A 114,430-nucleotide genomic window follows, 5' to 3' on the forward strand; every position below is an offset into this window, starting at 1 on the left:
ACGGCATCCTCACCCAGCGCTTGCATAACCGCGAAACTGCTGGCAAGCTGCACGAAGCTCCGACTGGCAACGCTAGGGCACTTAACGCGACTTATCCTCCGTTGGTGCGGATGACCAATACCGGCATTGAACCGGGGGAACACTCCTTCGATGACATGATTGGGGATATCGAGGAAGGCGTCTATGCGGTGCGGATGCTTGGCGGACAAACCAACGGCGAGATGTTTACCTTTGCCGCTGCTGAAGGCTATATGATTCGCAATGGCAAGATAGCTGAAAGAGTGACTGATGTCAGTCTGACTGGCAATGTCTTCCAAACGCTTAAAGATATTGAGGCGATTGGGAACGACTCCATCTATATTAATGGTGGGTGCGGGAAAGGCGGACAAATGCCTCTACCCGTGAGTGTGGGGGGTCCCCATCTGCGAATTAAAAATGTCGTGGTGGGCGGTCGCTAGGAGGAACCGGGAAGCTATGAAGAATTCTCTCCCTTTCTCCAATGACCCATTACCGTATAGCAATTCTAAATGATTCGTGAACGCGAGATCCCCGACTTCTTAGGGAAGTCGGGGATCTGAATCGATAGACGCTCTAATCAAAAAGGGGATGCCGCTAGTAAACGGCATCCCCTTTTGTTTTATTTAATTAACGTGCATAGCATGGCATTTGTGGCGGTTTTGCCCCAGTACACTTGCACGGAAACAGCAGACTCCGAAGGCTCGGTATTTGAGACTGAGAGTATCACTTAATTCAGGTTTAGTGGAAGTAGTTGGCTTCCGCTTCCAACTGGCGAATCAAAGCTTCGTCACCTTTGGCTCTGGCAATTTCTAGACGATGCTGCAAGCTTTTTTGAATGTTTTCGCGGTGAGCCGCAGCCGCATTTTTCTGGTTATCTTGGCGTCTTCCGTTCATAATGGACATTATTTTTAACCGACTTGAGGTATCTGCTACTTTCCTAATATAGCCTAAATCCCCAAAAAATGGTAGTTTTTGTTACAGAATATTCATAGTTTGTTAGCTAGCGTTAAGGGTTAAAGCTTTGCAACGAATACGGGTTTGAGAGCGATTGCCCTTGCTGAAGGTAAGCTAGACTCTGAAAACGTTCAAAAAAGACGTTCAAACCACCGCGCGTTCTGGTTGCATCAACAGCATCGCACCCGCGCTTGGCACAAAGAATCCTTCTTAACAAAGATGTATCAAAACCGGATCGTTACTCTGACGAGCGATTTTGGCTTAAGCGATGTATATGTAGGGGTGATGAAAGGCGCGATTGCTCAAATCAACCCGACGCTGACGGTGGTGGATCTCACCCATGAGATTCCCCCTCAGAATATTACAGCCGCAAGGTTTTGTTTGATGAATGCCTACCCTTATTTCCCGAAAGGGACAGTGCATATTGCTGTTGTCGATCCAGGAGTGGGAAGTAGCCGCAGAGCGATCGCAGTTAAACTTGCAGATGGTTTCCTGGTGGGACCCGATAATGGGCTATTTAGTGGCATTCTGAGTAATAGTGGGGTTTCTCCGTCCTTACTAGAAATTGCCGCTGTCGAACTCACGAACCCCGACTATTGGCGCACAAACGAAGCCAGTTCAACGTTTCACGGTCGAGATATCTTTGCCCCCGTAGGTGCCCATCTTGCCAGCGGCGTTCCACTAGAACAACTGGGAGACGCTATCGATCCAGCCAGCGTAGTTCAACTGCCCATCCCTGAATGCAGCCAGACAGAGGCGGGTATCACGGGTTGCATTCAGTATATCGATCGCTTTGGCAACTTAATTACAAATATTCCAGGTACCTTCGTCCAAGGAAAAATCTGGTCTGTGGTTGTGGGATTTAGGCTACCCAGTTGCCAGACTTACAGCGACAGTCCAACCGGAGAAGCGATCGCTTTAATTGGCAGTCACGGTTGGGTCGAAATTGCTGTCAACGGAGGCAATGCTCAGTCGCAACTGCAACTAGACTGGGGAGATGAGGTGCTTCTTCATCTGGATTAATTCAATTCCTAATCGGGATTTATACATCCGCATCGCTGATATTGTATAGCAATTTTCGGATAGGTTTTATGACTCAGTTAAATGTGTCTGACTCGACAGTTTACCAAGGTCAGTTTGGCGAATTTACGATAACCGAGAGCGATCGCACTGGCGTGATCGTTTACCGTAGCGGCTTAATGGTAGCGGCTTTAAGCTTTGCTTTAGGTAGCTTTCTGGTGCTAAAGACAAACATGGGATTGTCACTCCTCACCCCGCTGTACGGCTGTTTTTGTTTGGCATTGGGCGTCAGTTTATTTACCATCCATATTTACCTAGAACCGCTACACCGACTCCTTCAAGCTTTTTGGGCAATTGGTGTTTTATCAGCCACAGTCCTGGCGCTGCAAAGTAGCGAACCTCTCGCCCTATTTGTCTACAATCACCCAATAACCCTTTTTGGAGTCGGCTTCACCTTTGCGGCATTAACGGGAATTTATTTCAAAGAAGCCTTTTGCTTCAACCGTCTAGAAACTAAAGTTCTCACGCCTTTGCTGCCAATGTTGCTTTTGGGACACCTGACGGGTGTATTGCCAGTGTCAGTAGAACGGGGATTATTGGCAGTTTGGGCAATTCTATTTGTCATATTTGCCTTGCGTAAGGTTGTGCAAGAAATTCCACCGGATATTGGTGATAAGTCGGTGTTTGTCTATCTCAAACAACAGCATTCGGCGAAGGCTTGAGGAAAGCGATTCAACCCAATAAAATGACTTCTCCCCAACTCCTCCCCTGCTAGGAAGCTGTTGGCGAATTAAAACCTAACCCCCTAACCCCCTTCCCTGCGAGGGAAGGGGAAATCATTAGCCTCTCCCCTCGCAGGGAAACGTTAAAGCGAAAATTCGCCAACAAAATCTACTAAAGGAGGGGAGTTAGGTTTCCTGTATTGCCAATCATTTAACTGTCATGGAAGAACGTGCCTTCTGGCTAGCATGGTCGCAAATCCCTGGAATTGGCCCAATTTTGCTCAGGCGCTTGCACCAGCATTTTGGCACGCTCAGTGAAGCCTGGAAAGCCAATCCAGCCGCTTTGAGGGAGGTGGAGGGTTTTGGGCGTCAAACAATTGAAGGGGTGGTAGAGAAGCGATCGCGCCTGCATCCCCAACAATTTTTAGAAGAACACTTGGTAAAAAATCCCTGTTTCTGGACGCCTGCGGATGCTGACTATCCGCGTTTACTCCTAGAGACGCCTACCCCGCCGCCAGTGCTGTATTATCGCGGCAAAGTGCAACTCCAGGAGAATCATGGCATTACGCCAACGATTGGCATTGTCGGTACTCGTCAACCCTCTGAGTATGGCAGACGCTGGACTGGCAAAATTACCGCTGCTTTGACGAAAAGCGGCTTCACGATTGTTTCGGGAATGGCAGATGGCATTGATACGGAAGCGCATCGCGTCTGTATAGAAGCTGGGGGAAGGACGCTGGCAGTTTTTGGTACTGGCGTGGATGTCGTCTATCCTTGGCGCAACAAGTCCCTATACGAACAGATATGCGATCGCGGGTTAGCGCTGAGTGAGTATCCTGCTGGCACCCAACCGAAGCGCGAACACTTTCCCCCTCGCAATCGGATTATCGCCGGGTTGAGTCGTGCGGTGCTGGTAATGGAAGCGCCTACGCGATCCGGTTCATTAATTACTGCTGATTATGCCAATGAATTCTGTCGAGATGTCTATGCTTTGCCTGCAAGGTTGGACGATCGGCAGTCCCTTGGTTGTTTAAAATTAATCAGTAAGGGAGCGACGCCTTTTCTAGATGAAAATCATTTATTAGAGATGCTGGGAGCGATTCCAAAACTCGATCCAGTGCAACAGCTAGACTTATTTAATCAGCCTCCTGTACCTGATTTGGAACCAGAACTCAAACAGATTTGGCAAGCAATTTCCTCAGAACCTACAGCTTTTGATTTAATTGTGCAGCAAACGGGTAAGCCAGCTAACTCAGTCTCCAGTGCGCTGTTGCAGTTAGAACTCATGGGGTTAGTGTCGCAATTGCCGGGGATGAGGTATCAGAAATCTTAAGCGCGATCGCTACCCTTACCAATCCCAAATCGAATATCTTAAATTGCTACTGCACCCGCCAAATTTTGATACTAAAGTCCTGACTTCCACTCGCCAGCGTCCGTCCATCGCCGCTGAAAGCCAGGGAAACAACGTTGTTAAAATGTCCTTTAAGGGTGTAGAGTTCCCTGCCAGTGTTTGGATTCCACAATTTAATCGTATCGTCCATACCACCACTGGCAAGGGTTTGCATATCTGGGCTGAATCTGACAGCATAAACCGCTTTTAAATGTCCATGCAACGTGCGAATTTCCTGCCCATTATTCAAATTCCATAATTTAACCGTATTATCCCAACTGCCACTCGCTAGCATCTGTCCATCCGGGCTAAAGGCAACCGAATTAACATAGTTTGAATGCCCATGCAACGTGCGAATTTCCTGCCCATTATTCAAATTCCACAATTTAACCGTATTATCCCAACTGCCACTCGCTAGCATCTGTCCATCTGGGCTAAAAGCAATAGAAACAACCCAGTTAGAATGCCCACTTAAATTGTGAATTTCCTGACCTGTTTTTAAATCCCATAATTTAATCGTATTATCTAAACTGCTACTCGCTAAAATCTCTCCATTGGGACTGAATACGACAGAAACAACCTGGCTCGAATGCCCGATTAACGTGCGAACTTTATCTGCTTTTTTAAGGTTCCACAATCTAATCGTGTTGTCCCAACTGCCACTAGCCAGAATTTGTCCATCTGGACTGATGGCAACAGCACCCACTGACTTTGAATGCCCCTTCAAAGTGTAAATTTCCTGCCCCGTGTTCAGATTCCACAATTTAATCGTATTGTCTAAACTCCCACTAGCTAGCATCTCTCCATTTGGACTGATGGTGACAGAAGCAACCGACTTTGAATGTCCCTTTAAAGTGTTCGCTAAAGCAAATTTTTTTCTAAAAATTGGTTGATTCGGACTTAACGTTAGATTACTAATTGAAAAATTATTTAGATTGGCGTGTTTAAAATAACTATATCCAAATAACAATAATATTAACGTGGTACTACCTGCTAAAACTTGATTTAAAAAGTTGTTTCTAACCAGTGTAACCGCTGAAGACGTAATTTTAAAAGGGTTATTACTTCTAGGCGGCGCTACAGATATTTTAGGCGTTAAATTTTGCGGACTCCGCATCAAATCATGAATAACCTCGTCTACCGAATGGTAGCGGCAATCAACATTTTTTTGCAATAGCTTATCTAATATATTAACCAAATTACTACTAATTGAAGATTTTATGTATTTCCGCCATTGACAAACCCAATCGTAGCCATAATCAAGAAATAATAAGTGGGGATTGACATTACTTAGCAAATGAAAACAAGTTACACCTAAACTAAATAAATCGCTAGCTGGATAAACTTCACCCCCTTGCATTTGTTCGTAGGAAGTATATCCGAAAGAACCAATTTTTGTACCTCGTTGAGTTGCCTTTATTGCTGTTATCTGCTTAGCTGCACCAAAATCAATCAGTACTAACTCCCGCTTTCCTCCCCTTGTTAAGCGGCAACGCATAATATTTTCGGGTTTGATATCTCTGTGGATTACATTTTTATCATGAACGAATTTGAGAACAGGTAAAATATCCAGCAACATCTCTCGAATCTGTTTTTCACTGGAAGCACCTTGTTGTTGCAACTCCTGCAATAAATCCTGCCCATCGATAAACTCCTGCACTAAATATAAATAATTTCCTTCTTCAAAATAGCCATAGAGCGTGGGAATCTGCGGATGATGTCCCATCTCTTGCAAACGCTTTGCCTCTTGTTTAAACAGTTGAATAGACTTGTTGAGTGCCGCAGTTCCTTGGACTTGGGGTCTAAATTGCTTGACAACGCAGGGTTCATTCATCCTATCTATGTCTTCTGCCAGATAAGTTCTACCAAATCCTCCCTCATTGGAAATAAGCTGGATAATGCGATAGTGTCCTCTCAGCAACGGCATGAGTTTTGCCCCGCAACTTCGGCAAAACTTTGTCGTATCAGGATTTAGAGGATTCTGACAATCAGGGTTGAGGCAACAGCTCATAGGTAGAAGATGCAACATCTGGTTGAGTCTATGATAAATGTGCCCCTCAATTTTCTCTGTAGAATTCAAGCATGAAACGCCAATTTTTATTAGCTTTAATGCTTCTGACGGCTACAGTTTTGATGCTTTTTCTTGGGCACGGTGCGATTACAAAACCAGCGAATACGGCGACTATTTCGCTGCGATCGCTAGCAGACACGCGGGGGATTGGAATGAGTAGGGCGGTGGCGATGCAACCCTGATGTCACGATTCTACCTATCGGGAGGTGGTGGCGCGTGAGTTCAATCCCATCGTGGCAGAGAATAGGATGAAGTTTCAGGCAGTTCATCCAGAACGCGATATCCTCCAAGGACGACCTTCGGTTCGCTTCGATTTCACAGACGCAGATAATGATGGCTGATCGTAAAAAATTAATCAGCAATTAGCAGCCTAATATGACAACTAACTTTGAATTCGGCACGATTTCTAACTCTGAAGAAGCTAAACAGCTTGGGCAAATCTTAACCCAGTGCTTCAATTCACCGCCAGATAGCTGGCAGATGTATTTAAATCGGATTGGGTTGGAGAACTTCCGCGTCATCCTCCAAGGAGGGCAGGCGGCTGGGGGCTTAGGCATTCTCAACATGGGTCAGTGGTTCGGAGGTTCTCGCGTACCAATCGCCGGAATTGCCGCCGTGGGCATTGCGCCAGAGTATCGAGGCACAGGGGTAGCGGCGGCGCTGATGACTAATATTGTTAAGGAGTGTCACGCTAAGGGAATTCCCCTATCGACGCTCTACGCCTCTACCAGCGCCCTTTATCGGAAAGTAGGTTACGAACAAGCTGGGAACTATTGCCGTTTGACGGTGCCGACAGAGACGATTCTGCTCAAAGATCGCACTTTGCCGATGCAGCGCGTGGAAGCGACTCACCACGAATTTCACGAACTCTACCGTCAACGAGCGATCGCTTCCAGTGGCAACTTGGATCGCCACCAAGCCATTTGGCAAGGCATTGTCGAGTCCCCAGAAGACGTGATTTACGCCTACCGGATTGGCTTTGAAGACAAAGCAGAAGGTTACATCATTTTCAGCCAAAAGAGGGGCGACACAAGCTATCACCTTGAAGTCAGAGACATGGTGGCATTAACACCAGCAGCAGCACGTCGTTTGTGGACTTTCTTTGCCGATCACCGTTCTCTCGCAGACAAGGTGATTTGGCAAGGTCAGGCAGGAGACCCGCTTTTGTCTTTACTCACAGAACAAACTTACAAAATTGCCCATTTAGAACGATGGTTGGTGCGAGTCGTTGATGTGCCAAAAGCACTATCAATGCGCGGCTATCCGATTGGGTTAGAAGCCGAATTACATCTTGAGATTCAAGATAATGTATTGCCCGATAACAATGGAAAATTTGTTTTGGCAGTTTCCGGCGGACGCGGTGAAGTGACAAGAGGCGGACGCGGTGAATTACGGTTAGATGTGCGAGGCTTATCACCTTTATTCACAGGGTTACTGACAGCTCATCAGTTACAAACGATTGGGAAAATTGAAGGGGATGCCGATTCTTTATCGACCGCCATGCTGCTCTTTGCCAGTCCCGAACCGTGGATGCCAGATCATTTTTAGCGGCTCATTAGTTAGCAGCAAGGTAGGCAATGGCTATTATCCTACTAGCTACAATTCACCAATCATTTTTTTGAACCGCTCATGTTGGCGAATTCGATAAAAACTTGATTCATTTTTGGCATAAGTTTTAAATGTATTGGGATCGAGATTAATTGCCTGTTCTAGAGAATCAAGCGCTAAAGAAGCTTTGCCTTGTAGGGCACAGAAGCAAGCTTTGTTATACCAAGCATAAGGGTAGTGAGGATTGATTTCGATGGCTCTGTCACAACAGGCGATCGCTTCTTCGTATCGTTGCAATGCAGCGAGTGCCCCACTCCAGTCCGTCCAGATAGCGGGGTTATCTGGTTTGAGGACAATTGCTTGCTCGTAGGAAGCGATCGCTTCTTTATACCGTTGTAGGCTTCCTAACGCCCAGGCTCGATGGTGCCACGCTTCCCAAAAATCATGTTTTAGTTTAATGGCTTTGTCATAGGAAGCGATCGCTTCTTCGTACCGTTGAGATTTAAGTAGCTGATTGCCTTTTTCATAACAAGCATGATGCGGATTCATGACTCTACGAATTAGCAAAAAAACACCAATCGCCGCTAATAACAAAATGCCGGAATCAGCGTTGAAAGATGCGTATCCCTTCCATACCAATTCCATTGGAACACCAAGCAGTGCCCCAATTGTAAAAGCTGATTTCCAAAAAAGCAGATTTAACGGTTTTACGAATGAAAGCAGAATGAAGAGGGCAATAATTCCATATTTGCTCAGCTTTCTCAGTTTAATTTGAGTTTGATTCGGCAACCACGGCTCGATAATGCCATAACCATCCAGCGGCGGAATTGGCAGAAAGTTGAACTGAATAACGGAGATTTGTAGAATAATTAGAAATGCTAAAGCTGGGCCAATCCAGTGTTGGCTGAATGGCGTCACCCAACCCAGCCAAAAGGGAATCGTGAGCAATAAAGTCACGATTACACTAGCGATGGGACCCGCTGCGGAGACAGCACTTTTCCACCAACGATTGCGTAATTGGCTTTGATTGATGTAAACTGCGGCACCCGGTAAGGCAATCCCACCGATGAGAAGAAAGACGACGGGCAGAACCAAACTCAAAGTTGGATCGGTATATTTGAGGGGATTCAGGGTCAAATACCCCTTATCTTTAACTGAGGTATCCCCGCCCCAATAAGCAACTACCGCATGACCAAACTCGTGTATACAAACAGACACGATCCAGCCAAGACAGACGAAAACTGCGACAGGTAACATTGCTGCCCACCCTGAGGAAAAGCGGTTGAAAAGATGTTTTAATCTAACTCAGCCGCGAGGCAAATGGCAAAGTTGCAACGCGATCCGGTTCGGGTTAAATACGTTTAGATAAATCAGTATTTGAAAGAAGATCCCCCAACCCGCTGATAAATTGGGGGCGATGAGAAAAAAATCTCCTTTTTCAGGAGGCGAAGGGGGTGCAAATAGGTTGCCTCAAAACGTTAACTTAACTGTATTTGAAGCTTAATCTCCTACGTTGACTGTCGCTATGAGCGACTGGCCAGGAAAGTGTCCAAACTTGGCACATCCACCCAGCAACCCGTCTGATGGGATTCATGGGCTAAATCCATCAACAGCTGGGAATAAACTCCCTCTCGCAGCGATGGCGCGATCGCTTTCCCGGCGTCAATTGCCTGCACCCAGTTGTCTACAACTCGGATAAAGGGTGCCAGACGCCCATCCGTATAGGTTTGGGGAAACGCCAGCCGATGCGGAATTTCCACCTCAGCGAGGGATTTACCCGCAGGTGCCGCCCAGAGGCGAAAACCATGTACGTAATCTTTCTGATTTTCACTGCCCAAGACTAATGTACCGCGATCGCCATAAACTTCGATCCCGTGTGTCCGGGATGCATAGACAACCGAACTGATACACAGTTGGCAAGGCGTCCCATCCGCCAGTTCCAGCATCAGCATACACGTATCATCCGCATCCACCGGCTTCATTTCACCCGTGTTCGAGTCTGGACGAAAAGGAATTCCTGTAATCAGCTGGGCACACAGTCGCCGCACAGGTGCAAACAACCAGCTAATGTAATCAAAAGCGTGAGAACCGACGGCTCCCAATGCTCCTCCTCCCTGGTCTTTCCGAGAATACCAGTTCCACGGGCGCGTGGCATCGGCACGACTCGACACCAGCCAATCAATCTTGATTAGGCGTTGTTGCCCTACATACCCTTCTGCTAAAAGTTCCGCGAATCGCTGCCATGCGGGGACAAAGCGAAATTCAAAATCGAGGGTAGCGATCGCGCCGTTTTCTCTCGCCAACTGATACAACTGACGTGCCTCAGTCGCTGACAGGGCTGTGGGTTTTTCTAATAATAGATGCTTCCTAGCTTGCAACACCGTCTTCGCCATTTCATAGTGCAAAAAGGGCGGCGTTGAAATACTGACAGCGGCGACATCCGGTAAGGCGACGATTTCTTCTAGGGTGTCGCAAGCGTGGGGGATATTCTGGGCAGAAGCGAGAGCGATCGCTTTATCCAAATCCCGGTTGTAAACTGCAACTACCTGAGTACGCGGATGTGTCTGGAATCCGGGGATGTGGATTTTTTGACCAAATCCAGTCCCCACCACTGCTACGCCAATCGGGTTCGATGCTTGGGCTGAATTGCTGAATGTCATGCAGGGTTTTCCGATCTAAACTTTTCCACCCATTCAATCACTTGATAGCCGAGACGGGTGCCATCAAGTCGGTCAATTTCTCGGATGCCAGTAGGACTGGTGACATTCACTTCCGTGAGGTAGCCGCCAATGACATCAATCCCGACAAAAATTAAACCATCCTGGCGCAGTGTAGGAGCCAGTTGGGCGCAGATTTCGCGCTCTCGTTGGGTAATTTCTGTCTGAGCCACTCTACCCCCGACTGCCATATTGCCGCGAAATTCCTTGCCTGTAGGAATGCGATTCACAGATCCAATCGGTTCGCCATTGAGCAGGATAATTCGCTTGTCTCCCTCTTTAGCGGCGGGTAAGTAAGTTTGCACCATCACCGGAACTCGTGCCTGAAGGGTACTGAGTTCTATCAGGGAATTAAAGTTGCGATCGCTCGGATCTAAAAATAAAATTCCTTCCCCCGCCTTATTTCCCAACGGCTTCAGGATTGCTGCCCCTTTTGCCTCCAGAAACTGCCGGATCACCTGCTTATCCGCACTGACAATCGTTTCTGGAATCGCCTCCTTAAACTGGAGTGCGTACATCTTCTCATTTGCCGCCCGCAACCCATTGGGGGCATTGATGACCAATGTTTTCGCTGGATCGATATAGTCCAGAATGTAGGTGGCGTAGAGGTAAGGAACGGTTACTGGCGGATCTGTTCGCATGAAAACCGCGTCCATTGCCTCCAGCGGTTGCAAGACGCGATCGCCGACAGAAAACCATCGCGACTCCGCCACCCAGCGTCCTTCCACCAGTTGCACCGGCGTCAGTTGCACCGGCTCAAGCAACGCCCAAGCCTTGCCATCCCCCACACTCAATAAATTCGCCTGAGTAATCCAAACTTCGTGTCCCAGTGCTTGTGCTGCTTCCATCAGCGCCACACTGGTATCGTGACCGGGATCTAGGCGTTCGATGGGGTCAATAATAAAAGCAAGTTTCATGTTAGCTATCAGCTTTTTGTCTTTTGTCCATTGTCCGTTGTCCGCTGTCCGTTGTCCGCAAACAGTGGCTCAGGACGAATAACAAATGACGAATGACTATGCTGATTGTAGAAGTGGATCGAGCTTGCCTTGAGCTTCTAGCGCATAGGTATCATCGCAACCCCCAATATGCCGATCGTTGATAAAAACCTGAGGTACGGAACGCCGCCCATTTGCGCGTTTTGCCATCTCCGCCCGTGCTGCTTCATCCCCATCAATGCAGTATTCGATATAATCAACCCCTTTTTTATCGAGCAAAGCCTTGGCACGGATGCAGAAGGGGCAGCTGCTCCAGGTATAAATTTCCACTTTAGGAGCCATCTTGTCCTCAAATATTAAGTAATTTTTCTTGATCTTAGTCTAGTCAAACCCATCTATATCTTGTTTTCCGAGTAGAGTTGACTGAAAATCTTAGTTCGCTTAGTTAGCACGTCCCGTACCGGAAGTCCCACTCCATCCTAAAAAGCTCCCCGCTTAATCAAAGCGGAGAGCTTCTTGTGGAAATTTCCCAGAAATCAATCCTTAAGGGAAAAAGAGCCATTTAATATTGCTTAGCGCTGAAGCTAGAGAAAAAAATCTGGCTGAAGGCGCAAAAATATCAACGTCGAACCCATCCGTTAATCGTAAAGCGACTATCTGCGAAGGCTTTTGAGGGACATTGCACAGGTAATACTTCATGCATATAACGACTGAGAAAAAGCACAATGCTATTATTACGAGGCTCAACTGTTTTAAAGGAATCAGCCTTCACGTAAAAGTTATTTTCAATCTTGCTGTCATAAATTAGTAGCTCTCCACCAGAGAAAGCTTTGGGTTCTCGGTAAAAGTAGTAAACATAGGTTAATTCTCTGGTAGCAGTATCAGGACTACCATTATCATTGTGAACTTTGTAGTAATTTCCATCATTGTGAGAGGTTAATTGTGACTCAATTTGAGATACAGGAAATGATGGAATCCCTAATTTACTAAATATATCCGGTAAAATTGCTCGCAGGCGATTGACTATCCGTTCTGAAAACTCAGGGAAAGAGTAGAGAGCCATAGACCGACGATAATCAGTCGCATCGGTTGAAATGCTGGTAGGTACAAAGGCTGGCTCTTTTTTAAACACATAGTCGAGTAGTTGTTTGTGTTCCTCTTGAGTCAGAAAATTGTCAATTTGCACGTAGGGAGACGCTAAAACATCCGTTGGTTGAGGTTTCAGTTCCTGTTGCATGACAAAAACTGAGGGTTCGGTAACTACACCAACTAGATGTTCGCTTGGAAAACACAGAGAAGCGCGACCCTCGTCAATCGGAATCTGGAACAACCCGTAAAAACCATCTTCTTGCTTGTAAGAGCGAGCCACAACAGTTTTTACCAGATTTTCCAGTAAAGGGGCGTCTGATTTTAACAAGACAGTGTATTGATGTCCCCCTGCCAAGAGAAGTTTGACTTTTATCTCTTTGACTTCAACAGATGTTTCTATAAGTTTTCCTACTTTCACATACCTATCGCATTGAGTTTTTTTGGCTTGAAGTACAATTCACCCTGAGCAAAAGCTTCTCACCGTATCGGAAGTGAGAAGCTCTTTTTGAAATATGTATCTCTACTGGAGGTAAAACAGTCGCTTAACTAGCTCCTAACGCTACTGTGCGCTTGTCTTCCGTCTTTTGCCAAACCGCATGGCTGCAAAACTTGTCAGCATGAGTGCGCCCACTGTACTGGGTTCGGGTACTGGTCTAGGGTTACTCTTAGTGCCGCCGGTACTGGGGTTGGTGCCGGAACCGTAGTCAACTCCCGTACCGCCATTGCTGTAATCAACGCCAGTTGTGCCGCCAGTTGTGCCGCCAGTTGTGCCGCCAGTTGTGCCGCCAGTTGTGCCGCCAGTTGTGCCGCCAGTTGTGCCGCCAGTTGTGCCGCCAGTTGTACCGCCAGTTGTACCGCCAGTTGTACCGCCAGTTGTACCGCCAGTTGTACCGCCAGTTGTACCGCCAGTTGTACCGCCAGTTGTACCGCCAGTTGTACCGCCAGTTGTACCGCCAGTCTGGTTCGCAGGTGCTGGTGAGGCGGTTGCTGTTAGTTTGCTACTTCCCTCACGACTGTTTCCAGTGCCTACGCTCATCACGCGAACTCCGAAGTCCTGACTGTAAAACTGAGCGAGGGTTAAAGCTGTTGTGGCATGGGACAGAGTAAAAACGGCCGTTTGAAAGTCGTCCTTACCGCCCTTCAGACCTTGCTCACCAATTTCTATGCCAAATTCAAATGAGTGATTGCCTCCATCGCCATTCAAATTAGCTTGACCAACAGTGCTAAGGTTGCCGCTGGTACTATAGTCCGTCTCCGTTATCAATTGGTTTTTACCTGTTTGGTTCTGACCAACTACGCTCAGACCGCTTAGGAGGGAGTTATCAAGAATGTTAAAGAAGACTCCGCGTAGGTCGGCAAGCGATACGCTCTTGTCAACATCCACTTTAAACTGAACGTTCCCTGCTCCTGCTATTGCATCATCCAAAGTGAAGTTGACCTTAGCAGCAGAACCTGTGAAGGGAGAGGCGCTAAAAGTCATAGAGGCAGCATTGGCTGGGGAAAATGCAGAAGATGCGATCGCAACACCAGCAGCCACGAAGGAATAACTAAGTAGAGTTGGGATTGTCCTTTTCATCGTAATTAAAACCTTTACCAATTTAAGAGTGAACTGAAGTTGCGCTATGGAATCTGCGATCTTTGCACTACAGTGCAAGGTTGTATATCACAGGATGTTTAAACATCAATGAAATGCCTTGAACTTGTAGATTTCCCCTGATTTTCCTGAAAATCAATCATGTTTAATTTATTGTTACTTCTACTGTAGAGAGTATTCTTTTGATTGTCTATCGATTTTTTAAAACTTCTTCGTATCTTCATTTAAACTCAAATTATGAGTATTTTTTTTGCTGATTTCCGAGCATTTCTCTAGGCATTTACCTATAAGAGACACTACGCTTAAAACTGATGCTTGCGCCTTGAAATTCTTTCCAACCAATCATTCTGGGCAGCAATCGCAAGGTTTCAACTTTTGCAATTACCGCAAAATATCGAGCTTCAATATTAAGTGTTTCACATTTATAGGTGTAACGTCTTCAGCAGAACTACGCACTTATTTGGGTGATACAAATCCTATAAAAGCCATTTTCAGTATTTACCGAGTCGAAACACGAGGTTGAATATTTTAGGCAGGTTACTTTACCGCCAAAATCATAAGTAAATTCTTTTTGGCACTGATATCAATACGGATTGATTTCGCGATTAGCTAAATCAATCCTGCTTGCTTTGAGTATTTACCGAAGGAAAGCAGCCTTCTCAAGGGTAAGTATGCGAAGCCCTGAAGTGGTATTACTGCTATACAGAGATTCGGTTTAGCTAAGATAAACAACGCTTCAAGCAAGTTTTGAGACTATTTCACCTGAATGTCGCCACAAGTAAATTGCTGAAAGTCGTTGCTGTCAGGACTTGTGCCATTCAAAACCTGAAATCCAAAATCTAAAGTGGGATGAGACAGCGCAGTTATAGCGGTTCTCGCTGGTATTCCCTGCAAGGCTGATGTTCGGACAAATAATTGTTCGCCTCTCCAGCGTGTACTCAACGGAGAAGGGCTATTGTCTTGCTACCGACTTGAGCAATCTTGTTAAAGGCAATCGTAGTAGTCATCTGGGTGCCCCTCGGTACTAGGCAAGCAATAAATACAATGATTCAGAGTTTACAAGACCTGGCAGAGGCTGGTAGCGGGTAGATATCTTTCCTTGCTTAATATGGCTGTGTATACCGAGCTGACGAAGGTTGTTGAACCAGATATTCTAGGCGCACGCTAGATAATCAGTGATGCCAGAAGTGGAGGAGGTGACTGATGAAAGCACCTGAGTGCCAGAGTGCCCGTCACAAAAAGCGCTTTTTTGATGGCTTTATATTTTGCTCTGATTCAGATTCTGATATAGATGAGCTGCATTCCCAAAGAACGCCCTCAATCCCCCTCAATCTATATGTGGGCAACGAGTTCAGGAGAGCGTTGTGATTCTCAGTCAATCACTAAAAAAGTTTCACTTAACTAAGCGGCAGGCAATCTAGACTCAGACTTGGTAAGATCCATATAGAGAGGGAGAGGTAATCCGCTCCTCTTAGGACATTTTGCTCTCCAGGTGTGCAACTTCATCTGTCTACACAAGGCAAGTTTTATCCTTTAGCAACTTGTTTATATTTTGAAGGTGAGCTGGATCACAGATTACTGTTGCACAAGTGCCAGACGTTTTTACAACTAAACTGCTAAGCTTTTTAAATTAATCCAAAAGCTAGCGTCCTCCTAGTTTGGATGCGTGTCCTACCAGAGGCAATAGCGTAACTTAAAAAGTTTCCGTAAAAAACGCTTGCAAAAGCGGCATCTGTAATTATGCCAGGGAGCAGTTTTGAGTCATACTCAAATAGAAGAATAGGGTCTTCTGCCGGATCACTCTCTACGTCAGCCGCTGAATTGTTGAGCCTGGTTGAGCAACCAAGGCTTTTTGAGATTGGCTGGACTTTCCTCAAGCAGGCACGGTCCCAATCTCGTGCAGGCTTCTGGCATCAAACTATATGAACAATCAGTAAAACCTTTTTGATGACCCGCGATCGGAATCCTACAGGCAACACCCATGTCTAGCATGCAAAACCTATTCACAATTCACTTTTGGGGAGTAAGAGGAAGTATCGCCTGTCCGGGGCCGGAGACAGTCCGGTATGGAGGCAATACGCCTTGTGTTGAGATGAGAGTGGGTGGTGAACGCCTGATTTTCGATGGCGGCACTGGCCTGCGAGTGTTAGGGCAATCCCTGCTATCTCAAATGCCGGTGGAAGCTTATATGTTCTTCACCCACTCCCACTGGGACCACATTCAAGGGTTTCCTTTCTTTGTTCCTGCCTTTATTAAGGGGAATCGGTTTCATATTCATGGAACGGTTGCTCCGAATGGTTCGACGATTGAACAGCGCCTGCGCGACCAAATGCTCCACCCAAATTTTCCCGTGCCTTTACAAATCATGGGAGCCGATTTGAAATTCTACGATTTGCCAATCGGGCAAAAGGTACAAATTGGAGAAATTACAGTCGAAAATGCCCTGTTAAACCATCCTGGGGAAGCTGTGGGATACCGCGTCAACTGGCGGGGTTGCGCTGCCGCCTACGTGACCGATACAGAACACTCCCCGACTCGCATGGATGAAAAAGTTTTGTGGCTGGCTCGGAATGCAGATGTCCTAATTTATGATGCTACCTACACGGATGAGGAATACGACTCACCCAAATCTTCTAAAGTAGGTTGGGGACATTCGACCTGGCAGGAAGCCGTGAAAGTAGCTCGTGCCGCGAATGTGAAAAAACTGGTAATTTTCCACCACGATCCGCTGCACAATGATGATTTTCTCGATCGGGTTGGCGAACAGGTGGCGCAAGAGTTTCCCGAAGCGATAATGGCGCGGGAAGGCTTGTCAATTCAGCTAGTGCCACAGAATCATCTGCCAAATGCGATCGCTGTCCAAGAAGCGGGCGTTTCTGCCTAAATTGGTCATTGGCTAATCCTTAATGACTAATGACGAACGACTAAATTATGTAAAAATGTAAAGCGTGTGGGTAACTTCTTCTCCTGACACTGCTCTAAAACCAACCGCTGTTGCCTTGGGAAACTTTGACGGTGTGCATCGCGGGCATCAACAGGTCGTCAAACCAATTTTGAAGGCTTCTGACGTTCCGGGTGTACCAACGCTTCCTCCATCGTCCCTGCATCGGCGGTTAGAATACCATTGGCAAAGCCAAAGTGAGGACACGGGACGGTCGCCTGAGACGAAAATTCTCAGTTCCAACGAATATCCCATCGCTACAGTGGTGACGTTTAATCCGCATCCGCGAGAGTTTTTTACAGGTCAACGCCGAGGACTGCTAACACCCCGACCCGAAAAAGTACGACAACTAGAGGCATTGGGTGTGGAACAGCTGGTGCTGTTGCCGTTTGACAGGGAACTGGCTGCTTTGAGTCCGCAGCAGTTTGTAGAAAAGATTTTGGTGAGACAACTCCGAGCGCAAAGTGTGAGTGTCGGAGAGGATTTTCGCTTTGGGTGCCAAAGAGCGGGTACGGGGGCGGACTTAAAAGCGATCGCGCACTCTTATGGCATCAGTGTTATCTTAGTGCCGTTGCAAACCTGTGAGGGCGAACGGATTAGCAGTTCAGTCATCCGTCAGGCGCTCCAAGAAGGAGACTTAGAGCAGGCAAACCGGCTACTAGGGCGTCCTTACACGCTCACTGGATTAGTCGTGAAAGGACAACAACTAGGCAGAACCATCGGATTTCCTACCGCCAACCTACAACTTCCTTCAGAAAAGTTTTTACCCCGACAGGGCGTTTATTGTGTCAGAGTTTATAGCGAAACCGAGGATGGTTCGGAAGCCACCGGGCAAACAGAAACAGGGAACGGGGAAGCCAAAGTAGCGGCGGACGCTTGTTCCTTGCCAATAGAGGGCATCGGCGTGATGAATATTGGCAATCGCCCCACGGTAGACGGTACCACCTCCACCGTAGAAGTTCACCTGTTAGATTGGGTCGGAGATTTATATGGAAAGACCTTAACTGTGAGCTTGGAACAGTTTTTGCGCCCCGAACAAAAATTTGCTTCCCTGGACGCGCTAAAGACGCAAATACAAGCAGACTGCGAGGCAGCAAGAGCCTTATTTAGGACTGAGGACTGAGGACTGAGGACTGAGGACTGAGGACTGAGGACTGAGGACTGAGGACTGAGGAGTCGAAGAGTGAGGAGCCAAAGAGTGAGGACTGAGGACTGAGGACTGAGGACTGAGGAGTCGAAGAGTGAGGAGCCAAAGAGTGAGGGTTGAGGACTGAGGACTGCAATAGAGTGAGGTGAGATACAAATACAGGCAGACTGCGAGGCAGCAAGAGCCTTTTTAAGCGTGAATTGCTAAGCGGTCTTATTCATCCATCCTCAGTCGTCATCAGTCATTGTTACTGTTCGCAGACAACAGGCAACAGACGACGGACAATGGACGAATTCACTACTGACGAATGACTAAAAAATAACGACTATGAGACAACGTATTGAGCAGCTGACGCAAAATCTGGGTCGCACAGTTGTCGGCAAAGCAGATGCCATTCGCTTAGTGCTAGTAGCCCTCCTTTCCGGTGGTCACGCCCTGTTGGAAGATGTCCCTGGCGTTGGTAAAACCCTGTTGGCTAAATCGCTGGCACGCTCGATTGACGGAAAGTTTCAACGCATTCAATGTACTCCGGATCTTTTGCCCACTGATATCACCGGCACGAATATCTGGAATCCCGCCGGACGCGAGTTTGAATTTCTGCCGGGACCCGTGTTTGCAAATGTGCTGCTGGCAGACGAAATTAACCGCGCTACGCCTCGCACCCAATCGGCTTTATTAGAAGTGATGGAAGAGCGACAAGTCACCGTCGATGGGGTTTCTCGCACCGTACCCAATCCGTTTTTTGCGATCGCAACTCAGAACCCAATTGAGTATCAAGGCACGTTTCCGTTGCCAGAAGCCCAAATGGATCGCTTCACAGTTTCCTTAACTTTGGGCTATCCCAGCGAGCAAGAAGAACTCCAAATGCTGCAACGGCTTGCTGAAGGCGTTAGGGTAGAAGATTTACAGCCCTGTATTTCCCTGGAAGACGTGCTGGAGTTACGGCGTCTGTGTGGCGGCGTGAAGGTAGAGGCGTCTTTGCAACAGTACATTCTCGACTTGGTGCGGGCGACGAGGGAAGATGAAGAAATTACCCTGGGTGCCAGTCCTCGCGGTACCGTTGCCTTGCAGCGAAGTACCCAAGCACTGGCTTTTTTGGAAGGGCGAGATTATGCTATTCCCGATGATGTGAAGTTCCTGGCACCTCACGTCCTTTCCCATCGTCTCATTCCATCGGGCGGTCGCCGTGCTAAGACGATTGTGGAGCGTCTGCTGCGCTCGATTCCGATTCCATAGACTTTTGTCCCTTGTCAGTTGTCTTTTGGTAGTAGGTAGTAGGTAGCAGGTAGTCGGTGTAACTCACAAACCACAACCCACAACCCATTACCCATTACCCAAGCATCCGTTATGCCAAAGCTTGTCCGGTCAAAAACCCGCTCCCGCGCTTTCCCAGGGCGAGAAGCCGCGCCTAGGGGCATCCGCAAGCGATCGCTTTTTACTTTGTTTTTACTGCTCTTAGTCTGGAGCATCATCCTGGGATGGGGAATGGCAATGGCAATGGACGTTCAGAGCCAAGTACCCATCGCCCAAATATCAACAGCCACAGAAAATAGTCCAGAGACAGAAACAATTGGCACCGTCGATCCCGTTATCAGTCGCCTCGAATTGGGACAACAACTCTACCGGGATAACTGTTCCACCTGTCACATTGCCGTCCCCCCAGCCGTTCTGCCGATGGAAACCTGGAAAAATCTGCTGCAAGAAACGCACCAACATTACGGGACGCAGTTGCCGCGCATCATCACTCCCTCACTTTTACTGATTTGGGATTACGTGAGGACTTACTCTCGTCCCCAACTAGAAAAAGAAACCGTGCCCTATCGGGTTACAGAATCTCGCTATTTAAAAGCACTTCATCCTCGCGTCGAACTGCCCCAGCCCGTAAAACTCTCTAGTTGCGTCACCTGTCACCCTGGCGCTAATCAATACAACTTCCGGGATCTGACTGCTGAATGGGAAAATTCACCCTAAAGTTAGACGGGATGCCCGTACCATCTCAGCCTAAGTGGAAATGATACGATGATTGATAAATGCCGAAGGTCGTTGGAGGCATAAAACCGCTAGGCAGAAAGATGAATCAAGTAGGACTTCTCCGCTGACTTCTGACTTCTGACTCCTAAGTTCATCCTTCATCCTTCATCCTGCGAAGAAAGCACCGCTATACGCGACAGCGAATCGCTAACATCCTTCATCCTTCTAAAGTTTCCTTTTGCTGCTATGTTTAAAAAATTACTGGGCGACCCCAACGCACGCAAGCTCAAAAAATACCAACCTTATGTTGTAGATATCAACCTCTTGGAGGAAGAAATCCAAGCGCTGTCCGACGAACAACTGACGGGCAAAACCGCAGAATTTAAACAGCGACTGGAGAAAACTAAGACAGCGCGGGAACGCCAAGAACTGTTGGATGAGTTGCTCCCAGAAGCTTTTGCAGTCGTGCGGGAAGCAGGGCGGAGAGTTTTGGGAATGCGCCACTTTGACGTGCAGATGCTCGGTGGGATTGTTCTGCACAAAGGTCAAATCGCCGAAATGAAAACTGGGGAAGGAAAAACCCTGGTATCAACCCTACCGGCTTACCTCAACGCCCTGACTGGCAAGGGAGTCCACGTAGTCACGGTCAATGACTACCTGGCGAGGCGCGATGCCGAGTGGATGGGTCAGGTGCATCGGTTCTTGGGCTTGAGCGTAGGGCTGATTCAATCGGGAATGGGGCCAAGCGAACGCCAGAAAAATTACGCCTGCGATATTACTTACGCCACGAACAGCGAACTAGGTTTTGATTACCTGCGCGACAACATGGCAACCTCAATGGCGGATGTGGTACAGCGTCCCCCGAACTATTGCATCATCGACGAAGTAGACTCGGTGTTGATTGACGAGGCGCGGACGCCGCTGATTATTTCCGGGCAAGTCGAGCGCCCAACCGAGAAGTACATGAAGGCGGCAGCGATCGCTTCGGCGCTGGAAAAGGAAGTTGAGAGCGACGGGAATAAGCAAGGGCATTACGAGGTAGATGAAAAAGCTCGTAACGTTCTGATGACGGATGAAGGGTTTGCCAGAGCAGAACAGCTGCTGGAAGTCAAGGATTTGTACGACCCCAACGATCCTTGGGCGCACTATATCTTTAATGCGATTAAGGCAAAAGAGCTGTTTAAAAAAGATGTAAACTATATCGTCCGCGACGGGGAAGTCGTGATTGTGGATGAGTTTACGGGGCGGGTACTCCCCGGTCGTCGCTGGAGTGACGGACTCCACCAAGCAATTGAGGCGAAAGAGCGGGTAGAAATTCAGAATGAAACGCAAACGCTCGCGACGATTACTTATCAAAATTTCTTCTTGCTGTATGAAAAGCTCGGCGGGATGACCGGAACGGCAAAGACAGAAGAAGCCGAATTTGAAAAAATCTACAAACTGGAAGTTACGCAAATTCCCACTAATAGACCGAGCGGACGGGGAGATATGCCCGATGTGGTCTACAAGGTAGAGGCAGGAAAGTGGCGGGCGATCGCTGAAGAGTGTGCGGAAATGCACAAAGTTGGGCGACCCGTCCTTGTGGGAACAACCAGCGTAGAAAAATCAGAACTCCTGTCAACTCTGTTGAGCGAGCGAGAAGTGCCGCACAACCTGCTGAATGCCAAACCGGAAAATGTAGAGCGGGAGTCGGAAATTGTCGCTCAAGCCGGTCGCAAAGGGAAAGTGACGATTGCGACGAACATGGCGGGTCGCGGAACCGACATCATTTTGGGCGGGAATGCGGACTATATGGCACGCCTGAAGCTGCGGGAATACTTGATGCCCAAGATTGTGCAGCCGGAAGAAGAAGATAGTTTTGCCTTAAGCCAGGTGGCAGGAGCGCCAGGACGTGCCCCCGCGCAGGGGTTTACTCCCGGTAAGAAGGTGAAAAGCTGGAAGGTTAGCCCGCAAATTTTCCCGACTCAGTTATCCAAGGATACGGAACAAAAGCTGAAAAGTGCGGTAGATTTTGCCGTACAGCAATATGGAGAGCGGAGCCTGCCAGAGTTGGAGGCAGAGGATAAGCTAGCCGTTGCCTCAGAAAAAGCACCGACGGATGACGCGGTCATCCAACGGCTGCGGGAGGTTTACAACTTAATTCACAAAGAGTACGAACAATTTACGAGCGCCGAACACGAAGAAGTGATCCAGTTGGGCGGTTTGCACGTTATCGGCACAGAACGCCACGAGTCGCGCCGGATTGACAACCAGTTGCGGGGTCGCGCCGGACGGCAAGGAGACCCAGGCTCGACGAAGTTTTTCTTGAGTTTGGAAGACAACCTGTTGCGGATTTTTGGTGGCGATCGCGTGGCAGGATTGATGGATCGATTGCGGGTAGAGGAGGATATGCCCATTGAATCCGGGATGCTAACCCGGAGTCTGGAAGGGGCGCAGAAAAAAGTCGAAACCTACTACTACGACATCCGGAAGCAGGTATTTGAGTACGACGAGGTGATGAACAACCAGCGTCGCGCTATCTATGCCGAACGCCGCCGCGTCTTGGAGGGGCTGGATTTGAAAGAACAGGTGATTCAGTATGCCGAGCGGACAATGGATGACATTGTGGAGGCTTACGTCAATCCAGAATTACCTTCGGAAGAATGGGATTTAAACAGCCTTGTCGCCAAGGTGAAGGAATTTGTCAATCTGTTGGCAGATTTGGAGCCGTCCCATCTAGAAGACATGAGCGTTGGGGAAATCAAAACTTTCTTGCAAGAAGAAGTGCGAAAAGCCTACGACCTCAAAGAATCGACTGTCGATCAAATTCAGCCTGGTTTGATGCGCCAAGCCGAGCGGTTTTTTATCTTGCAGCAAATTGATACCCTTTGGCGGGAACACCTACAAGCAATGGACGCCTTGCGCGAGTCGGTAGGTTTGCGCGGCTACGGTCAAAAAGACCCGCTGATTGAGTACAAGCAGGAAGGATATGAGATGTTTCTGGACATGATGACGGATATCCGCCGGAATGTGGTTTATTCGTTGTTCCAGTTCCAGCCGCAGGTTCAGCCGCAAGCGGTGTAAAAGAATTAAAAATTAAAAATTGGGCATTCAATTTTTAATTTTTAATTAGACCATTGGTAGTAACAACCGAGTTAAGTAGCGGTGTCCTTCCATCTGGTAAAACTGGAGATCGCCGCCAAAAGAGCGCACGAAGCGTTGGCAAATCTTCAAGGTTGGTTCGAGATGGAAACCCGCTCCTACGGGTGTTGTCAAATCAAAACGTTCCGAATCGGTCATTAACAATTCCACGAGGGAAGCGCTGTCCTCTTGGGGAATTTTGACTTCAGCCTTGAGATGAATCCGGCTGTTTGCGGTTGCCTTACGAGCTGCGATCGCTAACAGTTCGGAGAGGACGCATTCCAGCTTAAGCAGGTCGCTATATACGTGAAGGTTGCTACCCACTCCTCCGATGGATACTTGAATCTGGCGCTGATGGTAGAGAGGTTGAACGAACCAGAGCGATCGCTTCAACACATTCGCTAACGGCACCTTTGTCAGTCGGCGCTTCAGATGCCACTGCTCCTCCTCCACGAGCGGGGCGAACTCCCCAAGGATATTCCCTAGCTCGCGGATGAGTTGTGAGGAGTGCATACGCGCTAAAGATTTATCTGGAGGATGCCCTTTAGAAGGTACAGAACTGTCTGCACGATTGGTTTGTTCTCCCAGCGGGATGTCTGATAATCCCCCCCCTACAAGTTGATTCAGGCGGTTAAGTCGATCGGCGGCAGAGGAATGCAAGCTTGCCATACAACGATGTTTATACCAGTTCAGCTGTTCTAGGTTTCTGACTTGCCCATAGAGAGCGGCGTTTTCCAAGGTGTACTGGCGAATCCGAGCGAACTGTCCTATCAAGGTTTCCACAACCGGAAGTAAGTGTTCGGGCCACTGACGCTGGGGGCTGTCTGCCAGCACAACCAGACCACCGGAAGGATGAAGGGGAGTTGTTTCCTCCTTCATCCTTCCTCCTTCATCCTGGGGGAGAGCCATGACCAGCAAGCAGCCGATACTGGCGCTGCTCAGCCATTGCCGGGATCTACCGGGGATTTGCGTGCCCCGCTTTTCTAGAAGACCCTCAGTCGTTAGAGCTTCCTGAATCAATGCATCGTTGAGTGGAACCGAAAGGTCGGGGGGAAGGGCAAACCGCGAGTTTGCCATCACCGCCGCCGCTACCTTGGCGTTTTCAATCCGAGAATCTTTCCGAGTGCCTCCCCAAGTAAGCAAGAGCGCTAGAGGAGATTGCAGCATCTCAGAGAGGAATTCCACCCAAGCCCGATCGAACCCGGCTGGGTCTGGCGGTGCCGATAAGAGAATCTTTAAGCCAGCCTGGAAGAAGGATTGGGCTGACTCTGAGAGTTGGGTAGAGGTTCTCATCTCCAAGGTGCGGACTGCCAAACTTAATTGTTGGCTGACGATGCCTAGTAATTGGCGCTCGGTTTGGTTCCAAGTTCGGGGGGTGTTATGACCAATGACAACAAGGGGTAACTTCTCTTCCGAGTCTGGGTCAAGCTCAGAGGTGTCGCGACTGGACATCCGGCAGACTAAAAGCGATCGCACACCTAAACCCGCCAAGCTCTCCCGCCAGCGACCCAGTCGCGGGTCTTGTTCCCAATCTTCAATCGCCACGGCTTCAGGACTTTCCTCGATTAGCTGCCGGTCAGCACCTGTAACAGCGCTGAGGGAAGTTGTTAGGGGTCTTCTATTCAGTGGCTGGCGCTGGTAAACAACCGAATAATTTTCAGCTTTCTGTTTTGAGTTTTCAGTTGAACCTGGAGTAATCGGGAATGAGTCTTGTCCCCCATTCCCGAACCATGACCCATGACCACTTCTGGGTTGTTGCAGTACCAAAAAACGTTCTGCCCCCAGCCGCTTCAAGAGCAGTTGGGCACACTCATCTAAGGCTTTCTCAGCGTTTGTGTTGTCGGCGAGGATACGGGCACACTCTGCTACCAGTTGGGCATCCTGTTGGGTACGCTCAAGCGTTCCTTCTATCTCCTCACTTCCTGCCCCTAGGGAGATCAACTGAGCAGCCGCACGAATGTAGTTTTTTTCCGCTTCTTCCCAGATGCGAGCTTCATTGCCTTCCACTGCCAGAAAGCCCACCAGTTCCTGCTTTACCCGAATCGGCGCAGCCAAAAGGGAGCGTGCCCGCAACCTGGAGAGCAAGCGCCCGGTTACTTCGGCTTTTAGGGGGCTTCTACCCGCGCCAATGGCAATCAGCCGATTTTCATTCAGAGCTAGATAAAATTCGCTGACTTCTTGGACGGTAAGACCAGCAGCAGCACTGGCGGCTGAGGAAGCGAGTCCCCTAGATGTCTGGCGGTTGCCAACTCGGTGCCAAAAGTAGCGTCGCTCTGGGGAATACCAGTAGACGCTGGTGCGAGTTGGTCCAATAAATTGCTGCGTCATGGCTACCACAGCCTCTAGGCGTTGATCCATCGCAGGCATCCGCGCCATCTGGTCTAGCACCTGAAATAGTGGCTGGTCGGGGCGCTTGGTCGAGGAGTGCTGCCAGTCAAGTTCAATCTGGTACAGGGCAGCAGCTAATCCCCCAAATAGCATTGACATCTGGGCTTTTTCTCCCGGTCGAGGAGTGGCACCCCACAAGGACGATCCTAGTAGCACGACACCAAAACAACGGTCTTTGCAGCGCAAAGGATAAAAAAACGCACCCTGAATTCCAAATTGTTGAGCTGCTCGACGCCATTCTCCAGCCCGCACTTCTTCGCTGAGATTTGGGACGCCTAAGGAGCGCTGCTGGATGACTACCTGCTCCAGAAGGTCGCCGGGACTTAGGGTAAACTTACTTTTAAGAAATTTTGTGTCGCCGGTGGGAGTGACGCCGCCTTTGCCAAATAAACGGTGATCTAAGCGATCGTAGAGGCCAATCCAAATCAGGCGATAGTCAAACTCGGAGGCGAGATAATTCAGGGTGGTTTCGATGAGAACGTCAACATTCTCCTCTTCCCGCATGGTCTGAAGGACGCGCCCCAAGGCAACAAGTTGGTTTTCGTAGTCCGCTGGACTTTGGTCTGGAGTGTGGTGTTGATCCATGTTATTCAACCGCGACCCGACTCATTGCGATCGCTTGTCGCTTGTCAGATTTCTCACTTGAAAGTAGGACTGTTAGCGTAGCGGCGCTCTACTCCCGGATTGCCCGAACAAACCAGAGCGTCTCAAAAAGAAAGATTTTCAGCTTGTTCGTTGTGAAACTTTGCTCATCGGTGAGTGTCTTAAAACTCGGAAGTCGGGCGTGCGGGAAAGAGACTTTCATGTTTTTGGTATGAACTTTGTTCGTGGGTGTCTCTTGCAAAGCTTGTAATATCTAGAATGCCCTTACTTGAGGATAGTCGGTTGTCAATTATTAGTTATTTTTGTTTTCTTTTTTACCAATGACTAATGATTAACGACGAATGATTAAATTATGGATATCTATCAACTCGCAATTCGTCCGGCATTATTTTCCGGATTGAAAGCCGATCCAGAATGGCTGCATCAACAAACGCTCCATCTGTTCAGCGCTCTTGCCGGTTTGCCTTCTCATCCCCCCAAAAGCTGGATTGTTGCACAATTACAGCAATCTTACGCCAAGAGAGATGCTCGCTTAGAACAAACTCTGTGGAAGATAAAGTTCCCCAATCCAGTGGGTCTAGCCGCTGGATTTGATAAGGATGGCGTCGCGGCTGGGATTTGGCCTAGTCTCGGCTTCGGCTTTGCGGAACTCGGTACCGTAACCTTACACGCGCAACCGGGAAATCCCCGTCCTCGCTTGTTTCGCTTGCCGATGGACAAAGCCGCCCTCAACCGGATGGGATTTAATAACCAAGGGGCAGCGGCAATGGCGCAAAGGTTGGAAAGCTGGAGTGGAAAGTTAAAAGCTGAAAATTCCAACCTTCAACCTTCAACCTTCAACATTCCCCTAGGAATTAATCTAGGTAAATCTAAGATAACGTCACTAGAGGCTGCGGCTGCTGACTATCTGGGTAGTTTTCGCCTTTTGAAGGATTTGGGAGATTACTTTGTCGTTAACGTTAGCTCACCCAATACACCGGGATTGCGAAGTCTCCAGTCTTCGGATCAGCTGAGTCTGATTCTAGATGCCCTGCAACAAGAAAATCAAGGACAAAAACCTCTACTGGTAAAGATTGCCCCAGATTTGGAGTGGGAAGCGATCGCTTCTGTGATTGAACTTGCTAAAAATTACCAACTGGCTGGGATCATCGCCACTAACACCACTATCCGGCGCGATCATCTAAAAACCCAGATACTTTCCCCAACTGGTAAACCCGTGAGTGAAGAAGCCGGTGGCATCAGCGGTGCCCCTTTAAGAGAACGTTCTACCGAAGTCATTCGCTTTATCTTCACGCAAACGCAAGGTCAACTGCCCATTATCGGCGTCGGCGGCATCTTCACTGCCCAAGATGCCTGGGAGAAAATCGCGGCGGGTGCTAGCCTGATCCAGGTTTACACTGGCTGGATTTATGAAGGTCCTTGGATGGTACGCCGCATTCTGGAGGGTCTGTTGCAAAAATTGCAGGAACACAGCTTAGCGTCCCTCTCTGACGCCGTTGGCATAGACAGTCTTCAGACTTGATTTCAAGCTACCCACTGTCACTTGTTAATCAACCAACAACTGATAACTCACCCCTAACCGCTTACTCTAGAAGCTTCCCTCTTTGAGGATAATGTGGTACTTGGAGTCAAAGGAAATCTTTCCTTCTTGCTGTAACTTCCCTAACAAACGGGTAATTGTCACTCTGGTGACGCAGCAGGCATTGGCAAGGTCTTGATGGGTGAGACGAACGCTCAAACGAGTTCCCTGCGGCACAGGTTCGCCAACTTCCTGTTTCAGCAGCAACAATAGATTCTGCAAGCGGTCTTGCAATCGTCGCTGACCAGAAATCGCCAAAAGCGATTCTGTCTGCCGCAACCGCAAATTAATTTTCGGTAAAATAGTCTGGGCAAGATGAGGGGAGGCTGTTATCTCTGAGAGGGAAATGTTAACTATCTGCACGTCCGAGACGGCAGTTGCTTGATAGGTTGACAGGGCGGTTAAACAAGAGCCAAAAGGCATCGAAGGACCGACTAACCCTACCAGCACCTCTTCACAATTGTCACTCATCGTACTCAGCTTCACCAAACCCCGACACACTAACCACAGGTTTTGAGGGTCGAGGGGAATGATTTCTCCTTTGGAGTAAGCCTGTACAGGGCGATCTTGCTTGAGGTCGTAGTTATTTTTTTCTAGCGCCTTCTCTACCCGCTTGCGCTCAGTGATATCGCGAATCAGCCAACGCAATGTGACGGCTTTGCCTTCCCCATTATTATGAGTAGTGGCGACTGTTATCCCCGCGTCAAAAATCTCACCTTTACGGGGCTGTAGGCGTACTGTCAACTCATATACTCGTTGCTGCTCATGCAGCCGAGTCAGTTCGTTACGAAAGATTCGACGTTCTTCTTGAGGAATGAAGATGACAAACGGTTTGCCCACTAAAAACTCTGGCGACACGTTGAGCAGTTTAGCAGCAGCGCGGTTGGCTTCTCGGATTGTCCCTTCTGCATCCGTCACCAGGTAGCCTTGCGGTGCTAACTCGAACAGATCCTGGTAGCGGTGGCGTTCGGCTTCCAACGCCTGTCGTGCGGCTACAAGTTCCTCATTCTGCTGGCGTAGTTCCTCTAGCGCCACTTGTAGCGTTTCCGAGGCGATGCCCAACTCCTTGAAGGCGACTGGCAGTAGCTCTGGCTCTTTAGGCGGAGCGATGGTTGCCCCTTTGTACAGCTCAGCTAATCGCCAGTTAATTTGCTGAATTTGTTGGGCAAATAAGTTCACATTTATTTCATTTTTCATAGTTTTACCTTCACTAAGGGCATGATTGAGAACTTCTTACCCTCTATCAAGTTCACTGCTTTTTTCCTTTTAACATTCCTTTCTCTAATTGCGCCCTTCCAAAAGAGGCAATCCTTGCTCCCCCTATTTATCTATTTATTAAATGAATAAATTAAATATGCAAATAGCGGCAAAAAGTAAATTTTATTTAACTAATATATATTCAAGCTTATTTTTTGAGATTATGGAAATAATTAGGGTTTTCTAACTAAATATTTAGCGATTGGAAAATCTTTGATGTACAACACCCTGTAGTACGGAACCGAGCGCAATCTGAGTAAAGCACAAGGGAGATTCTATCACTCTGTGCATACGCTTTGCGATCGCTTCACAAAGTTGCTTTGCACTAAGCACCGCTTCGTTAACGAACGCAATCAAGAGTTCAGTTACGCGGGGTATGAAAAGACATGTTTTGAAAGAACCTAATTAAAATTGCTTGTGATTTTTAATACAAGTATTTAATGAGTTTACATCAATCTATTTCTTCAGATGGATGCAGGCGAAGAGGACAAAAGTTAAGCCTTAGATAATCGTTATCCTGCCGCAAGAAGCTGCAACGGGATATACTGACAGACAACACCAAGCCCCTAGAAAGCAACTGATAGGGGCTTTTTGTATTCAAAATTGCAAATAGATTTAAGGTTCGCTGATTCCTCTAGTGTAAGCGAAAAATCAGGTTAAATGAGAATAATTTCGTTTATTTATTAGCGATACAATTTTAGCTAAACAGTTAAAAACTCTGCTAGAAATACTGAAACCGTTATGTATGCGATCGCGTAGCAGCGTCTTCTGGAAGTTCTCTGAGCTGTAATCTATCGCAAACACAAATAAAAAACTCCGGAGAAACTGCAATAAAAGGTTTTTTTGGATGCGCGATCGCTTGATAATTTTATCTTCTGTTCATCCTATCTTAGAAGTGCAAGGAAATCGTCGCGCTCGCCGTTTAAAACTGCTTATATTTTATAAAACAGATGTCTCAAAGCTGTAGCTCTTACGCTTGTTTTGACAACTTTACTGTTCTATCCACGATAGCGCTATCTTTCCTAAACATAGGTTTTGTGCTTCCAATCACAGGTAAATTTAACATTCAACCCAGCCCTGTGGTAGAAGTTTGGTAAAACAGTAACGGGTAAAGTTCCAAAGGTGCATTCTTACGGAGTTGGGCAAACTGCCCTAGCAGTTTTTGTATGCAAAAACAAGAAGTTTCTCTATCTGTGTCATCGCCCCATTGCGTTTTGAAAAACTTCCAGACTTCTTCATCATTAGCCACAGAGGAAGATACCAATCAACGCCAGCGATTAACCTTCCCACACCCAGATTACAGTTCGCTTTGTATTTGGAAGCTTCCCACCTTACCTCGCCACTGTCGCGTTCGCGAAATATCAGTATTTCCTAGACTACTAAAACTAGGGGTATAAATAACAGTAGACTTTATAAAGCTAAAATCTTAAAGAATGCTGTAAAAAGCAAGATGTTTTGTGAATGATGGGAATAAGTAATGGTTTTTTATGACCGATTTATAAATAATTGAGTGCAGGCAAGTAATCTTTAATTAGCCTACCTGTTGATTAACTATAAAATTAATTCAGAGGGTTGTACTATGCCAGAGAATATCAATAAATTAAGCTTTCTCTACCCCCAGAGTCGTTATTGGGGTCGTTTCACTCCAGAGGAGCTAGCTTTTAATGCGAATTTACAGGAATTTGCACAAAAAATTTCTTATATATCTGCGTTGCAAACCGGAGGTAAGATTTCTTCCGAACAGGCATACAAGGATATTAAGTCTCTGTGGAAGCAGTTAAAGACAAGTAAAAAAGAACTAGGCGTGGGAGCAAATATCCCAAAAACAGAAAGCTAGTGATGGTCAACAGTTACGCTGCTAATGTCAGGGTTTATTGATTATTCAGCAATATCTTGAACTTTAAGGTTGTATTGCATACACTTGTGCCAAGTTGCATCCGTTAAACTAGAATTCAAGAACAAATTTTGTGTTTGATATTCTTTGAGGTTTTCTAAAAGATATAAAATATCAATTTGGCGATCGCATCTGAGTACAGTGACGCAGTTGTATGAAAGCAGAATCGTACAACTATGAGCCGACTGCCAGGTTATCCTATCGAGCTGGGCAGAACTGTCATTCAGTTCAAACGAGAATTTCAATGCCTCTGTCTAGTTTGTCTAATCCCTAATTCTCTTAGTTATCACTTCCTATGGCACTGCTCAAAACAATCAAAGAGGTCTTGACAGGATTTGCACAAGGTCTCCGAATGTCTTGGTGGGTGGAAATTGCCACTACTGAGCCTCGCTGTATCTACTATTTTGGTCCCTTTCACAACTCCGCTGAAGCAGCAACTGCGTGCCCTGGCTATATTGAAGATATCCAAAGTGAAAAAGCTGGCGGGATCGAAGTCACCATCAAACGCTGCAAGCCAAGCGTGTTGACGATGTGCGAGGAAGAAGTCAACTAAGAAAACTGTCCGAAATCTACCATTCAGTGGTTGGTATATAAGATCACCAAGAGATTTAACGTAATGCCCACTCCTCCGGTAGAAGTTCAGGGAAGGGGTAGGGATTAACTTGGTTAATAAGGACAACAAATGAATGGCAATCTCCCTCTGGGAGTTTCTACACGGTACTACACGGTCAGGGAAACAGCGATTATCCTCCGGAAACGCTAAGTCGGATGGCGAACTGACAAGTCAGCGCTAGGCTAACGCCTCGCTTCGCTAACGCTATCGCGCTTTTGTTAACCCTTCCTTGTCGAACCCTCTGCTTAGTAAACTCCCAGCTTCCCTTTTAAGGGAATGTTTGTAAATTACACTTGGTGGCGCTATTGCCTGAGCTTTTGTAACTTAGCGTCCCTATTAGTTTATATTTATAAACACTATTGAGGAGACAAAAAGATTATGACTCAACCTCAGTTCCATGATGAATTGACCCTTTCGGAAACAGCAGAGCAATTTGGAAAAAAAGCTCTAAAATTAGGTCTTATCCCTAGTTTTGTCGTCCGCTACTTTCCAGATAGCAGCCAATTCTATATTCCTAACGAAACCGAATCTGAACCGCTCACCCCAGAAGAGGCATATCTGCGTCTGAAAAAATTAGTGGAACAATCTGGTCAATAAGTGTTGTCCGCACAGTAGATGTCCGGCAGTCTCAGTAGGTGAGTATTAGGTAGGTATAAAAATTCAATATCAGCTAACCCCCTGCACTACATCAATCGGGTTACTTGGTTTGTCAATTATTTTACATTTATTTATACTTAATCCATGAGTTTATAATTATTAGTCGTTTTAAAAGCAGACTAGGAGAATGATTCGTTTACTCGTTAGTTTCTTAGAATTTATTTTAAAAACTTTTTACCAAGAGCGATGGTATGCAAGATTTTATGTCTTGGAAACGATCGCTCGCGTTCCTTGTTTTGCTTATTTATCGGTTCTTCATCTCTATGAAAGTCTCGGCGCGTGGCCTTATGCTGATTGGATCAAGGTTCACTTTGCTGAGTCCTGGAATGAGTTGCATCATCTCCGCATCATCGAAGCATTGGGTGGGGGGAAATCGTGGAGCGATCGCATGATTTCTCGGATTGGCGTCCTGGTTTACTACTGGATTCTAGTCTTTGTATACATGATTGCCCCCAAATCGGCTTACTACTTTAATCAGTTAGTCGAAGAAGGTGCATACCACACTTACGATAAATTTCTAACAGAGCATGAGGCTGAACTCAAAACTCAGCCAGCTCCACAGGTAGCGATTGATTACTACCACGAGGGCGATCTTTATATGTTTGATGATTTTCAAATCTCTCATACACCGAGGGAGCGTCGCCCAAAAATTGAGAATCTTTACGATGTGTTCGTTGCCATCCGCAATGACGAGAAGGAACACATCACAACCATGATTGCCTGCCAGCAACCAGACGCAAAAGAAAAAATTAAAAGCCCCCATTCCCCTGAATTTAAGCCCTCATCTGAAGAGAGTTAAGGCAATTTTTTCCTCTCAAATGGTGGCTTAAATCATTTCTAATAGCGTTACTTCCCAGACAAGTCGCGGTTGAGCATAACTCAGGAGAGATTGGCGGGCTTTTTCGAGTTGCTGGAGGGGCAATTTATGAATTACACCGTTCAAGAATTGCTGCCAGTAAGTGTGCTGTAGATAATCAACTAACCAAAGTTGGGCTTCTGTATCGAGAGTTTTATCAATCCGTTTGGCAAGTTCAAGGGCGTCACGAAGCGATTTCGGCAGATGGATAACGTCCTGAAGTAAGTCTTGGGGAATCGTTTGGAGTTGCTCCCAGGAAGCGATCGCATTTCCCGGACTGCCTTGCGCGATCGCTAACACCGTCGGATGCTCCAAAATCTCTTCGTGACCCGTCTTCCGCAACACCTGCTCCATTGCCGCCGAGTCTAAACCATAGAAAGGAATGTGCTGACAACGCGATACCAGCGTTGGCAACAACGACGACTGAGTTGGTGCGATTAAAACCAGCGTTGCCCGTCCCGGTTCTTCCAGGGTTTTGAGTAAGGCATTTGCAGCCGCTTCTGCCATCGTTTCTGCTTGTTCCAGCACAACCAGCGATCGCGGTGCCTCCAGCGCCGAACGTCCCAGAAATTGGGTAATTTCCCGAATTTGCTCCAGCCGGATTTGCGGCGGAGCCTTGCGCTTGACACCCGCTTCGGCGGCTTCGGCGGCAGATAATCGTTGACCCTGATGCAGATAGGTCGGTTGCACCCAAAATAAGTCTGGATGATTGCCCTGCCGCAAGCGGTTTTTGATAGACGCAATACTCCCCTTGCTTCCTTCCTTAATCACAGGAGATTCGGGGGCATCTGGCTCAGTTGCGGGTACATTAGCACAGAACAAAAGGTCTACAAAGCACCGAGCCGCCATGCTGCGTCCGACGCCTTCGGGACCCGCAAATAGATAGGCAGGAGCAATCCGATTTTGAGCCACTGCCTGAGTTAGTAACTCAACCGCTCGGTTTTGTCCGACAAGTTCCGCAAAAAAGTTCATTTAACCGCAAAAAAAGGCAAAACTCAAAAAATTTGCAAGCAGTACCATTTACCCTGGAGACGCGATATATGGCGTCTGGAACCAACCCTCAAAAATTGTATTGATAGTTTAATCCCCACTGCCAGGGAATTATAGATTTTTAATTTTCTAGAGACCATTCCCGAAACCGTTGAGTCAAGATAGCCTGAATTTGCCCTTGGACTTCTGCCTCAGTGCCACTGCCATCCACCCGCACAATCCGCTGGGGATGGGCTGCTGCTAAGGCTCTAAACCCCTGCTGTACCCGTTGGTGGAACGCCAATTCTGCTTGCTCCATTCGGTCGGCGGCTCCCCTGGCTTTAGCGCGTGCTAGACCTATTTCAACGTCAACATCTAGCCACAGGGTGAGGTCGCTTTCCAGTCCGTCTGTCGCCATTTGGCATATCTTCTCGATTAAAGATAGGCTAAGACCTCGACCATAGCCTTGATAAGCAATGGTGGAATCGGTGTAGCGATCGCACAAAATAATTCCTCCCGCCGCCAGCATTGGTTTTAGCACCTCTTCAACGTGCTGCGAGCGGTCTGCTGCATACAACAATAGTTCTGTCCGGTCTTGAATTGGGTGATTCAGAGTCCCTTCGAGCAACAAGCGGCGCAAAGCTTTACCCAATTCTGTACCACCCGGCTCTCTGGTAATCGCTACCTGCGAGAAAGTCGGAGATTCCGCCTTCATCCTTTCCAGAAGCCAATCGCGCGATCGCTGCATCTGAGTTGTTTTACCGCTTCCTTCCACTCCCTCAAACACAATCAGCTTGCCCTGCATTCCTCAATCCTTATCATCACAGCCCTTTTTTCTTGCTTAAGATCGGGGTGTTGCTCACCAGCACCGATGAATCCACACCCCACTCATCCTTCATTCTTCCAAAGTATCAGTCAACCCCACCCCGTGCTTTTGGTAACTTCCCTACTTAGTTCTTCCGGAGGAGCGACTGGTATGCTGGAAGCTGATAAAGGCTGGGTGATGGCTCTAGCCTTAGAAGCAAGCATTCCTTTCTGACCCGAAACGAAGGTTCGGTATGATAAGAGGGTCGAGGGATATGACGTCGGGGATTTTTTATGGCTCGTTATACTTGTTCATTTATCGTTGCAGTTCCCCTTGAGCGTCTCCAGCAGGTGCTCATAGAAGTTTTGGAGTCCTGTAATTTCGATATTATCTACAACACTGGAGACTACTTGATGGCTCGCGAGATACCGGGTCACGTCTCTTTTGCCAAGCTGGTGACGGTGGAAGTGCTCATCGATAAATCGACCGCTACCGACCGAGAAGTGCGGATGAATTTTGTAGTGAAAAACGAAGAGTTGCCCCTGCAAGTGGACAACCACTGCCACCAGATGTTCTATCAGGTGCATCAGGCGATCGCGGAAAATCGCCATTGGCAACTAGTTGAAAGCGTCGCCGGATAGACAAGCTTCCCCCTGGGAAGTTCTCAGGCGAGATTTTCATGGAGAAAATTAAGGTTCTTCCCCATCGCCAACCATATTGGGACTAATCAGGGTAATGTCCCACTCATCTGGAGGTCCCGTGGGAATGGATTCTCGCTTCAGGTGGAAGTAGCGTGCCCGCACTTGCGGCCCAAACACAATCTCATCTTCATCTTCGAGATCGTGAGCTTGGAGTTTTCGACCATTGATCAACAGACCATTGGCGCTGGGCTTGCCTTTGTCGCCATCGACAATTCGATAATAGTAAGAGCCATCCGCACGCAATTTTTGCACTAAAGTTGCGTGCCGACGCGATACAAATTGGGAGTACAACCGGATATCGCACTTCTGGTCTCTGCCAATGCAATATTCCGGCTTTTCTAAGGGAAACTCCTTACGTCCCTGATCATCTTCAATAATCAATATATGGTTCAGATGCAGTTTTACAGCCATTGAAAAATTATTTAAGAGAGGGCGGTTGGTTTGTGAAAAACAGTTACTTAGACTAACAGTGGCACCATTCTCAACCGGCGGGATAAGCGCCTGTGCCTGCACCCTGAATATCAACACTCGACCGAGCATTATCTTGAGGAAAACAAGAGGCGCTTTGGCGGAGGTTGGCAGGACTCCAGCGTAACACCCTCGCCTTCCCTGAAGCCAGTGTCGTCAGCTTGGAGCAGGCTTGATGTGTTTGGAGGGTTATAATCTCCTCTATCATATTGTGGCACACCGGGTTAGCGGTCAATTGTTCGTTGGCAGTTGTGGAAAAGCGGGTTTAATTAAGATATTTGAAAGAAACCAATCCGACTGATAAACCCACCTGGACTCAATTAGTTGTCAGTAGAGAGAGATTTACGGAGTAAAAGCGAGTTCGTGACAACACTGACAGAACTAAAAGCCATTAATGCTCCAGCAGCAGATGGGCTGAGAACCAGCCCAAAAGTGGGTAGCAGCACACCCGCAGCGACGGGCAAGGAGATGGTGTTGTAGGCAAACGCCCAAAACAGATTTTGGCGGATTTTGTTGAAAGTCGCACGGGAAAGCTGGATTGACTTGACAACATCCAGAAGGCGATCGCGCATCAGAACAATTTGAGCAGTTTCGATGGCGACATCGGTTCCCCCTTGGAGGGAAATGCCGACATCTGCTTGTGCCAAAGCGGGGGCATCGTTAATGCCATCACCAACCATTGCGACGTGCTGACCCTGAGCTTGTAGCTGGGCAATCGCAGCTGCTTTGGCGTCTGGACGGACATCTGCTAAGACATCCGAGTCTGGATTAAGTTCCAACTGGGACGCGATCGCCCTAGCCGCTTCCAGCCGATCTCCAGTCAGCAGCATCACCCGCAATCCCATTTGCCGCAGGCGAGACACCGTTGCTTTCGCATCCGGTCGGAGGGTATCGGTGACGCCAATCAACCCCGCTAATTGACCGTCAGCAGCGACATAAACCACCGTTTTACCCGCAGAGGCTAGTTGCTGAGCCTGGTTTTGTTCTGACTCGCTTAGGGAAATCCCTTGCTGAGTCAACCAGTCTGCATTCCCCAGTAAAACCCGCACGCCTTCGACCAAAGCCGATACCCCTAGTCCCGGTTCCGTATAAAACTCCTCGGCAAGGGGGATGGTTAACTCTTGGCGGTGCGCTTCCTCCCCGATTGCCTCCGCTAGGGGATGGGTGGTGCCACTTTCTGCCGCCGCCGCTAGTTGCAGGAGCATTTCTGGGAGGAAGTTCCCCACCGGCAAGTAATCAGTAACGACGGGATGACCCGTGGTAAGAGTGCCTGTCTTATCAAATACCACGATATCCAGGTGGTGTACCCGTTCCAGCACGTCGCCGCCTTTGATCAACAGCCCTCTTTCTGCCCCCAGACCCGTTCCCACCAAAATTGCCGTGGGGGTCGCTAAGCCTAAAGCGCAGGGGCAAGCGATGACGGAGACAGAAATTGCTAGCTTTAAACTGAGTAACAAAGCTGAGTGCTGTAGAGGTGGGGTTTCCCCGCCCATGCCGCTGGCATGGTGCATGACTGCGTGCATGGCTGAGTGGCTCTCTATCCCTACTGCGCTCAACATCGTGACATCAGGCCAAAGTTGAGAGCCGATGAAGTACCAAAATAAAAACGTGAAGGTTGCTGCTGCCAGAACGCCGTAGGTGAAGTACCCCGCCACCGTATCCGCCAATAGCTGCACGGGAGCTTTCCGGATTTGGGCTTCTTCGACCAGTGCGACAATTTGCGCCAGAGTCGTGTCCTTGCCGGTGCGAGTTGCCTTGATCGCGATCGCTCCCGACTGATTCAGCGTCCCAGCCGCCACCGAGGCTCCCGGTTGCTTCATGACCGGAACCGGCTCCCCAGTCAACATTGACTCATTCACCGTTGTCTGACCCGCTACCACTTCTGCATCGACCGGGATCTGTTCTCCCGGCAAAACCCGCAACCATTCACCTACTCGGACTTGCTCAACGGGGATTTCAATGCCCCCGAAGTCGCTCCCCTTGGCTCTGGACGTAGCGCCAGCAGCCGTTGGATTGGCAATTAAATGAGCGACTTTTGGCTGGAGCGCCAATAATGCCTGAAATGCCGCGGCGGCACGACCTCTCGCCCGTTGCTCCAAGGTACGCCCTAGCAGGATAAACCCTAACAGCATGACTGGCTCATCAAAGAAACATTCCCAACCCAGCTGAGGGAATAGCAACGCCACACAGCTAGCCGTGTAGGCTGTAAGCGTTCCTAGCGCCACCAAGGTATTCATATTGGGAGCATTTCGCCGCAAGCCACGCCACCCATCGACTAATATCTGGCGTCCAGGAAAGAGTAACGCTGCCGTTGCTAATCCCCAGTGAAACCAAATGTTGGTCAGGGGTGAAAAATAAGCGGGAAAAGAGATGAAGTGTTGATTGAGATGACCCATTGCGGACAGCAAAATCAGAACGCCCGCAATAACTAATTGCCTCAACTGCTGGCGATTTTCCAGGGCGTGCCGTTCTGCTGGACTCAGAGTCTCTTTTGCTTTTTCGCCTGCGTTGGTGGCGAGACGAGGCTGGGTCGGAAATCCAGCTTCTGTCACCTGTTCGGCTAACGCAACCGGGTCAATCGCACCCGCTTCGCACTCTACGACAGCGACTTCTGTCACCAGATTAACGCGGGCAGAAACGACGCCTGGATACTGGTTGAGCTGCTTTTCTACCGCTTTCACGCAGCCTGCACATTTCATGCCTGTGACATCCAAGGCGATCGTCTCTAGCGGCGATGCAGGGGTAGCGGCTACGGTTTGGGGGGATTGCATAGAGAATCTTGGGACTTTCCACGACACCTCAACGCCGGATTGTTCTGGCGTCTCTATTTTGAGGGTAGGCGAAAGACTGGGCGATCGCGCAAAAATTCTTAATCTTTTATAAGTTAGTTACCCGCGAACGGTCAACGGCTACTCCAGCGAAGATACATCACGTAGACCAGTGCTAGAGCCTGCATTGGCATGAGCGCGGCATAGCCCCTAAAGAAGAAGTTAATCTCTAAGCTAGACATTACACTGAAATATCCCATACCTAACAAAGCTAGGAACATGGGTAAAATCAGTTTTTTGGGTTTGCGTATTAGCATATTAAGTCAGGAGAAAGATTTACAGAAGAACTTAATTTAAACACGAATAAAATATCGCCATATCTGTTAAACTTATCGTTGCAAAAACGACAAAATATAAACAAGCGATCGCAAATAATTTGACCTAAAAACCAAACTTTTTACACAAGCATGAATTCCTCAAAAAAATAGCTGACCCAAGGGTGAATGAACCAAGGCAAGATATAGTTCTCCAGACTTTGATAAATAATACAAGCGCAACGCATGGTAGCTTAAAATTAGAAGTAGGCTCAGCACCTGTAGCTTTCGGGTCCTAAGCATTTGAACATACAAGACGGCGATTTTACGTCCCGCGATTAGTTCAAGTGTAATATGAACTGTTGCAATCAAAAAGGCAGCGAATAAAACCGGGCCGAACAGGTGTTCTGCTAAGGCGCAACTCCAATCTCCTCGCACAATTGCCATAAAAGACCGAGTCATGCCACACGTAGGACAAGGAATCCCCGTAAAGTGCCGAATTGGGCAAACTAGGAACGTTACTTTATATCCTTGGTTATAAAAGTAGGTTCCCACTAGAGGTGCTGAACATATTCCTAATATCAACCAGCGAATCCGTCGAGCATTGCTAGACAGATTAGAGCGAGATAATTTAGACATGGCTCAAGTTAAGCTAGCGTCTACCCAAGCGCTCTCGCAGGGGTCGATCTAAAACCAACCTTTCTTGCTAACAAGGTAAGTGCTGACGAATTCTTCGTCAGATTTTGTCAAATAAGTTATTCCCTCGATCAAACCAATAATGCCCATAATTGGCGAACCGATTCCACAGGTAAGCAGGCTAACCAGCAACATGATGATGCCTTCTGTGTTATAGCCAAGAACAAACTTATGGATACCTAAAGCCCCGATAAGAATCCCGCAGACTCCAGCGGCGATTTTTTTGCTGGCATCAGTAGAGTTTCCATCCCTCATTTGTGTGAACCCTTGAAAAATTTGCTTTCCGCTTTTAGTATTCCCAGTTGGGTAACGCATCTATCACAAGACGGAAAGCATTGATTCTTCTTAACAATGACTGGAAGGAAACATCACGCAGATCCACTACCCAAGAGGAAAAGACTCAGCAAAGTGCCACCATTCCAGAGAGAGTGGAGGAGTATCGGTGCAAGGAGGTTGCGCGATCGCGTATACACCACTCCCAAAACCATCCCCAAAGTCGCCAGGGGCAAGATTTCTGAGAGATTCAGGTGAACAATCGCAAAGAACAAACTACTGAGCGCGATCGCTCCCCAAACGGGCATATAACGGGTGAGGGACGGCAACAGAAAACCGCGAAACAAGAACTCCTCAAACAATGGTGCTGCCACCGCCGCCGTCAAGAAAAAGATCGCCAGCGCCACACTATCTTGCCCCTCTAGAGCAATCGGTAAAATCGGATTGCTGCCCCCTTGTCCCTGCCACAGCTTTTGGTTAATCAGCGACACCACAATCACTAGAGGCAGCGCGACTAAATATCCGCCCAATCCCCAAAGAATCCAATTTCCCCGCCAATTGAATCGAAACCAACCTTCTGGCAACGGTAAAAAAGAGCGGATAGATAAATACAGAACCAGCAGACACTCGAACGCCAATGTTGCATAACTCACCAGAACAAAAGCAGCTTGTGTCCGAATATCGAAGCTGGCTCGGTTTAGCGGCAGTAAGCTAAAAAAGAGCGGCAGCAGAAATTGACCGATAAAGAAAAAGCCTACGACGAACACCTGCCAAATAATTTCGGCATTCCAAGGCGTTGTCCAAGGGATATCGCCATTTTGAGCGAGGATGGCTTCTTTTCCCTTAATTAGCACTCCTGCTAGTAGAAAAATCAGCAATCCTAATCCCACCAATACTCCCACTAGCGGGATTGCTCCAACAATCGCTAATTTGACAATTGCAGCTTCAGCTCGTTCCTGTTCTCGTGCCTGGAGTGCCGCCAGCTCTTCCTGACGTTCCTGTACTTGGTAGAGTTTAGTCAAAGCGCGATCGCGGAACCAGCCGTCTAAATGCTGTTGAATTTGCGGCTGGGCATCCAACATCAGACTGGGTGGCTCGCTCCAAAGTCCCACCAAAATCGCCGCTGGCTTAGTCTGTAACTCGCTCGCCGCTTCCTGTTTAGACCGATTAATTAATTCCGTCCAAGTTTTAATCGCCGCGTCTGTTTGTCCTTGTTGAGCTTGTAAAATTCCCAACCGCAAGTCAAGCTCAGCAATCAGCTTTTTTACCTTGTTGATTGACGCTGGTAATTGCGGCTGCGATCTGACTGCATCGGGATTCAAATCGGCTTCCGATTTCAGCTTTTCGAGCTGTCCTTGCAGCTTTTCCAGAGTGGCTCGATCCTCCGAACGCGCCTCCTCATACTGCTTTTGGGCAGTTTTTAAAGGATCTTCACCTAAAAGAGCGTTCCGGGCGTTTGTTAAATTGGCATCACCAGCTTTGTCGCCCTGCCACTCACTCGCTTGGAGTAACAAATTCGTTTGGTACAGTTCCAGGCGACCTTGAATCTGAGGCTGATTCCAGCTATCCAGTAATGAGTGGGTAATCAGAAACAAAGCCAAAATTGTCAGCAACCCCAACAGCAACCGCTTAATTGTCATGAAAACTCCTGTAGGCTCTTAGTGTCACGGCACCTATGAGGAATATCTTAGATGCGTGTCCGGGACAGGTTAAAATTCTCCTGAACCTTTTTGCTCTTGATGATGGGCGTGGATTTCTCGCCTAGAGCATTAGGGGAACTTTACCTTACCAAACTGAGGCAGAGCCGACCTAATTCTTCTCTAGCTAAGCCAGCGAACAAGAATATGTAGGCTGCTGTCTTTGCAGTGCTAGTTTCCACGGAGGATATCACCCTGAATACTCGAGTCATTCTCGTGCGTCATGGTCAGAGCAGCTATAACAGTGAGCGTAGAATTCAGGGCCGCTGTGATGAATCAATTTTGACGGAAAAAGGTCGCGCGACTGCCCGTCAACTTGGCGCTACTCTGAGTAACTTGAAAATTGATGCGATTTACAGTAGCCCCCTGCAACGGGCGAAAGCAACCGCAGAGATCGTTCAATCCAGTTTGGCGACGCCTGCCCCCTTAACAGCGTCCGATAACTTGATGGAAATTGATTTACCCCTTTGGCAGAAAATGCTTTCCGTGGAAGTGCAGGAGAAATTTCCTGAAGATTACCAATGTTGGCATGAGCGTCCCCAGGAATTTCGGATGAGCGTCCCGACGCCAGAGGGATTAAAAGAACACTTCCCAGTCTTAGCCATCTACGAGCAAGCGCGGCAATTCTGGCAGGAAACTTTATCCCGCCATGCGGGAGAGACGATTCTCATTGTGGGGCATAACGGCATCAACCGGGCTTTGCTCAGTACGGCAATTGGAATATCGCCACAGCGCTACCATTCGATTCAACAGTCGAATTGCGGCATCAGCGTGCTAAATTTTGCCGCTGGTTGGGGCAAACCGGCGCAATTAGAGTCGATGAATCTCACTGCCCATGTGGGAGAAGTGCTGCCAAAGCCGCGTCCGGGTCATCGCGGACTCCGTTTGTTGCTGGTACGCCACGGGGAAACCGACTGGAATCGCCAGAAACGCTTTCAAGGGCAAATTGATGTGCCCCTCAACGATAACGGTCGAGAACAAGCCCGGAAGGCAGCAGAATTTCTCAAAGATGTACCGATTGACTTTGCTGTGACTAGCCCAATGCTGCGTCCCAAGGAAACAGCCGAGATAATTCTGAAATATCACCCCAACGTCCAGATTGAACTACAGGCACCTTTGGCAGAAATTGGTCATGGGCTGTGGGAAGGGAAATTTGAAGAGGAAATTGAGCTGTCGTATCCAGGGATGCTGGAACAGTGGCGAGAGTTTCCGGAGACGGTGCAGATGCCAGAAGGGGAAAACTTGCAACAAGTTTGGGATAGAGCGATCGCAGCTTGGCAAGACATGGTCGCGTCTTACTCTGGAGATCGACCGAAAACAGGTTTGGTGGTCGCTCACGACGCCACGAACAAAGTCTTACTCTGCTACCTTTTGGGTTTAAATCCAGAAAATTTCTGGAGCATTAAGCAGGGGAACGGGGCAGTGACTGTCATCGACTATCTTCAAGGGCCAGAAAGTACGCCGGTGCTGCAAGCGATGAATGTCACAACTCACTTAGGTGGGGGCGTTCTCGATCAAACGGCTGCCGGTGCATTGTAGAGTGATGAGTTATGAATTTTGAGTTTTGAATGAAGAAGCTTTTTATCTCAAAACTCAAAACTCAAAACTCGAAACGATTATGAATGAACTGCTCCAACAAGTACGGGTCATCGACCCAGTTTCTGGAACCGACCAGATTGCCGATATTCTGATTGCTGACGGTTATATCCAAGCAGTCGAAACTGAAATTTCTGACTTGTCCGCTGACACAACCGTCCGGGATTGTCGTGGATTTGTCGTAGGGCCAGGGTTAGTAGATTTATACAGCCACTCTGGTGAGCCTGGGTTTGAAGATCGGGAATCCTTAGCCTCGCTCGTTGATGCGGCAGCAGCCGGGGGCTTTACTCGACTGGCAATCTTGCCCGATACTCTACCCGTTCTCGACAATCTAGGGGGTTTAGCCTACCTTCAACAAGCCAAAATCCAACATCCAAAATCCAAAATTGAATTTTGGGGGGCGCTGACGCTCGGTATCCAAGGGCAGCAGATGACATCTCTGGCTGAACTGGCGGCGGCTGGGGTGGTAGGCTTTGCAGACGGTCAGCCAGTGCAGAATCTAGCGCTGCTGCGCCGCCTGTTGGAATACCTCCAGCCGTTAGGAAAACCTGTGGCGTTATGGCCTTGCGATCGCGCTTTGAGCGGCAATGGGGTGATGAGAGAAGGCACGGCGTCGATTCGCTTTGGCTTGCCAGGAAACCCAGCGATCGCAGAAACATCGGCGCTAGCTGCTTTGCTGGAAGTGGTGGAAGCTACTCGCACCCGTGTCCATATCATGCGCGTTTCCACTGCTCGCAGCGTTGAGCTAATTGCGAATGCCAAGGCGCGGAATTTACCGATCGCTGCGAGTACTACCTGGATGCATTTATTGCACAATACGGAGGCGGTAGGCAGTTACGACTCAAACTTGCGACTAGAACCCCCTCTCGGCAATTCTTCAGACCAAGCGGCGCTGATTCAGGGGATACAGAGTGGGGTGTTAGACGCGATCGCCATTGACCATACTCCCTACACCTACGAAGAGAAAACGGTCGCCTTTTCCGAAGCACCCGCGGGCGCAATTGGTCTAGAGTTGGCTTTATCGCTTCTGTGGCACACCTTTGTTGCGACTGGTGACTGGTCAGCTTTAGAACTGTGGCGGGTTTTAAGTACCCATCCGGCGGAGTGTTTGCAGCAAAAACCGCCAGCGATCGCGCCCGGTCAACCGGCTGAACTGGTCTTATTTGATCCCCAGCTAAGCTGGACAGCGGACAGACAAACCCTAAAATCCCGCTCAGAAAATACCCCTTGGCTAGGGCGATCGCTGACGGGTCGGGTTTTACAAACTTGGGTAATGGGTAATTAGTCAGTCAAACCGAAGAAATATCTAACTGTAGGGGCGGATTGAGCCAGGGGTTTAGTGACGCACAAATATCTTGGTGAAACTCGCCCCTATCTCCCTACTATTCCTTGGTATAAGCTGGAGCGCTATCCACTTCTCCGGCACGTTGGAGGGGCCAAAAGCGCACCACAGCACGACCAATGATTTTTTCGCGGGGGACAAAACCCCAATAGTGGCTGTCGTAACTGTTGTTGCGATTATCACCCAGTACCAGGTAGGAGTTTTCTGGTACCGTCACCGGCCCATAGGTATACTGTGGCTGTTCTTCAATATATTTTTCTGACAGGGGTTTCCCGTTGACATACACCCGTCCCCCTTTCACCTCTATCTTTTCCCCAGGTAAACCAATCACGCGCTTAATAAAAGCATCGTGAAAGTTTTGCTTTTCTAGCGCTTCGGTCGGCGCAAACACTACAATGTCGCCCCGCTGTGGAGATCGGAAGTTGTAACTAACCTTGTCTATAATCAGACGGTCATTGATTTGTAGTGTAGGCAGCATTGAACCCGAAGGAATGTAGCGTGCTTCCGCCACAAAAGAGCGAATTCCAAAGGCCAGAATGGCGCTCAAGCCAATCGTTTTTATTCCCTCTATGAAAGGATTTTCGGCTTTTGGTTGGGGGTTGAGGTCAGGTTGTTGATTCTGCACGTCAGTCATAAACGGTTAATCACTCAAGCAAATGAATGAAATTGATTCCCTAGGTAATTATTTATTTTAAGGAAGACGGATGATTAGCTATATATATTGTGTACAAATTTTGTCTAAATATATCCGGCTAATATTACAGATATTTAGCTTCTGTCGTTTACCCGGTTGCTGGATGGTCAGTTTAGAAAAGTGCCATCTTACGACAAAGCGCGATCGCACCATGCAATTGTCGCTCACACTTAACTACTGCATCAACAACTGATTACCATGTTTTCTGCCCCCTCTCTGTTGATTCGCAATGCTCGAATTCTCCCGCCTACGGGTGAATTTTTGGTTGGGGAGGTGCAAACCTTGGGTCGGGAAATTGTCCGGGTTGCACTAAAATCCTAGCATCTGGAAATCCTAGCATCTGATAGTCTACTAGTGGATAAAGAGATAGACGTTCAAGGTCTGACTTTGTTGCCGGGAGTCATCGATCCGCAGGTACACTTCCGAGAACCGGGACTCGAACACAAAAAAATTTGTTTGCGGCGAGTTGTGCTTGTGCTAAAGGCGGGGTAACGTCATTTCTGGAAATGCCCAATACTCGCCCTCTGACAACTACCCAGGCGGCTCTCGATGATAAGTTGCGACGAGGTGCCCAGAAGTGCTTAGTTAATTATGGCTTTTTTATTGGGGCAACCGGAGAAAATCTGCCGGATCTTCTAAAGGCGCATCCACCTGTGGAATCAAAATTTTTATGGGGTCGATGCACGGTCAATTACTGGTGGATCGAGATACGGTATTGGAGTCTATTTTTGCAAAGGGAAATCGCTTAATTGCCGTTCACGCAGAAGACCAAGCTCGGATAAACCAGCGACGACAAGAATTTGCTGGAATTCACGATCCAGCCATTCACTCTCAAATTCAGGATAATCAATCCGCTCTTTGAGCTACCGAATTGGCGCTCTATTTATCTAAAAAATATCAGCGACGCTTGCATATTTTACATCTGTTTACAGTCCAAAAAGCCGATTTATTACGTCAAGATAAACCGAGCTGAGTGAAAGCAGAAGTGACGCCGCAACACTTGCTGCTGAACACCAGTGCTTATGAGAAAATTGGCACCCTGGCACAGATGAATCCGCCATTGCGATCGCCCCACGACAACGAAGTTCTTTGGCAAGCGCTACTCGATGGCTTCATTGATTTTATCGCCACCGATCGCACCCCCCATACCCTCGAAGAAAAAGCCCAAGAATACCCCAATACCCCTTCTGGAATGCCTGGAGTTGAGACATCCCTGCCCCTGATGCTGACTTCAGCCATGCAAGGACGCTGTAGTGTTGCCCTTGCGAACTGGATGTCTGCGGCTGTCGCTAAGGCGTATCAGATTCCCAAAAAAGGTGCGATCGCTCCCGGTTATGATGCCGATTGAGTTCTGGTAGATTTGGACAATTATCGTCCAGTATTGCGCGAAGAATTGCTAACCAAATGCGGCTGGAGTCCCTTTGAAGGCTTGAATTTGACGGGATGGCCTTGTTCTATCACCATTGTTGGCGGTCAGGTTGTTTATGAGCGGGGGAAGCTGAATCTAGAAGTGCGGGGTGAAGCCTTGACATTTAACGAATAATTAAACGCTCTCGGTACGCCAAGGTAAGCGCAAAGGTACGCAAAGGAAAGACGCGATAAATCAGTGTCTAAACGAGAGCGAACCTTTGTGTTTAAAATTTTATTGACTTAAAATCAAACTCACCCGCTGGAATCAGGTTGGCTTGGCGACCATTATTCGCACAGTAGGTTAGATGGACGCTTAAAAAGCTGGGCGGCTGATATGGCAACCGTTCTGCCCACTCTATCGCCACAATTCCCAGGGGCACCTCGAATCCTTCCCAGTAGGTTTCTAAATTCAACGCTTCGACTTCTTCTGGCTGCAAGCGGTATAAATCCAGATGATACAGGGGGAGGCGTCCTTGTGCGTACTCGTTAATCAGAGTGAAGGTGGGACTCACAATCGGCTCGGTAATGCCCAAACCCTCGCCAATGCCTTGCACCAGCGTGGTTTTGCCAGCGCCCAAGTCGCCTTCTAATAAAAGTACATTACCGGCGGGGAGGGATTGACCGAGTGCAATCCCTAGCGATCGCGTCGCCGCCGCATCGGCAAGAGAAATGACAATTGACTCCAAATTACTCAAAACTCAAAATTTAAAACGCTTAAAAGTACACTACCAGCGCGGAGGGATTGACTGAGAGCAATCCTAAGCGATCGCGTCGCCCCGGCATCGGCAAGAAAAATGACAATTGACTCCAAATTACTCAAAACTCAAAACTCAAAACTCTACTGCCTGGGCGCGACTATACCACCTCAGCAACACCCGTGCCAGCCGCTCAGGATTGTGGCGTACATAACCCGTCTCTAGGTCTTCATCCATCACGTTGGTTAAAACGATGCGACGCCCCAGCAGCCCGATGGCTTCTCGATCTAGAAAAACCGGATGGGAACTTTCTTGAGCATAGCGAATTAGGGCATTCGCACTGGGAACTTTCCGCTGCACCAAGACGGCGTTAAATAGCGGTCGTCCGCAGGCGGCGTCAATGGCGCGAATGTGGTCTGCAACCGTATAACCTTGGGTTTCTCCCGGTTGAGTCATGATGTTACAGACGTAGATGCGGGGAACCTGCTTTTGGGCGATCGCTTCGGCAATCTCTGGCACCAATAAATTGGGAATCACGCTTGTATAAAGGCTTCCAGGGCCGATGATAATGTAATCGGCTTCCTCAATTGCCTGTAAAGCTTTAGGCAAAGCGGGGGGGTTGCTAGGAATGCAACCAATTTTCTTAATCTGACCATTGGCTTCTGTAATGCTCGATTCCCCCTCAATGGTGCGTCCATCCTCTAATTCAGCCCAGAGGCGAACATCGCACAACGTTGCCGGTAGCACCCGTCCTCGCACAGCTAAAACTTGAGAACTGGCAGCGATCGCTTGCTCCAAATCTCCGGTAATATCGCTCATTGCCGTCAGGAATAGGTTGCCAAAACTATGACCGTTCAGACCATCCCCAGCCTTAAAGCGATATTGAAATAATTCGGTCAATAACTTTTCTTGGTCTGCCAATGCCGCGATACAGTTGCGAATGTCTCCCGGCGGTAGGACGCCAATTTCTCGCCGCAGACGACCAGAGGAGCCGCCATCATCTGCCACCGTTACAATTGCCGTAATGTGGGCGCTGTATTCCTTCAATCCTCTGAGCAAAGTAGAAAGCCCAGTGCCACCGCCGATTGCCACGATTTTTGGCCCCCGGTTGAGTTTGCGATGCGCCAACAGCACGTCTATCAGTTCTTCATCCTGGGAAGGCTTCAGTACCTCGGTAATCGCTCCCATCGAGCGGGTTTGCCCTAAAAAAATAAAAAATAAACCCAAGCCAATCGCGATTGGACCGGAAACATAATTGGGAATAATCGTGGTAATCGCTTCCAGAATGTTCCCAATGAACTGAATCAATAAGAAAATTGGGGTCAGTTTCACCCAAATCGCCAAACCTAGGCTGGTTAGCAGCACGCCTCCCACACTGATCAGCAACCAGCGTTTTACCAATAGTCCGGGCGCTAACCACTTAAACCAGCTATTGACTCGTTGGGGCGTCCTAGGCTTAAAACTCCAGACCATATGCGAATCTTGTTTGAGCGTGCGTAAGGCTTGTTTGAAAATAACGTTTGACATTGCAGATTCCTAGGGGACACAAAGGCAAGACTCGACTTTAACGTTGCTCGGCGAATCCACTCAAGTAGGCGCGATTGATAAATCGTCTCTACGGCTTGATTGGACTGGCATGGGGAAGGTAGAAGTTGCTACCCACTTGAGCCACACTAAGGCTGTGCCCATCAGAATACATTTTCACTAAGCCACTCAGATGTGACATACGAAACTAAGAAACAGAGGAGGGGATTTTTCAACTCAGCTTATGATAGGTTGCGATGGTTTGCTGCTTGGATCAGGAATCAAGATGTTACGACTCAGTGATTAGACCCGCTTGTTGCTTCTAAGCGTTCAATTAACCGATTGCAGTTCCCCCTTGAGTGAATCCCCAAAGCTAGGCTAGATGGAAAAGCGTATTTTAGGATTAGACCCCGGACTTGCCAGATTAGGATTTGGGACAATTGTCTGCCAAAAGGTAGATTATGCCGCAGCGGCAGGTGGCGATCGCGCGAAGCGCCAAGTAGAAACTGCGTCTGAGGTGGTAAGTTTACTAGATTTTGGCGTGATTCAGACCTCGGCAAAGACGGAGATGGGGGAGCGACTCCGCACGATTTACGACGATTTGCACACGCTGATGGAGCAGTGTCAACCCCATCTGGTGGCAATCGAGAAATTGTTTTTTTATCGGATGGGAAACACGATTGTGGTGGCTCAAGCACGGGGGGTGCTGATGTTGGTGTTGGCACAGCACGGGGTTCCGTTTGTTGAGTTTACGCCTGCCCAAATTAAACAAGCGCTGACTGGCATGGGAAATGCGGATAAGTCCGAAGTGCAGCAAGCCGTGGCGCGGGAGTTAAATTTGGGCTACATTCCCAAGCCGGATGATGCCGCCGATGCCCTTGCTGTAGCGTTAACGGCGTGGTTTCAGGAGTAAAGGCGATCGCTTTCTGGAGACTGAGTGCGGTGAAGCCCAAAGAGCAATCGCTCTTACTCTTGACATTTCTGCCTTCTTTCCGATGATTTGGATTAATCTTTACTTGTATGCTATTTGACGAGGAGACTTCTAAAAGATTGACGATCCTGATGTTCGGTAGCGTCAAAGCTGAATAAAGATGCTGGGCAACTGAAGCCGAGCCATCTTCAAAAACTTGGTTCTACCGTCAATCGGTTTTCTTGGCTGAAGTCTCTAACAAAAACTTTTTGGTGAGATGAGGAGTTGACCGTATGAAAAAGATGAGTCGCTGGGGCAAGCCTATCGCTCTCTTTAGTTTAGGCTTGAGCGTCGTGGGAAGTCTGAATTTTCCCACTCCTGCCATTAGCACAACCACAACTGCTAACACGATTGCACAATCAGAACAGAACTCAGTTCAACCTGGGGGCAGCTTTGAAATAGCGCAAAGTCTGGTAGGACAATGCCGCGCTACGAAAGCGCGGATTTTTGTCTATACGCAGCGATCGCTCTCCAGCCAAACAATTAGAACGCTCGCTGCTGGCGAACAAGTTACCCTTGCAGACAATGGCAGCGCCGGTTTTATCGCCATCAGTGCCCCTGTAACCGGGTATGTCCAAGCAAGAGACCTCACAACCTGCTCTGGAGTCAATCCTACCCCTAGACCTACTCCCAGCCCTACCCCGACTCCCAATCCAACTCCCAGCCCGAATCCCAGACCGAATCCTACAACTAGCCTTTGCCGCGTCATTACCTACAAGGGCGCTGAAGGGATGGCTATTCGTACCGCACCCGGCAAAAACGGTACTAGAGTTGGCGGAGTTAAGTTTGGAGATAGAGTCACCCTCAGAACCAGTCCTCCAGCATTCACCTTCGACGCCGAACGCCGTGCCTGGGTTCAGATTACAGCCCCTGTTGCCGGATGGATTTCTTACGGGTTTCCCAGTTCAAACTCGACCAATCTCGGCACTTGTCGCTAGGCTTGATCGTCTATTAAGCTAAAGCCATAAAACCAAAATCACCCCATTTGAATTGCCAAAATTCGGAAATGGGGTGATTTTCTATTAAGCGTGAATTCAATTTTACGATTCAGTTTTAATGAGGGAATCAACCTCGATTAATTGAGCATTAAACAATTAGCTATTGGCTCACAGGGAAGTCTGATAGTAATTTTAGGGATTCAGACAAAATTTATACTACTCTACTTGCCGAACTGACATCCGGTGCAGCGGCAGAGTTAGGACAGAAGTAAAGGTCAACAAGTAAGAAAAAGCAGCCGTTAACTTCAAACTCATCAACAAAATCTCCCACTCAGGGTGGCTAAACTTCAGGATACCTACAACAACGCAGTAAACTATCCAGTAAGTAAAGCTCATTGTCAATAGCATTTCCTCCGTTTCTTCAAGCTCATCCACCTGAGTTTGTTTGTCAACGGATAGTAAGAAAAGCCCAGCAATACTACCCACAAAAGAAACAAAAAGTAAATATTCGTGCCAGTTCAGATTTGGCATTAGCCTATCCCCTTTATCCCCAAATTATGAATTGGGGATCAGTCTAAAGGATAATTTTCCTGGGATAAAGCAATAGTTACAAACTGCAATCTAAAGCCCTTGAAAGTTTAAAGTTTTGTAAAAAGTATCGGTCAAGGGCATTCTTTTCTGAACCAGCAGAAGGCGACTTAACACCCCTCTGGCTGGGTTTCACAGGCACCGATACTCACCCAACTGCTAGAACCATCTGCCCAATGTTCCTTTTTCCAGATGGGGGCATTGTGCTTTAGGGTATCAATTGCATATTGGCAGGCTTCAAAAGCTTCTGAGCGGTGAGGACACCCAACCGCAACCAACACGCTGATTTCGCCAATCTGCAAGCGTCCGATGCGATGGTGAATCACTACTCGATTGACATCCTGCCAGGTTTGGCGGATATTGGCAGCAATTTGACTAAATATGTGCAAAGCCATCGGTTCGTAGGCTTGATACTCCAAAGCAACCACCGGCTTCCCATCAGTTTGATTGCGTACCATTCCACTCATGACTACCACGGCTCCGTTGGCAGGATCGTCCGCTAGTGAGTAGACTTCCTCCATTGATAAGGGAGCGAAGCTAATCGTAAAACTATCTTTCGCGGAGGGTTGATTGGGAAGGTTTAGGAGAGTGGTGACGCCATTCATCACGTTGAAATCCTGAGAAAGGAACTGGATCTATTTTGATCGATCCAGCACCCGCATTACCCTAAGCGATCGCTCCTTGGACTTGTTGTTTCAGATTGTGTTGTTCCAGATTTTGTCGATGTACCCCAAGATTTTGCAGAACCCTGGCTGCTAAACCTTGCCACCGCCCATCAGATATAGGAGCGCCATACGGACAGCCACGCCGCTAGTCACTTGCTGAGAGATTAAGCTGAACTGGGGGTCGTCCATCAAGTCAGAGCTAATTTCTACGCCTCGGTTGACGGGTCCTGGGTGCAGTACCTTAACGTCAGGTTTGCAGAGTTTCAGGCGATCGCGTGTTATCCCATACCGCTGATGGTACTCTCGCAAACTGGGCAGCAAATGCTGCGTCATCCGTTCCTTTTGCAGCCGCAACGTCATCACAAAATCAGCATCTTGTAAAGCGGGTTCCAAATCCCAGTGGAGAAAAAGCTTGCGGCTGGGAATGGGGGATTGGTCGTGGGTGCTTGGTAACGGGCGATCGGCTCCCTGGCTCCCCTCCTCAGTGCCATAGGCGGCAAACAACTGAGGGAGAAGCGTGGGGGGTCCTGCTAAGTGAACCTCCGCACCCGTTGCCGTTAAACTCCAGATATTCGACCGGGCAACCCGCGAGTGGAGAATGTCGCCGACAATGGCAATTTTTTTATCTTTGAGCAGTTCAAGTCGCGGGTGATCTGGGTCTAACAGGGTACAGATGGTGAAAAGATCCAGCAATGCTTGGGATGGATGTTCGTGCTGACCATCCCCGGCATTGAGGACGCCCACCTTTGAACCTAAGCGATCCATTTCGGCAGCGATCGCTTGCGGCACCCCCGCCTCCCGATGACGAACCACCATCATGTCCGCACCCATCGCTAAATAGGTTTTCGCCGTATCTAAAATGGTCTCTCCTTTCGTTAGAGAAGATGTTGCCGCTGCAAAGTTCAGCGTATCGGCAGAGAGACGCTTTGCCGCTAGTTCAAAACTGCTGCGGGTGCGGGTAGAGGATTCAAAAAATAGATTGGCTACTACCTGACCTTGTAACGTTGGCACTTTCTTCGTGCGTCGCGACAGTACCTCTCGGAAACTGGCGGCAGTTTGCAACACAGTATCGTATTCAATTGGGGTGAAATCAGCTAAGGAAAGAACGTGGTGACGAGTCCAGGTAGTGGTAGCCATTAGGTGTGGTCAGTAGCAACGAACAACGAACAGAAGACAACTGACTGCTCATCTAGATACTACATTCAAAGCCGCTGAGATTAGCGTCAGGAAAGTCAAGAACCCCAGCGCATCTAGAGTCGTAGTCAGCAGCGGACCGCTAATGAGTGCTGGATCTAAGTTCAACCGTTTGATACCCATTGGCAGCAAAGTCCCTAGGGTGGCAGCCATCAAAACATTGATAGCCATCACCAGTCCTGCAACCAACCCCACCCATCGCTCATTGGCAGGAGACCAAATCAAAGAAAGGGCACCCAAGGCAACCCCCAGTGACAAGGCTGTACCCAAGCCAGCAAGAATTTCCTTACGGAGAAGTTTCAGCGTATCCTGTGGTGTTATTTCACCTACACCTAGTCCGCGCACAGTCACCGATAAGACCTGAAAGCCGACATTGCCACTACTATTGGCTAAAATTGGCATGATGATTGCCAAAACGGGCACTGATGAAATCGTTCCCTGAAAAGGCGCGATCGCGTTGGCGGCTCCGACATAGAGAATAATATTCCCTAACAGCCAAGGCAGACGCTTACGAAGCGTCACCAAAGGAGGCGACAAGGCGGCTTCATCACCGCCACTGACTCCCGCCAGTTTCTGAATGTCTTGTGTGGCTTCCTCTTCTAGAATGTCTACCACGTCATCAATGGTGACAATCCCCACTAACCTATCTTCGCGGTCAACCACAGGCACGGCGATCAAGTCATAGCGCTTCATTAGTTGCGCGACTTCTTCTTGGGGCGTTTCTGTGTAAGTTTTGACAACGCGATCGCTCGCAATATCCCCAATCAGGGCATTGGGAAGCGAAAACAACAGTTGCCGCAACGATACAACCCGAACGAGCTTGCGGTTGTCGTCGGTGACGTAGGCGTAGTAAATTGTTTCCTTATCTTCGTCACTGACACGGATTTTGCTCAAGGCTTCTCCGACCGTTAAGCCTTCGCGCAGCCGTACATATTCCGTCGTCATTACCCGACCCGCCGTGCCTTCGGGATAGCCCAGAATCCTGGCAGTTGCCTGCCGTTCTTCAAGGCTGAGTTGCTGCAACAGCCGCTTCACAATGCCTGCGGGTAGCTCGTCAAACAGTTCCGCCCGGTCATCCGGTCGCATCGCCTCTACAATCTGACACACCTGGTTATCGTGCAGCGAACCAATTAGTTCTTCTTGCACTTCCGGAGGCAGATATTCAAAGACATCAATGGCTTGAGCTTTATTAAGCAAGCGAAACGCGATCGCTCGCTTGGATGGGGGCAGTTCGACAATGTAATCCCCTACATCAACCGCCGGTAAGCGATTTAGCTCAGACTTAAGCTGATTTAAGTCAGCAATATCCGACAGTGCAACACGTCCTTCCTGAGTGAGCATAGAAACCTCCTAGTCTCCCCCCGCGCTGGGAGAGACTGACCCGCCCAGGCGCTAGAGGAGCTTACTACTGTCACCTAATGGACTTCGGTCCATAAATTCCGCAGAAATCTACACTGATATTGCTCAGCAGTATCAGTAAAACTATGCTATCCCCTCAAGGTGCCATTTACCATTGGGGGCTATCAAAAAATCTATCTAAAGACAGATTTCAAAAGCGATGAGGCGTACAAAAAATTATTGGGTTCCTCTATTAACTGGAGCGATTGTCGCCAGTCTGAGTAGTTGCGCTTCTTTACCGACAAACAGCGAAAGAGACAAAGCTGGCTTACCTCCCGCTTATGCTATTGAAGCCAGCAAAACTACGACGAAAGCGTCAGATGCCAGCCAATTGTTGACGGGTGCGATTAGCCAAGCAACAACAACCGCCCCCTCAAAAAACAATGTCACCGTCACCATCTATCAACCCGATACTCAGTGTGAAGCGCTAGTACCGGAAAAAGTAGACGTTTCAGCGGTTGAAAGCGTCCAAGCAGCGGTAGGCAAAGTCCTGGAGGAGCGGGACACCGCCGACTTTAATTTAGCTGGGTATCGTGTCATCGTAAATCCCAGCAATCGAGTTGCTACGGTTGATTTGCGAATTGCACCCGGTTCCCAGCGGAAATTTGTCTCCCTTTCGAGCTGCGAACAATTTGCTTTGTTCGGTAGCCTCAGAAAAACCCTCACTGCGAATTCTCAATGGAAAATCAAAGATGTCAAGTTTACAGAACAGGGCGAAGACATCTCCCTTTAAAGTTTCGATTAAAGTTTGGAGACAGCAGCACAACCGTGTAGATACCACCGCCACGGCAAATTGATTCCCTGTGATAAACCAATCCGAGTTGTTTGGATAAGTTCCGGCATAAATTGTGACTGACGATGCTCTAGCCACAGGGGTTGACCGGGTTGTAAAACTTGTGCATTTAATATGCTGTCAATTTGTAAGGCGCGGCAGAGTTTACCTGGCCCAGCGGCGATTCGATGGGGTTTCGAGCGATCGCTCTCTTTGATCCAGGACGGTATAGACTCTAGTTGCACAGCCCGAATCAAAACAGCACTGGGAATGCTGTCCTGGTCTGTGACCACGTTCAGGCAGTAGTAAATTCCGTAAATTAAATAAACATAAGTTCTCCCGGCTGGCCCGAACATTACCCAGTTGCGCTCGGTTCGTCGCCGATAGGCATGGCAAGCCGGATCTTCAGGGCCATAGGCTTCCGTTTCCACGATTAGCCCTCGGATGATTTCTCCATCAGGCATCTGTCGCACCAACGTGCAGCCCACCAAATCAGGTGCAACTTCAGTGGATGGGCGATCTAGCCAAGAAACTTCTACAATTTGGGTATTTTTAATCAGATTCATCGTTAAATATACTTAAGATATACCAACCCACCCCGTTCAATTCATAAAAACTCATGGATGTCAAGCTAGTTTTAGCAGCCTTAACACTTGTTTTTACCGTATCGTGCCTATTTTTTGGCACTAAGAATGGATTTTACGATTCAGACAACTATCACGGAAACGGTTCTGCTCACTAAGATCGCTGTTAGCCAGTCAATTTTGGATTTTAGAGTTTGCGGAGGTCGGAGTTTCTAAGCCTCCGATGATTTTGGATTGAATCTAAAATCCAAAATCTAAAATTGAAAATCGAATGATGAGTCAACCCCCCCCGGTATCCTCTCACGGCTATGACGAGCTAGCCTATTTTCCCTATGGCGTCGGTCATGGCGACGAAGGCATCTGCTTGCTGGTACGGATGGGGCCACACCGCATTCTCCTAGACTGTGGTTTGGCGGACATTTCCTCGCTTAAAGGTGAGGGAATTCCTCCAGCAGATTTAGTTCTGTGCAGCCACGCCCATCCGGATCACGCTAGGGGATTGCTGGCGCTGCATGAAAGCTTCCCTCAGTTGCCAGTCTATGCAAGTGAATTGACAACCCAGCTGCTGCCACTGAATTGGCCTGAGATAGATCCGCAGAATCTCCCGCAATTGTGTCAGGCATTGCCGATGCGATCGCCTGTCGAATTCAAAGAGGGATTGAGTGCGGAATTATTCCCAGCCGGACATTTACCAGGCGCATCTGCCATCTTGCTGACCTACACGAGTCGCCACCGCTCTTACACCCTACTTTACACAGGTGACTTTTTCCTTTCAAACTCGCGGCTGGTGGAGGGGTTGCCGCTAGAAGCATTGCGAGGCTTAGAGCCAGATGTGCTAATTGTGGAAGGCAGTTACGGCACAGCGCGTCATCCCCACCGGCGGAACCAAGAAAATCAGCTGGCAGAGCGAATTAATCAAGCGATCGCTCAAGCGAATTCTGTCTTGATGCCCGTGCCGACTTTGGGACTGGGGCAAGAACTCTTGATGCTCTTGCGGAGTCACCACTTATTCACGGGTCGCAACCTCGATATCTGGGTAGATGGTAACGTGGCAGCTGGCTGCGATGCCTATTTGGATATTCTCACCAACCTCCCAGCCTCTGTGCAAAATTTTGCCCGTCATCAATCCCTATTTTGGGATGAACGGGTGCGTCCCAGAGTGCGTCGGTTGCTTCCAGAACAACGTCCCTCTGTCGGTCAGTCTCCATGCATTATCCTGACTGAGGAAAACCACGATCTTAGAGAATACTGTCAACCAGGCACCGGGCCGTGGGTGTTATTACTGCCCCAGCAACCCAGGTTCTCCCAAGAGCCTAGTTACTCATCGTTGACGATACAAAACTATTTGCTTGCCCAGCATTCTGATGGGCTGGGAACCACCCAGCTGATTCACAATATCCGTCCTCAGCACGTAATTTTTGTTCATGCCTCTCCCACCTACCTGGCTGATTTAACCGGGTTGGAGGAGTTGCACAACCGTTACCACTTGCATTCTCCACCGGCTGGGACGCTGGTAGAACTCCCGATTGGCGAGACGTTTGTGCAACCGGCGGCACCCGAAACCAGTTACGAAGGGGAGCTGACGGAACTGGGAACAGTCGTTACCATCACCCTACCGGAGGCGATCGCTGCCGATCCCCGTTGGCAACACTTTGCTGATACTGGTTTAGTGGAAGCCCGGTGGCAGGGTGAGGAACTGGTATTGCGCGGATTATCCCAACGAGAACTTTTAAGCCAAAGCAGCGACGCCAGAGTCCCCATGAATGTTGAGTGCTGCGGCAACTGCCTACACCAACGGGGGCAGCGCTGTTGGAATCAGGACTCGCCCCTGTATGGATTTAAGGTGACACCTGAAGGATACTGTCCAGTTTTTGAACCGGCGCATCCGCCTCCAACCCCTTCAGATGACGACCTAGAAAGCCTCGAAGATTGAAAAAGATAAGAAATCAAATCAAAAATTAAAAATGAAGCATCCCCCATTTCTAATTTTTGATTTTGCATTTTTAATTCCTCAGTCTGGATTCGAGTCGGGGAAACGCGGACGAATTTGTTCGGCTTCCGGACAATCGTCAGAGACAAGTGGTTCAGCATTGCCTCTGGGCACTGAAGCCAGCTTTTGTGTCACAGCACCAATGCTTTCGAGGCGAACCATTTCTTCCCAAGAACAAGCTTCATCTTCTTCTTCGGTTTCATAGCGGAGCGTGACTAAATCTCCTTCAATGTCAACGATGCGAGCGCGTTCGATCCAGCGTTGTTGGTCCCGCAAGAAAATACAGACCTCACGACCATCGCAACAGAGTTGATAAATCTTGCGGTGTAGCATGGGTTGCTTCTCCTGAGCAGATAAGTTGTGCAATTCTTCATGGAGCCTGCATACCTTTTTTTAGGTATCCAGCCTCTCTCAAACGTAATCGGGGTTGAATCCTGCCATTCTCCCAGGCTCCTGTCCTTATCTTTACCTATTTTTCCCAAAAGCCTGGAATGTGGGATTTGGGTTGGGTTTCTTAGGGGCGCAAGGCTTTGCATCCCTAAAGCCTGGGAATGCCGATTTTGGATAGGCAAGGAAGCCTCTTGGTCAGCCCCATGCCAATTTTTGGAAAGATGTGGAAATCGAGGGTAGGGACAAGGGTTCAAAGTGAGCGTTCTAGATGATATTGCCGATTTAATTTCAAAGTTTAGCTTGAATCCTGCGGCATTTAAGATAGGGATTGTAGGATACTCCCTCTGGTAGAATGCGCGCACTCCCATCCTCATTCAGGGTTTTTACCACTAAGGGAAACTTGAATCAAGGCAGCTACGAGTATCAATGAGTCTTTTGAGATGAGTAATGGGAAGGCAACTGGTGACAAAAAGCCTTGACTGGCAACCAGTCCAACCTTGTAGCAGTCAATTCAGTCATCCTAACCCTCGCTTTGTTTAGGAAGCGCACCTAGCTGAGATTGGTAGTTCTTATTAATCATTCTAATAATTCTTGGCCCAGGTCGGCAGCGAATCAAGAAAAATTCTATCAATATCAAAGCTTTTCTATCATTTTGGCAGCCGTGCCGCGATCAGGATGCCTTGTAGTTATCAAAGAACGGTTTCAGGGCTTGTATCCGAGGTGATGTCAGCGCTACACTCTGCCGTGCTTCTCTTTGAATCTTACCGGCATTCAGTGCCTGGTGTAGGGTGTCAAGAGCTTCTAAATCCGCTGATTGGTAGCCTTTCATCACTAACACTTGGCGAATCAGACCTTCAGAAGCGACGCTGAGGCAACCTGTTTGGAAAGCTGACTGTACAAGTGTGCGAATCATGGCGACCTGTTTATCCTTGATTTGCTGGGATATCTATCTTTGAGTATGAAATACTTTCCAAGATTAGGAATTGATGGTAATCCGCCATTTTTTGTGATTTTAGACCGTATTTTTAGGTGATCGAGGTCACAAATGGCAAAACCAAGCGGATGCTTGACAAAAGAAGAGTTTACTGCGGTTGCTTCTCTAGTGAGCAAGCTGTCGATTTAATCCTATAGATAGATTGACCGTATAAAACAGCTTAGTGCAGCGACTGTTAAGGATGTGTAAAGTAGATATGGGAATTTCAAGAAATGTTTGTTAAAGTTTGAGACAATCAGCAAATCCTCAATAGAAACGGAAAAAGACGGGTGTACGCGATCGCCACTAAGCAGCAGCTCTACAAAACCTACATCCTCTCAGACCAAGCCGCTCAGTCCCATCTAGAGGTCGTTCCAGAGCGAGGCGGTATCGTTACTAGCCTACGCATCCAAGGACAAGAAATCCTCTACCTAGATGCAGAGCGGTTTGCCAATCCAGACTTGAGCGTTAGAGGTGGGATTCCGATTCTGTTTCCCATCTGCGGCAACTTACCCGAAAGTCAATACACCTATCAAGGTCAGCCCTACACCCTCAAGCAACACGGCTTTGCCCGCGATATGCCTTGGGAAGTCACCGACCAAGTGACTCAAGACCTAGTGAGCCTTACCCTTGTCCTTAACAGCAACGACCAGACACGTGCCGTTTACCCGTTTGACTTTCAACTCGCCTTCACTTACCGTCTGTTGGGTAACACGCTAGAGATTCGGCAGCGCTACACCAATCACTCAGCCGAGCCGATGCCCTTCTCCACGGGTCTGCATCCTTACTTCTGGACACCCGAAAAAACCGGAATCAAGTTTGGAATTCCCGCCGCCGAATACCAAGATCAGCGCACCCGCCAAACCCATCCCTTCACGGGTGCCTTTGACTTTAACCAAGATGAAATTGATGTCGCCTTTAAGCAGTTGAGCGGTCAAGAAGCCACTGCCTCCGACGCCAGCCGACAGTTGCAGCTCACCCTTAGTTGGGACAACCCTTATTCCACCTTTGTCTTCTGGACGGTCAAAGGCAAAGACTTTTACTGCATGGAGCCTTGGAGTGCCCCCCGCAATGCTCTGAATACCGGAGAGCAGCTACTGCGTCTAGAACCGGGAGGCAGTTTGGAGACATCAGTTCGTTTGACCGTAACTTTTTTATAAAAAAGTTTTTTTTCAAAACCCCTTTCCTAATTCCAGTAATCTGTGTTACCGTTGTAAACGTTGTCTAAACAACTGAAGTTTTCGGGTCGCTAACTCAACGGTAGAGTACTCGGCTTTTAACCGAATAGTTCCGGGTTCGAATCCCGGGCGACCCATAAAAAAATACTCAAAAAAATACCTAAAGAAAATTAAGACAAGAAGCGAGAAGCGCTCTGGCAAACGATTAGTTTTCTCATTTCCTAGCTGGAACCAGGAGAATCTACGTTATTGAGAGTACAGCCTTCTAGAGAAAGCATTCCCAGACATAAATTGGAAACGAGAGCAAAACCAAAACCCTGTTAGAAAGCCTAATGCTCTTGCTAAACCTCCACCATCAGGCAATCTTATAAATGCAGTATTGGCTGCTTATCTCGGAATTATCAAGATAATTCCCTAGAGACTGGTAAACTATCTTAAGATTATTGTAATAATTTCGCTGTCCAGAACAAAGTAACTGACGACGAGTCAATAGGAGGACTATTTATGGCGCTCGTACCCATGCGGCTGATGTTGGATCACGCAGCTGAGAATGATTATGGAATCCCAGCTTATAACGTTAACAACATGGAGCAGATCCAGGCCATCATGCAGGCTGCTCATGAGGCAAATAGCCCCGTGATTCTGCAAGCTTCTCGTGGCGCTCGGAACTATGCAGGAGAATATTTCCTACGCCATCTGATTCTGGCGGCAGTTGAAACTTACCCTCATCTCCCAATTGCCATGCACCAGGATCATGGTAATGCCCCAAGCACTTGCTACTCTGCCATGCGCCACGGTTTCACCAGCGTCATGATGGATGGTTCCTTAGAGGCAGATGCGAAGACTCCAGCCAGCTTCGAGTACAACGTGGAAGTCACCCGCAAGGTGGTGGAAGTCGCTCACTCAATTGGCGTCAGCGTAGAAGGCGAACTGGGTTGCTTGGGTTCTCTAGAAACAGGCATGGGTGATAAGGAAGACGGTCACGGTGCCGAAGGAGTTCTCTCTCACGACCAGCTGTTGACCGACCCAGACGAAGCAGTTGCCTTCGTAGAACAAACCGGCGTGGATGCTTTGGCAGTTGCGATTGGCACCAGCCACGGCGCTTACAAGTTCACCCGCAAGCCGACTGGCGAAATTCTGGCTATCAGCCGGATTGAAGAAATTCACAGCCGTCTGCCGAACACCCACCTCGTGATGCACGGTTCCTCCTCTGTGCCCGAAGATTTACTTGCCCTGATTAACCAATACGGCGGTACAATCCCGGAAACCTACGGCGTACCCGTTGAAGAAATTCAAAAAGGCATTAAGAGCGGTGTCCGTAAGGTGAATATTGACACGGATAACCGTCTGGCGATTACCGCTGCGGTGCGCGAAGCCTTGGCTAGCAATACTAAGGAATTTGACCCCCGCCACTTCCTCAAGCCTTCCATCAAGTATATGCAGAAGGTTTGTAGCGATCGCTATCATCAGTTCGGTGCTGCTGGTCAAGGTACCAAGATTAAGCAGATGACTTTGGATGAGTTTGCTGCTAAGTATGCCAAAGGCGAGTTGAATGCTGTTACCAAGAAGACTGTAACTGTCTAAGAAAAGTTTAGGTTTTGGATAAATCTAGTATCTAAAATTTGAAATTTTCCTTGTCGGGTGGCTGCCAAGCCACCCGTTTTTTTGTGTGTAAGAAGAGTTTTTTGGCAAACTTTCAGGAACAGGGAATAGCTGCTTTGTATAAATGCATAGCGTTGCTTTTTAAGAGTTTGTCAATCTTATGGCTAACAATAAATTTAAGCCTTCTCCCGATTTAGGTAAGCCCGCCAGACGGGATGGTAGTGCCCCTAAAGTCACTGGCAATCCAAAGAGTACTCCTCCCAAGCGCAAGAATACTGGTAAGTAAGGTGCCTGATGCGGCTGGTTTGCCGTTCGGTAATACCGGCGGTTGGCGCAATGTCTAACAAGAGGGCTTCTTTTATACATTTCTGGATTTTAGATTTGGGATTTTTGATTAGAAAACCAAAGCTAAAACAAGATTGAAAGATTCTAAATCTTTCAATCTGAAAAATGGTATTAGTTTGCGCCATCGCCGGTCTATTTTTTTCCCAAAAGGCTCAGATAAAAACCCGATGTTGCAGGGAGGGCATTTGGCGGCGGATTTGTTCTAGGCGAGAGGGGTTAATTTCTGCGATCGCTACTCCCGGTGTATCTCCAGCATCCGCTAAAATAACGCCCCAAGGGTCAATAATCATCGCGTGTCCGTGAGTGTGGCGCAGGGCGTAATGCTGCCCAGTTTGAGCCGGTGCTATCACATAGCAGGTGTTTTCGATCGCTCTGGCTTGCAGTAAGATTTGCCAGTGATCTTTGCCAGTGTAGGCGGTGAAGGCAGCGGGGACAAATAGAATGTCAGCTCCCATCTGCGCCAAGTGCCGATACAGTTCCGGGAATCGGACATCGTAGCATACCGAAAGTCCCAAGGAACCCAAATGCTTGGAGGGATAAACGGGTGGTAGGCGCATCCCAGCCATGACGGTGCTAGATTCTCGATAGGTATTGCCGTCGGGCAAATTGACATCAAATAAATGTACTTTTTGGTAGCAGGCGAGTTCTTCCCCTGAAGGATCGATGAGCAAAGCGGTGTTGTAGACTTTGTTGGTGTCAACGGGAACTGGAAACCCGCCACCCAAGATGGTGACTTGGAAGCGCTGAGCCATTGTTCGGAGGAATTTTTCGCTCTGGGTAGCGATCGCCTCCGATTGGGCTATCTTCTGCTTTTCTTCTCCTAAAAATGAGAAGTTTTCTGGCAAGCCTACTAACTCAGCACCCTGACGCACAGCAAGCTCGATGAGTTCTTCTGCCTGAACCAGATTTTTTTCCACATCTGGCAGGCTTGTCATTTGTATGGCGGCGGCGAGATAGGGCTTCATTATCACTCTCGTAATTTCATCTAAATCAGTCTAAATGCTGGTGAAGCTGAGAACATCAGAATATATATTATTCCTTTGTTGTGTGTCTAGGCATTGATGAAGGGTTGGTTCGAGCAATCCTGTGGATTATACCGAAGGTACTTATTTAGAGAGATATTTACTCAGCTAAGTAGGAATGCGGACACAAATCATCCGGATGCGCGTCTTCAGTGACAAAGATGCTGTTTTGAAATCATCGTGTGTTCTGGTAGCAATGGCAATGAGTCTGATTAGTAAAATTGTGCAACAAGCTTTGGTAACGGGCTATCTAACGGTTGAAGCCGAAGAGCAGCTACGTCAGCTTTTAAAAACCAAGTATGACTTTGATGACTTTATGGCTTTCATTACCTTACAAAAAGAGGCGATGGAAGGTCGGGTTCGTCAAGAGTCTCGTGAATTGCTGCATTCTAGCCGTGTTTCTGCCTTAGTTTAAACGGGGGTGATCGCTTATTTTGCATTAGCAGAGCGCCACGCGGACGCGCTATCGCAACACTTGCGCGTTTGTCACCGCAGCTTAAAGAAAGTATTCACTGGATCTAGGCACTTCAGGAAGAGGGAAAAACCGGGCGATCGCTTTCTCAGATGAGGTTGAGCGATCGCTCTCTCACTGTATTGAGGTTTAAATTATAACAATGAATATTATTGGTTGACACTACGACAACTCTATGAATGACTTGGAGTCCTCGGCTGGCACGAGGCATCTGACTCGTTTTAGATCAACCTTCGGAATGGCGAAACGGCAAGGCATCCACGTTACGGTTAGAGGAAATATTTTCTAAGGGTCAACTGTGGAGCTGGATATCTCTGTTCTGGTTAAAACTTTTGTAGCTGTGTTTGTCTTGGCAGATGCGTTGGGCAATGCACCGATCTTTTTAGTCCTGACGAAGGGCATGGAACCGGAGCAAAGAGACAATGTGGTGAATCGGGCAAGTATTGTAGCGACAGGGGTGCTGCTGATATTCGCTTTTGGGGGTAAAGCAGTTCTAAATTACTTAGAAATCAGTATGGGGTCTTTGCGGGTTGCTGGGGGACTGCTTTTACTCTTAGTTGCCCTACAAATGCTACGTGGAGAACTAGATACACCGATTGTCGAGCAGCAGCGCGATATCGCGATTACTCCGATGGCATTGCCTCTGTTAGCTGGGCCAGGAACGCTAACGACGGTGATGCTGTTGATGTCTGAATCTCCAAATGCTCATCTCAGCGTGGTGGTCGGGATTGTCTCTGCGATGCTGGTGACATGGTTGATTGTGCGTCTGGCAAACCGGATCGACCACTTGCTCGGTGCAGAAGGTGCGGTGATTATTACTCAACTTTTAGGCTTTCTGTTAGCCGCGCTGGCAATCGAAATTGGCAGTGCTGGGATTCGGGAACTGTTTCTAACTTAAGATGCGATCGCGTTTTTTACGAACCGCGAAGACGCAAAGAACGCGAAGGAAGAGGGGAAGAGAGGGCGATCGCATTTGGTGAGATGAGGTAGGCGATCGCATCACCTTTCCACCACGCCAAATAAGAGCGATCGAGAACTTTAGCTCAACCCTAGCTGTTGCTTTAAACCTTCTGGCACATTCTTGGCTGTTGCCAAATTCTGAACATTCTCCCACTTCGTATACTCATCCCAAGGAATGTTTTCGGTTTTCGAGGTCTGCGTCGCTGAGGATTGCGCCGCTGAGGATTGCGCTGCTGAGGATTGCGCTGCTGAGGATTGCGCTGCTGAGGTTTGCACCGCTGAGGTTTGCACCGCTGAGGTTTGCACCGCTGAGGTTTGCACCGCTGAGGATTGTGCTGCTGAGGATTGCACCGCTGAGGATTGCGCCGCTGAGGAATTTACCAACTGTTGCTAAAAAGCCCCTAATACCGATACATTCGCTGTAACCGATGATGCGAAGCAATCGATCTTCATCGAAACTATCAGTATCTTTTTCACCGCAGGAAAATAAAGCAATTTCGTCTTTTAAGTCATCTTTTAACAGGGCATAGCGGTGCAACTCCAAGAGCAAAATCAGCACATTCAGTCCCGCATAAATATCCACCTGTCGCAGTCCCATCCACTTCGTTTCTGGCGCTTGCTCTCTCATTTGCAACATCTTATTCTGCGACAAATTTTCTGGAGTGGCATCGATAAATTCGCCATCGCACCAACTTAGATAAAACTTCTCCAATCGTTTGAATAATTTTACGGGCTGAAACTCTGTACTGGCAGCTAATAAAGCCATCAAGTATTCCACAATTTCTGGTGTTAGTCCGCCGTAACCAAATAAATCGTAGATTTCCCGATCCATTTGGTCGGTGGAGATATAAAATTCCTGGCGTTTTCTTCCCGGTTGCGTCCAATCTTCTATACTTTCTTTAAGTCGTTCCGCACACAAAAACTCCCCAAAACTCTTGTGGGCAAACTCCACCGAACCGCCTTTGTCACCCGCTGCCGCCTGTAGATAAAAAGCCGCCAAGGCATTTTTCAGCGCATCCTCGCCGTGTGTCTCTCTAGCTTGTTGAATCAACTCAATCGCACTGTCATCGCCCTTCAACCGTGACTCGATTGTTTTTACTGCGGCACATTCCCCGCCCGACTGCACGACGCACAACCCCGCCTCTGCCAAAATCCGTCGCAGTCCGGCGGTTTCCTGTCCAGTTAGTTCTCGATTCAGCCATTCTGGACGTTGTTCCGTCAGTACCCACTCTAAAGATTGCTCGTCAATCAGAATTTTTGCCCCGACACCGCTAGCACCCTCAAACATTTCCACCGTCAATTTGCCATCCCGGTGCATCGCAGCCAATAGATAAAGCAATAGCGGCTCTTTGGCTAATTCCCGCACTCTATCTGGACAGCGTTTGTCTTGCAAAAATTGCTGAAATGCGAAATTTTTATCACCTCCAACTTGAATTTCCCATTTGCTAAACCACTGCTGTTGGAGTTCGTCATCCATCGGCAACAGTTCCACCCGTTCCATGTTGGGAGGCATTCTTCCTTGGATACCTTGTAGCGCCAAAGGTCTGCCTGTAATTAGAACCCGATGTCCTTTTTCAGAATTCCGCTGGCAGCTACCTTGAAAATCATCTACTTGCCAGAGGAAATCCTTTAATTCTTGGCTAGTTCCCCTTTCCATAACTAACTCATCAAATCCATCCAGCAGAAACAAAAATCGGGTATTTTTATCGGTTAAATAGCCATCATCTTTTGCAGAAAAATTACAACCAACTGCTGCTTGTAAAGTTTTTTCAAAACTCTTTTCAAATGTCCTAATATCCCGCAACCGAATCAAGATTTGGGTTCAAACTGGATGCAAATGCTGCCGCACCCAATCGGCAAACATCCGGCAAAAAACACTTTTACCTCTTCCCGGCCCCCCTTGGATAAAGATCACTTTGTCTTGTTTCTGAGCATCTGCTAGCATCACCTTTGCCCAGCTTTCGATCTCAATTGGTTCTGCATCTTTATCAGGCTGACCATTTGCATTTACTAACTGTCCCTTCAACGGCACATAAATATTTTTGAAAGTGAAGCTTTCAGCAAATACTGTCTCTAGCGGCTTCGTTGCAATTTGCTCATCTAAATAAGTATTGATACTATAGTATTTATCCGATTCTTGTCGCCGTCCAGCCAAGTATAATTCCGCCCGTTGTCTGACAGAATCCTCAGCATCTTCTAAGGCTTTTTTTAGTTGTTGATGAGTCTTCCAAGCTACCCAAGATGTTACAATTTCAGCGTCATGCTTATTTATTCCTGCTTGTTGCAGTTGGTTCGACAAAACCTGATTTAAAACTTGAGCTAATTCCGATTCGTGGAAGCAGGTGAGAACATTTCTAGCGAGATGTTCATCTAGTTGAAATTCTCCCAGTTTTGCGCTTTGCTGTTGGGCGATATTTGTGGTAGGCGTTGCGCTTGCTGGCTGTAGATTGGCTGGCTGTAAATTGACTTGCTTTAATAAGTCATTACTTTGCACCAATTCATTAAAGCTTTCTAGATAAGCCAGGGGAGATGCGATCGCTACCCATTCCTCTAGGGATGGCTCTTGATTGGTCTTTTTGCGGTACAGCCTCACGCCTTGTATTGCTAGTTTCGTCCCTGATAGCCCTGCTATAGCAATAGGAATTCCCGCAGAACCCGCAATTGCAGAGAACAAACCTAAAGCCAGCCCGAATTCCAGCGCAAATTTAGTAATCTCTGTCCCAGTCTCGGCGACATCTCCGGGTTTCCCTAGTTCCCGAATATCAGTTTTCAAAAACTGCCAAACTTGCTTGAGCTTCTTCATGCGATCGCTACTCTCCGTGCTGATGAATCGAAGATAACTCAACGATTAAGCATCTGCCCTCAGTTGGATATCTCCCATATTTTCTGGAGAAAGAGCGATAGCTTACTTGACACAGTTCCAGGTAATCATGGATGATGAAAGATTGTCTGTCTATTCCTGCTCGGATCAGGTTGAGACATTCCAAAAGCTGATTGGTCATTGGTTAAGAGGTCATTAGTCATAGGGTCAATAGAAGCGAATCTAAAGACTAAAGACAACTGACAATCACCTAATTCAGCTACCTGTACGGCAACCCCTAGGACTATCCCATGAGTTACGCAATTATTGAAACTGGCGGCAAACAGCTGAGAGTCGAACCAGGTCGCTTTTACGATATCGAACTGCTTCCCTCGGAACCAGACACGCAAGTTACCATTGATAAGGTTTTGTTCGTTCAGAACGACGGCGATGTGACCATCGGTCAACCTTTCATCGAAGGGGCGACGGTAGAATGCACGGTGATGAGACACCGGCGCGGTAAGAAGGTCATCGTCTACAAGATGAAGCCCAAAAAGAAAACCCGCCGCAAGAAAGGACATCGCCAGGAAATCACCCAGCTGATGATCAACTCCATCAGCATCAATGGCTCAGTGGTGGCTTCCGAACAACAGGCTTCCCAAACCCCCAGCGCTGATGAGTCAGCAGAAGCTCAAGAAGCTGTGGCAACGGTGGTTGTTGATGAGACAGATACCGAGACGGCTGCGACCGAGTAAACCGCTGAGACTACAGCAGAATAGTAAGTAGTAAGAACAATTGAGGAAATTATGGCTCATAAGAAAGGTACGGGTAGTACTCGCAACGGTCGTGATTCTAACGCTCAACGTTTAGGCGTCAAGCGTTTCGGCGGTCAGACCGTCAGAGCAGGTAGTATTTTGGTGCGTCAGCGGGGAACTTCGTTTCATCCTGGCAATAATGTCGGTGTGGGCAAAGACTATACCTTGTTTGCCCTCATTGATGGCATCGTGACCTTTGAACGGAAGGACAGAAGCCGCAAGAAGGTAAGCGTTTACGCTGTGCCAGCAGCGGCGGAAGCATCCCCTGAGAATCCACCCGTTCCGGCTCAGGTATAAGTATCCAGACCTAGTAGTTGGATAGATTAAGAAAGGAGGGGCAATTTATAAATTGCCCCTCCTTTTATTCGGCATTTTTTTATCAGCGATCGCGCTGGTTGGTCAAAATAAACGTAATATGTGATTCTGAGTGGCAGCAAAAAATTTCATCTCAATATTTTGCTTGGCTCAATGTGACAAATTGTTACTTTTTTTGACTGCTTTAGTTACTAACAACTATTCACTACACTAACGCCATGTTTCCCATTCATCGCCCTCGCCGCCTTCGTACCTCAACCCAGCTGCGCCGGATGGTGCGTGAAACGGTTCTTGCCACGAGTGACTTAATCTACCCTCTGTTTGCCGTACCGGGAGAGGGCATTGCTAAGGAAGTGAAATCGATGCCAGGGGTCTACCAGCTGTCGGTAGACAAAATTGTGGAAGAGGCAAAAGAAGTCTATGACCTCGGCATTCCCGCCATCATTCTTTTTGGCATTCCCGCAGATAAGGATGTAGATGCGACGGGTGCGTGGCACGATTGCGGGATTGTCCAAAAAGCTGCCACGGCAGTGAAAGAAGCCGTGCCGGATTTAGTTGTTATTGCCGATACTTGCTTGTGCGAATATACCAGTCACGGTCACTGTGGTTATTTGGAAGTGGGCGACTTGACGGGACGGGTGTTGAATGACCCGACGCTGGAATTGCTCAAGAAAACAGCAGTGTCTCAAGCCAAGGCTGGCGCTGATATTATCGCTCCGTCTGGGATGATGGACGGTTTTGTGCAGGCGATTCGGGAAGGATTGGATGCAGAGGGATTCCAAGATACACCGATTCTTTCTTACGCTGCCAAATATGCTTCGGCTTATTATGGCCCTTTCCGGGATGCGGCTGATTCAACACCGCAGTTTGGCGATCGCAGAACTTACCAGATGGACCCCGGTAATGCCCGCGAAGCCCTCAAAGAAATCGAACTCGATATTGCAGAAGGGGCGGATATGCTGATGGTGAAACCAGCACTTGCCTATATGGATATCATCTGGCGAGTGAAAGAAGCCAGCAACTTGCCGGTAGCCGCTTACAATGTCTCCGGCGAATACGCGATGGTGAAAGCGGCTGCCCTCAATGGCTGGATTGACGAACAGCGAGTCGTGATGGAAACTTTAACCAGCTTCAAGCGGGCTGGAGCTGATTTGATTCTCACCTACCACGCCAAAGATGCCGCCCGTTGGTTGTAGGAAGTCAGGGTGAAGGATGAAAAAAACAACAGATTCGCCTAGAACTAGGCATTTTCATCCTTCACATTTCATCCAGCATTCTTAGTTAGCTACTTATGTTCAAAAGGAATCCGTCTGGCGGTACAGATTTAGGGTTGGATATGAGTAAGCTAAACGGTAGATTTCGCTAAAAAAGCGGCAAATTACAGAAATTCGGTGCAATTGAACACCAATCCCCAGTGTGTTGATGAGTAGAATGAGCCAGTACGAGACTCTAAATTATTGATGACGATGGATTGCAGTCATATTCAATTTTGTGACCGTAAATCACAAATCGACTTTCAACAACTGCAAGAGCTGTTTCACTTAGCTGCCTTCTGGGCACAGAACCGGCAAATTGAAGATTTAAAAGTTGCGATCGCCAATAGCGATCCAGTGATTAGCGTCTGGGATGAAAACAAGCTGATTGGATTTGCCAGAGCGACTTCCGATGGTATCTATCGTGCCACTATCTGGGATGTGGTCGTACATCCGGCATACCAAGGCGCAGGACTCGGACGCAAGTTGGTGGAAACAGTCTTGAGCCATCCTCGTGTCAGTCGGGTAGAGCGGGTCTACCTGATGACGACTTATCAACAGGGCTTTTACACGCGCATCGGTTTTGAATGTAGCAACCCCAGTACGACGATGGTGCTGTATAACAACCAGCCCCTAACCGAGCCTCTGCCTGCTGAAGTTATGTCGTCTCAATAGGTACTAGGGGAAGCGAAAACTGAAGCCGGGTGAGATTCTGGGCGGCTGAAGTATTAGAGGCATCTGCTGGTTGCGCTGCCACTACTTCCAGGCGTCCCTGCATCACTTCGATGAGGGTTTGAGCAATCAGTAAGTTCATCCCCTCGGATAGCTGTGGCATTTGTCGGGGTGCTCCTTTGCTGGGTGCCCCTACCAGCTCCTGTGTCTTTTGCTCTTTGAGCAAATCGACTGGCTCGCTCCAGACGCTAACGGGGCACTCGGCATCAATCCAGATGTGGATGTGCCCAGATGCTGGTGAGGAGGGAACCCAAACCCGAATGTTGCCTTCGTCCATGCGAGCGATCGCGGTATCGACCAGATTTAGCAGCACCTGCTGCAATCGTCGCGGATCTGCCAGAACGTAAATCTCTCGATCGGGTGGCGATACCTCAAGGCGGATACTCCGATTCGCTGCTTGCAGGTGAGTCAAGTTGTAGACTTCCTCTAAAACCTTGGCAAGCTCAATCGGTTGAATCTCTATCCGACTGGTGCCGTGTTGAGTTTTGGCAACAGCGATAATTTCGTCTATCAGTTGCATCAGCTTCAGCGCAGAGGCGTGAGCCTGAGCAATAAATTCTCGTTCTTCTTCTGGGTTGTCACACAAATCGGACAAAATCAACTGATGCAAGCCAATCAAACTGTTGAGGGGCGATCGCAATTCATGAGAAGTCCGCGCCAAAAATCCAGCTTTAAACTGGCTCATTTCTGTTGCCATGTGGTACGCCATCTGGGTTTGCTTAAGTTCCTCCAGGATGGTTGTCACGTCCGGATTCGCGTCTTGGGGCATAAATATAATTACCAGTTTTGCTGATTAGCTAAGTCGATTAAACTACCAATTTAACCGCTCCTTGCCGCAAGATTTCCCAGCCGCTGCCCGTCCATTTGGCGACGGTGGAAGGAACACCAGCCGTCAGCGTTGTTTCTGATTCCGAAGGGAATAGCGTCAGGACATCGGGAAACTGCGCTGCGATTTCTGCCATCGTTTCCAAAGGTGGCTCCCCCGAACGGTTAGCGCTGGTGGTTGCTAAAGGGCCAGTTTGCGACAAAATTGAGAGCGCGACGCCAGAATTCGGCACGCGCAACCCAATCGTAGCCGGATCAGATGGATTCATCGATTTGGGAACGCACGCTGAGGCTGGTAATACTAAAGTCAAAGCACCAGGCCAATATTGGTCAGCAACTTGTTGCCAAATCTGCCATTCAGATGGACTTCCCTTGACAAAATCCCACAAATCTAAAGCGTTTGCGCCCATTAAAATCAGCGGTTTATCTTGCCGCCGCTGCTTTGCTGCAAAAATTAACTCTGACCGATCCGGCTGCACTGCCAGTGCTGGTACAGTATCGGTGGGAAAGCTAACCAAACTCCCAGAACGAGCGCCTTCTATCAAGGCTGCCATTGAAACTTGTGTCATTTTTTTAGAGTTTTGAGTTTTGAATAAATCCCCTCAAATTCATCACTCATCGGGTTTCCGATAGGCTAAGGCAAAGCGTTCAATCCCAGCTAAATCGGTGTGAATTTGAATTTTGCAGTAACTGCCTCGATCTTGCAACAGTTGAACAACTGTATCGGCTTGTCCCGCCATCATCTCAATCAACCAAATACCCGCCGGTCGCAGATAGTCTGGCGCTGTTTCTACCAAATGGCGGATGCAATCTAAGCCATCTGTGCCACCGTCGAGGGCGAGGTGGGGTTCGTGTTTCGCCACTTCCGGTTGCAGGGAAGGCAGCAAATGACTGGGAATATAAGGTGGGTTTGATACCATGCCGCTGAGCTGACCTTTTAGGGCGGACAACGGCTGCCACCAAGAACCTTGGTAAAACTGAATGCGAGCCGCTAAACCCAGTTGCTGGGCATTCTGTTGAGCGATCGCTAGAGCAGCCGGACTATAATCAACCGCGTGGAGAGTGGCAGATGGAAAGGCATCTGCGAGTCCGAGAGCGATCGCGCCACTGCCAGTTCCTAAATCTGCCCAATGTCCTTGCTGTAAAGGCGGCGAGGCTCCGCCCGGAGCCGCAGCGGCAACCGCCAAATCAATCAAATATTCTGTTTCCGGTCGCGGAATCAATACTGCTGGTGAAACAAACAGAGAAAAATGACGCCAGGGAGCAATACCAGCCAGGTACTGAACTGGCAACCGCTCATCCAGACGCCGTTGCCACATCTGGGTTAACTCCGGCAACGGCATCGGTAATTTTATCTGGGTTTTGTCTTTGAAAGACTCCAACCGCAGCGCCAACCGATCTAGAGCGGCGACTTCTCGCAGCAACCAGTCTACTTCTGTTGGGTCAACGTCCGCGGATTTGGCAGCATCCCGCGCCCAGTTGCGCCACTTCCAAAGTTCTATACCTGAAACCATACCCAAGGAAAACGCCAGAATCAAGGAAAAAAGATAAAAGATAAAGTATGAAGTTTATCCTTCATACTTTATCTTTTATCTTTGATTCTTTTGTCTATTTACTGCTTTAGCGACGTTGTTGCTGAGAATTCGCGGGGGCAGGACCACGCGATCGCACAAAGTCCACTGACGCTTTGGGTGGAACCAGTACAATGTTGTTCAGCTGCTGATTATTGCTGGTGCGTAAAGTTTCAATTACACCCTCCAGATTCACCACCTGAATTTCCACTGTAGATGCCAGACCTGGCTGTTGCTGTTTGAATCGATCCAGCATACTCTGTAATTCTTCTTTGCTAAAGAAGAAAGGAATGATGGGTTTATTGTCTCGTTGTAAGGTCAAATACCCCTTATCCTTTCCGCCTCTTGCCACAAACAAAGGAACCCCATCAAAATTTTGCACGGGTTTGCCGCTTTGACTCAGGATGGCTTTTGCTGAATCTACCTGCTGCTGGGTGGGTACGAAAGCAAAATCCAGACCATCTGGCTTGGCTGCATTCGCTTGATCCAGTTTGTAAACGTCTCCCAGCGATACGGGTACCACCTTCACCGTACTTGCTAGTTGAGCATTTTGTTTCTTCAACCGTTCGATAAATGTTTGGGCATCTTGCTGGCTGATAAAAACACCTGCCACTGCGGTCTTCTTTTGCCCCTCATTCACTGAAGCAACTAATGGAGAACCTTGAGGATCGGTGATCGTAAACACGGGCACAGCTTGCAACTTTTCTAGAACCTGTTGTTCTGGCAATGCCAGTGCCCGCAGCGTTTCCAAACCGGGCAGCGCTCCCAGTACAACACTTCCCACTAAACCCAGTGTTGCGCTCAATCGAACTAATGATCTCATTACAATTCCCTCAAAATTTTTCGTTGAATACCCCGCCTTACCAATAATAGAGTCGAGACAAGGCGATAATGTTTCTTCGCTCTAGCAGTACCCGAATGAATGGGTCTAAGTTTATTTCCAACTAAACTTTATCGATTCTACTGTTTTGTTGCGACTGTCATTTTTGAACTGTTTAACTCCCCATGTCCTAATTCCTGGCACCAAAGGTCAATTTGATGCCTGAACTCGCTATTTATTCATTCTCAATGCTGCATACTCGGAAATGGAATTCCCAAATTACTGAGGGAATGAATCGCGAATTGTAACCCTCTATGACTATGTAAGATTAGGATGAGTTCCAGGCAATCGTCAGCCAACTTATCTCCCAATTTACTAGGGAAAAATCTGTATGAATCACCTCCCGAAGTCCTCAAGGGAATTTCAGCAGGGTGTCAGACATCACACCCGAAAATTATTGAGATTCCCTCTAACCTTGGCAGGTTTGGGGCTAACTCTTTTTACTACTAAAAATCGGGATGACAGGATTTGAACCTGCGGCATCCTGCTCCCAAAGCAGGCGCGCTACCAAGCTGCGCTACATCCCGGTGAAATTCAGCGATTGGCTATCAGCCGATCGGGTCTTGGGTGTTTAATTCCCCTGACACGCCTGCCAGTGACCTCTGGTTATTATAGCTTATTTAGCCGATATTTGGAGTAAAGAATTTACAAACTAATCTGGATACCAAAACATCCCTTTAATTCCTTCCGGGTCGGCAATAAAATTCAGTCCCCGGTAAAAATCCACCACCTGGGGGTCAGCGAACAGAGTAATGTTGCTAATGTCTTCACTGCGTAGCTTCTTGATCGCGTACTTCATCAACGCCTTCCCCAATCCTTTGCCTTGGAAATCCGGGTGAACTACCACATCCCAAATGGTGGCATTGAAGGCATGATCGGAAGTTGCGCGGGAAAAGCCTACCAGCCGCCGCTGGGTTCCTCGCACTTCCCACATCGAAACTACCAAAAAACTATGTTCGATTGCTTTCTTGACCTTGCGTAGCGGACGCCGGGACCACCCGACCGCATCGCAGAGTTCTTCGAGTTCATAAAGGTCAATGTCGCGTTCGGTGCTGAAAAATATCCGAGAGCCGCTGCCCGTGCGATCGCCTGTACCTTCTACAACATCCCCCTCCCCCAGCGTCGGCTTCGACGCAGTGCTACCATCAGAACCGCTAAACAAGCTTTTCCAAAAACCCATGCAGGTGTGGTTAAGGTATTTACATTCTCCAGTTCCCAGCAGTCTGGGGAATTCCCAACCGTGCTTCGCACCGCGTGTGCTAACACGCGATCTGAGACTTCCTGATCGAAGAAACCAGATACAACACTTTCAGGTTTCCCTGCAAGTACCAAATATCTAATCTCTACAGGATTTACTTCCGGTGTCCGGTTGCGAGAAACGAAGCAATCTGAGGAACGAATCAATCTCGTGCAATCAATTGACGCGGGGGAGTCACGTACACTCTTGGAGAGTGATACAGTCTCAGTATCTCCATCCCTCTTATTTCAACGAATCTAGCCCAAACATCACGAAAAAAATGATAACACAATTGCGCTACCTTTTAAACCATTACACGCACTCCCCGATCTGGAGCGGGTGCGGCATTGTGTGGTTTGGGGCGCATTCGGCAATACTGGCAATACATTAGTTAGACTGAATTCTACGGGTTAATACTCCGCAGCTCCACAGCAATCCCGATTTCCTTGAATTGTCGGTCGGGAGAAGCTACCGTCTCGCCAAGCCATCGTGCAGCTAGGCACAAGTTTTTGGCTGATGACTGGAGACAAGAGCAACAGAAGAACTGAGAAACAGAGGCAGCTTTTGACTGGTTACTTCCTGGATGCCACATCGCGTTGGCACAGGTGAGCAAAAACAAAGAAAATCATGTACGGGCAGCTAGTCATGATACGACGAATGTTGAGTTATTTCACTAAGGGGCAAGGGAGAACTTGCACCAGTTATCTTTATTTGCACCAATCTACTCAACTCCACCGGGAGTTGGTATCGAGTGGATAATTTTTTTAGGAAAATTTGTGAGAGATTAACCATAAGAGAAGGTTCTTTGGCGAAGGGCACTTGGCTCTATCTCCCAAAATGCTTTTAACCTGGCAAGCGAGTCTTAGCCCTATATATGGCCACGGGTTTGAAATCATCCACACTAGAACTTCTGAAGCGCTTTAATCGGGCGTTTCCTCAGTTCTACGAGCAGTTTGTCAGCAGTGAGATTCAGCTACAAAACTTGAGGCTTGCCTATCGGCTCTATAAAACCACCAGAGCGGTTATTGAGCTGAAACCCGAAGGCAATAAAAGTGCCCTACATTTTGCTTACCGCAACCAATCTTTTCTGCTAAGTGATATTTTTGGGGTTCTGGCTGCATACGGGCTGACCATTCACAGTCTCAGTCTATATGGTCAAATCGCTCCTCCGATGCTAGTTTTCATCAAACTGGTGGTGTCTCGTGGCAGCAAAGCACTGACAGACAAAACCTCGGAAAATGTCTGTCGCGCCATTCGGGAAGCTTTGGCTGGGCGCTTTGAAGTAGAAGAGATGCTGGCAGTGGAATTTAATCTGGATGCCGGTTTGGAGCAGGTAGAAACGGAATTTTATGTAGACCCTGTTTTCCATCTTCCGGCGCTGTTAATTGAGGCGGATAACCAACCGGGTCTGTTTTATAAGGTGATGTACGCTATCTGGCAAGAGGATTTGCTGGTGGTCAATGCCAATTTGCTAGTCTGGCGAGGACGCACCCGCTTGATTCTTTACTTATTGGGACCGAACGAAAGTGTGATTCCGGAATATTTAGGTCAAAAAATTGCTGAAAGCGTGCGTCAGCGATTGCTAGGGCGCAGATTTTAATGTTTAGAATGTTTAGCCATTAGTCTTTTGTCCAATAGTCCTAACTTTACGCTTCTCGAAGCGATCGCGCCGACAAGCAGACGTTTCGTAAGGCAGGGGTAAGCCATGACCAATAACAATGACTTCTTGACCAATCTGGTAGAACTTCGGGATAGGATCAAAATATGGCAACTATCGAAATCCTGGGAGTTCGGCACACCTACGATTTGACGCCTCCCATTGCATCATCTACCCCTGTTTTGGTCTTTATCCACGGCTGGCTCCTCAGCCGTCGGTACTGGCAACCCCTGATTGAGCAGATAGCACCAGATTATCAGTGTTTGTCTTACGACTTGCGGGGGTTTGGTGATTCTCAGCCTCTAGATAATTATGGGTTCACCCGTCAAGAAATGTCGGTGCAGAGTCGGCAAGTCGTCGGCGAGAGTCAGCAAGAGGAGAACTTTCTTCGCTCTTCAGAGCCTCTTACGTTGAGCCTCTCGAATTACACTCCAGCTGCTTATGCCAAAGAAGTCGGTATTTTGTTGCAGAAGCTGAATATTTCTAGTGCTTGGCTGATTGGTCATTCGTTGGGTGGCAGCATTGCCCTTTGGGCGGCAGACCAGCAACCTGATTCTGTTAAGGGGGTCGTCTGCATTAATGCTGGAGGTGGCATTTATCTGAAGGAGGCCTTCGAGCGATTTCGGGCTGCGGGTCAGCAGCTTCTGAAACGGCGTCCCCATTGGCTGTGCTATGTACCGGGGATTGATTTGCCTTTTACACGGGCGCAAGTGGCGCGCCCAATTGCTCGGTGCTGGGGACGACAGCGACTGATTGATTTTATTACGGCTCATCCGGAAGCGGCGCTGGGGACTTTACTGGATTCGACGACGGAAGCGGAGGTCAATCGCTTACCGCAGGTGGTGTCACGGCTAAAACAGCCGGTTTATTTTATTGCTGGTGCTAAAGATAGGGTAATGGAACCGAAGTATGTGCGGCACTTAGCAAGCTTTCACCCGTTATTTCAGGGTTGTGGTGAGAACGTGATGGAAATTCCGGACTGCGGACATCTATCGATGGTGGAGCAGCCAGAGGCAGTTGCTACCGAAATTCGCAATATTATAGCTAATTGTCCGGATTCTAGCAACTTCGCTTAAGGTAGATGTTTTGTTGGCACCATAAATCTTTAAATTTTATTAAGATTAAAGGGGTGCCTGCTAAAAAACGATATTGATTTTCGCTTCTTAGATTTTGACTGCGATCGCGATGAGCGCTCCCAGAAGAGTAGTAATTAGTCTGAGTGGCAAGGGAACAATCAACTGATGAATCTAAGGCTTTCCTGATACTTGTGCTGAAATTATGATCGATCCAAAACAGACTATTCAAATTTCTTCGGAGTTGACTGACGAACATCTGCTGGCTATCTGCGAGGCAGCCGATGTAATTGCTTGCGAGTGTCCTAGTTATTTGGTTCGGCTTTTAAATGATGTCAGAGAGTTTCGCCGTTACACAAATGAGTGTATTGAGCGCTTTCCCTCGGATGCAGAGACTCATCATTGGCTCAGCAGTCGGGCGAATCAGGTAGAAATGCTGCTGTCTTTAACAATTTATGAGCTTTTGCAGAAAGAAAATCTTTTAGATGAGAATAATCAGCTGAATTTGCAGCAGCTTTCAGACAGAAACCGGGCGATCGCGCTATCCAAAGTATTGCATCCTTACTCATCAAAATGATCGAGAGAATCGACTGATTTAAGGTTTGTTTAGAAATTGCGCGATCGCTTTGTCTGAAAAATATTGCATCCTCGCGCCTCAAAACTGGATGCAAACTTCTACTGTGAAGTTTGGTAAAGCTGCATAACATTAGTAATTGGCAGCCGGGACTGAACGCCCAAAGTCAATCGGGAAGTATGACCCCGATTCAAATGATCGGCGGCAGCACAGGCAATCATGGCGGCGTTGTCAGTGCAGAATTTTAGCGGGGGGAATAGCACCCGCAGGTTTCGCTGTGCAGTAGCGACTTGCAGGTGTTTTCTCAGCCCACTGTTGGCGGCGACACCGCCACCGATGGCAATGGTATCAAGACCGTAGTCGAGGGCGCAGGCGATCGCCCTTCGCGTCAGACTTCGCGCTACGCTTTCCTGGAAACTCGCCGCAATGTCATTCACTGGCAGCGACGGAGATTCCTGCTGCAACTTTTGCACCAGTCGCAGCACAGCTGTTTTTAAGCCACTAAAACTAGAGTCATAGGGATGATAGCCGCCCCCTGGCACCCCGACATTCCCTTCCGGCAAAGGATAGGCTTGCGGATTCCCCACTTGGGCGAGTTGGTCAATCACCGGCCCACCCGGATAACCCAGATTTAACAACCGCGCTACCTTATCGAAGGCTTCACCAGCGGCATCATCGCGGGTTTCTCCTAGTGTCTCGTACACACCACAATCTTTTACATAAATCAAGCTGGTGTGTCCGCCCGAAACCAGCAGACATAAAAAAGGCGGCTGTAAAGAAGGTTCGCTCAAATAAGTAGCGTATATGTGGCCTTCCAGATGATGGACTCCGACAAACGGTTTCCGATGGACAATCGCAAGAGTTTTGGCAGCCGTCAGCCCCACCAACAAGGCCCCCACCAAACCAGGGGCGCAGGTTGCCGCAATACCATCAATTGACGCCCACTCCATCTGCGCTTCTTGGAGTGCTTTGTCTAAACAATTGTTAATTATTTCGACGTGTTGACGGGAAGCAATTTCTGGCACAACCCCGCCATACTGCCGATGAACAGGGATTTGTGAGGCGACGATGCTACTGCAAATTTGACGATTCTTTACGATCGCTACCGCCGTTTCGTCACAACTTGTTTCAATCGCTAATACTGTTGACATTCACTGGTACTTTAATATATCGATACATGATTGCTTCCGTACAAACAATGACCTTGTTTTGTACATAAAAGTTTTCGTTTTGTAACAAAAGGAAACAATCCCATGAAACGATTGTTGGCTTTGATTTTTGCCCTTTGTATTTGGTTTAGCGTTGCCCCAACGGCATCGGCTGATAACGTATCGGGTCTGGTGCCATGCAGCCAGTCCAAGGCTTTTCAGCAACGTGCTGCAACCGCCCGCAATACCAACTTCGACCCCGATTCAGGGCGCAAGCGTTTTGAACGTTATTCTCAGGCAATGTGTGGCCCAGAGGGTTTACCCCACTTGGTTGTAGATGGTCGCCTGGATCGTGCCGGTGACTTTATCATTCCCAGCATTCTGTTCCTGTATATTGCGGGTTGGATTGGTTGGGTTGGTCGTGCCTATATTCAATCGGTGAAAAAAGAGGCAAACCCAGAGTATAAAGAAATCCAACTGGATGTTCCCCGGGCTGTTGGTTTTATGCTAAGTGGCTTCACTTGGCCTTTGGCAGCAGTCAAAGAATTGCTCACGGGTGAATTGACTGCAAAAGAAGATGAGATTCCTGTCTCAATTCGCTAGTTACGTTGAATTATTGACTGTTTTGGAGAATGATTCATGCAGTATTTCCTCAAGTATCTTTCCCTAGCTCCGGTTCTGGCTATTGTGTGGCTATCCCTTCAGGCTAGTCTCTTGGCTGTCTTTATCTACATTTTCCCCGACCTGCTTTTCCATCCAATGCCGTAAAGATCGCAGGATTTTCAAGACTGGTTAAAAAATGCTGTATCAAACGATAGAAGCATCTCCAGTTTTAACCCAACGATAATTAGTGGCACTAGCTCATCAAAAGGTGAAGAAATTATGCAAGTGCAAGCAATAAGCGACTCGAAAGATCGTCGTAACGACCCCAGAAATCGGGAAGTTGTCCATGAAGCTGGCGATCCGCAAATTGGCAATTTAGCAACGCCGATTAATTCTTCCGGTTTCACAGAGGCTTACATCAATAACTTGCCAGCCTATCGCAAAGGGCTGTCACCCGGACGCCGAGCATTAGAAATTGGTATGGCTCATGGTTATTGGTTGATTGGTCCCTTCGCCAAACTGGGTCCTCTGCGCGATACAGATGTCGCGAACCTGGCAGGTTTGCTGTCAACGGTTGGCTTGATTATCATTTTGACGATTGGGCTATCCCTCTACGCTTCTAGCAATCCCCCCAACCCCACTAAAACGATTACCACGCCCCGTCCTCCAGACGCCCTCAATAGTCAGGAAGGCTGGAACGAGTTTGCGAGTAATTTTCTGATTGGTGGAGTTGGTGGTGCGGGAATCGCCTACCTGCTGATTTCCAATTTGGAACTGCTTCAAGGTCTGTTCAAAATTGGGTAGTAGCAGTAGCGATCGCTAGCTTGGAAACACCTGTTATACAAGTCTTCTAGCGTTCGTTACGACTGGCTTACCACTGCGCGTCCACCCATCTGTTTAACCAGAAATGCGTGGCGTCGTGGCTGAGGCAAACCACTGACCAACCGTTTTCTTGCCACCAGGCAAGCGGTTATCTGAAACTCCTCACTTCGCTTTGAATCAAGAACCCTGCCCATGCCGTGAGGGCAGGGTTCTCTGTTTGTGCATGAGGGCGATCGCATTTATCCTGAGTAAGGTTGGAAAAAGAGGGACTTTAGAAGTTATGGCGCGTCTAGCACTGCTGAGTGTATCTGATAAAACTGGGCTAATCGACTTTGCCCGTCAGTTGGTTGAAAAATTTGAGTTTGATTTAATCAGCAGTGGTGGAACGGCTAAAGCCCTTAAAGATGCTGGGCTACCCGTGACAAAAGTTTCGGATTACACGGGTTCTCCGGAGATTTTGGGGGGGAGAGTCAAAACCCTGCATCCCCGGATTCATGGCGGGATTTTGGCGCGTCGGGATGTGCCCCAAGATTTGGCAGATTTGGAGGCGAACCAAATTCGCCCAATTGATTTAGTGGTAGTAAATCTTTATCCTTTTGAGCAGACGATTGCGAAAGCCGAAGTCACATTGCCGGAAGCAATTGAGCAGATTGACATTGGTGGTCCGGCGATGATAAGGGCTTCTGCAAAAAACTTCCAACATCTAACAGTTTTGTCCAACCCAAACCAGTACGATGCCTACTTGCAGGAATTGCAGCAACAGGGCGGGGACGTGTCCTTTGAGTTCCGTCTCGCTAGGGCACGAGAGGCGTTTGAGCATACGGCGGGGTATGACAGGGCGATCGCGACCTATCTCACCCATCAATCCCCTGTCGAGGCGCATACATCGCCCCTACCCACCCAATTTGACCTTTCTGGACAACAGTTGCAAGCTCTACGATATGGGGAAAATCCCCATCAACCTGCCGCATGGTATCAAACTGGGGCAGTTGCGTCTGGATGGGCGGCGGCGACTAAACTTCAGGGAAAAGAACTGAGTTATAACAACTTAGTGGATTTGGAAGCAGCGCGGCGGATTATTGCTGAGTTTCCCGATACCCCAGCAGCGACGATTATCAAGCACAATAATCCCTGCGGCGTAGGTTTGGGCAATAGCTTGTCTGAGGCTTATGAAAAAGCTTTTAATGCTGATTCGGTTTCGGCTTTCGGTGGGATTGTGGCGCTAAATCAGCCGATTGACGCCTCCACAGCGACAGCACTGACCAAAACATTTTTAGAATGCGTCGTGGCACCGGGATGCGAACCAGAGGCACAGGAAATTCTGGCGGCTAAGTCTAAGGTGCGGGTTTTGACTTTGCCAGACTTGGCGGCTGGGCCAGAAAATACAGTTAAGGTTATTGCCGGTGGTTTCCTCGTCCAAGCTTCTGATGACGTGGTGGAAAACGCCAGCCAGTGGCAAGTCGTCACAGAAAAGCAACCAACGCCAGAACAACTGGAAGAATTACTATTCGCCTGGAAAGTTTGCAAACACGTTAAATCTAACGCGATTGTTGTAACGCGCGATCGCACTACTTTAGGTGTGGGTGCTGGGCAAATGAATCGCGTCGGTTCGGTCAAAATTGCCTTAGAACAAGCTGGAGAAAAATCCTCAGGTGCCACGCTTGCCAGCGATGGTTTTTTCCCCTTCGATGACTCGGTGCGGACAGCAGCGGCGGCGGGAATTGTAGCGATTGTTCAGCCGGGAGGCAGCCTGCGCGATCAAGATTCGATTAAGGCTGCTAATGAGCTTGGTTTAGTGATGGTGTTGACAGGTATCCGTCACTTCTTGCATTAAGTAGTCACAGAAAGAGTCAGAGGGAGGTAGCGATCGCCGGGGTTCAGATGCTTTATCGCGATCGCTCACCCTTTTAACTACTGCTGTGCATTTCTAAAATCAATCATTGTCTGGCGATAGGGATCTGGCAATCCGGTGTCATAACACTTACCGTTGACAATATATCCGGTCATTCCCTCTTCCTGTTGCAAGTGATCGAGACAGGATGTTAACTGAAATTCGCCTTTTTCGTCCCGGAAGTTGTTTTGAATATTATTTTCGAGAAATTCAAATATTTTCGGTGTGAGTACATATAAACCGAATATACATAAGAATTGATCTTCTGCCATTCCCTCTACACGAAGATGCTGGCGTGCATACTCAATTGTGGGCTTTTCTGCAAGTTGAGTTACTGAAAGGATTGAGTTTGATTCCTGCCAAATTCCGGTAACACAGCCAGATTTATGAAGGCTTTCTGCTGGAAGTGTCGTTAAACTAACAACACTTTGATTAACTTGTTTATAAGCATCTAAAAGTTGACCTGCACATGATGTTTCAGTGTCCGATGAGTAAACATGATCGCCCAGCATCAGCAGAAATGGCTCATCTTTCACCCATTCTTTGGCACAGAATACAGCATAACCATAGCCTTCTGGTTTGTCTTGATTCAAAAATTTAATTTTGCTGCCTAAATCTTGTAGATACTGGCTATATTCCTGATTTTGCGGCGATAATTTTTTGAAAAGTTCGCCTGGAGGTGGAGCTTTAAAGAACTCCTCAAAAAGTGCGCGATCGCCTGGTTGCACTACAATCCCGATTTCTTCTATACCAGCGCTGATGGCTTCTTCCACAATTGCTAGAATTACCGGCTTGGCACGACCCTTTCGATCGATAATCGGGAAAAATTCCTTTTTCACCGCCTTGGTAGCTGGAAATAAACGAGTTCCGAAACCTCCGGCTGGAATGATAGCTTTGCGAACTTTGCGTGCATGAAGTGTTAGCTTTAAACCTTGCATTTTAGGAAAATCCCGTTCAATAATTTCAATGACTTTTTGCTGGCTTTCTTCGTCTTTAACGATAAATTGTGCTGTACCATCCCCTTGCGAACCAACACCTTTCCCTCCCCAAATGTAGGGCTGAATGGGTTCATAATCAAGGATTTTATGCAGGATGGGAGCTGTTAATTGCTCAGGACAGATGGGAATTAGATGCTTATCAAATTCGGTTTGTGCCTTTTTCATCAAAATACCAATTTGTTCAGCATCTCCTTTTTGCAAGGCGTCTACTGCTTCTTGAGTAATTTGAGAACTGATGGAGCCAAGATATTTCTGGACATTCTCTTGGACTTCGTTACTGGCGAAAGGATAACACTGATTCAAGTTACTGAGTATTTCTTGGGTATTTTTCCCAGCACCGAGATCCACGATTACAAAGAATAGGTTTTTGGGCACTTTTAGTTCAATAATATCCAAGCGTGAAGCGAAGCTATCGCCGCTAGGCGAATCGCCATCAAAAACCATCAGGATCGGGCGATCGCCATAAGCACACGCTTGATCCATCCGTCCGCAGCGAGAAGGCGTTGTAATCTCCCCCAGATAAGCCAACTCCATTTCGTCTCGGAGGGTCATCTTTAAGTCATACACGCGATTGAAAGCACGAGCTACGAGGACGCACAACGCAGCACTGGAGGACAGACCTTTCTTAACTGGCAAATCTGTCAGATAATTGTCGATTTCCAGTCCGCGCACTCGGTAGCGAGCCACAAATTGGTAGGCAACGCCAGCGGCATAACTAAAGAAATCACCTTTTTCAGCTTCGGCAAGCAAAACCTCGGCGTCCATCGGCAGAGTCAGCGTTTTCCGGGTGCCGTCACTCAGGGAAGCGTGAAAAATCAGATGAGTGGGATGAGGCTTAACCTCGGCATAAAGCCCCTGATTAGTCCCGACGATCAGCGTATAGCCTTTTTCTAAATTCGGATTGATGCGGCGATAGTCTCCCGCCCAATCGCTGTGTTCGCCAAACAGACACAGGCGACCTGGAACAAAAATTTTCATAAATTTCATGCTGCTATCTTCGCACCCTCTAGTAATAAACTACTCTGGGTGGTGAGCAAGCGTTGAAGCGATCGCTCTTTTTATCTACGCGATTTATCTACCGCGATGATTCGGCTTTTTGCACCCCGTTGGGTATCGGTACCAGTCAATACATCGCATCGACTGGTTAAAATTGCTCTGAAGCTAGGGAGAAAGCCCAAAGATAGTTTCTTCAATTTTTCAACATCGAAGAGGAAACGTTTATGCAATCGGCTCCACAGCAGCCTAACGTCCAGGATGTAAAAGTTCAGCTTCTCCTAACGGGAGGGCATGAGTACACCATTTATCTCAAGTCAGATTCACCCGTACTCCACAGTCTGCTGAAGACAATTGTGGCTCAATCCCAAAAGCAGGAAGCGGTATTTTCTTGTTTGTTTCAGATTCCCATTAATGAGGGTCATGCGGCTCTGTCTTTTTCGAGCGATCGCTTGGTTGGTATCGTTACGGAACCGCCCCTGTATGTGCAACAAAACTTGCCGCCAATAGAAGAGCCACCACCTCAATCTGTAGATTTTTTACCAAATATTTTACCTTCTGAATATGTGCAAATTGATAATTTCTTAACCTTGGAGGAAAAGAACCGCTTACTTAATTATGTTTGGGAACAAGAGTCAAACTTTGTTTCTACTAGCACTTCAACAAACGAGACTGACTATCGTCGCTCAATGGTTCTCTATTACTTCCCTGAATTTTCTGAATTGGTAGTCAATCGAATTAAAGCGATTCTCCCAAATGTCTTCAGAAAGCTAGGGATACCTTCTTTTAAAGTTTCCGATATTGAAAGTCAGTTAACTTCCCATAATGACGGGAATTATTTCAAAATTCATAACGATAATGGCAGCCCTGAAACTATCACTAGAGAATTAACTTATGTTTATTACTTTTATCGCGAGCCAAAACCCTTTTCTGGTGGAGAGTTACTGATTTACGACAGTAAGGTGGAAAACAATTTTTACGTACAATCAGACTCGTTTAAAACAGTTGAACCGAAAAACAACAGCATTGTGTTTTTCCTGAGCCGCTATTTACACGAAGTGTTGCCTGTGGTTTGTCCTTCTAAAGCTTTCGCAGACAGTCGATTCACCATTAATGGCTGGGTGCGTCGTCAAGTAAATAATGCGTAACGACTAAAGTCGCAGCTACACGAACAAAGACCGCCTTTGCGGTCTAATATCAAGTCCGGTTAATTGACCATTTAAAGAATTAGCCTGTCTCCGTCAGGCTACGTTTTTGTAGCTGCATCCTCCAGGGTCTAGATAAATTCTGGTAAACGTAGAATACTCCCAGTGTATACGCGACGAAAAAACGCATACTATAAGGCTGATGTGCATTTCCAAATGCAGATTTGTTTAGTTATCTTCTGGGGATGGATTAAAGCAGGAATGCTTCCAAATGCGAACCTTTTTTACCGTTGGGGTTTGATAATTTGGCAGGGTATTTTCGCGCATAAAGTAAATAGAAAAGGTATCAAGCTGCTGTGACCCTTGGTGCTGAGAATTCCAATTTCGGCAAAGATATCGCCCATAGTAAAGACGATATTTGGAATTGTCCTTGCTCCAAAGATTCATCATGTATTTGCGCCAACGCTCGTTTGGATAAGTCGCAGACACAAGACGTGGTTTTTCCCAGCTTACAGGTATGCCATTTTTAAAAACATCTATTTCGGTGCCATTTTTAAGCTGACCTGGAATGACATACCAGCCATCATCTTTAAGTGGATAGGGAGCAAACATACTCCATTTTTGGTCTAATCTCAACACAAGCGTCACCCAATTAACCACGCTTGGCAGCTTAAAGATAGAGGGAGCAATTGTCCTGAGATTCCACAAAGAGACGCAAAGCAATAAGAGGAAGGCAATAATATCTGTTAACAACGAAGAACGCACTTCCAGAGGACGAAACTTTAAAGGAGTCGTGACTTTAGAGGCGGCGCGGCGATTGTTGGCAATAACTTCGTAGACTTTCGTACCCACAGACAAGACAGGACGCCATTCCAACAAGGGACTCAGAGGTCGAAGTAAGGGTGATAGGTGACAGACGTAGGCGATCGCTTTAAATTTGAAATGTTTGTATCCTTCCCAATCGACCACTACCCAGGAATTGTGAGTTTTCATGTCCGCGAAAATTTCCGGGTCATCCTGAGCTAAAAGCAGTGGCGTTCCTGGCAATACTAAGAAGGTGCGGATCAGGTATACCGTCTTTTTACAGAAACCACACTCTCCGTCATAGTAGATTTTGAGTCCCTGACGTTGCGGAGTTTGCAGGCGCTGAGAGATCCCATTCCAAAACTCGCTAGGGATGAAAATTAGCCAAGCGATCGCGCTAATAAACGGAAAAAGACCCAGCGTTAGTCCTAGTCCAAAACCGAGATGTAACAGGATAAATGTCGCCACCGCACACAAGCGGAAAAAGCTGGTACGGATGGGGATGAACAGTAAAAATGGCCCTAATAACTCAATCCCCAGCGTGGTGTAGGTTAAAAAGACGAGCAGTGGCGGCGGAAATCCTAAGAAAAATTGACCGATGGGGGTCGCAAACTGATCGATGCTCAAGGCATAATAAACGGCGCTGCCTTCTTTCCACCAGATCGGATCGGACTTCAGCGCCCATGTAAACCAGTAGACAAAGCAGATTTGTAGTGTCAAGGCGACCGTTGCACCGGACAAAATGCGCTCCGGCAAAGCTTTTGAGGATGAATTGAGGGCGCTATCCACCGAATAAGACGCCCCTAACGGCAAAAACATTGCCCAAAATAGCAACAAGCGAAATTCGATGTCTCCAGCACTGAGTACCATCGGGTTTCGACTATGAAGGGAAACCAAGAGTGCCCAGGATACGATAGTGACAAATCTTGTCCGATAACCGATTAACAGTGCAAAGGCAATAAATCCAGCAAATAAGAATAGAAAACTTTGAAATAAGGCTTGTCCGCTGAATAAATGTACTGACCAAAACCAAGAATTTAAAAATTGTTCAACCAGTGGGGCGCGGGGAAGGATGCCAAAATCAGTGTAATGAGCTTTGAGATCCTTAGAACGATTAATCAGATCGGTAACGACGAGCAACGCTAGACCGATGCGAAACAAGGCGAGCGATCGCAAGTCCAAGCCAAACAGTTCCTCTAGCTTCCTCTCAAAGCCACTTTTAAATTTTTTCTCCTTGGAGAACATAGAACCTTAGCCCCTTAATTGACAATTCGGTTATAACTAAAATCTCTATAAAAGTCGCCAAAATCGCCATTCATTATCCAAATTACAGTGCCACCGATACAGAAGCACCTGGTTAGCAAAAATTAGGGTTGGAAGTTCAACTAAACTTCCAACCCCCATCGCTTACCGAAACAATGACTATTTAATCAATGAATGGTTTAGTTAGATTTCCGACGGCGTACTACTCTCAGTCCTCCAACCATTAAGGCTAGAGCTGCCACAGTGCCTGGTTCTGGTACCTTTGTTGAACCACCGTTGCCGCCGCCAGTACCGCCGCCAGGGGCATCCGGCTTATTCACAAAAGATTCACTTTTACCGTCGCTAAAGGCTTGGACGTGGAAACCAAGGCGTAGAGAACCGCTTGTCAAATCGTTAAAGACATTTTGTAACGTGTTTCCTGACGTTAAATCAAAGAATATGTTAACGAATTCTCCCGGATTTACCCCCATCGATGATACTGGCGTCTTAGCATCTACCACGAAATCTTCTGTAAATTTGACATTATTTCCTCCTGGTAGATTCCCTTTCTTCGCCTCGGAGAACGATACCCCGTCACCACTGTCAGTGATCGACGTGATGGACTTCAAAACGGTAGAATTATCGAAGTAAATTTGGGTAATCGAAGACGCAGCTTGCCCCACGTTACTGAACTTAAACATTACCTGGTTAGATGTAAGATTCTCTCCACCGCTAGCGTCTAGAACATCTACGAACAGCTGAGCTTCCCCAGTTGCCGCGTTCATGGCATTATTGCTAGTAATGTTTTCAAATCCAAATCGAAAGGCTTGTGCCGAGCTTGGCATCAAAAAAGAGGATGTAATAGCAATGCCAGCTGCTGCTAGAACGGAAGGTAAAAATGAAGTTACTTTCATCGATGAAATCTCCTTGGTTAAGACACAAGATTAAATTGGCGTTTGTAGATAAGGCTTTTTCTTTAGCTCTGCATACTTCACGCTCAGCCAATGTACGCAATATATCAGTGGCTCCTCTAAGCCACAATAGATTCTCAGTACTTTCTCGATATCTTTAAATAAAATGGCGGCGTTCTTTATCGCTACTTCATGATTCTACTGATGAGGATTTTACTTATTTTATTTACCTAGTTAAAACGAAGCTGTTTGTTAGTTTCTAATTTAAAGCAAAGTGTTTGTACTGAGGCTTTATAATAAATCTATATAAAAATAGATTATGTTTATATTTTCTTAAAATTAAATATCAGGGTTTATACGTAACTTATTGATAGCTTTAAATAGATAGGCATTTTTCTTTATCGTTCCTTTATAATTTATGAGGATTCCACGTAAATGATTGATGTTTTTTAAGAAGGCGATCGCTGTTTTTTACTGCGAGATTTAAAGCGGTTTCATCTCTTGCGCCATCCTCAAACAGATAGAACACCCTAGACTCGTTTGAGTTCCCACTCGTGTTGTGTATTTAAGCCCAGATGATTCTTGTGTAGCCAGTTCTGGCTAGTTACCATCGGTTGCCGAGGCAGTTTCCAATACGATTCACGAAGAAGCTAAAAATTCAAAGCAAAGATAGGTTGAATTAAGGAGCGAAGCCTAACAAAAGCTTCTGTGTGTTGGGTTTCGTTCCTGAACCCAACCTACAAATACACGGAGATGGCGCGATCGCTCACACCGATCCGGGTGCTAAAACGATCCCTCAGCTTGCTACAGGGAGTGTCGTCTTGATTCAGCGGCATTGCAGGGGAAGCCGTTATGGAAAAGTAGCATTCCACACTAATTGATGTGCTATTTACCGCTTAATATTGATTCGCAGAGATTTCTACAACAAATGCTGTAAGAGTGCTGGGCACGCGATCGCGTGTCGCCGCCTTGCACTCTACTTCCTTACTCCTTGGCACCCTTTACAGGCTTTTAAGCATTAATCTACAGCTCCAGATGCTTTGAGCGATCGCGCGATTTCCCGGTTTCGATTCATTTGGGCGATCGCCAAAGCCGTGTAGCCACCCCGGTTTTTCAAATTCACATCCGCACCAGCTTTCAGCAATACCTGCACGGCATTCGCATGACCCCGCTGGACCGCCCACATTAAAGCAGTCGCACCCGCGTCATCCTGAAGATTGATATCCGCTCCCAACGAGAGTAGCCCTTGCATCACCCCCGCGTGCCCCTGCTCAGCTGCCTTGATTAGCGCACATTTCCCGTCATTGGTTCGTGTATTAGGCTTAGACCCACCCTCCAGCAGCACTTTCACCGTGTCAGCGTGCCCCTGCAATGCTGCCACGGTTAACGCTGTCTCACCCAGATTCCCCGCGTTAGAATTCGCGCCCTTTCTTAACAGAGCTTCTACAATCGCCGTCTGACCATGCAATGCTGCCACCATCAAAGCGGTATCGCCCAGCTTATTTCGCGACTGGACATCCGCCCCTCGGTTGAGGAGAATTTCTACAACATCACCATGACCTTCGACAACGGCAAAGTTTAAAGCGGTCTCATCATCTTTATCTTTGGCATTGATATCCGCGCCGCGATCGAGTAGCGCCGTCACAATATCCGTGTTAGCGATCGCTGCCGCAGCCATCAACGGGCTTCCGCCATCCGAGTTTTGAGCATTCACATCGGCACCGCCCTCCAGCAATGCTCTCACTACCTCCGGATGAACTCGATCGATTGCTAGAGTTAAAGCCGTTTCACCTTCTTTGTCTTTCGCATTCACATCAGCGCCTTTCGCTAACAACCGCTGAGTCACTTCTAAACGACCAAACTCAGCAGCTTGTATCAGGGGGCTTCTGCCGTCCTTGGTTTCGGCATTTGCATCTGCCCCTCGCTCTAACAAAACCTGCACCGTCTCAGCGTGTCCGAGTCCAGCAGCGAGAAATAAGGGAGAGACACCATCATTCTCTCTCCTTCCATTCACCTCAGCACCGGCATCTAACAAAGCTTGCACCACGCTAGCTTTGCCCTCCTGCGCTGCCAACATCAAAGCCGTATCCTCAACGTTGTCTTTGACATTAACTTGGGCACCCGCATCCAGCAAGATTTGCACCACCTCAACATGACCTTTCAGCGCCGCCACCATCAGCGCTGTGCTGCCATCCTCGTTGGCGGCATTCACATCAGATCCTTTGGCAGCTAACATTCTAACTACGTCAATCTGATTCGCTGCCGCCGCTATCATCAAAGCCGTCAGACGATATCGTTGTCTAAGTTGATTGACGTTTGCACCAGCCTCCAGTAAAAGTCTGACAATCTCGGTGTAGCCGTTCTGGGCGGCAAACATCAAAGCAGTAGTGCCCTCCCGGTCTGTCGCACTGACATCAGCGCCAGCGGTGATTAGCGCTTTTACCCGCTGAATTTCTCCCCGCTTCGCCGCCCTAATTAAGTCTTGATTTGCACTCACCGCTGTTGCCCGATCCCCTCCGCAGCATTGCCAACTTCACCTCAAATTATACTTTTGAGAGGAGGGTGTCGCTTAACCCCCAAGCTTGGAGAGAATAAAGGCAACGAGGAAGCCAACAACGGTGATTAGTCCAGCAAAATCATGGGCTTGCTCGAAAGCTTCTGGAATCATGGTGTCTGATATCATTGCCAGAATTGCGCCTGCTGCCACGGCGGTAGTTGCGGCGATAATTTCTTCAGAGAAGTGACTGAAGATGACATCGCCCAAAAGCGCTGCGATACCAGAAAGAATCGCGATCGCTGCCCACACGCCAAAGATATAGCAAGCTGAACGACCTGCTTTCTTCATGCCAGCGGCGCTGGAGAGTCCTTCGGGAAGATTCGAGAGAAAAACGGCTGCTACCGTCACCCAGCTAACAACTCCTCCTTGAATCATGCTGACGCCAATCGCAATTGATTCCGGAATGCCATCAAGCAGGGCACCGATAGCGATCCCTAAACCGCTCCCACTCGCCTCCTATAAGAGATTTTTGTTGGTTGCCAGAGCGCTTGCGATGCTTGGCACCCTGATAATTCAGATACCAGTTTGCTCGTGTGTAGACAGCAGCACCGCTTAAGAAACCAATTGCTGTTGAATCGAAGCCACCCCGCTGATAAGCCTCATCCATTAGCTCAAAAGATAGCGTCGAAATTAGCACCCCGGCACCGAAAGCCATCACGGCTGCGATCGCTTGCGGGGAAATTCGCACAAAATATCCCAACCCGGCTCCGAATAGCAACGCCGATCCACCCACCAATCCCCAGAAACCTGCCTGTAACCAGACTGGCAACATCAGCTGCCCTCCTTCAGAAATTCCTGCCCTGCAATGTTTAACAGATTTTCTACTACTCAATCATCTGAGGTTATGGCGCGGTAATGACGACTACCCAAAGGTAGACAGCCATTATGATAAGTTTTATAAAGTTCCTTAATGAGCCGAATCTTATGAGCTTGGAAATCCCCGTATCGATTAAACCCTGGCTTAATTTTATTCACCCCGCCTTGATGTGGGTGCTACTGGGCACATCCCTCTATGCCCTATATCTGGGCATTCTAGTCCGACGCACTCGCAGTGCTGAAGGGGACGCCAAAAAAGAGCTAATCAAAGGCAGGTTTAACGTCCGGCATTACCAAGTTGGTTCATTGCTGTTGGCGTTGATGGTGATAGGCACGCTTATCGGCATGGGCGTTACCTATATCAATAATGGAAAACTCTTTTTCGGGCCTCACCTGCTGGCAGGTTTAGGCATGACGGGGATGATTGCAGTTTCTGCTGCACTCTCTCCGTATATGCAAAAGGGGCACGATTGGGCACGTTACAGCCACATTTTTTTAAATATTGTTCTTCTGGGGCTGTTTGGCTGGCAAGCTGTGAGCGGTGTAGAAATTTTGCAGAGAATCATCAGCAAGATGTAGCCTTTGGGAGGATGCTAATGGCTAATTGCTATTAGCCATTAGCCATTAGGGATTTAGCCATTAGCCCTTTTCTTGGCTTTTTTAGGCACGGGCAAGCCCAGACTGGTATGAAAGTCTTCCTGGACTTTGGGGGTGAGAGACTTAGAAACTTGTCGCACAATTTGAGCCAAGAGGCGATCGCCCGTATTTTGAATCACAGACTTAGGCAACTTGTGAATAAACTTGGGAAACTGAATATAAACGGACAAGTCCAGATGCCACTCAACATAGGTGATCGCAGATACCTGATGTGGGGCGAATCTATCTGCCGGTACTTCCACTAATGTCATCGCCGACTCATAGTCAACGTCATAGCCTGGAGTCACGTAATTCGGAACGGGTACTGTCCGAACTCGATAAACACCTTGATCCCGTGGCAACAGTTCTAAGCCAATTTTTGGCTCCACCTCATAACCAAACGCACCAAAACGCCCGATTACCAAAGCGTAACCATTCTCTCCTAGGGGTTCTACTTGCATGGGGTGAGCGCAGCGGCAGAACCAACCGTGGTGAGTATCTAGATACTTAGCAACCGTTTCGGCATCGGCATACATCTCCATGCAGCTCTCAAAGTGAGTATGAAATCGAGTCGTTTCATTTGTACTCGCGGCTTCTATGGCTGCGTTGTCGGCATCCATGAGACTGGATACTGGATTCAACATTCCTGAGTTAACCTCAAACGGTACCTCAAACGGTTGACGATCGTAGAATTGCGACTGCATCACCTGCTCTCCTGCGCTGGTTGCCGTTTTTCTATATACAGGATTCCCACAATGGGCTGAATTGTTTCCATAAATTCTAATTCTTCAACAAAAGACGACAACGCCTTTGAGTTTCTACAATTAAAAAGTTAGAGTTTACTGCCAACCAAAAAAAATTCTCTGTCCACTCAGCATAGCTTGCGATTCTAAAGACTGGACACGTGCAATTTACGGAGAAATGAATGAAAGCATTTGTAGCAGGGGCAACGGGTGAGACAGGTCGTCGGATTGTACAAGAGCTGGTGCAGCGGAATATACCTGTTCGGGCGTTAGTTCGAGACATCGAAAAAGCTAGACAGATTCTACCAGATGCCGCTGAATTGGTAGTTGGCGATGTTCTACAGCCAGAAAGCCTCTCTTCTGCCCTAGGTGATAGTACGGTTCTACTGTGCGCCACGGGTGCTAGCCCTGGCTTTGACCCGACTGGACCCTACAAGGTGGACTACGAAGGCACTAAAAATCTAGTGGATGCCGCCAAGGCAAAGGAAATCGAGCATTTTGTGCTGGTTTCTTCAATTGGTGCTTCTCAAGTTTTGCACCCACTGAATCTATTCTGGCTAGTTCTGGTGTGGAAGAAGCAAGCAGAGGAATATATTCAGAAAAGCGGGTTGACCTACACAATTGTGCGACCGGGAGGCCTCAAAAACGAAGAGAACTCAGAGCCAATCGCTATGTACAAGGCTGACACTCTGTCTTTAAGTGGCAGCATTCCCCGTACTAAGGTCGCGAAGGTGTGTGTTGAAGCGCTATTTCAACCATCGGCTCGCAATAAAATTGTTGAAATCATTACCAAGGCAGAGGCTCCTGAAAAAAGCTGGGAGCAGATGTTTGCCAGTGTGGCCTAATTATGTTCTCAGCCATCGGGCGTTTTCTCGCCGGGATGTTTTCAGCGATCGGGAGTTTTCTCATCGGGATGCTGAGCATGACGGCGGTGCTGTGCTTGTTGCTTTATCTTAAAGACTGGGAGCATCTGCGCGATCGCGGCTTCTCCTACGGAAACTCGTCGGTGGCTCCACTGAACGGAAACGGTACCGCTCCCTTGGCAATGCAAGGGGGCGATCCTTATATCCGTGCCTTGATGCGGACAATTTCTGCTAGTGAAGCAAATGTTGCCCAGCCTTATCGGGTCATCTATGGCGGTCAGTATGTCCAAGACCTCAGCCAGCATCCCCAGATGTGCATCCCGATTGGTGTTGGCCCTAATACGGGAAAATGTTCTACTGCTGCTGGTCGCTATCAGATGCTCAACACGACGTGGCTTGAGAAGGCTCAGCGCTATCACCCGCAGCCTTCAGAATTTATGTTTTGGCACTCTTATAGCTTTGAGCCACAATTTCAGGACGCTGTAGTTTATGCGTGGCTGAGCGACCGGAAAGCCTGGAAAGTAGACATTTCCAAGTTGCTGCGCCAAGGGAAACTAAAAAAGGTGTTGCGGCTGCTATCTGGCACTTGGACAAGTCTGGGCTATGGGATAGAAACCAACTCTATGAGTGGGAAGTTGCCAGAAATTTATGAGCAAATGCTAAAAGAAGAGCTACAAACTTTTGGATAAAAAACCGACGCGAGTGCGGGTTTCCAAATTTAATCTAGTTCCGTGAACTTTAGTATCCATCACACTCTTCAGCTTGCCCTAAGATATCTTTCCCCTCATTGTTTGTAACGTAGACTTCTAGAAATTCATCCGAATCAGCAACGTTTTGCGGTTAGAAGAGGCAACACCTCCTTCTGGAGTTGACGTGTTGAAGAAAATCGGCGTAGCCATTACCACCAGCCCAATTAGAAAAATATGAGCGATTAAGTCAAAGGTTGTGAAACCTTTGCTTGTACTTTTTTTGAAACCGGGTAGTAAGCACAAAGCTGGGCGGTGGAGATTCATGGCGGACTCCAAAGGAGGTGAGGTCGAACAATCTATTACTATAGATAGTTGAATTAATAGACTGTTCCCACCGTTTTTTTAAGGGACTTTTGATGAAAGCGATCGCCTTTCTCCGTAGAAACCCTTGCTTTTGCTCCTTTTTTTCCGGACGTTGTTAAGTTTTTAAGAAAAAAACTTAACAACGTTTGCCAAAACAGTGATAATTTTCTTAAGCTTAAAAGCTCCTTGAGAGCTTGATGTCAGAGAAAAACCAAGTATTGATTAGCCAACATAAGTTTAAGCGCCTGTAAAGCTATTTTTCATAGATTTCTAAAGGTAATCCGTCTGGATCGCTAAAGAATGTAAACCGCTTGCCAGTCATCTCATCAAGTCTAATATCTTCTACCTGCACGCCTTGGTTTTGTAAATAGTAAACAGCTTCATCTATATTTTTGACAGCAAACGCTAAATGCCTCAATCCGCAAGCTTCAGGGTGACTTAATCTTTGAGGAGGATTAGGAAATGAAAAAAGCTCAATTTGATCGCCGCGACCAACTCTCAAATCTAATTTGTAAGAATTTCTTTCTTCTCTAAAGGTTTCTTGGATAATTGAGAATCCTAAAACCTCTACATAAAACTTTTTAGATTTTTCATAGTTAGAGCAAATAATCGCGGCATGATGAATTCCTATTGTTTCCATAAAATGAAATTCCGCACAACGGCAACCAATAAACTACATTTCTGATAATACTTTACTTCGGAAAAGGCAAATTAATAATTTAAACTAATTAAAGCTGCAAATTACCGTATTTTTTATAATATAAAATTGGTTTAAATAGCTATCATTTAGAATCTCGCCCCAGCCTCCTACCTAAAAGCGGAGGCGGGGTATTTATCATTTTGTTTGTAACATATAAATTTCTTAGCTTTCCTTTTTAAGCCCGATTGAGGGAGCGTTAAGGCAGCGCCTCAAAACCCAAATGGTATTTAGGGTAAGCATTACCTTAACAAATATTATTGAATTGATACAGGTTTAGCTAAAAACTGGCTAACTTTGTCAAAAAATACTCTTGGATTTTCTACATGAATATTATGCCCACAATTACTAATTAAATTAACCTTAGCTGCTTTACACAGTTTCGCCATTTCTGAGTTAATGATTCTAAACTTGTTATCATATTCACCCACTAGCAAAAGCATAGGGTTTTGGTTTTGTTTGAGCGCTTCCCATAAAGAAGGTTGGCATCCAGTACTCAAATTACTTAGGGACTTAGCCAATTCAAAGGGATTATTTTGTAGCCGAGACTCTATTATCTGCTCAAATTTCGGATGTTTTTTGAGAGAAACAAAAAGCGGCTGATGATACCAATTTGTTAAAAATTCTGAAAAATCAATCGTTACTAATTCCTGCGATAATTCTAGATCCCGCTGGAGTCGCTTCCATCGTTCCTCTTCGGTCTTCAACCCAGGAGATGCCGATTCCAAGACAACTTTAGGAAAACGTTCGGGGAAATGAAGGGTCAAATATAAAGCCAATCGTCCACCCATCGAATAGCCAACCAAAAAACATTTTTCAATGCTTAACTGTTCTAGCAGGTTGAGCAAAGCCTGGGCAGTATTTGCCATTTCATAGCACTCGTCTCCACCCATAACCTTAGTTTGTCCATGACCTGGAAGGTCAACAGCAAGACAACAAAATTGGTCAGACAAAAATGAGATAACTTGATTAAATTCGTTGCAGTCACCCATAAAGCCATGTAAAAACAGGATTATCGGTTTATCTGCGCTACCGCTCAAAGAATAGTGAAATTGATAATCAAACGTCATCCTCTACAACTGTTTACTCAAATCTGATTTGCTTAATCGTAATGCACGTCAGGATAGCGATCGCATCCTCTGTCACCAACACTACCAGTTGCGATCGCTATCCTGACTGGAGCTGCAAGCAATGCAGTAGAATTTATGCTGCTCTATTCGTTGGCAATTCCGACTCCGGAATTAGGAAGCTTTTGCTATCCCTGTGTACAGAGGCAATCGAACCGGGTTAACCGTGCGATCGCTTCCTCCAGCTTCTCCAACATAGTGCCATCACTAAAAACATTAATATATTTTATTACTTCTTATTTAAACATTAAATTGTCTTATTAGTTTTATTGGGAATTATGCTACGTTTCTAAAGTAAATATTAGGCTAATAAAAGTCAATACTATGACAAAAAATACTAACTATTCCTATCTCAGTGAATTCACATAATCAAGATATTTTGGTATATATTTAAATGTTATTGTTTTATTCACTGATTATTGTTATTTTTAAGGTTGATTTTTTGCTAAATTTTTTAAGCAAAAAACAAAGTAATTATTCTATTTTTTAATTTTATCAAAATATATTCATATAAAAATATATTTTATTTTTAGTCGTTACTAATACCAATCGTTGGTTCTATTAATTTAAACAAATTAAAAAAAGCAGTCTATGTTAACTAATGCCGATAGTTTATAATCATGCTTAATTCATTTTAAATCGATCCCCGTAGACTCGACAACCTGTAAAAGCTGATTTAAGCACAGTTTTATACAATATTGTGATAAATAAAGGTTTACGTTTAAAGCCAATTGCCAATCTATCGCATAGCTAAACATTTTCCATGTGTAAGCAACTTAGGAGGTGAATCAAAACGTATACAATGTTTAGAATTGTATGGCTTTCATTGTCAAGAAAAATCAAACTCGCTTTTTTACATTTAGTAAAATAAACAAGAAAACTATATTATCTAAAGGCTCTTTATTAAAAGAGCTTTAACAAAATTAAAAGTTGTAAAAATGTAATAATCGTACTTCCATCTATGCTAAAAAATACCTCTAAAAACATTAAATTCTGAAAATTTGAAACATCAGCATTTACAAGCATTTGAGAGAACAAAAATTGAAGGATCGCGAGTCCTTTCCTAAAGAGATGAGACAGCAGCTAGCTTCTTACTTGTGGTACTCTCACAAATAGTTGAGCTGAAAGAATTTGCGAACTTTTCATAGTAGTTGCCTTTATGTCTTCGCGTCTCTTGAGCAAAAATCTCAAATCAGCTCTTCCCGACGTGTCGTAGATGTTCGCTTCTTCATTTCAGCCACAACCGCCACCCCGTCATGATTGTCGCTGTGGTTTCAGATATCAATTTCATAAACTGCCGAGGGAATAATCATGCCAAAGATAGAATTGACAATTAGGCAGGTAATTGACTTAGTTAAACAACTGCCACAGGAGGATAAATCCATACTCTTGGACAGCCTCGCCTCGGAAAGAAAGATGAATGGCACAGATAGGTTAACAGAGAAAGAGCAGCAGATGCGCGTCTTGAGTGCTGAACGGGGGCTGGATTGGGACAGCTTGAGTGAAGACGACCAAGAGGTGCTTGTTGATAAGTTGCTGCACAAGCATAAGTAAAACCCTAGCTATATCGTTGTCTTCGATACCAATGTTTTTTTCTGGCTTCCACGCAAAGGGAAGCCAGTTTTGTAATCTAACTAAACTAAGGCAAAAATCGATCTAAAGCTTCTTTTAGCTTTTCAATTTCAACTTCAATATTGCCTTCTTCAGCTGCGCGGGCAATACACTCAGTTAAATGTTCATCCAAAATTATCCGCGCCACCCGATCTAGGGCACCCCGCACAGCAGCAATCTGCACGAGAACTTTGGGACAGGATTCGCTTTCCTGCACCATATTTTTGATGCCTCGGACGTGTCCTTCAATCCGAGACAAGCGATTAACAACCCGCCGCAGTGATTCTTCGCTGTGGACATGATGATGGGGAGACTCTTCATCCCCATGCTCGTGGGTATGTGAACGACCGTGGACGGGCAAGGTTTCGTCAGTTAGCGGATTCGATCCAATCATGGAGAGTCAATAAGGCAGCATTTGTATTCCACATCGTAGCCTATTTAAGTATCTGCTCTTCTAGAGATGAAAAATTGTACTACACTCCACTTCGTGCCCCTACGCTAATGTGTCGCCTCAAAGAATGCGTCTTTATGTTTATAGAAATTTGAGATGTAGGGAAAACCGCATCAGTGCTTGAGCCTAAGTTCAGTCGTTTCACCTGTAAAAATAACTATAGGGATATTTTTGTTACCAGATAGATCATCACAAAGCTAGAAAATTGATGCTATGCAATTTCCAAAGTTTTTTCGGTTTCTGCGTCAAGTCAGTACCTATGTAATTGCCACCTTTCTAGGAGGCATTTTGGCGTTTGGCGCTTATCGTGTCTTGCCGTCTCAGGCTGGCCCTGCTCCCAAAGAAGTTGCACTTACTCCAGGGGCATCAGAGCTGGTAGCGCAAAGCAGTATTTCTAGAATTCCCAATACTGCTGCAACTGGCAGTTTTGTCACCGCAGCGGTGAATCGGGTAGGAGCGGCAGTCGTCAGAATTGATACCGAGCGCACAGTCAACCGTAACATGGATCCGTTGTTTGACGACCCCTTCTTCCGGCGTTTTTTTGGTGAAGAGTTGCCCAGAGGGCCGATGCAAGAGCGCCTACGCGGTCAAGGCTCTGGTTTCATTATTGACAAGAGTGGGATTATTTTGACAAATTCCCATGTGGTCAATCAGGCGGATAAGGTGACTGTCACCCTTAAGGATGGACGCACAATAGAGGGGAAGGTACAAGGTGCCGATCCGGTAACGGATTTGGCGGTGGTCAAAATTGATGGAGGTAGCGACTTACCCGTGGCACCTCTTGGAGATTCTAACGAAGTGCAAGTGGGTGACTGGGCGATCGCAGTCGGCAATCCACTAGGATTGGATAACACCGTCACCTTGGGAATCATCAGTACCCTTAAACGCTCCAGTGCCGCTGTGGGGATTCCTGACAAGCGATTGGATTTCATTCAAACCGATGCAGCCATTAATCCAGGTAACTCCGGTGGGCCACTCTTAAATCAACAGGGTGAAGTAATTGGCATCAACACGGCGATTCGTGCTGACGCAATGGGGATAGGCTTTGCAATTCCGATTAATCAAGCCAAAACAATTTCTGTTCAGCTGGCGCGTGGAGAAAGAGTTGCTCATCCCTATCTCGGCGTTCAAATGGCAACCCTAACGCCCCAAGTAGCGGCTGAAAACAACAGCGACCCCAATGCTCCCCTACAGGTGCCAGAAATCAACGGCGTCCTAGTCGTGCGAGTGTTGCCAAATACCCCAGCTGCCAAAAGTGGAATGCGCCGGGGGGATGTGATTTTGGAGATTGATGGGCAACCCGTGAAGACTGCCGCCGAGTTGCAGAGAATTGTCGAGAATAGCCGTGTCGGTCAGGTTATACAGATGAAGGTGCAGCGCGCCAGCCAAGCGACATCCATTAGCGTCCGCGCTGGTGAATTGCAAGAACAGTCTTAATTAGTGCTGAGGGCTGAGAGGTGAGGACTGAGGGCTGAGGACTGAGTGCTTGAGACCTGAGGATTGAGTGAATTAAAAGTAAAAAGGAATAGAGAAGAGAATATTCTCTATTCCTTTTCTAACGTCTGCAACTTTTTCTTAACTTTCTGAATCCCCTTTTTAAGGGGGAGAAATACAGAAAGTTGCACACCACGTTTACTACTTTTTATCTCCTCTTTCTACTCTCTCTTCAGTTCTCGGTACTCATTACTCTCTAGTCGTCGTCCTCAAAGTCGTCGTCATCCTCAACATCGTCAATGAGGTCGTCGTCATCATCAAGAACTGGAGAGATAGCGCCGCCCATTCCATAAGTAGGCCGTTCTTCAAATCCAAGACCTGGGCTGTAAGCACGAGCTGTTCGGTCATCCAGCACCACGTCCAGCGCGTCCTCCTCAACATCCAGTCCGGAACCGAAGCCAGATGCAGACATATCAACATCTGAGGTGATGCTGTCCTCATAGGCATTGAACCCGGTTCCTGCCGGAATCAGTCGCCCAATGATCACATTCTCCTTCAGACCGCGCAGCCAGTCAGATTTGCCTTCAATTGCTGCTTCGGTGAGAACCCGCGTCGTTTCCTGGAAAGATGCCGCAGAAATAAAGCTATCTGTATTCAGCGATGCCTTGGTAATCCCCAGCAACATCGGCGTATATTGCGCCGGTGCCCCGCCAGTAATTGCCATCGCTTCATTCACTTGCTCAATCTGCCGCAGTTCCACCAACTCTCCCGGCAGCATCGTGGTATCGCCGCCATCATCCACCCGGACTTTCGAGGTCATCTGGCGCACAATCACCTCAATATGCTTATCAGAAATATCAATCCCCTGAGATTGATAAACCGACTGCACTTCATTCACCAGGAAAGTCTGAACCTTCTGCAACGCCATCAGCGCCGCTTCGTAGACTCCCATCGTTTCCCGGTAATGCTCAAAGAAAATCTCTAGAATTTCATGAGGGTTGGCAGGACCATCGGTTAGCGCCTCCGCAGTCTCTACAACCATGTCATCTCCCACAATGACGTTCTGTCCGGGGCCAAGGGGATAGTCAGCCACGACGCCGTCCGATTCAATGACTTTAATCTCCTCTGCGTCCTGCTGAGGTCCGTAAACGACCTGAGCCGTTCCCGAACGCCGTGCCAAAATACACGCTTCTTTTGGCTTCCGGGCCTCCAGCAGTTCTTCAATACGTGGCAAACCTTGGATAATATCCCCAGTTTTCGCCCGCTCAAAGACTAGCAGCACTAGGTTGTCACCCCGCTGCACCAAGTCTCCATCATCGATATGCAAGACGGCTCCGGAAGACACGCGATAAGGACGAGCCAGACGCATCTGGATCGAATCCTCCAAGATGGCGGAAATTTGACCCGACTCTGGGGCAAGTACGCCAGAGGCGATCTCAGTCCCTGCTACTAACAGCGCTCCCACTTTTACGGTGGGTTTAGCGCCTTTCGTATCAACACTTATCCGGTCGGTATCCCGAACCAGCAGCACCCGGCGAATCGAGGCTTCTCCAGCGCGAATCCCCCGGACTTCTCCGGCATCCTTGCACTGAATTTCCGTGCGAGCCACAACGGCTCCTGGCTCGATCTGCTGACCGTCAGTCACCATAATCCGTGTATGGGTACTGCCAGAAAGTGGATCTGCCGCTGTATCCCGACGAATCACCAGAGATTCCGAAACCAAGAGCTGTAAACGCATTTCTGAAGTCCGAGGCGAAAGTTCAGAACTTACGGTTGAAAGCGCGGAGCTTTCTTCGTCGTCCTTGCCTTTTGCTTCAACTCCCTTTCCTTCAATTGGCAGCAACTCAATATCCGCCGCTAGTAGTTCCAAAGCACCGATGCTCTCAGAACTGCTCTCACTTTCAGTTCCATAGCCAATTTCCAGAACCAATTGCGTCCGCAGCAGTTCCAGCCCTCCGATGGACTTCACCCGTTCCCCATCTTTATAAGGAAGCCGCTGAACTGCCCGCAGCTCAATCTTGTAACGTCCCCTGCCAGAAATAGAAGCTTGAGACGGTACGCTCGGCTCATCGGGAACGTGAAACTCAGTCACCGGACGCAGCAACAATGCAGGGCCTTCAGGGGTTTCCACAAATTCGGTATAGCGCAACTCGCTAACCGTCAGCCCTGGCATAACTTCCTGTCCGGGATAGAACAGCGATCCATCTGTTCCCATCACTGCTTCTGGGTCATCGACCAAATGTAGTTCACCGGGCTTAATCACGATTTCCCGTAGGATATCGTTTTTCTGGGTTACTTCCACTATCCCAGCTGTTTGACAGAAGATATCTTTGACGACCTCTGTCATGGCTTCTACGTATTGACCGTCTTCCACTTGCAGGAGGGAGATATCCTTGTTCACTTCATGGGATTCTTCTGGAATCCACAGCAAGGTGCCGCCTTTGATGACTTCGTATCCTTGTTTTGCCTTGGCTTTTTTGGCAACTTCCACACCGGCGTATTTGATAATTCCCCCGGTCTGGGTGTTATAGCGATCGTCAATTAAATCGGCTACTACCTGGTGGTTTTGAACTTTTGTCCCTGGGGTGGCCTTCAGGGAAAAGCGCTGATTGTCGGCGGTATAAATTACATAATGGTCGCGGCCTTGAGTCGCTTCCATTCGCACCCGTGCTTGGTCTAGCAGCACGCTAGCGGTGATAATTTCAATTTCTCGTCCCCGCGAACCAGCGTCATCAGCTTTTAGCCGGACGACACCACCATGCTCGCTCACCAACTTGGTTTCTGCGAGTACGTCGTTGCGATCCACCACTTTACCGTTCTGCACGACGGCTTCGGCACCTGGAGGTAGGTTGTAAACTTCTCCAGACAAAATCCACAACAAACCACCCCGCGCCGCAATCCGGGTGGTGTTCCCCTGGCGGTCGGTTTTTTCTTCTGGAAGCAGACCTTCAAACTTCACTTCGCCTGCCAGGTCAGTGGTAACGTCTTTGGCGGCTTTTTCTGTATGGGCGCGAGTGGAAGAAGCGATCGCAACTTCACCCAATAGCTGTTCTGCCGTTACCGTGCTGCCATTGACACAGTACAGGGTGGAATTTTGAGTGAGCGGAATCGAGATTTGCTCCTGAGTGCTGTCTACCGGATCGAGAATCAATTCCGCATTGGTCGATTCCACCAGCAAGGCATCTTCCCCGTGCCGCGTCCGCAGTCCCCGCGTCCGCATCCCTCGGCTGAAGCGCACTTTGGCGGTCATCGGCGCACGGACTTGTCGCGCCACTTCGCCAGTGAAGACGCCGCCAGTGTGGAACGTCCGCATGGTGAGCTGGGTGCCCGGTTCGCCAATCGACTGAGCGGCAATAATTCCCACCGCTTCCCCCAGATCCACGAGATGCCCGTGGGCGAGGCTCCAGCCGTAACAATGTTGACACACGGAACGGGCGGCTTCGCAGGTCAGGGGCGATCGCACGAAAACTTCTTCTATCCCAGCCTTAACAATGTTCAGCCCCATTTCTTCTGACATCGGCTGATTGCGGGGCATGACCACTTCCCCCGTGGTGGGATGAACCGCATCTTCTACTAGAACGCGACCCAGCAGGCGATCGGACAAAGGAATCAGCACCCGATCGTCCGAAGTCATGCTGCGTAAGCGAATCCCTCGCTGGGTGCCGCAGTCCACTTCCCGAACAATTACATCCTGAGACACATCCACCAGGCGGCGGGTAAGATAGCCGGAATCCGCTGTACGTAGAGCGGTATCTACCAATCCCTTCCGTGCCCCATAAGACGAGATAATATATTCCGTGACGGTCAAACCTTCCCGGAAATTCGTCTTAATCGGCAGACCAATAATCTCTCCCTGGGGGTTTGCCATCAATCCACGCATTCCCACCAGCTGACGCACCTGAGAAATATTTCCCCGCGCCCCAGAAAACGCCATCATATAGACCGAATTCAGGGGATTTTTTTGTCTAAAGTTGCGAACCACCTCATCCTTTAGGGCTTCGCTGGTACTATTCCAGGTATCGATAACCTTTTGGAAGCGCTCCACCTCGGTGATTTCGCCCCGCGTGTAGCGTGCTTCTGTAGAGCGAATTTCAGTTTCGGCAGCGTCCAGCAACTGCCGCTTAGAATCCGGCACCTGCAAGTCATCCACACTAATCGAGACACCCGCTTTAGTCGCGTAGTGGAAGCCCAAATCTTTCAGGCGATCTGCCATTTGGGAGGTGCGGGCACTACCGAAATGCGTAAATGCCCAGGCAACCAGTTTCTTCAGTTGCCCTTTGTCCACCATCCGATTATGAAAAATATTTTTGATTTCTGGTTGCTCTGCCATAAGTTAGGACTGAGGTATAAGGACTGTTAGCGTAGCGGCGCTCTACTCGCAAAACGAGTATTTAAAGAAGACTGAGCGATGAGGCGTATTCGCGTAGGGCCATTCAACTCGCGGACTGAGCGAACACAGAACAAGCGAACACAAAACACCGGAGCGAGGACGTGAGTGAGGAGGAAAGTCAAAACTCTTTGCCCGATCCTCAATCACTCCGTCCTCAACACTGATTTATATTGCCAATGCCTCTTGAATCGTCTTATTGTAGATAATTCGACCGGGCGTCGTCCGAATGTATTGGGTCAAGACATTTCCTTCCTTGTCTTGCCGCACTCGACGGAAGTTGTAGGTTGTCCAGACGGTGCCATCAGCTAAGGTTTCCACCTTTTCCGGCTCCGCATCCGGTTTATCATTCTCTACTATCCCGTCAAAGCGCACCCAGATGTAGGCGTGTAAATCTACCGCAGACTGCTCATAGGCTAAGAGCGCATCATCCAAGCTGGCGAAATAACCTCCAGCACCCTTGGTCGCTGCTGGGTTTTCTGCCGTTAGGTAATAGCAGCCTAATACCATGTCTTGGCTAGGCGTTACAATGGGTCGGCCCGTCGCTGGAGAGAGAATGTTATTAGAAGCCAGCATCAGTAACCGCGCTTCTGCCTGAGCCTCCAAAGAAAGCGGTACGTGAACCGCCATCTGGTCGCCATCGAAGTCCGCGTTGAACGCCGGACATACCAGTGGGTGCAGCTGAATTGCTCGACCTTCTACCAGAATTGGCTCAAACGCTTGAATCCCTAGACGGTGCAGCGTTGGTGCCCGGTTTAGCATCACCGGGTGTCCGGCAATTACTTCCTCTAGCACGTCCCACACAGAGGCATCCCCGCGCTGAATCAGCTTCTTGGCTGCCTTGATATTATTGACCAGTCCGCCGCGAATCAGCCGGTGAATTACAAACGGTTGGAATAACTCAATTGCCATTTCTCGTGGCAAGCCGCATTGGTGGATTTTTAGCTTTGGTCCCACCACAATTACAGAACGTCCGGAGTAGTCTACTCGCTTACCCAACAGGTTTTGCCGGAAGCGTCCCTGCTTACCTTCAATAATGTCTGACAGAGATTTCAGGGGTCGATTATTGGCTCCTACTACCGTCCGTCCCCGACGACCATTATCGATAAGCGCATCCACAGCTTCTTGCAACATCCGCTTCTCGTTGCGAACAATGATTTCCGGTGCCAAGATTTCTTGGAGCCGTGCTAAGCGGTTGTTGCGGTTAATTACCCGACGATACAAGTCATTCAAGTCAGAAGTGGCAAATCTGCCGCCATCCAGCTGCACCATTGGACGCAAATCTGGCGGAATTACCGGAATCACCGACAGCACCATCCACTCTGGCTTAGAACCAGTCGCGATGAAGTTGTCAATCACTCTCAAGCGCTTAATCAGTTTCGCCCGCTTCTGACCCTTAGCATTGGCAATTTCCTCTCGTTGGGACTCAGCCTCTGCTTCCAAGTTAATGTCCTGCAAGAGACGTTGCAGCGCCTCAGCACCAATTCCCACCTCGACACCTTGCAGGGTAGAATCTTCGCTATAGAGCTGCTCCTCAATTTCCAGCCACTGATCTTCCGTCAGCAACTGCTTGTAACTGAGATTCTCCGCATTGCCAGGACTGAGTACCACATAGGCATTGAAATAGACAATCTGCTCCACATCCCGCAGGGGCATATCCAGCAGAATCGACATATAGCTGGGAATGCCCTTGAGATACCAAACGTGAGCCACAGGTGCCGCTAGCTTAATGTAGCCCATACGGTGACGACGCACCCGCGATTCTGTCACTTCTACGCCGCAGCGTTCGCAGACAATACCTCTGTGGCGCACCCGCTTGTACTTGCCGCAGTGGCATTCCCAATCTTTTGCGGGACCAAAAATGCGCTCGCAGAAAAGGCCATCCATTTCTGGTTTGAGCGTCCGGTAATTAATCGTTTCGGGTTTCGTAACCTCACCCACCACTTGACCATTGGGCAGGTTTCTTTGCCCCCAATCCTGAATTCGCTTTGGCGATGCCAGAGCAATTTTGACGTAGTCAAACCGCTGTTCTAGCTGATGTCTCATCTGTCGCTGCGCTCCAATTAAAAATTAAAAATGAAAAATTAAAAATTAAAGAATTCCTAATTTTTAATTTTTAATTTTCCATTTTTCATTGATTAAACTTCGTCTTCTTCCAGTTCCTCGCGGCTGAGAGATTCATAGGTGGGTCGCGTCGGCGTCCGGCGATTTGACACATCCGCCATCAAGTCAACCTCTACGTGTCCCGTGGTTCCGTCCTCGGTCGTCTCCACCTTATGGACGGCAATATCTAAACATAGAGATTGCAGTTCTCGCATCAACACCTTGAACGATTCTGGTGTTCCCGGTCGCGGAATCGCCTTGCCTTTCACGATCGCATTCAGCGCTTCGTTCCGCCCCTGCATATCGTCGGATTTCACCGTCAGCAACTCCTGCAAAATGTAGGCAGCGCCAAAAGCTTCCAGCGCCCACACTTCCATTTCGCCAAATCGCTGTCCGCCCTGCTGCGCTTTGCCTCCCAAGGGTTGCTGCGTCACCAAAGAGTAGGGTCCCGTAGAACGGGCGTGGATCTTATCGTCTACCAGGTGTACCAGCTTCAGCATATACGCCTTGCCCACGGTAATCGGACGGTCAAAGGCTTCCCCAGTACGCCCATCAAAAACTCGGAGTTTTCCGGCTTCATCAGGGTTAAACAGCCAGTTCTTCCCGGTCTTCTTCCTCGCCTCCTCCAACTTGCCATGCACCGACTCGCGGCTTTTTTCCGCTCCGTGCATTTCATCAAAGGGAATCACTTTGAAGCGGACATTTAAGTTCTCACCAGCCCATCCCAGCAAGCACTCAAACACCTGCCCCACATTCATCCGTGAGGGCACTCCGAGTGGATTGAGCACGATGTCCACGGGGGTTCCATCTGGCAGGTAGGGCATATCTTCGGCGGGTAATATCCGGGAAATAATTCCCTTATTACCGTGCCGTCCCGCCATCTTGTCACCCACTTGGATTTTGCGCTTCTGCGCGACGTAGACACGCACCACCATGTTCGCTCCGGGGGGCAGTTCGTCGCCCTGTTCGCGGGTGAAGACGCGCACGTCTACCACGCGCCCTTTCTCTCCGTTGGGCACTCGCAGGGAGTTGTCCCGTACATCCCGCGCCTTTTCACCGAAAATTGCCCGCAGCAGTTTCTCTTCCGGTGGCTGGTCGGATTCCCCTTTGGGCGTCACCTTTCCTACCAGAATGTCCCCAGCTTCTACCCAGGCTCCAATTCGGATAATCCCGGTTTCATCCAGGCTTCGCAAGCTATCTTCCCCGACGTTAGGAATTTCCCGCGTAATTTCTTCGGGTCCTAGCTTGGTTTGCCGCGCCTCGATTTCGTACTTTTCAATGTGGATGCTGGTGTAGACATCGTCGTAAACCAGCCGTTCGCTGATTAAGATCGCGTCCTCGTAGTTGTAGCCTTCCCAAGGCATATAGGCTACCAGGATATTCTGCCCCAAAGCCAGTTCGCCCCCTTCGGTAGCAGAACCGTCGGCAAGTACCTGTCCGGCAACGATGCGATCGCCCTCATACACTAAGGGTCGCTGATTCAAGCAGGTATCCTGGTTTGAGCGCTGATACTTCTGCAACTCATACTCGATCTGCGGTCCGTTGGGTTCCCCGGTTTCGTCGAAACTCCGCACTGCGATCCGCGTCGCATCCACAAAGGTGACTTCCCCGTCGTATTTGGCAACCACGACCATCCCGGAGTCCCGCGCCGCCTGGGCTTCCAAGCCAGTCCCGACTAGGGGTCGCTCTGGCTTCAATAACGGCACTGCCTGCCGCTGCATGTTCGATCCCATCAACGCTCGGTTGGCATCGTCGTGTTCCAAAAAGGGAATCAACGATGTGGCAACCGAAATAATCTGCACCGGGGACACCGCTACATAATCCACCATGTCGGGTGTCGTGGTGGTGAAATCTTGGCGATATCTCACCGCTACCGATTCTCCCAAGATCCATCCATCCACATCCATCGGGATGTCCCCTGGCGCGACTTGCAGATCGTCTTCCTCATCTGCCGTCATATATACCGGCGCTTGTTCCTTGAGTACCCGTCCGTTTTCTACTTTCCAGAACGGCGTCTCTACAAATCCATAGGCATTTACCCGCGCATGAGTTGCCAAAGAGCCGATCAATCCCGCGTTCGGTCCTTCTGGCGTCTCAATCGGGCAAATCCGTCCGTAGTGGCTCGGATGAATATCCCGCACGGCGAACCCTGCTCGTTCCCGCGTTAGTCCTCCCGGACCCAACGCTGAGAGTCGCCGCTTGTGGGTCAATTCCGCTAAGGGATTGGTCTGATCCATAAACTGGGACAACTGGGAGGAGCCGAAAAATTCCTTAATCGCCGCCACCAAAGGCTTCGGGTTTACCAAAGAAGCGGGTGTTAGGGTTTCGGCATCCGAAACGGTCATTCGCTCCCGGATAATCCGCTCTAAGCGGTTCAAGCCGACGCGCACTTGGTTTTGCAACAGTTCGCCCACCGAGCGCACTCTTCGGTTGCCCAAGTGGTCGATATCATCGGTAATCCCGATGTCATATTCCAAGTTGATCAGGTAGTCTACTGCTGCCAGAATATCGGTCGGGGTCAGCACGCGCACTGTATCCGGCACGGAGAGCCGCAGCTTCTTGTTCAGCTTATAGCGACCGACTCGGCCCAGGTCGTAACGCTTCGGATCGAAGAAGCGCGATTCCAACAACTGCTGTCCGCCAGAAACCGTCGGTGGTTCACCGGGTCGTAGTTTCCGATATAGCTCCATGAGCGCTTCTTCTTCGGAAAACTGCCCTTCTTTCTCAATGGTCTTCTGGAAATATTCTGGGTGACGCAACGCATCAAAAATCTCGGAGTCGGAAAGCCCCAAGCTCTTGAGTAATACCTGTGCCGACAGTTTGCGCGTCTTATCGATTCGTACCCACACCAAGTCGTTTTTATCGGTTTCAAACTTCAGCCACGCTCCCCGGTTGGGAATAAGAGAAGCTGAGTAGGTACGGCGTCCATTTTTGTCCGTTTCCGATTTGTAATAAACTCCGGGGCTTCGCACGATTTGGTTAACGATCACCCGCTCGGCACCATTAATAATAAATGTGCCTCGGTCGGTCATTAGGGGCAAATCGCCGATGAAGACTTCTTGCTCTTTAATCGTGCCGTCTTCTTTATTAATGAGCCGCGTCGGAACGTACATTTGTACGGCATAGCTTGCATCCCGACGCTTGGCTTCATCTACATCGTACTTGGGTCGCTTGAGTTTGTAGTCTTTGCCCAAGAAGTGCAACTCCAGCTTGCCGGTGTAATCGGTAATCGGCGAAAAGCTGTTAAGTTCCTCAATCAGACCTTCTTCCAGGAACCAGCGGAAGCTGGCTCGCTGAATTTCTACCAGGTCTGGCAACATGTAAGCAACTGGAGTGGAGGTCTGATTAGTCATGCTTTTCCTCTTGCAAAAGAATTCAGGAATTACCTGTCGTAAGGGGGGGTTTAAGAAGAATGCCAGTGGGGAGACCCGACTTCCCAATCAACCCGATCGTCTAGAACTCAAAAGTCATCCGTTAGTAAGGATGAATCCTGAATTGATTCGTCCTCCATCTTTGATGGTTTTGAATTCGTCCTTCATCTTTAGATCCTTCCCATCTAGCGGGATGGAATTCGTGCCAAAGTAAGCAGTAGCGGCGAAGTATGCCTCACTCGTCCCCAAGGACAAGCGATTGGCAAGAACAAAATGAGCCGTTTAGTCCCCACTAGCAGGGAAGGAAACGTCTCAGGGTTGTTTTTCGTTGGTTTTATACGCGAACCAGCAGTTCGCTTTGGCTTGTTTGCTCAAAGATAATATTTAGTGCTTCTTTACCAGGTATAAGGACAGTGATTGCAGGGGTATGAAGTCTGTTTAGGTGGAGCAGGCAGCCATCCCAGTTTGCTCGCAAGAATTCTGTTCATAGAGGGTCTTTTAAATATTATGTCGCAAATTGACTTTCTTTGTTGACACCTACCTCTAAATTGGGGTAATGAAACCCAGAAGGGAGAAAAGAGATTTTCCACCAAAAGTTATTGTCTTCGGGGGATGGATGTCTCTGTCGTCGGTTCTCCCTGCCTTTCCAGTGTCTACAGCACTCAGAACGGGTACGGTACGCGGCACGCGGCATGGATAAAAGCCCTTACAATTGGGCACTAAATCGCAGCACAAGGTTGAGGTACGGAAAGTCGAAACAGATTACAGGCATTCTGGGTGGTTTGCGTGGCTAGAGTCTCTAAAGAGACCCCCCTCAGATGGGCAACACACTCTGCGACATATCGGACGTAGGAAGGTTCGTTACGTTTGCCACGCTTGGGAACGGGTGCGAGGAAGGGGCAGTCGGTTTCAATTAGGAGGCGATCGCTGGGGATTCTCCTCGCCGATTCCTGAACTTGAGTGGCGTTTTTAAACGTTACGATGCCGCTGATACTAATATAGAAACCCAAATCCAAGAACCATTGCATTTCTTCCGGAGTACCCCCCCAGCAGTGCATGACGCCCCGCACAGGACCCGTGCGCTTCCAGAAATCTTGCAACAGTTCGTGCATGGTCGCAGCAGCATCTCGGCAATGAATAATTACAGGCAAATCAAGTTGCTGCGCGATCGCTAGCTGTGCTTCAAATACTTCTATTTGCCGCTCCCTATCTTCCGCTTTATAAAAATCCAGACCCATTTCGCCAATTGCTACCACTCGCTGGTCAGAACTCGCCAGCGAACGAATTTGTTCGGCAGTTTCTGATGCCCACTTCTCGGTATCGAGGGGATGTAACCCCACGGCGAAGTAAAGTTCTGGAAATCGGTTTGCCAGTGATTGAATGCTTGAAAACTCCGTAGGTTCCACGCACGAATGCACTAGCCGAACGATCCCCGCTTCGCGCCACCGAGCTTTAATCTCTTCCAGATCGGACTGGAAGAGATCGAAGTTTATATGGACATGGGTATCGAACAACTGTATCTGTTCAGTCATTGGTCATCAAGCATTGGGTAGTGGGTAACGGGTAGTGGGAATTCTACCTACCACCGCTTTCGATAAACAACTGACTGCTGACTACTGACGAGCGGCTAGCAGCTAGGAAGCAGAAGCATCCGACGAAGCCGGGGTTGAAGTTTCTGGCTGGGGCTGCGCGCGTTTGAGCGCCTTAGCGAGATTGGATTTTTTCCGGGCACCGTTGTTGGTATGCAACACCCCCCGCTTTACCGCTTTATCAATCTTGCTGTAGACCTCTGACATCCGCCGCTGTACTTCTTGCAGCGATTCCGCAGTGGGGTTGGCTGCGTGGGTTTGGACGGCTGCAAGATAACTCTTCATCAGCGTTTTTACGGCTGATTTATAGGTCTTGTTACGCAGCCGGTTGCGTTCGGCTACTTGGACTCGCTTTAGGGCTGACTTAGTATTGGCCACAGTCTTGAAGAAAACTCTGTACAGTTAACAAACAGAACTAGATAGATTAATATACCATCTCTCCATAAATTATAGCGATCCCTTGAAAAATCCAGGTTAAGCTATAGAAACGAGTACAGGGAATAGGCTGTCTCATCCCTTGAGATGAGGATAGTGATATACCTGAACTCAGGCGGGTAATTCCTAGATGGTGATTCCGACTCCATGCTGCGAATCATTACTCAGGTATCTGAGGCAAGAACTGAACTGCGGCGTATCTGCGATCGCACCCATGACGACCAGATTGTTCATAAAGAGGCAACTGTTCGGGAAGTCTTACAGGCTGTGAAGCGCCAGGGCGACAAAGCTCTGCTGCACTACACGGCTGAATTCGATCGACAAACTTTGAATTCTGAACAGCTGCGCGTTAGTGGCTCAGAACTGGATGCTGCCTATCAACAGGTGTCCCAGGAGTTACTCAACGCGATTCAACTGGCACGTCAACAAATAGAAGCATTCCACCGGCAGCGCGTCCCGAAATCTTGGGTTCAATTTGGGGACGATGAAATTGTTTTGGGGAAGCGTTACACGCCGGTAGATCGAGCAGGGCTTTACGTTCCTGGCGGTCGAGCGTCCTATCCAAGTACGGTATTAATGAACGCCATCCCTGCGAAGGTAGCGGGTGTGCCGAGAATTGTCATGGTGACGCCACCAGGGCAAGAAAAAACGATTAATGCCGCGGTGCTAGTGGCAGCCCAGGAAGCTGGGGTGCAAGAAATTTATCGGATTGGCGGCGCTCAAGCGATCGCGGCTTTGGCTTATGGCACCGAAACCATTCCTAAGGTAGATGTCATCACTGGTCCCGGTAATATCTACGTCACCCTGGCGAAAAAGCTCGTTTATGGCACTGTGGGGATTGACTCGCTGGCAGGGCCTTCTGAGGTACTGATTATTGCCGATGAAAACGCCAATCCCGTCTATGTGGCGGCAGATATGTTGGCGCAAGCGGAACACGATCCGATGGCAGCAGCAATTCTCCTGACAACAGAAGCTGGGTTGGCGAAGAAAGTACAGCTAGAAGTAGAACGTCAATTGGAAGATCATCCGCGACGGCTACTGACAGAGAAAGCGATCGCTCATTACGGTTTGATTGTGGTGGTTGACTCTCTGTTGGTTGCTGCCGAACTCTCCAACGAGTTTGCCCCCGAACACTTGGAACTGGAAGTCCAAGAACCCTGGGATCTGCTGGAAAAAATTCGCCACGCGGGTG

At 48.1% G+C, this 114,430-nt stretch carries 108 protein-coding genes, 2 tRNA genes and 3 pseudogenes (2 of these 113 only partly in view); 54 read left to right on the plus strand and 59 right to left on the minus strand.

The window, feature by feature from the left end; all coding sequences use genetic code 11:
• A protein-coding gene (locus tag NC994_RS11370) for a TldD/PmbA family protein (RefSeq protein WP_190438142.1) crosses the window boundary here: on the plus strand, nt 1-458 show its end. The gene continues 910 nt to the left of window position 1, outside the view; 458 of the gene's 1,368 nt are visible here — the last part of the coding sequence; the start codon falls outside the window, past its left edge; it ends in the stop codon at nt 456-458.
• A 298-nt stretch (nt 459-756) separates the two neighbouring features.
• Here the strand turns inward: NC994_RS11370 and NC994_RS11375 are convergent, their stop codons facing one another.
• Nucleotides 757-921, minus strand: a complete 165-nt coding sequence (locus NC994_RS11375) for a hypothetical protein (RefSeq protein ID WP_190427042.1) — start codon at nt 919-921, stop codon at nt 757-759.
• Between the two features lie 270 nt (nt 922-1,191).
• On the opposite strand from NC994_RS11375, the gene NC994_RS11380 reads away from it, so the two are divergent.
• From NC994_RS11380 to dprA, 3 genes are all read left to right on the plus strand, one after another.
• Nucleotides 1,192-1,995: an SAM-dependent chlorinase/fluorinase gene (locus NC994_RS11380; RefSeq protein WP_190437939.1), complete on the plus strand. Its 804-nt coding sequence runs from the start codon at nt 1,192-1,194 to the stop codon at nt 1,993-1,995.
• A 68-nt stretch (nt 1,996-2,063) separates the two neighbouring features.
• Nucleotides 2,064-2,714: a DUF2301 domain-containing membrane protein gene (locus NC994_RS11385; RefSeq protein ID WP_190437941.1), complete on the plus strand. Its 651-nt coding sequence runs from the start codon at nt 2,064-2,066 to the stop codon at nt 2,712-2,714.
• 220 nt (nt 2,715-2,934) lie between these two features.
• Entirely contained in the window at nt 2,935-4,047 is a 1,113-nt protein-coding gene (dprA, locus tag NC994_RS11390) for a DNA-processing protein DprA (RefSeq protein WP_190437955.1), read from the plus strand.
• A gap of 46 nt (nt 4,048-4,093) precedes the next feature.
• Here the strand turns inward: dprA and NC994_RS11395 are convergent, their stop codons facing one another.
• Nucleotides 4,094-6,133 (minus strand): serine/threonine-protein kinase, encoded by a 2,040-nt coding sequence (locus NC994_RS11395; RefSeq protein WP_347276949.1) that lies wholly within the window; start codon nt 6,131-6,133, stop codon nt 4,094-4,096.
• Nucleotides 6,134-6,186: 53 nt separating this feature from the next.
• Between NC994_RS11395 and NC994_RS11400 the strand changes: the two genes are divergently transcribed.
• The 3 genes and pseudogenes from NC994_RS11400 (at nt 6,187) to NC994_RS11410 (ending at nt 7,723) form a co-directional block, all read left to right on the plus strand.
• Nucleotides 6,187-6,357 (plus strand): hypothetical protein, encoded by a 171-nt coding sequence (locus NC994_RS11400; RefSeq protein ID WP_190437962.1) that lies wholly within the window; start codon nt 6,187-6,189, stop codon nt 6,355-6,357.
• Nucleotides 6,358-6,378: 21 nt separating this feature from the next.
• Nucleotides 6,379-6,516: pseudogene (locus NC994_RS11405) on the plus strand (endo-1,4-beta-xylanase); the annotation flags it as partial.
• Nucleotides 6,517-6,550: 34 nt separating this feature from the next.
• A complete protein-coding gene (locus NC994_RS11410) occupies nt 6,551-7,723 on the plus strand; it encodes a GNAT family N-acetyltransferase (RefSeq protein WP_190437964.1) in 1,173 nt (390 codons plus the stop codon).
• A 48-nt stretch (nt 7,724-7,771) separates the two neighbouring features.
• Here the strand turns inward: NC994_RS11410 and NC994_RS11415 are convergent, their stop codons facing one another.
• The 7 genes from NC994_RS11415 to NC994_RS11445 all read right to left on the minus strand — a co-directional run bounded on the left by NC994_RS11415 (nt 7,772) and on the right by NC994_RS11445 (nt 15,000).
• Complete coding sequence (locus tag NC994_RS11415) at nt 7,772-8,980, minus strand: tetratricopeptide repeat protein (RefSeq protein ID WP_190437966.1); 1,209 nt, start codon at nt 8,978-8,980, stop codon at nt 7,772-7,774.
• Between the two features lie 266 nt (nt 8,981-9,246).
• Nucleotides 9,247-10,383 (minus strand): Gfo/Idh/MocA family oxidoreductase, encoded by a 1,137-nt coding sequence (locus tag NC994_RS11420; protein WP_190437968.1) that lies wholly within the window; start codon nt 10,381-10,383, stop codon nt 9,247-9,249.
• Nucleotides 10,380-11,357, minus strand: a complete 978-nt coding sequence (gshB, locus tag NC994_RS11425) for a glutathione synthase (protein WP_190437970.1) — start codon at nt 11,355-11,357, stop codon at nt 10,380-10,382. Before gshB ends, NC994_RS11420 begins: the two co-directional genes overlap by 4 nt.
• Nucleotides 11,358-11,453: 96 nt before the next feature.
• Nucleotides 11,454-11,717: a glutaredoxin 3 gene (gene grxC / locus NC994_RS11430; RefSeq protein WP_190437973.1), complete on the minus strand. Its 264-nt coding sequence runs from the start codon at nt 11,715-11,717 to the stop codon at nt 11,454-11,456.
• Nucleotides 11,718-11,994: 277 nt separating this feature from the next.
• On the minus strand, nt 11,995-12,882 hold the full coding sequence (locus tag NC994_RS11435) for a 2OG-Fe(II) oxygenase (RefSeq protein ID WP_347276950.1): 888 nt from the start codon (nt 12,880-12,882) through the stop codon (nt 11,995-11,997).
• A 141-nt stretch (nt 12,883-13,023) separates the two neighbouring features.
• Nucleotides 13,024-14,040, minus strand: coding sequence for a PEP-CTERM sorting domain-containing protein (locus NC994_RS11440; RefSeq protein ID WP_190437984.1), 1,017 nt, complete (start codon nt 14,038-14,040; stop codon nt 13,024-13,026).
• A gap of 771 nt (nt 14,041-14,811) precedes the next feature.
• Nucleotides 14,812-15,000, minus strand: a complete 189-nt coding sequence (locus NC994_RS11445; RefSeq protein WP_190437986.1) for a hypothetical protein — start codon at nt 14,998-15,000, stop codon at nt 14,812-14,814.
• A gap of 261 nt (nt 15,001-15,261) precedes the next feature.
• On the opposite strand from NC994_RS11445, the gene NC994_RS11450 reads away from it, so the two are divergent.
• The 3 genes from NC994_RS11450 to NC994_RS11460 all read left to right on the plus strand — a co-directional run bounded on the left by NC994_RS11450 (nt 15,262) and on the right by NC994_RS11460 (nt 18,122).
• Nucleotides 15,262-15,426 carry a hypothetical protein gene (locus NC994_RS11450; RefSeq protein WP_190414090.1) on the plus strand — a complete coding sequence of 55 codons (165 nt, stop codon included), beginning with the start codon at nt 15,262-15,264 and terminating at the stop codon, nt 15,424-15,426.
• A gap of 613 nt (nt 15,427-16,039) precedes the next feature.
• Nucleotides 16,040-16,942: an MBL fold metallo-hydrolase gene (locus NC994_RS11455; RefSeq protein ID WP_190414088.1), complete on the plus strand. Its 903-nt coding sequence runs from the start codon at nt 16,040-16,042 to the stop codon at nt 16,940-16,942.
• Between the two features lie 64 nt (nt 16,943-17,006).
• A complete protein-coding gene (locus NC994_RS11460) occupies nt 17,007-18,122 on the plus strand; it encodes a bifunctional riboflavin kinase/FAD synthetase (RefSeq protein ID WP_190437988.1) in 1,116 nt (371 codons plus the stop codon).
• Here NC994_RS11460 and NC994_RS11465 read toward each other — a convergent pair.
• On the minus strand, nt 18,106-18,327 hold the full coding sequence (locus tag NC994_RS11465; RefSeq protein WP_190437990.1) for a hypothetical protein: 222 nt from the start codon (nt 18,325-18,327) through the stop codon (nt 18,106-18,108). The genes NC994_RS11460 and NC994_RS11465 overlap by 17 nt on opposite strands.
• Before the next feature lie 146 nt (nt 18,328-18,473).
• On the opposite strand from NC994_RS11465, the gene NC994_RS11470 reads away from it, so the two are divergent.
• The 3 genes from NC994_RS11470 (at nt 18,474) to secA (ending at nt 23,180) form a co-directional block, all read left to right on the plus strand.
• Nucleotides 18,474-19,382, plus strand: a complete 909-nt coding sequence (locus NC994_RS11470; protein ID WP_190414084.1) for a MoxR family ATPase — start codon at nt 18,474-18,476, stop codon at nt 19,380-19,382.
• A gap of 111 nt (nt 19,383-19,493) precedes the next feature.
• Nucleotides 19,494-20,117 carry a diheme cytochrome C gene (locus NC994_RS11475; protein WP_190437993.1) on the plus strand — a complete coding sequence of 208 codons (624 nt, stop codon included), beginning with the start codon at nt 19,494-19,496 and terminating at the stop codon, nt 20,115-20,117.
• A 246-nt stretch (nt 20,118-20,363) separates the two neighbouring features.
• Nucleotides 20,364-23,180 carry a preprotein translocase subunit SecA gene (gene secA / locus NC994_RS11480; RefSeq protein ID WP_190414081.1) on the plus strand — a complete coding sequence of 939 codons (2,817 nt, stop codon included), beginning with the start codon at nt 20,364-20,366 and terminating at the stop codon, nt 23,178-23,180.
• A 45-nt stretch (nt 23,181-23,225) separates the two neighbouring features.
• Here the strand turns inward: secA and NC994_RS11485 are convergent, their stop codons facing one another.
• Nucleotides 23,226-26,210 (minus strand): GAF domain-containing protein, encoded by a 2,985-nt coding sequence (locus tag NC994_RS11485; protein WP_190438001.1) that lies wholly within the window; start codon nt 26,208-26,210, stop codon nt 23,226-23,228.
• Between the two features lie 370 nt (nt 26,211-26,580).
• Between NC994_RS11485 and NC994_RS11490 the strand changes: the two genes are divergently transcribed.
• Nucleotides 26,581-27,750: a quinone-dependent dihydroorotate dehydrogenase gene (locus NC994_RS11490; RefSeq protein ID WP_190430511.1), complete on the plus strand. Its 1,170-nt coding sequence runs from the start codon at nt 26,581-26,583 to the stop codon at nt 27,748-27,750.
• Nucleotides 27,751-27,816: 66 nt separating this feature from the next.
• On the opposite strand, the gene NC994_RS11495 is transcribed toward NC994_RS11490, so the two are convergent.
• Nucleotides 27,817-29,004 carry a PAS domain S-box protein gene (locus NC994_RS11495; protein ID WP_199299706.1) on the minus strand — a complete coding sequence of 396 codons (1,188 nt, stop codon included), beginning with the start codon at nt 29,002-29,004 and terminating at the stop codon, nt 27,817-27,819.
• A gap of 1,126 nt (nt 29,005-30,130) precedes the next feature.
• The gene (locus tag NC994_RS11500) at nt 30,131-30,328 is read right to left on the minus strand and encodes a hypothetical protein (RefSeq protein ID WP_190430512.1); all 198 of its coding nucleotides are present in this window, start codon (nt 30,326-30,328) and stop codon (nt 30,131-30,133) included.
• A 315-nt stretch (nt 30,329-30,643) separates the two neighbouring features.
• Between NC994_RS11500 and NC994_RS11505 the strand changes: the two genes are divergently transcribed.
• Nucleotides 30,644-30,901, plus strand: coding sequence for a hypothetical protein (locus NC994_RS11505; RefSeq protein WP_190438005.1), 258 nt, complete (start codon nt 30,644-30,646; stop codon nt 30,899-30,901).
• A gap of 41 nt (nt 30,902-30,942) precedes the next feature.
• Here NC994_RS11505 and NC994_RS11510 read toward each other — a convergent pair whose 3' ends face one another.
• Nucleotides 30,943-31,203 (minus strand): hypothetical protein, encoded by a 261-nt coding sequence (locus NC994_RS11510; protein WP_190414072.1) that lies wholly within the window; start codon nt 31,201-31,203, stop codon nt 30,943-30,945.
• A 50-nt stretch (nt 31,204-31,253) separates the two neighbouring features.
• On the opposite strand from NC994_RS11510, the gene NC994_RS11515 reads away from it, so the two are divergent.
• The 3 genes from NC994_RS11515 to NC994_RS11525 all read left to right on the plus strand — a co-directional run bounded on the left by NC994_RS11515 (nt 31,254) and on the right by NC994_RS11525 (nt 33,027).
• Nucleotides 31,254-31,511 (plus strand): DUF1816 domain-containing protein, encoded by a 258-nt coding sequence (locus tag NC994_RS11515; RefSeq protein WP_190414070.1) that lies wholly within the window; start codon nt 31,254-31,256, stop codon nt 31,509-31,511.
• A 438-nt stretch (nt 31,512-31,949) separates the two neighbouring features.
• Nucleotides 31,950-32,168, plus strand: a complete 219-nt coding sequence (locus NC994_RS11520; RefSeq protein WP_190414068.1) for a hypothetical protein — start codon at nt 31,950-31,952, stop codon at nt 32,166-32,168.
• Between the two features lie 187 nt (nt 32,169-32,355).
• Nucleotides 32,356-33,027 (plus strand): alternative oxidase, encoded by a 672-nt coding sequence (locus NC994_RS11525; RefSeq protein WP_190438007.1) that lies wholly within the window; start codon nt 32,356-32,358, stop codon nt 33,025-33,027.
• 27 nt (nt 33,028-33,054) lie between these two features.
• Here the strand turns inward: NC994_RS11525 and NC994_RS11530 are convergent, their stop codons facing one another.
• Entirely contained in the window at nt 33,055-34,056 is a 1,002-nt protein-coding gene (locus NC994_RS11530; protein WP_190438011.1) for a DNA polymerase III subunit delta', read from the minus strand.
• A gap of 139 nt (nt 34,057-34,195) precedes the next feature.
• Nucleotides 34,196-34,858 (minus strand): dTMP kinase, encoded by a 663-nt coding sequence (gene tmk, locus NC994_RS11535; protein WP_190438015.1) that lies wholly within the window; start codon nt 34,856-34,858, stop codon nt 34,196-34,198.
• A 66-nt stretch (nt 34,859-34,924) separates the two neighbouring features.
• On the opposite strand from tmk, the gene NC994_RS11540 reads away from it, so the two are divergent.
• Nucleotides 34,925-35,092 (plus strand): hypothetical protein, encoded by a 168-nt coding sequence (locus NC994_RS11540; RefSeq protein ID WP_190438018.1) that lies wholly within the window; start codon nt 34,925-34,927, stop codon nt 35,090-35,092.
• A gap of 59 nt (nt 35,093-35,151) precedes the next feature.
• Nucleotides 35,152-35,499: a hypothetical protein gene (locus NC994_RS11545; protein ID WP_190414060.1), complete on the plus strand. Its 348-nt coding sequence runs from the start codon at nt 35,152-35,154 to the stop codon at nt 35,497-35,499.
• A gap of 48 nt (nt 35,500-35,547) precedes the next feature.
• Here the strand turns inward: NC994_RS11545 and NC994_RS11550 are convergent, their stop codons facing one another.
• From NC994_RS11550 to NC994_RS11575, 6 genes are all read right to left on the minus strand, one after another.
• Nucleotides 35,548-35,970 carry an FHA domain-containing protein gene (locus NC994_RS11550; protein WP_190414059.1) on the minus strand — a complete coding sequence of 141 codons (423 nt, stop codon included), beginning with the start codon at nt 35,968-35,970 and terminating at the stop codon, nt 35,548-35,550.
• Between the two features lie 70 nt (nt 35,971-36,040).
• Nucleotides 36,041-36,235 carry a hypothetical protein gene (locus NC994_RS11555; protein WP_190438021.1) on the minus strand — a complete coding sequence of 65 codons (195 nt, stop codon included), beginning with the start codon at nt 36,233-36,235 and terminating at the stop codon, nt 36,041-36,043.
• Nucleotides 36,236-36,347: 112 nt separating this feature from the next.
• Nucleotides 36,348-38,798: a heavy metal translocating P-type ATPase gene (locus NC994_RS11560; RefSeq protein WP_190438025.1), complete on the minus strand. Its 2,451-nt coding sequence runs from the start codon at nt 38,796-38,798 to the stop codon at nt 36,348-36,350.
• A 473-nt stretch (nt 38,799-39,271) separates the two neighbouring features.
• Entirely contained in the window at nt 39,272-39,748 is a 477-nt protein-coding gene (locus NC994_RS11565; protein ID WP_199292049.1) for a DUF2752 domain-containing protein, read from the minus strand.
• Between the two features lie 48 nt (nt 39,749-39,796).
• On the minus strand, nt 39,797-40,060 hold the full coding sequence (locus NC994_RS11570) for a TM2 domain-containing protein (RefSeq protein ID WP_190414164.1): 264 nt from the start codon (nt 40,058-40,060) through the stop codon (nt 39,797-39,799).
• Nucleotides 40,061-40,173: 113 nt separating this feature from the next.
• A complete protein-coding gene (locus NC994_RS11575; protein ID WP_190438029.1) occupies nt 40,174-41,718 on the minus strand; it encodes a CPBP family glutamic-type intramembrane protease in 1,545 nt (514 codons plus the stop codon).
• Between the two features lie 252 nt (nt 41,719-41,970).
• Between NC994_RS11575 and NC994_RS11580 the strand changes: the two genes are divergently transcribed.
• Nucleotides 41,971-43,314 carry a histidine phosphatase family protein gene (locus NC994_RS11580; RefSeq protein ID WP_190438165.1) on the plus strand — a complete coding sequence of 448 codons (1,344 nt, stop codon included), beginning with the start codon at nt 41,971-41,973 and terminating at the stop codon, nt 43,312-43,314.
• 76 nt (nt 43,315-43,390) lie between these two features.
• Complete coding sequence (locus NC994_RS11585; RefSeq protein ID WP_190438168.1) at nt 43,391-44,656, plus strand: dihydroorotase; 1,266 nt, start codon at nt 43,391-43,393, stop codon at nt 44,654-44,656.
• 97 nt (nt 44,657-44,753) lie between these two features.
• On the opposite strand, the gene lepB is transcribed toward NC994_RS11585, so the two are convergent.
• A complete protein-coding gene (gene lepB / locus NC994_RS11590; RefSeq protein WP_190414052.1) occupies nt 44,754-45,347 on the minus strand; it encodes a signal peptidase I in 594 nt (197 codons plus the stop codon).
• A 258-nt stretch (nt 45,348-45,605) separates the two neighbouring features.
• Here lepB and NC994_RS11595 point away from each other — a divergent pair.
• Nucleotides 45,606-46,950, plus strand: a pseudogene (locus NC994_RS11595) (dihydroorotase).
• A 91-nt stretch (nt 46,951-47,041) separates the two neighbouring features.
• Here NC994_RS11595 and tsaE read toward each other — a convergent pair.
• A complete protein-coding gene (gene tsaE / locus NC994_RS11600; RefSeq protein WP_190438177.1) occupies nt 47,042-47,494 on the minus strand; it encodes a tRNA (adenosine(37)-N6)-threonylcarbamoyltransferase complex ATPase subunit type 1 TsaE in 453 nt (150 codons plus the stop codon).
• A gap of 153 nt (nt 47,495-47,647) precedes the next feature.
• Complete coding sequence (locus tag NC994_RS11605) at nt 47,648-49,039, minus strand: gluconeogenesis factor YvcK family protein (RefSeq protein ID WP_190438032.1); 1,392 nt, start codon at nt 49,037-49,039, stop codon at nt 47,648-47,650.
• A gap of 379 nt (nt 49,040-49,418) precedes the next feature.
• On the opposite strand from NC994_RS11605, the gene ruvC reads away from it, so the two are divergent.
• Both ruvC and NC994_RS11615 read left to right on the plus strand, forming a co-directional pair.
• Nucleotides 49,419-49,949 (plus strand): crossover junction endodeoxyribonuclease RuvC, encoded by a 531-nt coding sequence (ruvC, locus tag NC994_RS11610; RefSeq protein WP_190414048.1) that lies wholly within the window; start codon nt 49,419-49,421, stop codon nt 49,947-49,949.
• 290 nt (nt 49,950-50,239) lie between these two features.
• Complete coding sequence (locus NC994_RS11615; protein WP_190425888.1) at nt 50,240-50,944, plus strand: SH3 domain-containing protein; 705 nt, start codon at nt 50,240-50,242, stop codon at nt 50,942-50,944.
• A 216-nt stretch (nt 50,945-51,160) separates the two neighbouring features.
• On the opposite strand, the gene NC994_RS11620 is transcribed toward NC994_RS11615, so the two are convergent.
• The 4 genes from NC994_RS11620 to mgtE all read right to left on the minus strand — a co-directional run bounded on the left by NC994_RS11620 (nt 51,161) and on the right by mgtE (nt 54,732).
• Nucleotides 51,161-51,475: a hypothetical protein gene (locus NC994_RS11620; RefSeq protein WP_190414044.1), complete on the minus strand. Its 315-nt coding sequence runs from the start codon at nt 51,473-51,475 to the stop codon at nt 51,161-51,163.
• 167 nt (nt 51,476-51,642) lie between these two features.
• Complete coding sequence (locus NC994_RS11625) at nt 51,643-52,137, minus strand: molybdenum cofactor biosynthesis protein MoaE (RefSeq protein ID WP_190414042.1); 495 nt, start codon at nt 52,135-52,137, stop codon at nt 51,643-51,645.
• A gap of 150 nt (nt 52,138-52,287) precedes the next feature.
• Complete coding sequence (locus NC994_RS11630) at nt 52,288-53,334, minus strand: aspartate carbamoyltransferase catalytic subunit (protein WP_190438035.1); 1,047 nt, start codon at nt 53,332-53,334, stop codon at nt 52,288-52,290.
• A gap of 48 nt (nt 53,335-53,382) precedes the next feature.
• Nucleotides 53,383-54,732, minus strand: coding sequence for a magnesium transporter (gene mgtE / locus NC994_RS11635; RefSeq protein ID WP_190438039.1), 1,350 nt, complete (start codon nt 54,730-54,732; stop codon nt 53,383-53,385).
• Nucleotides 54,733-54,949: 217 nt separating this feature from the next.
• Between mgtE and NC994_RS11640 the strand changes: the two genes are divergently transcribed.
• Nucleotides 54,950-55,522: a sporulation/spore germination protein gene (locus tag NC994_RS11640; protein ID WP_190438042.1), complete on the plus strand. Its 573-nt coding sequence runs from the start codon at nt 54,950-54,952 to the stop codon at nt 55,520-55,522.
• An 8-nt stretch (nt 55,523-55,530) separates the two neighbouring features.
• Here the strand turns inward: NC994_RS11640 and NC994_RS11645 are convergent, their stop codons facing one another.
• Nucleotides 55,531-56,127: a DNA-3-methyladenine glycosylase gene (locus NC994_RS11645; protein WP_190438045.1), complete on the minus strand. Its 597-nt coding sequence runs from the start codon at nt 56,125-56,127 to the stop codon at nt 55,531-55,533.
• Between the two features lie 289 nt (nt 56,128-56,416).
• Here NC994_RS11645 and NC994_RS11650 point away from each other — a divergent pair, with 289 nt between their 5' ends.
• Nucleotides 56,417-58,078, plus strand: coding sequence for an MBL fold metallo-hydrolase (locus NC994_RS11650; RefSeq protein ID WP_347276565.1), 1,662 nt, complete (start codon nt 56,417-56,419; stop codon nt 58,076-58,078).
• Between the two features lie 78 nt (nt 58,079-58,156).
• On the opposite strand, the gene NC994_RS11655 is transcribed toward NC994_RS11650, so the two are convergent.
• Both NC994_RS11655 and NC994_RS11660 read right to left on the minus strand, forming a co-directional pair.
• Nucleotides 58,157-58,468, minus strand: coding sequence for a DUF6679 family protein (locus NC994_RS11655; protein ID WP_190414032.1), 312 nt, complete (start codon nt 58,466-58,468; stop codon nt 58,157-58,159).
• Nucleotides 58,469-59,195: 727 nt separating this feature from the next.
• Nucleotides 59,196-59,438, minus strand: a complete 243-nt coding sequence (locus NC994_RS11660) for a hypothetical protein (protein WP_190438048.1) — start codon at nt 59,436-59,438, stop codon at nt 59,196-59,198.
• Nucleotides 59,439-59,788: 350 nt separating this feature from the next.
• Here NC994_RS11660 and NC994_RS11665 point away from each other — a divergent pair, with 350 nt between their 5' ends.
• The 4 genes from NC994_RS11665 to NC994_RS11680 all read left to right on the plus strand — a co-directional run bounded on the left by NC994_RS11665 (nt 59,789) and on the right by NC994_RS11680 (nt 62,564).
• Entirely contained in the window at nt 59,789-60,658 is an 870-nt protein-coding gene (locus NC994_RS11665) for an aldose epimerase (protein WP_190438050.1), read from the plus strand.
• A gap of 83 nt (nt 60,659-60,741) precedes the next feature.
• Nucleotides 60,742-60,813: transfer RNA gene (locus NC994_RS11670), tRNA-Lys, on the plus strand.
• Nucleotides 60,814-61,180: 367 nt separating this feature from the next.
• On the plus strand, nt 61,181-62,260 hold the full coding sequence (fba, locus tag NC994_RS11675; protein WP_190414027.1) for a class II fructose-bisphosphate aldolase: 1,080 nt from the start codon (nt 61,181-61,183) through the stop codon (nt 62,258-62,260).
• Nucleotides 62,261-62,438: 178 nt separating this feature from the next.
• A complete protein-coding gene (locus NC994_RS11680) occupies nt 62,439-62,564 on the plus strand; it encodes a hypothetical protein (RefSeq protein ID WP_277878300.1) in 126 nt (41 codons plus the stop codon).
• Between the two features lie 211 nt (nt 62,565-62,775).
• Here NC994_RS11680 and NC994_RS11685 read toward each other — a convergent pair whose 3' ends face one another.
• On the minus strand, nt 62,776-63,588 hold the full coding sequence (locus NC994_RS11685) for a carbon-nitrogen hydrolase family protein (protein WP_190414025.1): 813 nt from the start codon (nt 63,586-63,588) through the stop codon (nt 62,776-62,778).
• Between the two features lie 259 nt (nt 63,589-63,847).
• Between NC994_RS11685 and NC994_RS11690 the strand changes: the two genes are divergently transcribed.
• Nucleotides 63,848-64,060, plus strand: coding sequence for a hypothetical protein (locus NC994_RS11690; RefSeq protein ID WP_190438182.1), 213 nt, complete (start codon nt 63,848-63,850; stop codon nt 64,058-64,060).
• 361 nt (nt 64,061-64,421) lie between these two features.
• The gene (locus NC994_RS11695) at nt 64,422-65,015 is read left to right on the plus strand and encodes a MarC family protein (RefSeq protein WP_190414150.1); all 594 of its coding nucleotides are present in this window, start codon (nt 64,422-64,424) and stop codon (nt 65,013-65,015) included.
• Here NC994_RS11695 and NC994_RS11700 read toward each other — a convergent pair.
• Genes NC994_RS11700 through NC994_RS11710 form a run of 3 tightly spaced genes read right to left on the minus strand, consistent with a single transcriptional unit; the run spans nt 65,007 to nt 67,922 of the window.
• Nucleotides 65,007-65,231: a hypothetical protein gene (locus NC994_RS11700; RefSeq protein WP_190438193.1), complete on the minus strand. Its 225-nt coding sequence runs from the start codon at nt 65,229-65,231 to the stop codon at nt 65,007-65,009. The two genes, NC994_RS11695 and NC994_RS11700, sit on opposite strands and share 9 nt — an antisense overlap.
• A 9-nt stretch (nt 65,232-65,240) precedes the next feature.
• Nucleotides 65,241-66,890, minus strand: a complete 1,650-nt coding sequence (locus tag NC994_RS11705) for a pentapeptide repeat-containing protein (RefSeq protein WP_242030441.1) — start codon at nt 66,888-66,890, stop codon at nt 65,241-65,243.
• Between the two features lie 9 nt (nt 66,891-66,899).
• The gene (locus tag NC994_RS11710) at nt 66,900-67,922 is read right to left on the minus strand and encodes a hypothetical protein (RefSeq protein WP_199299709.1); all 1,023 of its coding nucleotides are present in this window, start codon (nt 67,920-67,922) and stop codon (nt 66,900-66,902) included.
• Between the two features lie 266 nt (nt 67,923-68,188).
• Here NC994_RS11710 and rplU point away from each other — a divergent pair, with 266 nt between their 5' ends.
• The 4 genes from rplU (at nt 68,189) to NC994_RS11730 (ending at nt 70,935) form a co-directional block, all read left to right on the plus strand.
• Complete coding sequence (gene rplU, locus NC994_RS11715; protein WP_190438053.1) at nt 68,189-68,632, plus strand: 50S ribosomal protein L21; 444 nt, start codon at nt 68,189-68,191, stop codon at nt 68,630-68,632.
• A 51-nt stretch (nt 68,633-68,683) separates the two neighbouring features.
• The gene (rpmA, locus tag NC994_RS11720; protein WP_190438056.1) at nt 68,684-68,989 is read left to right on the plus strand and encodes a 50S ribosomal protein L27; all 306 of its coding nucleotides are present in this window, start codon (nt 68,684-68,686) and stop codon (nt 68,987-68,989) included.
• A gap of 236 nt (nt 68,990-69,225) precedes the next feature.
• Nucleotides 69,226-70,203 carry a porphobilinogen synthase gene (gene hemB / locus NC994_RS11725; protein WP_190438059.1) on the plus strand — a complete coding sequence of 326 codons (978 nt, stop codon included), beginning with the start codon at nt 69,226-69,228 and terminating at the stop codon, nt 70,201-70,203.
• Nucleotides 70,204-70,473: 270 nt separating this feature from the next.
• On the plus strand, nt 70,474-70,935 hold the full coding sequence (locus NC994_RS11730) for a GNAT family N-acetyltransferase (protein ID WP_190438062.1): 462 nt from the start codon (nt 70,474-70,476) through the stop codon (nt 70,933-70,935).
• Here NC994_RS11730 and NC994_RS11735 read toward each other — a convergent pair.
• The 6 genes from NC994_RS11735 to NC994_RS11760 all read right to left on the minus strand — a co-directional run bounded on the left by NC994_RS11735 (nt 70,919) and on the right by NC994_RS11760 (nt 75,448).
• Nucleotides 70,919-71,761: a HAMP domain-containing sensor histidine kinase gene (locus tag NC994_RS11735; protein WP_190438066.1), complete on the minus strand. Its 843-nt coding sequence runs from the start codon at nt 71,759-71,761 to the stop codon at nt 70,919-70,921. The two genes, NC994_RS11730 and NC994_RS11735, sit on opposite strands and share 17 nt — an antisense overlap.
• Before the next feature lie 37 nt (nt 71,762-71,798).
• On the minus strand, nt 71,799-72,386 hold the full coding sequence (locus NC994_RS11740; RefSeq protein ID WP_190438068.1) for an L-threonylcarbamoyladenylate synthase: 588 nt from the start codon (nt 72,384-72,386) through the stop codon (nt 71,799-71,801).
• Between the two features lie 42 nt (nt 72,387-72,428).
• Entirely contained in the window at nt 72,429-73,331 is a 903-nt protein-coding gene (prmC, locus tag NC994_RS11745; protein WP_190438073.1) for a peptide chain release factor N(5)-glutamine methyltransferase, read from the minus strand.
• Nucleotides 73,332-73,437: 106 nt separating this feature from the next.
• Entirely contained in the window at nt 73,438-74,211 is a 774-nt protein-coding gene (locus NC994_RS11750; protein ID WP_190438075.1) for a Tic22 family protein, read from the minus strand.
• A 510-nt stretch (nt 74,212-74,721) separates the two neighbouring features.
• Nucleotides 74,722-74,795, minus strand: a tRNA-Pro gene (locus tag NC994_RS11755).
• Nucleotides 74,796-74,920: 125 nt separating this feature from the next.
• The gene (locus tag NC994_RS11760) at nt 74,921-75,448 is read right to left on the minus strand and encodes a GNAT family N-acetyltransferase (protein WP_190414148.1); all 528 of its coding nucleotides are present in this window, start codon (nt 75,446-75,448) and stop codon (nt 74,921-74,923) included.
• A gap of 931 nt (nt 75,449-76,379) precedes the next feature.
• Between NC994_RS11760 and NC994_RS11765 the strand changes: the two genes are divergently transcribed.
• Nucleotides 76,380-77,105, plus strand: a complete 726-nt coding sequence (locus NC994_RS11765; protein WP_190414000.1) for a hypothetical protein — start codon at nt 76,380-76,382, stop codon at nt 77,103-77,105.
• A 12-nt stretch (nt 77,106-77,117) separates the two neighbouring features.
• On the opposite strand, the gene NC994_RS11770 is transcribed toward NC994_RS11765, so the two are convergent.
• The gene (locus tag NC994_RS11770; protein WP_190426434.1) at nt 77,118-77,276 is read right to left on the minus strand and encodes a hypothetical protein; all 159 of its coding nucleotides are present in this window, start codon (nt 77,274-77,276) and stop codon (nt 77,118-77,120) included.
• Here NC994_RS11770 and NC994_RS11775 point away from each other — a divergent pair.
• Both NC994_RS11775 and NC994_RS11780 read left to right on the plus strand, forming a co-directional pair.
• Nucleotides 77,270-78,238: an alpha/beta hydrolase gene (locus NC994_RS11775; RefSeq protein WP_190438078.1), complete on the plus strand. Its 969-nt coding sequence runs from the start codon at nt 77,270-77,272 to the stop codon at nt 78,236-78,238. The genes NC994_RS11770 and NC994_RS11775 overlap by 7 nt on opposite strands.
• Nucleotides 78,239-78,440: 202 nt before the next feature.
• Nucleotides 78,441-78,812, plus strand: a complete 372-nt coding sequence (locus NC994_RS11780) for a hypothetical protein (protein ID WP_190413995.1) — start codon at nt 78,441-78,443, stop codon at nt 78,810-78,812.
• Between the two features lie 98 nt (nt 78,813-78,910).
• On the opposite strand, the gene tsaD is transcribed toward NC994_RS11780, so the two are convergent.
• A complete protein-coding gene (gene tsaD / locus NC994_RS11785) occupies nt 78,911-79,960 on the minus strand; it encodes a tRNA (adenosine(37)-N6)-threonylcarbamoyltransferase complex transferase subunit TsaD (RefSeq protein ID WP_190438081.1) in 1,050 nt (349 codons plus the stop codon).
• Nucleotides 79,961-80,062: 102 nt separating this feature from the next.
• Here tsaD and NC994_RS11790 point away from each other — a divergent pair, with 102 nt between their 5' ends.
• The 4 genes from NC994_RS11790 to purH all read left to right on the plus strand — a co-directional run bounded on the left by NC994_RS11790 (nt 80,063) and on the right by purH (nt 83,216).
• Nucleotides 80,063-80,560, plus strand: coding sequence for a Photosystem I reaction center subunit III (locus NC994_RS11790; protein ID WP_190413990.1), 498 nt, complete (start codon nt 80,063-80,065; stop codon nt 80,558-80,560).
• 36 nt (nt 80,561-80,596) lie between these two features.
• Nucleotides 80,597-80,725 carry a photosystem I reaction center subunit IX gene (locus NC994_RS11795; protein ID WP_190413988.1) on the plus strand — a complete coding sequence of 43 codons (129 nt, stop codon included), beginning with the start codon at nt 80,597-80,599 and terminating at the stop codon, nt 80,723-80,725.
• A gap of 114 nt (nt 80,726-80,839) precedes the next feature.
• On the plus strand, nt 80,840-81,364 hold the full coding sequence (locus tag NC994_RS11800) for a photosystem I reaction center subunit XI (protein ID WP_190413986.1): 525 nt from the start codon (nt 80,840-80,842) through the stop codon (nt 81,362-81,364).
• 298 nt (nt 81,365-81,662) lie between these two features.
• Complete coding sequence (gene purH, locus NC994_RS11805; protein WP_190438083.1) at nt 81,663-83,216, plus strand: bifunctional phosphoribosylaminoimidazolecarboxamide formyltransferase/IMP cyclohydrolase; 1,554 nt, start codon at nt 81,663-81,665, stop codon at nt 83,214-83,216.
• Between the two features lie 77 nt (nt 83,217-83,293).
• Here purH and NC994_RS11810 read toward each other — a convergent pair whose 3' ends face one another.
• Nucleotides 83,294-85,249: a sugar phosphate nucleotidyltransferase gene (locus NC994_RS11810; protein ID WP_190438087.1), complete on the minus strand. Its 1,956-nt coding sequence runs from the start codon at nt 85,247-85,249 to the stop codon at nt 83,294-83,296.
• A 242-nt stretch (nt 85,250-85,491) separates the two neighbouring features.
• Between NC994_RS11810 and NC994_RS11815 the strand changes: the two genes are divergently transcribed.
• A complete protein-coding gene (locus tag NC994_RS11815; protein ID WP_190438090.1) occupies nt 85,492-86,412 on the plus strand; it encodes a 2OG-Fe(II) oxygenase in 921 nt (306 codons plus the stop codon).
• A 225-nt stretch (nt 86,413-86,637) separates the two neighbouring features.
• Here the strand turns inward: NC994_RS11815 and NC994_RS11820 are convergent, their stop codons facing one another.
• Nucleotides 86,638-88,458 (minus strand): HTTM domain-containing protein, encoded by a 1,821-nt coding sequence (locus NC994_RS11820; RefSeq protein WP_190438091.1) that lies wholly within the window; start codon nt 88,456-88,458, stop codon nt 86,638-86,640.
• Between the two features lie 197 nt (nt 88,459-88,655).
• A complete protein-coding gene (locus NC994_RS11825; RefSeq protein ID WP_190438093.1) occupies nt 88,656-89,369 on the minus strand; it encodes a PEP-CTERM sorting domain-containing protein in 714 nt (237 codons plus the stop codon).
• A gap of 707 nt (nt 89,370-90,076) precedes the next feature.
• Between NC994_RS11825 and NC994_RS11830 the strand changes: the two genes are divergently transcribed.
• Entirely contained in the window at nt 90,077-90,247 is a 171-nt protein-coding gene (locus tag NC994_RS11830; protein WP_190438095.1) for a hypothetical protein, read from the plus strand.
• A gap of 137 nt (nt 90,248-90,384) precedes the next feature.
• On the opposite strand, the gene NC994_RS11835 is transcribed toward NC994_RS11830, so the two are convergent.
• Both NC994_RS11835 and NC994_RS11840 read right to left on the minus strand, forming a co-directional pair.
• Nucleotides 90,385-91,863 (minus strand): ankyrin repeat domain-containing protein, encoded by a 1,479-nt coding sequence (locus tag NC994_RS11835; RefSeq protein WP_190438097.1) that lies wholly within the window; start codon nt 91,861-91,863, stop codon nt 90,385-90,387.
• Between the two features lie 72 nt (nt 91,864-91,935).
• Nucleotides 91,936-92,695 (minus strand): annotated as a pseudogene (locus tag NC994_RS11840) (ZIP family zinc transporter).
• A gap of 152 nt (nt 92,696-92,847) precedes the next feature.
• Between NC994_RS11840 and NC994_RS11845 the strand changes: the two are divergent.
• Complete coding sequence (locus tag NC994_RS11845) at nt 92,848-93,318, plus strand: DUF4079 domain-containing protein (RefSeq protein WP_190438099.1); 471 nt, start codon at nt 92,848-92,850, stop codon at nt 93,316-93,318.
• A 53-nt stretch (nt 93,319-93,371) separates the two neighbouring features.
• On the opposite strand, the gene NC994_RS11850 is transcribed toward NC994_RS11845, so the two are convergent.
• On the minus strand, nt 93,372-93,995 hold the full coding sequence (locus NC994_RS11850) for a DUF1997 domain-containing protein (RefSeq protein WP_347275925.1): 624 nt from the start codon (nt 93,993-93,995) through the stop codon (nt 93,372-93,374).
• Between the two features lie 305 nt (nt 93,996-94,300).
• Between NC994_RS11850 and NC994_RS11855 the strand changes: the two genes are divergently transcribed.
• Together NC994_RS11855 and NC994_RS11860 are read left to right on the plus strand one after the other, a co-directional pair.
• On the plus strand, nt 94,301-94,963 hold the full coding sequence (locus NC994_RS11855) for an NAD(P)H-binding protein (protein ID WP_190438101.1): 663 nt from the start codon (nt 94,301-94,303) through the stop codon (nt 94,961-94,963).
• Between the two features lie 2 nt (nt 94,964-94,965).
• Complete coding sequence (locus NC994_RS11860; RefSeq protein ID WP_242030442.1) at nt 94,966-95,670, plus strand: glycoside hydrolase family protein; 705 nt, start codon at nt 94,966-94,968, stop codon at nt 95,668-95,670.
• 117 nt (nt 95,671-95,787) lie between these two features.
• Here NC994_RS11860 and NC994_RS11865 read toward each other — a convergent pair whose 3' ends face one another.
• From NC994_RS11865 to menH, 3 genes are all read right to left on the minus strand, one after another.
• Complete coding sequence (locus NC994_RS11865; protein WP_190438104.1) at nt 95,788-95,994, minus strand: hypothetical protein; 207 nt, start codon at nt 95,992-95,994, stop codon at nt 95,788-95,790.
• 292 nt (nt 95,995-96,286) lie between these two features.
• Nucleotides 96,287-96,673: a VOC family protein gene (locus tag NC994_RS11870; protein WP_190438107.1), complete on the minus strand. Its 387-nt coding sequence runs from the start codon at nt 96,671-96,673 to the stop codon at nt 96,287-96,289.
• Between the two features lie 314 nt (nt 96,674-96,987).
• Nucleotides 96,988-97,800: a 2-succinyl-6-hydroxy-2,4-cyclohexadiene-1-carboxylate synthase gene (gene menH / locus NC994_RS11875; protein WP_190430316.1), complete on the minus strand. Its 813-nt coding sequence runs from the start codon at nt 97,798-97,800 to the stop codon at nt 96,988-96,990.
• A gap of 41 nt (nt 97,801-97,841) precedes the next feature.
• On the opposite strand from menH, the gene NC994_RS11880 reads away from it, so the two are divergent.
• Together NC994_RS11880 and NC994_RS11885 are read left to right on the plus strand one after the other, a co-directional pair.
• The gene (locus NC994_RS11880; RefSeq protein ID WP_190438111.1) at nt 97,842-98,021 is read left to right on the plus strand and encodes a hypothetical protein; all 180 of its coding nucleotides are present in this window, start codon (nt 97,842-97,844) and stop codon (nt 98,019-98,021) included.
• A 1,147-nt stretch (nt 98,022-99,168) separates the two neighbouring features.
• The gene (locus NC994_RS11885) at nt 99,169-99,411 is read left to right on the plus strand and encodes a hypothetical protein (RefSeq protein ID WP_190438114.1); all 243 of its coding nucleotides are present in this window, start codon (nt 99,169-99,171) and stop codon (nt 99,409-99,411) included.
• Between the two features lie 85 nt (nt 99,412-99,496).
• Here NC994_RS11885 and NC994_RS11890 read toward each other — a convergent pair whose 3' ends face one another.
• Nucleotides 99,497-99,862, minus strand: coding sequence for a metal-sensitive transcriptional regulator (locus NC994_RS11890; RefSeq protein WP_190413957.1), 366 nt, complete (start codon nt 99,860-99,862; stop codon nt 99,497-99,499).
• A gap of 270 nt (nt 99,863-100,132) precedes the next feature.
• Here NC994_RS11890 and NC994_RS11895 point away from each other — a divergent pair, with 270 nt between their 5' ends.
• The gene (locus tag NC994_RS11895; protein ID WP_190438117.1) at nt 100,133-101,356 is read left to right on the plus strand and encodes an HhoA/HhoB/HtrA family serine endopeptidase; all 1,224 of its coding nucleotides are present in this window, start codon (nt 100,133-100,135) and stop codon (nt 101,354-101,356) included.
• 253 nt (nt 101,357-101,609) lie between these two features.
• Here NC994_RS11895 and NC994_RS11900 read toward each other — a convergent pair whose 3' ends face one another.
• The 3 genes from NC994_RS11900 to rpoB all read right to left on the minus strand — a co-directional run bounded on the left by NC994_RS11900 (nt 101,610) and on the right by rpoB (nt 111,196).
• On the minus strand, nt 101,610-105,683 hold the full coding sequence (locus NC994_RS11900; RefSeq protein ID WP_190438121.1) for a DNA-directed RNA polymerase subunit beta': 4,074 nt from the start codon (nt 105,681-105,683) through the stop codon (nt 101,610-101,612).
• Between the two features lie 225 nt (nt 105,684-105,908).
• A complete protein-coding gene (locus tag NC994_RS11905) occupies nt 105,909-107,786 on the minus strand; it encodes a DNA-directed RNA polymerase subunit gamma (RefSeq protein ID WP_190425180.1) in 1,878 nt (625 codons plus the stop codon).
• Between the two features lie 92 nt (nt 107,787-107,878).
• Entirely contained in the window at nt 107,879-111,196 is a 3,318-nt protein-coding gene (rpoB, locus tag NC994_RS11910) for a DNA-directed RNA polymerase subunit beta (RefSeq protein ID WP_190413949.1), read from the minus strand.
• Nucleotides 111,197-111,770: 574 nt separating this feature from the next.
• Here rpoB and NC994_RS11915 point away from each other — a divergent pair.
• A complete protein-coding gene (locus NC994_RS11915) occupies nt 111,771-111,914 on the plus strand; it encodes a hypothetical protein (RefSeq protein ID WP_190438123.1) in 144 nt (47 codons plus the stop codon).
• 19 nt (nt 111,915-111,933) lie between these two features.
• Here NC994_RS11915 and NC994_RS11920 read toward each other — a convergent pair whose 3' ends face one another.
• Both NC994_RS11920 and rpsT read right to left on the minus strand, forming a co-directional pair.
• Nucleotides 111,934-112,734 carry a YchF/TatD family DNA exonuclease gene (locus NC994_RS11920; protein WP_190438189.1) on the minus strand — a complete coding sequence of 267 codons (801 nt, stop codon included), beginning with the start codon at nt 112,732-112,734 and terminating at the stop codon, nt 111,934-111,936.
• Between the two features lie 114 nt (nt 112,735-112,848).
• Nucleotides 112,849-113,181 (minus strand): 30S ribosomal protein S20, encoded by a 333-nt coding sequence (gene rpsT / locus NC994_RS11925; RefSeq protein ID WP_190425173.1) that lies wholly within the window; start codon nt 113,179-113,181, stop codon nt 112,849-112,851.
• Nucleotides 113,182-113,385: 204 nt separating this feature from the next.
• Between rpsT and hisD the strand changes: the two genes are divergently transcribed.
• On the plus strand, nt 113,386-114,430 hold the 5' portion of the coding sequence (hisD, locus tag NC994_RS11930) for a histidinol dehydrogenase (RefSeq protein WP_190438126.1). Its footprint extends 263 nt past the window's final position; the window shows 1,045 of its 1,308 coding nt (coding positions 1-1,045); its start codon is at nt 113,386-113,388; the stop codon falls past the right edge of the window.

Origin of the sequence: Trichocoleus sp. AS-A1 (assembly GCF_039962015.1) — a bacterium.
In the GTDB taxonomy this organism is placed as follows: Bacteria; Cyanobacteriota; Cyanobacteriia; order Cyanobacteriales; family FACHB-T130; genus FACHB-T130.

What these genes read in the sequence shown, in the direction of transcription:
- NC994_RS11375 (WP_190427042.1), bottom strand. Translation starts at nt 921, where the DNA reads ATGTCCATTATGAACGGAAGACGCCAAGATAACCAGAAAAATGCGGCT.
- NC994_RS11380 (WP_190437939.1), top strand. Translation starts at nt 1,192, where the DNA reads ATGTATCAAAACCGGATCGTTACTCTGACGAGCGATTTTGGCTTAAGC.
- NC994_RS11385 (WP_190437941.1), top strand. Translation starts at nt 2,064, where the DNA reads ATGACTCAGTTAAATGTGTCTGACTCGACAGTTTACCAAGGTCAGTTT.
- dprA (WP_190437955.1), top strand. Translation starts at nt 2,935, where the DNA reads ATGGAAGAACGTGCCTTCTGGCTAGCATGGTCGCAAATCCCTGGAATT.
- NC994_RS11395 (WP_347276949.1), bottom strand. Translation starts at nt 6,133, where the DNA reads ATGTTGCATCTTCTACCTATGAGCTGTTGCCTCAACCCTGATTGTCAG.
- NC994_RS11400 (WP_190437962.1), top strand. Translation starts at nt 6,187, where the DNA reads ATGAAACGCCAATTTTTATTAGCTTTAATGCTTCTGACGGCTACAGTT.
- NC994_RS11410 (WP_190437964.1), top strand. Translation starts at nt 6,551, where the DNA reads ATGACAACTAACTTTGAATTCGGCACGATTTCTAACTCTGAAGAAGCT.
- NC994_RS11415 (WP_190437966.1), bottom strand. Translation starts at nt 8,980, where the DNA reads ATGTTACCTGTCGCAGTTTTCGTCTGTCTTGGCTGGATCGTGTCTGTT.
- NC994_RS11420 (WP_190437968.1), bottom strand. Translation starts at nt 10,383, where the DNA reads ATGACATTCAGCAATTCAGCCCAAGCATCGAACCCGATTGGCGTAGCA.
- gshB (WP_190437970.1), bottom strand. Translation starts at nt 11,357, where the DNA reads ATGAAACTTGCTTTTATTATTGACCCCATCGAACGCCTAGATCCCGGT.
- grxC (WP_190437973.1), bottom strand. Translation starts at nt 11,717, where the DNA reads ATGGCTCCTAAAGTGGAAATTTATACCTGGAGCAGCTGCCCCTTCTGC.
- NC994_RS11440 (WP_190437984.1), bottom strand. Translation starts at nt 14,040, where the DNA reads ATGAAAAGGACAATCCCAACTCTACTTAGTTATTCCTTCGTGGCTGCT.
- NC994_RS11450 (WP_190414090.1), top strand. Translation starts at nt 15,262, where the DNA reads ATGAAAGCACCTGAGTGCCAGAGTGCCCGTCACAAAAAGCGCTTTTTT.
- NC994_RS11455 (WP_190414088.1), top strand. Translation starts at nt 16,040, where the DNA reads ATGTCTAGCATGCAAAACCTATTCACAATTCACTTTTGGGGAGTAAGA.
- NC994_RS11470 (WP_190414084.1), top strand. Translation starts at nt 18,474, where the DNA reads ATGAGACAACGTATTGAGCAGCTGACGCAAAATCTGGGTCGCACAGTT.
- NC994_RS11475 (WP_190437993.1), top strand. Translation starts at nt 19,494, where the DNA reads ATGCCAAAGCTTGTCCGGTCAAAAACCCGCTCCCGCGCTTTCCCAGGG.
- secA (WP_190414081.1), top strand. Translation starts at nt 20,364, where the DNA reads ATGTTTAAAAAATTACTGGGCGACCCCAACGCACGCAAGCTCAAAAAA.
- NC994_RS11485 (WP_190438001.1), bottom strand. Translation starts at nt 26,210, where the DNA reads ATGGATCAACACCACACTCCAGACCAAAGTCCAGCGGACTACGAAAAC.
- NC994_RS11490 (WP_190430511.1), top strand. Translation starts at nt 26,581, where the DNA reads ATGGATATCTATCAACTCGCAATTCGTCCGGCATTATTTTCCGGATTG.
- NC994_RS11495 (WP_199299706.1), bottom strand. Translation starts at nt 29,004, where the DNA reads ATGAAAAATGAAATAAATGTGAACTTATTTGCCCAACAAATTCAGCAA.
- NC994_RS11505 (WP_190438005.1), top strand. Translation starts at nt 30,644, where the DNA reads ATGCCAGAGAATATCAATAAATTAAGCTTTCTCTACCCCCAGAGTCGT.
- NC994_RS11515 (WP_190414070.1), top strand. Translation starts at nt 31,254, where the DNA reads ATGGCACTGCTCAAAACAATCAAAGAGGTCTTGACAGGATTTGCACAA.
- NC994_RS11520 (WP_190414068.1), top strand. Translation starts at nt 31,950, where the DNA reads ATGACTCAACCTCAGTTCCATGATGAATTGACCCTTTCGGAAACAGCA.
- NC994_RS11525 (WP_190438007.1), top strand. Translation starts at nt 32,356, where the DNA reads ATGATTCGTTTACTCGTTAGTTTCTTAGAATTTATTTTAAAAACTTTT.
- NC994_RS11530 (WP_190438011.1), bottom strand. Translation starts at nt 34,056, where the DNA reads ATGAACTTTTTTGCGGAACTTGTCGGACAAAACCGAGCGGTTGAGTTA.
- tmk (WP_190438015.1), bottom strand. Translation starts at nt 34,858, where the DNA reads ATGCAGGGCAAGCTGATTGTGTTTGAGGGAGTGGAAGGAAGCGGTAAA.
- NC994_RS11540 (WP_190438018.1), top strand. Translation starts at nt 34,925, where the DNA reads ATGAATCCACACCCCACTCATCCTTCATTCTTCCAAAGTATCAGTCAA.
- NC994_RS11545 (WP_190414060.1), top strand. Translation starts at nt 35,152, where the DNA reads ATGGCTCGTTATACTTGTTCATTTATCGTTGCAGTTCCCCTTGAGCGT.
- NC994_RS11550 (WP_190414059.1), bottom strand. Translation starts at nt 35,970, where the DNA reads ATGGCTGTAAAACTGCATCTGAACCATATATTGATTATTGAAGATGAT.
- NC994_RS11555 (WP_190438021.1), bottom strand. Translation starts at nt 36,235, where the DNA reads ATGATAGAGGAGATTATAACCCTCCAAACACATCAAGCCTGCTCCAAG.
- NC994_RS11560 (WP_190438025.1), bottom strand. Translation starts at nt 38,798, where the DNA reads ATGCAATCCCCCCAAACCGTAGCCGCTACCCCTGCATCGCCGCTAGAG.
- NC994_RS11565 (WP_199292049.1), bottom strand. Translation starts at nt 39,748, where the DNA reads ATGTCTAAATTATCTCGCTCTAATCTGTCTAGCAATGCTCGACGGATT.
- NC994_RS11570 (WP_190414164.1), bottom strand. Translation starts at nt 40,060, where the DNA reads ATGAGGGATGGAAACTCTACTGATGCCAGCAAAAAAATCGCCGCTGGA.
- NC994_RS11575 (WP_190438029.1), bottom strand. Translation starts at nt 41,718, where the DNA reads ATGACAATTAAGCGGTTGCTGTTGGGGTTGCTGACAATTTTGGCTTTG.
- lepB (WP_190414052.1), bottom strand. Translation starts at nt 45,347, where the DNA reads ATGACTGACGTGCAGAATCAACAACCTGACCTCAACCCCCAACCAAAA.
- NC994_RS11605 (WP_190438032.1), bottom strand. Translation starts at nt 49,039, where the DNA reads ATGTCAAACGTTATTTTCAAACAAGCCTTACGCACGCTCAAACAAGAT.
- ruvC (WP_190414048.1), top strand. Translation starts at nt 49,419, where the DNA reads ATGGAAAAGCGTATTTTAGGATTAGACCCCGGACTTGCCAGATTAGGA.
- NC994_RS11615 (WP_190425888.1), top strand. Translation starts at nt 50,240, where the DNA reads ATGAAAAAGATGAGTCGCTGGGGCAAGCCTATCGCTCTCTTTAGTTTA.
- NC994_RS11620 (WP_190414044.1), bottom strand. Translation starts at nt 51,475, where the DNA reads ATGCCAAATCTGAACTGGCACGAATATTTACTTTTTGTTTCTTTTGTG.
- NC994_RS11625 (WP_190414042.1), bottom strand. Translation starts at nt 52,137, where the DNA reads ATGAATGGCGTCACCACTCTCCTAAACCTTCCCAATCAACCCTCCGCG.
- NC994_RS11630 (WP_190438035.1), bottom strand. Translation starts at nt 53,334, where the DNA reads ATGGCTACCACTACCTGGACTCGTCACCACGTTCTTTCCTTAGCTGAT.
- mgtE (WP_190438039.1), bottom strand. Translation starts at nt 54,732, where the DNA reads ATGCTCACTCAGGAAGGACGTGTTGCACTGTCGGATATTGCTGACTTA.
- NC994_RS11640 (WP_190438042.1), top strand. Translation starts at nt 54,950, where the DNA reads ATGAGGCGTACAAAAAATTATTGGGTTCCTCTATTAACTGGAGCGATT.
- NC994_RS11645 (WP_190438045.1), bottom strand. Translation starts at nt 56,127, where the DNA reads ATGAATCTGATTAAAAATACCCAAATTGTAGAAGTTTCTTGGCTAGAT.
- NC994_RS11650 (WP_347276565.1), top strand. Translation starts at nt 56,417, where the DNA reads ATGATGAGTCAACCCCCCCCGGTATCCTCTCACGGCTATGACGAGCTA.
- NC994_RS11655 (WP_190414032.1), bottom strand. Translation starts at nt 58,468, where the DNA reads ATGCTACACCGCAAGATTTATCAACTCTGTTGCGATGGTCGTGAGGTC.
- NC994_RS11660 (WP_190438048.1), bottom strand. Translation starts at nt 59,438, where the DNA reads ATGATTCGCACACTTGTACAGTCAGCTTTCCAAACAGGTTGCCTCAGC.
- fba (WP_190414027.1), top strand. Translation starts at nt 61,181, where the DNA reads ATGGCGCTCGTACCCATGCGGCTGATGTTGGATCACGCAGCTGAGAAT.
- NC994_RS11680 (WP_277878300.1), top strand. Translation starts at nt 62,439, where the DNA reads ATGGCTAACAATAAATTTAAGCCTTCTCCCGATTTAGGTAAGCCCGCC.
- NC994_RS11685 (WP_190414025.1), bottom strand. Translation starts at nt 63,588, where the DNA reads ATGAAGCCCTATCTCGCCGCCGCCATACAAATGACAAGCCTGCCAGAT.
- NC994_RS11690 (WP_190438182.1), top strand. Translation starts at nt 63,848, where the DNA reads ATGAGTCTGATTAGTAAAATTGTGCAACAAGCTTTGGTAACGGGCTAT.
- rplU (WP_190438053.1), top strand. Translation starts at nt 68,189, where the DNA reads ATGAGTTACGCAATTATTGAAACTGGCGGCAAACAGCTGAGAGTCGAA.
- rpmA (WP_190438056.1), top strand. Translation starts at nt 68,684, where the DNA reads ATGGCTCATAAGAAAGGTACGGGTAGTACTCGCAACGGTCGTGATTCT.
- hemB (WP_190438059.1), top strand. Translation starts at nt 69,226, where the DNA reads ATGTTTCCCATTCATCGCCCTCGCCGCCTTCGTACCTCAACCCAGCTG.
- NC994_RS11730 (WP_190438062.1), top strand. Translation starts at nt 70,474, where the DNA reads ATGGATTGCAGTCATATTCAATTTTGTGACCGTAAATCACAAATCGAC.
- NC994_RS11735 (WP_190438066.1), bottom strand. Translation starts at nt 71,761, where the DNA reads ATGCCCCAAGACGCGAATCCGGACGTGACAACCATCCTGGAGGAACTT.
- NC994_RS11740 (WP_190438068.1), bottom strand. Translation starts at nt 72,386, where the DNA reads ATGACACAAGTTTCAATGGCAGCCTTGATAGAAGGCGCTCGTTCTGGG.
- prmC (WP_190438073.1), bottom strand. Translation starts at nt 73,331, where the DNA reads ATGGTTTCAGGTATAGAACTTTGGAAGTGGCGCAACTGGGCGCGGGAT.
- NC994_RS11750 (WP_190438075.1), bottom strand. Translation starts at nt 74,211, where the DNA reads ATGAGATCATTAGTTCGATTGAGCGCAACACTGGGTTTAGTGGGAAGT.
- NC994_RS11760 (WP_190414148.1), bottom strand. Translation starts at nt 75,448, where the DNA reads ATGGGTTTTTGGAAAAGCTTGTTTAGCGGTTCTGATGGTAGCACTGCG.
- NC994_RS11765 (WP_190414000.1), top strand. Translation starts at nt 76,380, where the DNA reads ATGGCCACGGGTTTGAAATCATCCACACTAGAACTTCTGAAGCGCTTT.
- NC994_RS11775 (WP_190438078.1), top strand. Translation starts at nt 77,270, where the DNA reads ATGGCAACTATCGAAATCCTGGGAGTTCGGCACACCTACGATTTGACG.
- NC994_RS11780 (WP_190413995.1), top strand. Translation starts at nt 78,441, where the DNA reads ATGATCGATCCAAAACAGACTATTCAAATTTCTTCGGAGTTGACTGAC.
- tsaD (WP_190438081.1), bottom strand. Translation starts at nt 79,960, where the DNA reads ATGTCAACAGTATTAGCGATTGAAACAAGTTGTGACGAAACGGCGGTA.
- NC994_RS11790 (WP_190413990.1), top strand. Translation starts at nt 80,063, where the DNA reads ATGAAACGATTGTTGGCTTTGATTTTTGCCCTTTGTATTTGGTTTAGC.
- NC994_RS11795 (WP_190413988.1), top strand. Translation starts at nt 80,597, where the DNA reads ATGCAGTATTTCCTCAAGTATCTTTCCCTAGCTCCGGTTCTGGCTATT.
- NC994_RS11800 (WP_190413986.1), top strand. Translation starts at nt 80,840, where the DNA reads ATGCAAGTGCAAGCAATAAGCGACTCGAAAGATCGTCGTAACGACCCC.
- purH (WP_190438083.1), top strand. Translation starts at nt 81,663, where the DNA reads ATGGCGCGTCTAGCACTGCTGAGTGTATCTGATAAAACTGGGCTAATC.
- NC994_RS11810 (WP_190438087.1), bottom strand. Translation starts at nt 85,249, where the DNA reads ATGAAAATTTTTGTTCCAGGTCGCCTGTGTCTGTTTGGCGAACACAGC.
- NC994_RS11815 (WP_190438090.1), top strand. Translation starts at nt 85,492, where the DNA reads ATGCAATCGGCTCCACAGCAGCCTAACGTCCAGGATGTAAAAGTTCAG.
- NC994_RS11820 (WP_190438091.1), bottom strand. Translation starts at nt 88,458, where the DNA reads ATGTTCTCCAAGGAGAAAAAATTTAAAAGTGGCTTTGAGAGGAAGCTA.
- NC994_RS11825 (WP_190438093.1), bottom strand. Translation starts at nt 89,369, where the DNA reads ATGAAAGTAACTTCATTTTTACCTTCCGTTCTAGCAGCAGCTGGCATT.
- NC994_RS11845 (WP_190438099.1), top strand. Translation starts at nt 92,848, where the DNA reads ATGAGCTTGGAAATCCCCGTATCGATTAAACCCTGGCTTAATTTTATT.
- NC994_RS11850 (WP_347275925.1), bottom strand. Translation starts at nt 93,995, where the DNA reads ATGGATGCCGACAACGCAGCCATAGAAGCCGCGAGTACAAATGAAACG.
- NC994_RS11855 (WP_190438101.1), top strand. Translation starts at nt 94,301, where the DNA reads ATGAAAGCATTTGTAGCAGGGGCAACGGGTGAGACAGGTCGTCGGATT.
- NC994_RS11860 (WP_242030442.1), top strand. Translation starts at nt 94,966, where the DNA reads ATGTTCTCAGCCATCGGGCGTTTTCTCGCCGGGATGTTTTCAGCGATC.
- NC994_RS11865 (WP_190438104.1), bottom strand. Translation starts at nt 95,994, where the DNA reads ATGAATCTCCACCGCCCAGCTTTGTGCTTACTACCCGGTTTCAAAAAA.
- NC994_RS11870 (WP_190438107.1), bottom strand. Translation starts at nt 96,673, where the DNA reads ATGGAAACAATAGGAATTCATCATGCCGCGATTATTTGCTCTAACTAT.
- menH (WP_190430316.1), bottom strand. Translation starts at nt 97,800, where the DNA reads ATGACGTTTGATTATCAATTTCACTATTCTTTGAGCGGTAGCGCAGAT.
- NC994_RS11880 (WP_190438111.1), top strand. Translation starts at nt 97,842, where the DNA reads ATGCACGTCAGGATAGCGATCGCATCCTCTGTCACCAACACTACCAGT.
- NC994_RS11885 (WP_190438114.1), top strand. Translation starts at nt 99,169, where the DNA reads ATGCCAAAGATAGAATTGACAATTAGGCAGGTAATTGACTTAGTTAAA.
- NC994_RS11890 (WP_190413957.1), bottom strand. Translation starts at nt 99,862, where the DNA reads ATGATTGGATCGAATCCGCTAACTGACGAAACCTTGCCCGTCCACGGT.
- NC994_RS11895 (WP_190438117.1), top strand. Translation starts at nt 100,133, where the DNA reads ATGCAATTTCCAAAGTTTTTTCGGTTTCTGCGTCAAGTCAGTACCTAT.
- NC994_RS11900 (WP_190438121.1), bottom strand. Translation starts at nt 105,683, where the DNA reads ATGGCAGAGCAACCAGAAATCAAAAATATTTTTCATAATCGGATGGTG.
- NC994_RS11905 (WP_190425180.1), bottom strand. Translation starts at nt 107,786, where the DNA reads ATGAGACATCAGCTAGAACAGCGGTTTGACTACGTCAAAATTGCTCTG.
- rpoB (WP_190413949.1), bottom strand. Translation starts at nt 111,196, where the DNA reads ATGACTAATCAGACCTCCACTCCAGTTGCTTACATGTTGCCAGACCTG.
- NC994_RS11915 (WP_190438123.1), top strand. Translation starts at nt 111,771, where the DNA reads ATGAAACCCAGAAGGGAGAAAAGAGATTTTCCACCAAAAGTTATTGTC.